This is a genomic window from Stenotrophomonas sp. YJH_SMC_65 (assembly GCF_059369475.1).
The window spans coordinates 333,023-443,559 of record NZ_JCAFSR010000004.1 but is presented as its reverse complement, the minus strand read 5'-3'; the positions used below and the strand labels follow the sequence as shown (position 1 = coordinate 443,559).

At 66.5% G+C, this 110,537-nt stretch carries 113 protein-coding genes, 2 tRNA genes and 1 pseudogene (2 of these 116 running past the window's edge); 63 read left to right on the top strand and 53 right to left on the bottom strand.

Going from position 1 to position 110,537, the window contains the following annotated elements; genetic code table 11:
- On the top strand, positions 1-1,152 hold the 3' portion of the coding sequence (locus AC5P7A_RS10245) for an aminotransferase class V-fold PLP-dependent enzyme (protein WP_495220105.1). Its footprint begins 150 nt before the window's first position; 1,152 of the gene's 1,302 nt are visible here — the last part of the coding sequence; its start codon lies off the left edge, out of view; it ends in the stop codon at positions 1,150-1,152.
- A 128-nt stretch (positions 1,153-1,280) separates the two neighbouring features.
- Here AC5P7A_RS10245 and AC5P7A_RS10240 read toward each other — a convergent pair whose 3' ends face one another.
- Genes AC5P7A_RS10240 through AC5P7A_RS10225 form a run of 4 tightly spaced genes read right to left on the bottom strand, consistent with a single transcriptional unit; the run spans position 1,281 to position 5,153 of the window.
- On the bottom strand, positions 1,281-2,795 hold the full coding sequence (locus AC5P7A_RS10240; protein ID WP_495220104.1) for an aminotransferase-like domain-containing protein: 1,515 nt from the start codon (positions 2,793-2,795) through the stop codon (positions 1,281-1,283).
- A gap of 9 nt (positions 2,796-2,804) precedes the next feature.
- Positions 2,805-3,404, bottom strand: a complete 600-nt coding sequence (locus AC5P7A_RS10235; protein WP_046432980.1) for a DUF6436 domain-containing protein — start codon at positions 3,402-3,404, stop codon at positions 2,805-2,807.
- Positions 3,404-3,682, bottom strand: a complete 279-nt coding sequence (locus tag AC5P7A_RS10230) for a hypothetical protein (protein ID WP_495220103.1) — start codon at positions 3,680-3,682, stop codon at positions 3,404-3,406. The genes AC5P7A_RS10235 and AC5P7A_RS10230 overlap by 1 nt, the downstream gene beginning before the upstream one ends.
- Positions 3,683-3,737: 55 nt before the next feature.
- Complete coding sequence (locus AC5P7A_RS10225) at positions 3,738-5,153, bottom strand: aminotransferase-like domain-containing protein (protein ID WP_134809395.1); 1,416 nt, start codon at positions 5,151-5,153, stop codon at positions 3,738-3,740.
- A gap of 181 nt (positions 5,154-5,334) precedes the next feature.
- On the opposite strand from AC5P7A_RS10225, the gene cyoA reads away from it, so the two are divergent.
- The 5 genes from cyoA to AC5P7A_RS10200 are packed head-to-tail and all read left to right on the top strand — an operon-like array spanning position 5,335 to position 9,880.
- On the top strand, positions 5,335-6,240 hold the full coding sequence (gene cyoA / locus AC5P7A_RS10220) for a ubiquinol oxidase subunit II (protein ID WP_032958778.1): 906 nt from the start codon (positions 5,335-5,337) through the stop codon (positions 6,238-6,240).
- Positions 6,241-6,245: 5 nt separating this feature from the next.
- A complete protein-coding gene (gene cyoB, locus AC5P7A_RS10215; protein ID WP_032958781.1) occupies positions 6,246-8,222 on the top strand; it encodes a cytochrome o ubiquinol oxidase subunit I in 1,977 nt (658 codons plus the stop codon).
- Positions 8,219-8,854 (top strand): cytochrome o ubiquinol oxidase subunit III, encoded by a 636-nt coding sequence (gene cyoC / locus AC5P7A_RS10210; protein ID WP_080355823.1) that lies wholly within the window; start codon positions 8,219-8,221, stop codon positions 8,852-8,854. Before cyoB ends, cyoC begins: the two co-directional genes overlap by 4 nt.
- 1 nt (position 8,855) lies before the next feature.
- On the top strand, positions 8,856-9,188 hold the full coding sequence (gene cyoD, locus AC5P7A_RS10205; protein ID WP_006399830.1) for a cytochrome o ubiquinol oxidase subunit IV: 333 nt from the start codon (positions 8,856-8,858) through the stop codon (positions 9,186-9,188).
- Between the two features lie 11 nt (positions 9,189-9,199).
- Positions 9,200-9,880, top strand: coding sequence for an SCO family protein (locus AC5P7A_RS10200; protein ID WP_049441993.1), 681 nt, complete (start codon positions 9,200-9,202; stop codon positions 9,878-9,880).
- 259 nt (positions 9,881-10,139) lie between these two features.
- On the opposite strand, the gene AC5P7A_RS10195 is transcribed toward AC5P7A_RS10200, so the two are convergent.
- The gene (locus tag AC5P7A_RS10195) at positions 10,140-10,718 is read right to left on the bottom strand and encodes a hypothetical protein (protein ID WP_049441991.1); all 579 of its coding nucleotides are present in this window, start codon (positions 10,716-10,718) and stop codon (positions 10,140-10,142) included.
- On the bottom strand, positions 10,718-12,484 hold the full coding sequence (locus AC5P7A_RS10190; RefSeq protein WP_014648725.1) for a S8 family serine peptidase: 1,767 nt from the start codon (positions 12,482-12,484) through the stop codon (positions 10,718-10,720). Before AC5P7A_RS10190 ends, AC5P7A_RS10195 begins: the two co-directional genes overlap by 1 nt.
- A 767-nt stretch (positions 12,485-13,251) precedes the next feature.
- Here AC5P7A_RS10190 and AC5P7A_RS10185 point away from each other — a divergent pair.
- Together AC5P7A_RS10185 and AC5P7A_RS10180 are read left to right on the top strand one after the other, a co-directional pair.
- Positions 13,252-13,692: a DUF2231 domain-containing protein gene (locus AC5P7A_RS10185; protein ID WP_032958793.1), complete on the top strand. Its 441-nt coding sequence runs from the start codon at positions 13,252-13,254 to the stop codon at positions 13,690-13,692.
- Positions 13,685-14,995 carry a PQQ-dependent sugar dehydrogenase gene (locus AC5P7A_RS10180; RefSeq protein ID WP_032958794.1) on the top strand — a complete coding sequence of 437 codons (1,311 nt, stop codon included), beginning with the start codon at positions 13,685-13,687 and terminating at the stop codon, positions 14,993-14,995. The genes AC5P7A_RS10185 and AC5P7A_RS10180 overlap by 8 nt, the downstream gene beginning before the upstream one ends.
- 131 nt (positions 14,996-15,126) lie before the next feature.
- Here AC5P7A_RS10180 and AC5P7A_RS10175 read toward each other — a convergent pair whose 3' ends face one another.
- Positions 15,127-15,789 carry an exopolysaccharide biosynthesis protein gene (locus AC5P7A_RS10175; RefSeq protein ID WP_495220102.1) on the bottom strand — a complete coding sequence of 221 codons (663 nt, stop codon included), beginning with the start codon at positions 15,787-15,789 and terminating at the stop codon, positions 15,127-15,129.
- A 149-nt stretch (positions 15,790-15,938) separates the two neighbouring features.
- On the opposite strand from AC5P7A_RS10175, the gene yidA reads away from it, so the two are divergent.
- The 4 genes from yidA (at position 15,939) to AC5P7A_RS10155 (ending at position 20,766) form a co-directional block, all read left to right on the top strand.
- Positions 15,939-16,772 (top strand): sugar-phosphatase, encoded by an 834-nt coding sequence (yidA, locus tag AC5P7A_RS10170; RefSeq protein WP_142235086.1) that lies wholly within the window; start codon positions 15,939-15,941, stop codon positions 16,770-16,772.
- Between the two features lie 580 nt (positions 16,773-17,352).
- Positions 17,353-19,671 carry a TonB-dependent receptor gene (locus AC5P7A_RS10165; protein ID WP_069117701.1) on the top strand — a complete coding sequence of 773 codons (2,319 nt, stop codon included), beginning with the start codon at positions 17,353-17,355 and terminating at the stop codon, positions 19,669-19,671.
- Between the two features lie 177 nt (positions 19,672-19,848).
- The gene (locus AC5P7A_RS10160) at positions 19,849-20,238 is read left to right on the top strand and encodes a hypothetical protein (RefSeq protein WP_041863926.1); all 390 of its coding nucleotides are present in this window, start codon (positions 19,849-19,851) and stop codon (positions 20,236-20,238) included.
- Between the two features lie 93 nt (positions 20,239-20,331).
- Complete coding sequence (locus tag AC5P7A_RS10155; protein WP_049408006.1) at positions 20,332-20,766, top strand: NUDIX hydrolase; 435 nt, start codon at positions 20,332-20,334, stop codon at positions 20,764-20,766.
- A 25-nt stretch (positions 20,767-20,791) separates the two neighbouring features.
- On the opposite strand, the gene AC5P7A_RS10150 is transcribed toward AC5P7A_RS10155, so the two are convergent.
- Entirely contained in the window at positions 20,792-22,297 is a 1,506-nt protein-coding gene (locus tag AC5P7A_RS10150; RefSeq protein WP_445978664.1) for a YifB family Mg chelatase-like AAA ATPase, read from the bottom strand.
- Between the two features lie 754 nt (positions 22,298-23,051).
- On the opposite strand from AC5P7A_RS10150, the gene AC5P7A_RS10145 reads away from it, so the two are divergent.
- From AC5P7A_RS10145 to AC5P7A_RS10125, 5 genes are all read left to right on the top strand, one after another.
- Positions 23,052-23,450 (top strand): Imm10 family immunity protein, encoded by a 399-nt coding sequence (locus AC5P7A_RS10145; protein ID WP_495220101.1) that lies wholly within the window; start codon positions 23,052-23,054, stop codon positions 23,448-23,450.
- Positions 23,451-23,560: 110 nt separating this feature from the next.
- Positions 23,561-23,899, top strand: a complete 339-nt coding sequence (locus tag AC5P7A_RS10140; RefSeq protein WP_346601269.1) for a hypothetical protein — start codon at positions 23,561-23,563, stop codon at positions 23,897-23,899.
- Between the two features lie 42 nt (positions 23,900-23,941).
- On the top strand, positions 23,942-24,382 hold the full coding sequence (locus tag AC5P7A_RS10135) for an Imm44 family immunity protein (protein ID WP_049441965.1): 441 nt from the start codon (positions 23,942-23,944) through the stop codon (positions 24,380-24,382).
- 26 nt (positions 24,383-24,408) lie between these two features.
- Complete coding sequence (locus tag AC5P7A_RS10130) at positions 24,409-24,816, top strand: hypothetical protein (RefSeq protein ID WP_136191751.1); 408 nt, start codon at positions 24,409-24,411, stop codon at positions 24,814-24,816.
- 78 nt (positions 24,817-24,894) lie between these two features.
- Complete coding sequence (locus AC5P7A_RS10125; RefSeq protein WP_136191752.1) at positions 24,895-25,452, top strand: hypothetical protein; 558 nt, start codon at positions 24,895-24,897, stop codon at positions 25,450-25,452.
- Between the two features lie 52 nt (positions 25,453-25,504).
- Here the strand turns inward: AC5P7A_RS10125 and AC5P7A_RS10120 are convergent, their stop codons facing one another.
- The 3 genes from AC5P7A_RS10120 to AC5P7A_RS10110 form a co-directional block, all read right to left on the bottom strand.
- Positions 25,505-26,050 (bottom strand): cold-shock protein, encoded by a 546-nt coding sequence (locus tag AC5P7A_RS10120; protein ID WP_495220100.1) that lies wholly within the window; start codon positions 26,048-26,050, stop codon positions 25,505-25,507.
- 45 nt (positions 26,051-26,095) lie between these two features.
- Positions 26,096-26,452, bottom strand: a complete 357-nt coding sequence (locus AC5P7A_RS10115) for a hypothetical protein (protein WP_495220099.1) — start codon at positions 26,450-26,452, stop codon at positions 26,096-26,098.
- 474 nt (positions 26,453-26,926) lie between these two features.
- A complete protein-coding gene (locus AC5P7A_RS10110; RefSeq protein WP_495220098.1) occupies positions 26,927-27,787 on the bottom strand; it encodes an OST-HTH/LOTUS domain-containing protein in 861 nt (286 codons plus the stop codon).
- A 254-nt stretch (positions 27,788-28,041) separates the two neighbouring features.
- Here AC5P7A_RS10110 and AC5P7A_RS10105 point away from each other — a divergent pair, with 254 nt between their 5' ends.
- From AC5P7A_RS10105 to AC5P7A_RS10095, 3 genes are all read left to right on the top strand, one after another.
- Positions 28,042-28,644: a DUF998 domain-containing protein gene (locus AC5P7A_RS10105; protein ID WP_495220097.1), complete on the top strand. Its 603-nt coding sequence runs from the start codon at positions 28,042-28,044 to the stop codon at positions 28,642-28,644.
- Between the two features lie 389 nt (positions 28,645-29,033).
- Complete coding sequence (locus AC5P7A_RS10100) at positions 29,034-29,390, top strand: CPCC family cysteine-rich protein (protein WP_032958808.1); 357 nt, start codon at positions 29,034-29,036, stop codon at positions 29,388-29,390.
- Positions 29,391-30,375: 985 nt separating this feature from the next.
- Complete coding sequence (locus AC5P7A_RS10095) at positions 30,376-30,822, top strand: DUF4279 domain-containing protein (RefSeq protein WP_495220096.1); 447 nt, start codon at positions 30,376-30,378, stop codon at positions 30,820-30,822.
- On the opposite strand, the gene arr is transcribed toward AC5P7A_RS10095, so the two are convergent.
- Together arr and ubiK (AC5P7A_RS10085) are read right to left on the bottom strand one after the other, a co-directional pair.
- Positions 30,815-31,249: an NAD(+)--rifampin ADP-ribosyltransferase gene (gene arr, locus AC5P7A_RS10090; protein WP_262224444.1), complete on the bottom strand. Its 435-nt coding sequence runs from the start codon at positions 31,247-31,249 to the stop codon at positions 30,815-30,817. The genes AC5P7A_RS10095 and arr overlap by 8 nt on opposite strands.
- Positions 31,250-31,375: 126 nt before the next feature.
- The gene (gene ubiK, locus AC5P7A_RS10085) at positions 31,376-31,627 is read right to left on the bottom strand and encodes a ubiquinone biosynthesis accessory factor UbiK (RefSeq protein WP_262224443.1); all 252 of its coding nucleotides are present in this window, start codon (positions 31,625-31,627) and stop codon (positions 31,376-31,378) included.
- Between the two features lie 73 nt (positions 31,628-31,700).
- On the opposite strand from ubiK (AC5P7A_RS10085), the gene AC5P7A_RS10080 reads away from it, so the two are divergent.
- Together AC5P7A_RS10080 and AC5P7A_RS10075 are read left to right on the top strand one after the other, a co-directional pair.
- On the top strand, positions 31,701-32,198 hold the full coding sequence (locus AC5P7A_RS10080; protein WP_495220095.1) for a hypothetical protein: 498 nt from the start codon (positions 31,701-31,703) through the stop codon (positions 32,196-32,198).
- Positions 32,199-32,224: 26 nt separating this feature from the next.
- Positions 32,225-32,632, top strand: a complete 408-nt coding sequence (locus AC5P7A_RS10075; protein ID WP_481453027.1) for a hypothetical protein — start codon at positions 32,225-32,227, stop codon at positions 32,630-32,632.
- A gap of 40 nt (positions 32,633-32,672) precedes the next feature.
- Here AC5P7A_RS10075 and ubiK (AC5P7A_RS10070) read toward each other — a convergent pair whose 3' ends face one another.
- Positions 32,673-32,924, bottom strand: coding sequence for a ubiquinone biosynthesis accessory factor UbiK (gene ubiK, locus AC5P7A_RS10070; RefSeq protein WP_049441951.1), 252 nt, complete (start codon positions 32,922-32,924; stop codon positions 32,673-32,675).
- 154 nt (positions 32,925-33,078) lie between these two features.
- Between ubiK (AC5P7A_RS10070) and AC5P7A_RS10065 the strand changes: the two genes are divergently transcribed.
- Complete coding sequence (locus tag AC5P7A_RS10065; RefSeq protein WP_005411374.1) at positions 33,079-33,417, top strand: P-II family nitrogen regulator; 339 nt, start codon at positions 33,079-33,081, stop codon at positions 33,415-33,417.
- Positions 33,418-33,542: 125 nt separating this feature from the next.
- Here AC5P7A_RS10065 and AC5P7A_RS10060 read toward each other — a convergent pair whose 3' ends face one another.
- Positions 33,543-34,202 carry an RIO1 family regulatory kinase/ATPase domain-containing protein gene (locus AC5P7A_RS10060; RefSeq protein ID WP_495220094.1) on the bottom strand — a complete coding sequence of 220 codons (660 nt, stop codon included), beginning with the start codon at positions 34,200-34,202 and terminating at the stop codon, positions 33,543-33,545.
- Between the two features lie 436 nt (positions 34,203-34,638).
- On the opposite strand from AC5P7A_RS10060, the gene AC5P7A_RS10055 reads away from it, so the two are divergent.
- On the top strand, positions 34,639-35,544 hold the full coding sequence (locus AC5P7A_RS10055) for an aspartyl/asparaginyl beta-hydroxylase domain-containing protein (RefSeq protein WP_185741902.1): 906 nt from the start codon (positions 34,639-34,641) through the stop codon (positions 35,542-35,544).
- A 124-nt stretch (positions 35,545-35,668) separates the two neighbouring features.
- Here the strand turns inward: AC5P7A_RS10055 and speE are convergent, their stop codons facing one another.
- Positions 35,669-36,523: a polyamine aminopropyltransferase gene (speE, locus tag AC5P7A_RS10050; protein ID WP_014648709.1), complete on the bottom strand. Its 855-nt coding sequence runs from the start codon at positions 36,521-36,523 to the stop codon at positions 35,669-35,671.
- Between the two features lie 191 nt (positions 36,524-36,714).
- On the opposite strand from speE, the gene speA reads away from it, so the two are divergent.
- Together speA and AC5P7A_RS10040 are read left to right on the top strand one after the other, a co-directional pair.
- Positions 36,715-38,604 carry an arginine decarboxylase gene (speA, locus tag AC5P7A_RS10045; protein ID WP_014648708.1) on the top strand — a complete coding sequence of 630 codons (1,890 nt, stop codon included), beginning with the start codon at positions 36,715-36,717 and terminating at the stop codon, positions 38,602-38,604.
- 37 nt (positions 38,605-38,641) lie between these two features.
- On the top strand, positions 38,642-38,962 hold the full coding sequence (locus tag AC5P7A_RS10040) for a DUF6122 family protein (protein WP_005411369.1): 321 nt from the start codon (positions 38,642-38,644) through the stop codon (positions 38,960-38,962).
- 146 nt (positions 38,963-39,108) lie between these two features.
- On the opposite strand, the gene AC5P7A_RS10035 is transcribed toward AC5P7A_RS10040, so the two are convergent.
- The 3 genes from AC5P7A_RS10035 to AC5P7A_RS10025 are packed head-to-tail and all read right to left on the bottom strand — an operon-like array spanning position 39,109 to position 41,383.
- A complete protein-coding gene (locus AC5P7A_RS10035) occupies positions 39,109-40,437 on the bottom strand; it encodes a sensor histidine kinase (protein ID WP_227863690.1) in 1,329 nt (442 codons plus the stop codon).
- Positions 40,434-41,093 carry a response regulator transcription factor gene (locus AC5P7A_RS10030; protein ID WP_111205620.1) on the bottom strand — a complete coding sequence of 220 codons (660 nt, stop codon included), beginning with the start codon at positions 41,091-41,093 and terminating at the stop codon, positions 40,434-40,436. Before AC5P7A_RS10030 ends, AC5P7A_RS10035 begins: the two co-directional genes overlap by 4 nt.
- Positions 41,093-41,383, bottom strand: a complete 291-nt coding sequence (locus AC5P7A_RS10025) for a PepSY domain-containing protein (RefSeq protein WP_049403791.1) — start codon at positions 41,381-41,383, stop codon at positions 41,093-41,095. Before AC5P7A_RS10025 ends, AC5P7A_RS10030 begins: the two co-directional genes overlap by 1 nt.
- A gap of 145 nt (positions 41,384-41,528) precedes the next feature.
- On the opposite strand from AC5P7A_RS10025, the gene AC5P7A_RS10020 reads away from it, so the two are divergent.
- Positions 41,529-41,963: a PepSY domain-containing protein gene (locus AC5P7A_RS10020; RefSeq protein ID WP_032958820.1), complete on the top strand. Its 435-nt coding sequence runs from the start codon at positions 41,529-41,531 to the stop codon at positions 41,961-41,963.
- 83 nt (positions 41,964-42,046) lie between these two features.
- Here AC5P7A_RS10020 and AC5P7A_RS10015 read toward each other — a convergent pair whose 3' ends face one another.
- From AC5P7A_RS10015 to AC5P7A_RS10005, 3 genes are all read right to left on the bottom strand, one after another.
- On the bottom strand, positions 42,047-42,526 hold the full coding sequence (locus AC5P7A_RS10015) for a hypothetical protein (protein WP_014038776.1): 480 nt from the start codon (positions 42,524-42,526) through the stop codon (positions 42,047-42,049).
- A 126-nt stretch (positions 42,527-42,652) separates the two neighbouring features.
- On the bottom strand, positions 42,653-43,861 hold the full coding sequence (locus AC5P7A_RS10010; protein ID WP_197605372.1) for an NAD(P)/FAD-dependent oxidoreductase: 1,209 nt from the start codon (positions 43,859-43,861) through the stop codon (positions 42,653-42,655).
- A gap of 13 nt (positions 43,862-43,874) precedes the next feature.
- On the bottom strand, positions 43,875-44,369 hold the full coding sequence (locus tag AC5P7A_RS10005) for a lipocalin family protein (RefSeq protein WP_032958822.1): 495 nt from the start codon (positions 44,367-44,369) through the stop codon (positions 43,875-43,877).
- 182 nt (positions 44,370-44,551) lie between these two features.
- Here AC5P7A_RS10005 and AC5P7A_RS10000 point away from each other — a divergent pair, with 182 nt between their 5' ends.
- Entirely contained in the window at positions 44,552-44,800 is a 249-nt protein-coding gene (locus tag AC5P7A_RS10000) for a hypothetical protein (RefSeq protein WP_014648700.1), read from the top strand.
- Between the two features lie 95 nt (positions 44,801-44,895).
- A complete protein-coding gene (locus tag AC5P7A_RS09995; RefSeq protein ID WP_032958823.1) occupies positions 44,896-47,316 on the top strand; it encodes a DUF3772 domain-containing protein in 2,421 nt (806 codons plus the stop codon).
- A gap of 499 nt (positions 47,317-47,815) precedes the next feature.
- Here AC5P7A_RS09995 and AC5P7A_RS09990 read toward each other — a convergent pair whose 3' ends face one another.
- Positions 47,816-49,921, bottom strand: coding sequence for a phosphoglycerol transferase I (locus AC5P7A_RS09990; RefSeq protein ID WP_126411443.1), 2,106 nt, complete (start codon positions 49,919-49,921; stop codon positions 47,816-47,818).
- A gap of 244 nt (positions 49,922-50,165) precedes the next feature.
- Positions 50,166-51,815 (bottom strand): annotated as a pseudogene (locus AC5P7A_RS09985) (ABC1 kinase family protein); the annotation flags it as partial.
- 205 nt (positions 51,816-52,020) lie between these two features.
- On the opposite strand from AC5P7A_RS09985, the gene AC5P7A_RS09980 reads away from it, so the two are divergent.
- A complete protein-coding gene (locus AC5P7A_RS09980; protein ID WP_014648696.1) occupies positions 52,021-52,947 on the top strand; it encodes a DUF808 domain-containing protein in 927 nt (308 codons plus the stop codon).
- Positions 52,948-53,267: 320 nt separating this feature from the next.
- Here AC5P7A_RS09980 and AC5P7A_RS09975 read toward each other — a convergent pair whose 3' ends face one another.
- The gene (locus AC5P7A_RS09975) at positions 53,268-54,806 is read right to left on the bottom strand and encodes a GGDEF domain-containing protein (RefSeq protein ID WP_014648695.1); all 1,539 of its coding nucleotides are present in this window, start codon (positions 54,804-54,806) and stop codon (positions 53,268-53,270) included.
- A 106-nt stretch (positions 54,807-54,912) separates the two neighbouring features.
- On the opposite strand from AC5P7A_RS09975, the gene AC5P7A_RS09970 reads away from it, so the two are divergent.
- The 3 genes from AC5P7A_RS09970 (at position 54,913) to AC5P7A_RS09960 (ending at position 56,926) form a co-directional block, all read left to right on the top strand.
- Positions 54,913-55,548, top strand: coding sequence for a Rossmann-fold NAD(P)-binding domain-containing protein (locus AC5P7A_RS09970; protein WP_172617726.1), 636 nt, complete (start codon positions 54,913-54,915; stop codon positions 55,546-55,548).
- Positions 55,548-56,255, top strand: coding sequence for a helix-turn-helix transcriptional regulator (locus AC5P7A_RS09965; protein ID WP_014648693.1), 708 nt, complete (start codon positions 55,548-55,550; stop codon positions 56,253-56,255). Before AC5P7A_RS09970 ends, AC5P7A_RS09965 begins: the two co-directional genes overlap by 1 nt.
- A 284-nt stretch (positions 56,256-56,539) precedes the next feature.
- A complete protein-coding gene (locus AC5P7A_RS09960; RefSeq protein ID WP_014648692.1) occupies positions 56,540-56,926 on the top strand; it encodes a VOC family protein in 387 nt (128 codons plus the stop codon).
- A 123-nt stretch (positions 56,927-57,049) separates the two neighbouring features.
- Here the strand turns inward: AC5P7A_RS09960 and AC5P7A_RS09955 are convergent, their stop codons facing one another.
- The 4 genes from AC5P7A_RS09955 to pdhA are packed head-to-tail and all read right to left on the bottom strand — an operon-like array spanning position 57,050 to position 60,932.
- Positions 57,050-58,438 carry a dihydrolipoamide acetyltransferase family protein gene (locus AC5P7A_RS09955; RefSeq protein WP_046432903.1) on the bottom strand — a complete coding sequence of 463 codons (1,389 nt, stop codon included), beginning with the start codon at positions 58,436-58,438 and terminating at the stop codon, positions 57,050-57,052.
- Entirely contained in the window at positions 58,435-58,788 is a 354-nt protein-coding gene (locus AC5P7A_RS09950; RefSeq protein WP_012512332.1) for an SH3 domain-containing protein, read from the bottom strand. The genes AC5P7A_RS09955 and AC5P7A_RS09950 overlap by 4 nt, the downstream gene beginning before the upstream one ends.
- Before the next feature lies 1 nt (position 58,789).
- A complete protein-coding gene (locus AC5P7A_RS09945) occupies positions 58,790-59,857 on the bottom strand; it encodes an alpha-ketoacid dehydrogenase subunit beta (protein ID WP_005414714.1) in 1,068 nt (355 codons plus the stop codon).
- Positions 59,850-60,932 (bottom strand): pyruvate dehydrogenase (acetyl-transferring) E1 component subunit alpha, encoded by a 1,083-nt coding sequence (gene pdhA / locus AC5P7A_RS09940; protein WP_014648690.1) that lies wholly within the window; start codon positions 60,930-60,932, stop codon positions 59,850-59,852. Before pdhA ends, AC5P7A_RS09945 begins: the two co-directional genes overlap by 8 nt.
- A 335-nt stretch (positions 60,933-61,267) precedes the next feature.
- On the opposite strand from pdhA, the gene AC5P7A_RS09935 reads away from it, so the two are divergent.
- From AC5P7A_RS09935 to AC5P7A_RS09920, 4 genes are all read left to right on the top strand, one after another.
- The gene (locus AC5P7A_RS09935) at positions 61,268-62,143 is read left to right on the top strand and encodes a tryptophan 2,3-dioxygenase (RefSeq protein WP_014648689.1); all 876 of its coding nucleotides are present in this window, start codon (positions 61,268-61,270) and stop codon (positions 62,141-62,143) included.
- 181 nt (positions 62,144-62,324) lie between these two features.
- Positions 62,325-63,824 carry a peptide MFS transporter gene (locus tag AC5P7A_RS09930; protein ID WP_142235098.1) on the top strand — a complete coding sequence of 500 codons (1,500 nt, stop codon included), beginning with the start codon at positions 62,325-62,327 and terminating at the stop codon, positions 63,822-63,824.
- A gap of 19 nt (positions 63,825-63,843) precedes the next feature.
- On the top strand, positions 63,844-64,449 hold the full coding sequence (locus AC5P7A_RS09925; RefSeq protein WP_014648687.1) for a thioredoxin family protein: 606 nt from the start codon (positions 63,844-63,846) through the stop codon (positions 64,447-64,449).
- Positions 64,450-64,676: 227 nt separating this feature from the next.
- The gene (locus AC5P7A_RS09920; protein ID WP_014648686.1) at positions 64,677-65,816 is read left to right on the top strand and encodes a hypothetical protein; all 1,140 of its coding nucleotides are present in this window, start codon (positions 64,677-64,679) and stop codon (positions 65,814-65,816) included.
- Positions 65,817-65,896: 80 nt separating this feature from the next.
- Here the strand turns inward: AC5P7A_RS09920 and AC5P7A_RS09915 are convergent, their stop codons facing one another.
- Positions 65,897-66,391, bottom strand: coding sequence for a MarR family winged helix-turn-helix transcriptional regulator (locus tag AC5P7A_RS09915; protein WP_014648685.1), 495 nt, complete (start codon positions 66,389-66,391; stop codon positions 65,897-65,899).
- A 129-nt stretch (positions 66,392-66,520) separates the two neighbouring features.
- On the opposite strand from AC5P7A_RS09915, the gene hppD reads away from it, so the two are divergent.
- Both hppD and hmgA read left to right on the top strand, forming a co-directional pair.
- On the top strand, positions 66,521-67,633 hold the full coding sequence (hppD, locus tag AC5P7A_RS09910; protein WP_014648684.1) for a 4-hydroxyphenylpyruvate dioxygenase: 1,113 nt from the start codon (positions 66,521-66,523) through the stop codon (positions 67,631-67,633).
- Between the two features lie 85 nt (positions 67,634-67,718).
- Positions 67,719-69,017 carry a homogentisate 1,2-dioxygenase gene (gene hmgA, locus AC5P7A_RS09905; protein WP_032957134.1) on the top strand — a complete coding sequence of 433 codons (1,299 nt, stop codon included), beginning with the start codon at positions 67,719-67,721 and terminating at the stop codon, positions 69,015-69,017.
- A gap of 84 nt (positions 69,018-69,101) precedes the next feature.
- Here the strand turns inward: hmgA and AC5P7A_RS09900 are convergent, their stop codons facing one another.
- Entirely contained in the window at positions 69,102-69,644 is a 543-nt protein-coding gene (locus tag AC5P7A_RS09900; RefSeq protein WP_100450712.1) for a hypothetical protein, read from the bottom strand.
- A gap of 125 nt (positions 69,645-69,769) precedes the next feature.
- Here AC5P7A_RS09900 and AC5P7A_RS09895 point away from each other — a divergent pair, with 125 nt between their 5' ends.
- Together AC5P7A_RS09895 and AC5P7A_RS09890 are read left to right on the top strand one after the other, a co-directional pair.
- Positions 69,770-70,426 (top strand): hypothetical protein, encoded by a 657-nt coding sequence (locus AC5P7A_RS09895; protein WP_032957138.1) that lies wholly within the window; start codon positions 69,770-69,772, stop codon positions 70,424-70,426.
- A gap of 72 nt (positions 70,427-70,498) precedes the next feature.
- Complete coding sequence (locus AC5P7A_RS09890; RefSeq protein ID WP_014648680.1) at positions 70,499-71,458, top strand: sodium:calcium antiporter; 960 nt, start codon at positions 70,499-70,501, stop codon at positions 71,456-71,458.
- 74 nt (positions 71,459-71,532) lie between these two features.
- Here AC5P7A_RS09890 and AC5P7A_RS09885 read toward each other — a convergent pair whose 3' ends face one another.
- From AC5P7A_RS09885 to AC5P7A_RS09850, 8 genes are all read right to left on the bottom strand, one after another.
- Positions 71,533-71,922 (bottom strand): Na+/H+ antiporter subunit G, encoded by a 390-nt coding sequence (locus AC5P7A_RS09885; protein WP_014648679.1) that lies wholly within the window; start codon positions 71,920-71,922, stop codon positions 71,533-71,535.
- Positions 71,919-72,203, bottom strand: a complete 285-nt coding sequence (locus tag AC5P7A_RS09880; RefSeq protein WP_006399171.1) for a K+/H+ antiporter subunit F — start codon at positions 72,201-72,203, stop codon at positions 71,919-71,921. The genes AC5P7A_RS09885 and AC5P7A_RS09880 overlap by 4 nt, the downstream gene beginning before the upstream one ends.
- A complete protein-coding gene (locus tag AC5P7A_RS09875; RefSeq protein ID WP_032957141.1) occupies positions 72,200-72,706 on the bottom strand; it encodes a Na+/H+ antiporter subunit E in 507 nt (168 codons plus the stop codon). Before AC5P7A_RS09875 ends, AC5P7A_RS09880 begins: the two co-directional genes overlap by 4 nt.
- Positions 72,703-74,238 carry a monovalent cation/H+ antiporter subunit D gene (locus AC5P7A_RS09870; RefSeq protein WP_495220093.1) on the bottom strand — a complete coding sequence of 512 codons (1,536 nt, stop codon included), beginning with the start codon at positions 74,236-74,238 and terminating at the stop codon, positions 72,703-72,705. Before AC5P7A_RS09870 ends, AC5P7A_RS09875 begins: the two co-directional genes overlap by 4 nt.
- Positions 74,235-74,627 (bottom strand): Na+/H+ antiporter subunit C, encoded by a 393-nt coding sequence (locus AC5P7A_RS09865; protein ID WP_005419863.1) that lies wholly within the window; start codon positions 74,625-74,627, stop codon positions 74,235-74,237. The genes AC5P7A_RS09870 and AC5P7A_RS09865 overlap by 4 nt, the downstream gene beginning before the upstream one ends.
- Complete coding sequence (locus AC5P7A_RS09860) at positions 74,627-77,455, bottom strand: monovalent cation/H+ antiporter subunit A (protein ID WP_049440037.1); 2,829 nt, start codon at positions 77,453-77,455, stop codon at positions 74,627-74,629. The genes AC5P7A_RS09865 and AC5P7A_RS09860 overlap by 1 nt, the downstream gene beginning before the upstream one ends.
- A 333-nt stretch (positions 77,456-77,788) precedes the next feature.
- Positions 77,789-78,274: an Mpo1 family 2-hydroxy fatty acid dioxygenase gene (locus AC5P7A_RS09855; RefSeq protein ID WP_014648674.1), complete on the bottom strand. Its 486-nt coding sequence runs from the start codon at positions 78,272-78,274 to the stop codon at positions 77,789-77,791.
- A gap of 147 nt (positions 78,275-78,421) precedes the next feature.
- On the bottom strand, positions 78,422-79,348 hold the full coding sequence (locus tag AC5P7A_RS09850; RefSeq protein WP_014648673.1) for a phosphoribosylaminoimidazolesuccinocarboxamide synthase: 927 nt from the start codon (positions 79,346-79,348) through the stop codon (positions 78,422-78,424).
- 144 nt (positions 79,349-79,492) lie between these two features.
- Here AC5P7A_RS09850 and AC5P7A_RS09845 point away from each other — a divergent pair, with 144 nt between their 5' ends.
- The 10 genes from AC5P7A_RS09845 to AC5P7A_RS09800 all read left to right on the top strand — a co-directional run bounded on the left by AC5P7A_RS09845 (position 79,493) and on the right by AC5P7A_RS09800 (position 88,053).
- Positions 79,493-79,822: a J domain-containing protein gene (locus AC5P7A_RS09845; RefSeq protein WP_005411327.1), complete on the top strand. Its 330-nt coding sequence runs from the start codon at positions 79,493-79,495 to the stop codon at positions 79,820-79,822.
- A 57-nt stretch (positions 79,823-79,879) separates the two neighbouring features.
- The gene (gene rpe, locus AC5P7A_RS09840) at positions 79,880-80,557 is read left to right on the top strand and encodes a ribulose-phosphate 3-epimerase (RefSeq protein WP_006474082.1); all 678 of its coding nucleotides are present in this window, start codon (positions 79,880-79,882) and stop codon (positions 80,555-80,557) included.
- Positions 80,558-80,569: 12 nt separating this feature from the next.
- Positions 80,570-81,052 (top strand): GNAT family N-acetyltransferase, encoded by a 483-nt coding sequence (locus tag AC5P7A_RS09835; protein ID WP_014648672.1) that lies wholly within the window; start codon positions 80,570-80,572, stop codon positions 81,050-81,052.
- 223 nt (positions 81,053-81,275) lie between these two features.
- Positions 81,276-82,205, top strand: coding sequence for a lipid kinase YegS (yegS, locus tag AC5P7A_RS09830; protein ID WP_495220092.1), 930 nt, complete (start codon positions 81,276-81,278; stop codon positions 82,203-82,205).
- A 299-nt stretch (positions 82,206-82,504) separates the two neighbouring features.
- Positions 82,505-83,980, top strand: a complete 1,476-nt coding sequence (gene trpE / locus AC5P7A_RS09825) for an anthranilate synthase component I (protein ID WP_014648670.1) — start codon at positions 82,505-82,507, stop codon at positions 83,978-83,980.
- Positions 83,981-84,047: 67 nt separating this feature from the next.
- Complete coding sequence (locus AC5P7A_RS09820; protein ID WP_197604955.1) at positions 84,048-84,833, top strand: SIMPL domain-containing protein; 786 nt, start codon at positions 84,048-84,050, stop codon at positions 84,831-84,833.
- Between the two features lie 2 nt (positions 84,834-84,835).
- On the top strand, positions 84,836-85,423 hold the full coding sequence (locus AC5P7A_RS09815) for an anthranilate synthase component II (protein ID WP_014038739.1): 588 nt from the start codon (positions 84,836-84,838) through the stop codon (positions 85,421-85,423).
- 16 nt (positions 85,424-85,439) lie between these two features.
- Positions 85,440-86,471 (top strand): anthranilate phosphoribosyltransferase, encoded by a 1,032-nt coding sequence (gene trpD, locus AC5P7A_RS09810; protein ID WP_111205885.1) that lies wholly within the window; start codon positions 85,440-85,442, stop codon positions 86,469-86,471.
- A 74-nt stretch (positions 86,472-86,545) separates the two neighbouring features.
- A complete protein-coding gene (gene trpC, locus AC5P7A_RS09805) occupies positions 86,546-87,340 on the top strand; it encodes an indole-3-glycerol phosphate synthase TrpC (RefSeq protein ID WP_032960709.1) in 795 nt (264 codons plus the stop codon).
- Positions 87,337-88,053, top strand: coding sequence for a haloacid dehalogenase-like hydrolase (locus tag AC5P7A_RS09800; RefSeq protein WP_005419826.1), 717 nt, complete (start codon positions 87,337-87,339; stop codon positions 88,051-88,053). Before trpC ends, AC5P7A_RS09800 begins: the two co-directional genes overlap by 4 nt.
- 112 nt (positions 88,054-88,165) lie before the next feature.
- Here AC5P7A_RS09800 and AC5P7A_RS09795 read toward each other — a convergent pair whose 3' ends face one another.
- Both AC5P7A_RS09795 and crp read right to left on the bottom strand, forming a co-directional pair.
- Positions 88,166-88,927 (bottom strand): sulfite exporter TauE/SafE family protein, encoded by a 762-nt coding sequence (locus tag AC5P7A_RS09795; protein ID WP_010482650.1) that lies wholly within the window; start codon positions 88,925-88,927, stop codon positions 88,166-88,168.
- A 62-nt stretch (positions 88,928-88,989) separates the two neighbouring features.
- Positions 88,990-89,679 carry a cAMP-activated global transcriptional regulator CRP gene (gene crp / locus AC5P7A_RS09790; protein ID WP_010482649.1) on the bottom strand — a complete coding sequence of 230 codons (690 nt, stop codon included), beginning with the start codon at positions 89,677-89,679 and terminating at the stop codon, positions 88,990-88,992.
- 149 nt (positions 89,680-89,828) lie between these two features.
- On the opposite strand from crp, the gene speD reads away from it, so the two are divergent.
- Complete coding sequence (gene speD / locus AC5P7A_RS09785) at positions 89,829-90,623, top strand: adenosylmethionine decarboxylase (RefSeq protein WP_014648662.1); 795 nt, start codon at positions 89,829-89,831, stop codon at positions 90,621-90,623.
- A gap of 167 nt (positions 90,624-90,790) precedes the next feature.
- A complete protein-coding gene (locus AC5P7A_RS09780; RefSeq protein ID WP_005419816.1) occupies positions 90,791-91,111 on the top strand; it encodes a DMT family transporter in 321 nt (106 codons plus the stop codon).
- Positions 91,112-91,192: 81 nt separating this feature from the next.
- Here AC5P7A_RS09780 and coq7 read toward each other — a convergent pair whose 3' ends face one another.
- Complete coding sequence (gene coq7, locus AC5P7A_RS09775; RefSeq protein WP_014648661.1) at positions 91,193-91,837, bottom strand: 2-polyprenyl-3-methyl-6-methoxy-1,4-benzoquinone monooxygenase; 645 nt, start codon at positions 91,835-91,837, stop codon at positions 91,193-91,195.
- 197 nt (positions 91,838-92,034) lie between these two features.
- On the opposite strand from coq7, the gene rplM reads away from it, so the two are divergent.
- Together rplM and rpsI are read left to right on the top strand one after the other, a co-directional pair.
- Positions 92,035-92,463, top strand: coding sequence for a 50S ribosomal protein L13 (gene rplM / locus AC5P7A_RS09770; protein ID WP_005414692.1), 429 nt, complete (start codon positions 92,035-92,037; stop codon positions 92,461-92,463).
- 2 nt (positions 92,464-92,465) lie between these two features.
- Positions 92,466-92,858, top strand: coding sequence for a 30S ribosomal protein S9 (gene rpsI, locus AC5P7A_RS09765; RefSeq protein WP_005411311.1), 393 nt, complete (start codon positions 92,466-92,468; stop codon positions 92,856-92,858).
- A gap of 323 nt (positions 92,859-93,181) precedes the next feature.
- On the opposite strand, the gene AC5P7A_RS09760 is transcribed toward rpsI, so the two are convergent.
- Together AC5P7A_RS09760 and AC5P7A_RS09755 are read right to left on the bottom strand one after the other, a co-directional pair.
- Positions 93,182-93,256 (bottom strand) — tRNA-Gln (locus AC5P7A_RS09760).
- Positions 93,257-93,311: 55 nt separating this feature from the next.
- Positions 93,312-93,388 (bottom strand) — tRNA-Met (locus tag AC5P7A_RS09755).
- 121 nt (positions 93,389-93,509) lie between these two features.
- On the opposite strand from AC5P7A_RS09755, the gene AC5P7A_RS09750 reads away from it, so the two are divergent.
- The 3 genes from AC5P7A_RS09750 to bfr all read left to right on the top strand — a co-directional run bounded on the left by AC5P7A_RS09750 (position 93,510) and on the right by bfr (position 95,061).
- Entirely contained in the window at positions 93,510-94,130 is a 621-nt protein-coding gene (locus tag AC5P7A_RS09750) for an RNA pyrophosphohydrolase (RefSeq protein WP_014648660.1), read from the top strand.
- Between the two features lie 108 nt (positions 94,131-94,238).
- Positions 94,239-94,448, top strand: coding sequence for a (2Fe-2S)-binding protein (locus tag AC5P7A_RS09745; RefSeq protein ID WP_005411309.1), 210 nt, complete (start codon positions 94,239-94,241; stop codon positions 94,446-94,448).
- 142 nt (positions 94,449-94,590) lie between these two features.
- The gene (gene bfr, locus AC5P7A_RS09740) at positions 94,591-95,061 is read left to right on the top strand and encodes a bacterioferritin (protein WP_005419804.1); all 471 of its coding nucleotides are present in this window, start codon (positions 94,591-94,593) and stop codon (positions 95,059-95,061) included.
- A 1-nt stretch (position 95,062) separates the two neighbouring features.
- Here bfr and AC5P7A_RS09735 read toward each other — a convergent pair whose 3' ends face one another.
- The 3 genes from AC5P7A_RS09735 to AC5P7A_RS09725 are packed head-to-tail and all read right to left on the bottom strand — an operon-like array spanning position 95,063 to position 99,856.
- Positions 95,063-97,303: an ATP-binding protein gene (locus tag AC5P7A_RS09735; RefSeq protein ID WP_495220091.1), complete on the bottom strand. Its 2,241-nt coding sequence runs from the start codon at positions 97,301-97,303 to the stop codon at positions 95,063-95,065.
- Position 97,304: 1 nt separating this feature from the next.
- A complete protein-coding gene (locus tag AC5P7A_RS09730) occupies positions 97,305-99,194 on the bottom strand; it encodes an EAL domain-containing protein (RefSeq protein ID WP_495220090.1) in 1,890 nt (629 codons plus the stop codon).
- A 44-nt stretch (positions 99,195-99,238) separates the two neighbouring features.
- Positions 99,239-99,856 (bottom strand): DUF4126 domain-containing protein, encoded by a 618-nt coding sequence (locus AC5P7A_RS09725; protein WP_014648657.1) that lies wholly within the window; start codon positions 99,854-99,856, stop codon positions 99,239-99,241.
- 179 nt (positions 99,857-100,035) lie between these two features.
- Between AC5P7A_RS09725 and AC5P7A_RS09720 the strand changes: the two genes are divergently transcribed.
- From AC5P7A_RS09720 to ampE, 5 genes are all read left to right on the top strand, one after another.
- Positions 100,036-100,779: a DUF6776 family protein gene (locus AC5P7A_RS09720; RefSeq protein ID WP_005411304.1), complete on the top strand. Its 744-nt coding sequence runs from the start codon at positions 100,036-100,038 to the stop codon at positions 100,777-100,779.
- 4 nt (positions 100,780-100,783) lie between these two features.
- Positions 100,784-101,248 (top strand): bactofilin family protein, encoded by a 465-nt coding sequence (locus tag AC5P7A_RS09715; RefSeq protein ID WP_049440055.1) that lies wholly within the window; start codon positions 100,784-100,786, stop codon positions 101,246-101,248.
- A 31-nt stretch (positions 101,249-101,279) separates the two neighbouring features.
- Positions 101,280-101,672: an iron-sulfur cluster insertion protein ErpA gene (gene erpA / locus AC5P7A_RS09710; protein WP_005419789.1), complete on the top strand. Its 393-nt coding sequence runs from the start codon at positions 101,280-101,282 to the stop codon at positions 101,670-101,672.
- A 153-nt stretch (positions 101,673-101,825) separates the two neighbouring features.
- Positions 101,826-102,731, top strand: coding sequence for an NAD(+) diphosphatase (nudC, locus tag AC5P7A_RS09705; protein WP_014648655.1), 906 nt, complete (start codon positions 101,826-101,828; stop codon positions 102,729-102,731).
- A 134-nt stretch (positions 102,732-102,865) separates the two neighbouring features.
- A complete protein-coding gene (ampE, locus tag AC5P7A_RS09700) occupies positions 102,866-103,753 on the top strand; it encodes a regulatory signaling modulator protein AmpE (protein ID WP_014648654.1) in 888 nt (295 codons plus the stop codon).
- 478 nt (positions 103,754-104,231) lie between these two features.
- Here the strand turns inward: ampE and AC5P7A_RS09695 are convergent, their stop codons facing one another.
- The 6 genes from AC5P7A_RS09695 to yccS form a co-directional block, all read right to left on the bottom strand.
- Entirely contained in the window at positions 104,232-104,657 is a 426-nt protein-coding gene (locus AC5P7A_RS09695; RefSeq protein ID WP_014038725.1) for a DUF2752 domain-containing protein, read from the bottom strand.
- A gap of 44 nt (positions 104,658-104,701) precedes the next feature.
- Positions 104,702-104,980: a CD225/dispanin family protein gene (locus tag AC5P7A_RS09690; RefSeq protein ID WP_014648653.1), complete on the bottom strand. Its 279-nt coding sequence runs from the start codon at positions 104,978-104,980 to the stop codon at positions 104,702-104,704.
- Positions 104,981-105,014: 34 nt separating this feature from the next.
- Positions 105,015-105,302, bottom strand: coding sequence for a CD225/dispanin family protein (locus AC5P7A_RS09685; RefSeq protein ID WP_005419784.1), 288 nt, complete (start codon positions 105,300-105,302; stop codon positions 105,015-105,017).
- A gap of 221 nt (positions 105,303-105,523) precedes the next feature.
- Positions 105,524-107,413 (bottom strand): MFS transporter, encoded by a 1,890-nt coding sequence (locus tag AC5P7A_RS09680; protein ID WP_014648652.1) that lies wholly within the window; start codon positions 107,411-107,413, stop codon positions 105,524-105,526.
- 98 nt (positions 107,414-107,511) lie between these two features.
- Positions 107,512-108,306, bottom strand: a complete 795-nt coding sequence (locus AC5P7A_RS09675) for an SDR family NAD(P)-dependent oxidoreductase (RefSeq protein WP_014648651.1) — start codon at positions 108,304-108,306, stop codon at positions 107,512-107,514.
- A 142-nt stretch (positions 108,307-108,448) separates the two neighbouring features.
- On the bottom strand, positions 108,449-110,537 hold the 3' portion of the coding sequence (gene yccS, locus AC5P7A_RS09670; protein WP_164077917.1) for a YccS family putative transporter. 89 nt of this gene lie beyond the right edge of the window; the window shows 2,089 of its 2,178 coding nt (coding positions 90-2,178); the start codon falls outside the window, past its right edge; its stop codon occupies positions 108,449-108,451.

The window sequence follows — 110,537 nt, the reverse complement described above, 5'->3', positions numbered from 1 at the left end:
GATGAAGGCTACTGGGCCGCCGTGGCCAGCCACTTCGACATCACCGATGAAGTGAACCACCTGGAGAACGGCTACTGGGGCGCGATGGGCCGCGAGACGCTGGCCAGCTACCAGCGCCACACCGCCGAGGTGAACCGTGGTAACGCCTGGTACGGCCGTCATGAGTTCCCGGTGCAGTACATGGCGGTGCAGCGGCAGGTGGCCGAACTGCTGGGCGTGGGCGCCGACGAGATCGCACTGACCCGTGGCGCCACCGAAGCGATGCTGGCGCTGATCGGTGGCTACAACCGCCCGCGGCCCGGCGACCAGGTGCTGTACGCCGACATCGACTACGACAGCATGATCGGTGCGATGCGTTGGCTGCAGCAGCGCCGTGGCGTGCAGGTCGAGCGCATCGCGCTGCCGGTGGTGCCCGACCATGCGCAGATCCTGCAGGCCTACGAGGCCGCGTTCGCGCGGCTGCCACGCCTGAAGCTGGTGCTGCTGACCCAGGTCAGCCATCGCCATGGGCTGGTGCTGCCGGTGGCCGAGATCGCCGAGCGTGCACGCGCACGCGGTATCGACGTGATCGTCGATGCGGCGCACGGGTTCGGCCAGATCGACTACGCGGTGCCGCAGCTCAAGGCCGATTTCGTCGGCATCAACCTGCACAAGTGGATCGGCGCACCGGTCGGTGTCGGCGCGATGTACGTGCGCAGGGGCCGCGTTGCGGACCTCGACCCGTACATGGGCGAGACCGACGACGGCCGCGTGGGCAGCCGCGTACACACCGGCACGGTCAACTTCGCCGCTTACCTGGCACTTCCGGAGGCGATTGCCCTGCACCAGCGCATCGGTGCGGACAACAAGCAGGCGCGCCTGCGTTACCTGCGCGAGCGCTGGACGCTGCCGGCGCGGCAGATGGCGCACATCGAAGTGCTGTCTTCGCCGGATCCGGCGTTGGCGAGTGCATTGGCCAGCTTCCGCCTGCGCGGGCGCACCAGCGTGGCTGACAACATCGCGCTGCAGAAGCGCCTGCTGGACGAACATCGCGTGTTCACCACCCATCGCGACGGCTTGGACTCCGGCGCCTGCGTGCGGGTGACGCCGTCGGTGTTCACCCGGCCGCAGCAGATGGATGCGCTGGTGAAGGCGCTCTCCGCCTTGGCCTGACCCTGCTTTGGTGGGTGCCAACCTTGGTTGGCACATTCCAACCGTGCTGAGGAATCTTCCGCCGGCCAGCGGCCGGCACTATCAGTCGGGTGGGTGCCGACCGTTGGTCGGCACATCCCATTCCAGGGCTACCGCTCGATCGCCGGCAACGCGTCCGACAACAACAACCGGTCAATCCGTCGCAGCGCACTTTCCAGCTGCCGGCGATCGGCCGCCAGCCCCAGCGACAGCCGCACGCCGTTCTGATGCTGCACCCCCGGCGGGCAGAACGCCGATGAGGGCGCGATCGCCAGCCCCTGCAGCTGTGCGGTACGCACCAGGGTGGCGTCAGTCCATGGCGCTGGTACCCGGCACCAGGCATGCAGGCCTTCGGCGCGCAGCAGCAGCGAAGGCGCCAGCAGGTAGCGCGCCATGCGCATGCGCTCGTGCGCTTCGCTGCGCACCTGCGCCAGCAGCGATTGCGCCGAACCATCCAGCAGCAGCTGGCTGGCCAGCGCCGCCACCAGCGGATGCCCCATCAACCGGGTGGCGCGCAAGGCCGAAGCCATCGCCTCGGCGTGCGCGGCACCCGGGCAGCGCACGAAGGCCGTGCGCAGGCCGGGGCTGATCACCTTCGACAGCGTCGCCACATGGAACACATGGCGCGGTGCCAGCGCCGCCAGCGGTGTCGGTGCATCCTCGGCGAGGTGCCAGTAAGGATCGTCTTCGATCGCCAGCAGGCCTTCCCTCTCCAGAACACGCGCCAGCGCTTCGCGCCGCTGCAGCGGCAGGGTCAGCGCGGTCGGGTTCTGGCAGGTGGGGTTGAGATAGACCAACCGCGCGCCGCTTTCGCGTGCCAGCCGGGCCAGCGCATCGGGGCACATGCCGTGTTCGTCGCTGTCCACCGGCAGCAGCCGCCGGCCCAGTGCGGCGGCGGCCTGCAGCAGGCCCGGATAGACCAGCGCATCGCAGAGGATCGCATCATCGTCGCGGCCCTGGCTGACCAGGATCGCGGCAAGCGCCACCTGCGCGCCTTCGGTCAGCAACAGGCTGGCATCCTCCACCGCGCCCAGCATCGGTTGCAGCCAGCGCGCTGCCGCGTGGCGGTCGGTGGGATTGCCGCCGCCCAGGTGGTAGGTCATCAGGTTCGGCGCGTTGCTGCGCGCAAGCACGGCGGCGGCACCGCGGCGCAGGGTCTCGGCCAGCGCATCGGCATCGGGCACCGGCGGCACGTTCATGCTCAGGTCCACCACCTGGTCGAAGCCGGCCTTGGGTGGTGCGATGAAACTGCCTTGTGGCCCGCGTGCCTCGATCAGGCCGCGCTTGCGCGCTTCGTCGAACGCCCGCGTTACCGTGGTCAGGTCGACGCCGAGCTGCTGCGCCAACGCACGCTGCGAGGGCAGGCGTTGTCCTGGTGCAAGCCCACCGCGACGCACCGTGCGCTCCAGCGAATTGACGATGCGCAGGTAGATCGGCCCGTTGTGCGCGAGCACGTCCTGCACCCATTCGCGGGCTGCGACATCCGGTCGCGGCATGTACGGAGCATGTCGGGGCGTATCGTTGCTTCCAACGGCGGGAGCCTGTCCATAACCATCGGTCGGTTCGGACAGGTGACCGCCGTTGTTGCTTGTGGCGGCCACAGCGGCCAGCGTCAGTGGTGTCATTGCGCGTCCTCAGCGCTTGGCCTGCCAGGGGCAGTAGCAGCCCACGGCAAGCAGTCCTTTCGGGCGCACGGTTTCGCCGCGCACCAGTCTGTCCAGCAGTGGTTCGACGAAGCTGTTGGCCGAGTTGCAGACCATGCCGATGCTGTACGGGCCGGCATAGGCGAGGTGGCCCTGCCGGTCCCAGATCGCCACGGCAGGGCTGGCCGGGATGTGTTCGATGCCGTCGATGGTCGGCAGGTTGATCACCTTGTTGCGCAGCGGCTCAGGCAGTTCGCCCTGGGTACCGGGGCGGCGGATCGCATAGAAGTCGATGCCGGCGCGGCGGTACATGCTGATCAGGTAGCTCAGGTGTGCGCCGGTTTCGCGGTTGCAGACGGCACACGCCGGGTCCCAGAAGTGCACCACGCGGATGCGGCCGGTATCACCGGCCAGATCGGACGGCAGGCGCAGCTGCGAGTCGTCGAAGACGATGGCCTGTTCGGTGAACGTCGACTGCGCGCTGTAGCCGAAGTACTGCCACAGCGCAGCCGCCACGCCGGCCATGAACAGGCAGGCGAGGGCGATCATCGTCGGCAGCAGCCAGCGGCGGCGCGGCGCGGCTGCGCCCATCAGGACGCGTCCCCGCCGAACTTGTGCACGTACTGCTTGCGCATCTCGCGGCAGGAGTCGGCCTGCGCGCGACGCTGGATCTCGCTACGCGACGGATCCTGGCTGCGCTGCACGCATTGCTCGATGGCGTGGCGCTCGGCGGCCTGCACATCCACGGTCTGCGGCTGCAGGCAGACCCAGGCCAGCGCGGCCAGCATCAACACCACAAAGCCACCACAGCCGGCCATTACCAGGTGGAACTTCAGTCTCTCGGCGCGCATCGACGCACGTCCCTTCATCCATACATTGCATACAAAATATCATCTTGTATGGATGAGGCGCCATGCGCCCGGTTCAGACGATGGCGTTGTGCCGGGCCCCGGGGGCCTCAGACAGGATCTCGTTCAGTTTGGCCAGCGCCCCGGCCAGCGCATCCTGGTCAACTGCGCCGCCCAGCGACAGGCGGATGGCGTTGCCCGGTGGCGGTTCCTCCACGCTGAAGGCGTCCGAGCTGGCGATGCCCAGACCCTGTTCCTGTGCGGCCTGGATCAGCCGGTACTGGTCCAGCCGCGGCGGTAGCGGCAGCCATACGTGCAGGCCGGCCGGGTGCGCCCGCGCGCGGGACGGCAGGTACTGCGCGGCAATCGCCTGGCGCTCGCGCAGCTCCTGCTGGAAGCGCTGCACCATGTCCTGGGCCTGGCCGCTGCGGATCCACTGCGACGCCACCGCCACCATCGACTGGGTCGGCATCAGCGCGATCGCACGCAGGGCGTCCAGCACCGGTTCCATCGGTTCGCCGCCCGGCACCACCAGGTAGGCGGTGCGCAGGCCCGGTGCCAGGCACTTGGACAGGGTGGAGATGTAATACACCGGGCAGCCGGCGTCGCGGTGGGCGGCCAGCGGCGGTGCGGCGTCCCCGGCCAGCAACCAGTAGGGATCGTCTTCGATCACGGTCAGATCGTGGCGCTTGGCAACCGCCAGCAGGGCCTGCCGGCGTTGTGCCGACATCGTCGCCGTGGTCGGGTTCTGGATGGTCGGTACCAGGTACAGCAGGCGCGGGCGGCGCAGCTGGCAGGCCTCTTCCAGCGCTTCGGGCAGCATGCCTTCGGCGTCCATCGCCACCGGCACCACACCCCGCTGCAGCACGCGCGCGGCGGCCAGCAGGCCCGGGTAGGTCAGCTGCTCGGCAGCGATCAGCTCGCCCGGCTGGGTGCGGGCCAGGATCAGTGCGCACAGTGCGGTCTGCGCGCCGGGGCAGATCACCACCTGGTCGGCACCCACCGTGCCCAGCACCGGTGACAGCCACTGCACGGCGGCGGCGCGGTCCTCGCGGGTGCCGGCGCCGACGTGGTAGCTCATCAGTTCGCCCTGGCCCAGCTGCTGGCCCACGTGCTGGAAACCGGCCTCCATGCCCTGTGCGAACGGCGCGCTGCCCAGCAGCGGCGGGATGTTCATGCTCAGGTCCACCGAGGTGCTGCGGTTGCCGGCCGACAGCGCGATGAAGGTGCCGCCGGCGCCCTGCGCATCCAGCAGGCCAGCCTGGCGCAGCTCGGCAAAGGCCCGGGTGACCGTGGTCAGGTCCACGCCCACCTGCTGGGCCAGGTCGCGCTGCGGCGGCAGCCGGTCGCCCGGACGCAGCACGCCGTCATCCACTGCCTCGCGCACCTGCTGGGCGATCTGCAGGTACAGCGGGCCAGCGCCCTCGCGGAAGGGGCGAACCCAGGTGCGATTGGGGTGTTTCAGGCGGCGGCCGGCGGCAGGTGGCGTCATCGGTCAGTTTTCCATACGTGCAGATGCACAAGTCCATACAATCATGTATCTTGTATGGGCTTGATTGGAGTGGATCGCTCTCTTGTAGGCGACCTCGTACCCACAGTGTAGCCGCTCCACGCCCGGGCGCTGCGCGCAGGCGAGCCGGTCAAGCGCGCTTCTTCAACAGGGTTGACCTCCAATGAATATCTGCTGGAACCGCATCCGCCTGGCGCTGGTCGCCCTGGCCTGCGTCGGCCTGTCGGGCTGTGACTGGGTGCTGCTGGATTCGAAGGGCATGGTCGGGCTCGCCCAGCGCGACCTGATCCTGATCTGCATCGGCCTGATGCTGATCGTGGTGATACCGGCCATCGTGCTGACCTTCGTATTCGCCTGGCGCTTCCGCGCCGGCAACACCAAGGCGAAATACACGCCGGAGTGGTCGCACTCCACCAAGGTGGAGATCGTGGTCTGGGGCGTGCCGCTGCTGATCATTGCCGGCCTGGCCGTGATCGTGTGGAAGTCGACCCACGAACTGGACCCGTACAAGCCGCTGGACGTGGCCGGTGAGCCGCTGCACGTGGACGTGATCGCCACCGACTGGAAATGGGTGTTCGTATACCCGGACCTGGGCATCGCCACGGTCAACCAGCTCAACTTCCCGGCCAACCGCCCGCTGGCGTTCAACATCACCTCCAACTCGACGATGAATACCTTCTTCATCCCGCAGCTGGGTGGGCAGATCTACGCGATGGCCGGCATGCGCACGCAGCTGCACCTGATCGCCAACGAGCCCGGCCAGTTCCGTGGCATGTCCGGCAACTACAGCGGGCATGGCTTCTCGAACATGAAGTTCATTGCCACCGCCAGCAGCAACGAGGAGTTCGAGCGCTGGGTGGCCGAGGTACGCAGCGCACCACAGGCGCTGGACTTCAACCAGTTCAAGGCGCTGGCCGCACCGTCGAAGAACGCGCCGGTGCAGCACTTCTCCAGCGTCGAACCGCTGCTGTTCAAGAAGGTCATCGACCAGTTCATCGGCGTCGGTGAGAACACCGCTGCTGCGTCCCCGGCGGGTGCTGCCGGTGGTGCCCAGGTTTCCCAGGAGTAACGAACATGTTGGGTAAATTGACGTGGGAGGCCGTGCCGCTGCACGAGCCGATCGTCGTGGTCACGCTGGCGGCCATGGTGCTGGGTGGCCTCGCGCTGCTTGGCGCGGTGACGTACTTCAAGCTATGGGGCGTGCTCTGGCGCGACTGGTTCACCACCGTGGACCACAAGAAGATCGGCATCATGTACGTGGTAGTGGCGCTGGTCATGCTGGTGCGTGGCTTCGCCGACGCGCTGATGATGCGCGCGCAGTTGGCCGCGGCCGGGCCAGGCAGTGATGGCTTCCTGCCACCGGAGCACTACGACCAGATCTTCACCGCGCATGGCGTGATCATGATCTTCTTCGTGGCCACCCCGTTCGTGGTCGGCCTGATGAACATCATCGTGCCGCTGCAGATCGGCGCACGCGACATGGCGTTCCCGTTCCTCAACGCCTTCAGCTTCTGGATCTTCGTGGTTGGCGCTGCGCTGATGATGATCTCGCTGGGCGTTGGCGAGTTCGCCATGACCGGCTGGGTGGCCTATCCGCCGCTGTCGGGCATCGAGTTCAGTCCGGGCGTAGGCGTGGACTACTACATCTGGGCGTTGCAGGCCTCGGGCATCGGCACATTGCTGACCGGCGTCAACCTGTTCATCACCATCCTGCGCATGCGTGCGCCGGGCATGACCCTGATGAAGATGCCGGTGTTCACCTGGACCGTGCTGGTCACCAGCGTGATCATCATCGCCGCCTTCCCGATCCTGACCGTGGCGCTGGGTGCGCTCACCCTGGACCGCTACCTGGACTTCAACTTCTACACCAACACGTTGGGTGGCAACCCGATGATGTACGTGAACCTGGTGTGGGCCTGGGGCCACCCGGAGGTGTACATCCTGGTGCTGCCGGCGTTCGGCATCTTCTCTGAAGTCACCGCCACGTTCGCGCGCAAGAAGCTGTTCGGCTACAAGTCGATGGTGGGCGCCACGCTGGCGATCGGCATCCTGTCGTTCATCGTCTGGCTGCACCACTTCTTCACCATGGGCTCGGGTGCCAGCGTCAATGCCTTCTTCGGCATCATGACGATGATCATCGCCATCCCCACCGGCGTGAAGATCTTTACCTGGCTGTTCACCATGTACGGCGGCCGCGTCGAGTTCAGCGTACCGATGCTGTGGACCATCGCCTTCCTGGTCACCTTCACCATCGGTGGCATGACCGGCGTGCTGCTGGCCATCCCGGGCGCGGACTTCCTGCTGCACAACAGCCTGTTCCTGGTCGCCCACTTCCATAACACCATCATCGGCGGCGCGCTGTTCGGCTACCTGGCCGGCTTCGCCTACTGGTTCCCGAAGGTGTTCGGCTTCACCCTCAACGAGCGCCTGGGCAAGTGGTCGTTCGCCTGCTGGGTGATCGGCTTCTACCTGGCCTTCATGCCGCTGTACATGCTGGGCTTCATGGGCATGACCCGCCGCATGAACCAGTACGACAACCCGGCGTGGACGCCGTACCTGATCGCCGCCTTCATCGGTGCACTGTTCGTGTTCGCGGGCATCATCCTGATGCTGGTGCAGATCTACGTGAGCGTGCGCGACCGCAAGCGCAACCTGGACCTGACCGGCGACCCGTGGAACGCACGCACGCTGGAATGGGCCACGCCGTCGCCGCCGCCGTTCTACAACTTCGCCGTGGTGCCCAAGGCCGATGAGCTGGATGCCTTCCACGAAGCGAAGAAGCGCGGCCTGCCGCCGCCGCCGAAGACGTACGCCCCGATCCACATGCCGAAGAACACCGGCGTGCCGCTGATCCTCAACATCTGGATCCTGGTGCTGTGCTTCGCCCTGGTCTGGCACATCTGGTGGATGGCCGCAGCCAGCTTCATCGCGATGATCGTGACCCTGATCGTGCGGTCCTACGACGAGGACGTGGATTACTACGTCAGTTCCGAAGAGGTGGCGCGCACCGAAGCGGCCAACCTTGCCAAGCTGAAGGAGGTACGCGCATGAACCTGTTGACCCGCCCGGAGCTGGCCAGCGACACGCAGGCGCACGAGGACCACCGCGAGCACGACCATGGCCACGAACAGGGCGGCATGAAGGTGTTCGGCATGTGGGTGTACCTCATGTCCGACTTGGTGCTGTTCGGTTCCCTGTTCGCCTCGTACGCGGTGCTCAGCACCGCCTACGCCGGCGGCCCCACCGGCAAGGAGCTGTTCTCGCTGCCGTTCGTGATGGCCGAGACCTTCCTGCTGCTGGTCTCCAGCATCACCTACGGCCAGGCCGTGCTGGCCATGCATCGCCACGATGCCTCGGCGGTGCTGCGCTGGCTGGGCGTGACTTTCGTGCTCGGTGCCTCGTTCATCGGCATGGAGATCTACGAGTTCTCGCACCTGATCCACGAAGGCGCGGGCCCGAGCACCAGTGCCTACCTGTCGGCGTTCTTCGCGCTGGTCGCCACCCACGGCCTGCACGTGGCCAGCGGCCTGATCTGGATGGCGGTGGTCATGCACCAGGTCTACCGCCGTGGCCTGACCCCGACCAACATCACCCGCGTGTCGTGCCTGAGCCTGTTCTGGCACTTCCTGGACCTGGTGTGGATCTGCGTCTTCACCTTCGTCTACCTGATCGGAGCCTTCTGACATGGCCCACGTCGAAACCTCGCGCGCCGGCAATGCGCACGGCTCCACCAAGTCCTACCTGATCGGCTTCGTGCTGTGCGCGCTGCTGACCGTGGTGCCGTTCGCACTGGTGATGAATCCGGTGCTGTCGCGGCCGCTCACGCTGTTCCTGCTGGTCGGCTTCGCAGTGGCGCAGATCCTGGTGCAGCTGGTCTATTTCCTGCACATGGACCGCAAGTCCGAAGGTGGCTGGAACCTGGCCAGCTTCGTGTTCACCCTGGTGATCCTGTTCATCGTCGTCGCGTTGTCGGTCTGGATCATCTGGAGCATGCACTACCACATGATGATCAACTGAGCCTGCGAACCGTGAAAGGCATTGCGTTCCCCCATCGTGGCCTGCGCCTGGCCGCAGGCCTGCTGCTCGGCCTGCTGGCCGGCTGCAGCGCGCAGTCGCGCATGGACTTCTATGCGAAGGACATCGCCTGCGAAGAACTTGGCCAGCAGTGGTCGATGCCCGACAGCCGCGGCACCGTGCGCGGCCCGAAGGACCTGCAGGGGCAGGTGACCTACCTGTTCTTCGGTTTCACCAGCTGCCCGGACGTGTGCCCGACCACGATGGTCGAGCTGAGCCAAGTCAAGCACCTGATGGGCAAGGATGCCGATCAGCTGCAGGTCGTGTTCGTCAGCGTCGACCCGGCCCGCGACACGCCCGAGGTCGCGCGCACCTATGTGGAAGCGTTCGATCCCAAGGCAATCGCGCTGGTTGGCAACGATGCGCAGCTGGCCGCGATGGCCAGCGACTTCAAGGCGTTCTACCAGAAAGAGCCCGGCCAGGTACCGGATACCTACACCATGAGCCACATTGCCGGTGGCTACGTGTTCGACCGCCAGGGCCGCCTGCGCCTGTTCGCGCCGTACGGCATGCCGGTGGAAAAGCTGTTCTCGGACGTGCAGCGCCTGCTGCTCGAGCCCGGCCACCCGGCCGCCGGCAACGACGCGCTGGCCAGCTGCCACCTCAAGCACAGCGGCACACTGGCCGCGCGGTAACGCCGGTGGGTGCCAACCTTGGTTGGCACGTCCGAATCTGCTCCTGGTAGATGCCAGCCTTGGTTGGCACAGCTGTAGAGCCGAGCCCATGCTCGGCGCCGCGCGCACCGCGCCTGCGGCACCCCGTAGACAGCAGCCGAGCATCGGCTCGGCTCTACACGCGCACGGCCCCGGCAGGTGTCGACCGTTGGTCGGCACACCCCCACACCAATCCCCGGCCGGCCAGGAGAGCCAGCCGGCCGGGGCACCGCTCAACGCCTTACTTGGTCTCTTCCCACTGCACCACGTCCGGCTCGGTGGCGCGGATACCGGCGGTGGACAGCAGCTTGGTGCTCGCATCCAGCGCCGCGTTCACCGACGGGTACTCCACGATCGCCTGGCCCGACGCCTTGGAGACCTTCACCACGGTGCCACCGGTGGCCGTAGCCGCGCGCTGGGCCGATGCTGCATCGGTGAAGAACACCTTGACCCGCGAGGTCGCCACCACCGGCGCTCCGTCACGGGAGACCGCCGCCGCGAACTTGCCGGCACCGGCATCAGCAGGCGCCGCCGCGGCGCCATCCAGCGAACGCTTGGTACGCGAGCTGGTGGTCGCCGCCGCCTGCGGGGTGATCGTGAACTGGCCGCCGCTGGCCTGCTTTACCGTTGCCGAGGGCGACAGCTGGAAACGCGTGCCGCCCACATCGAACGAGCGGCCGGTAGCGGACGCCTTCAGTTCCTGAGCATCCACGGTCGACAGGGTCCTGGCCGGAGGGGTCTGCCCCGAGCTCTGTGCCCAGGCAGGGGAGGTCATCGCCGCGAAGGCGAGCGTGCTCAACAGAATGGTGGTCTTCATCATCAGTGCCCCAGAACGCGGATCTTGAAGAATTCGAGGTTGCCACGCGATGCAGCGGTCGCGGCCTGCCCCATGTCGGTCACTTCCAGCGTCCAGGTGCCCGTGGCGTTCTCATCCAGGAAGGCATTGCTGGACAGCAGGTCCCAGCTGGTGAAGTTGCTCTGCGCGCCACCCGTGCCCGAACCGATCGCGGTGAACGCCGGTTGCACCACGCTGCGGGTACCGCTGGGTGACACCAGCACGAACTGCAGCTGGCGCGTGTTGCGGTGGTTGACCCGGAAGCCCAGCTGCACGCTTTCGATGTTGCGCGCGCCGTTGGCCAACTGGAAGGTCAGGCGTGCAGCGGCGGCCGAGGTGTTGCCGATGGCCACGGTACGCGTGGTGTTGCGCCAGCCGCTGTCGACCAGCGCACCGAGCGACTGGAAGTTCTCGGCCACCTGCACCGCGCGTGCAGCGTTGACCACGCCGAAGCCATACCAGTTGCTGTAGGCACGGCCGGCAGCATTCACCGTCCAGCCTGGCACCAGCGTGCGCCCGTCGGCCAGCGTCACCGCCGGCTGGTTCGGGTGGTTGCGGGTGGCGGTGGTGGCCAGGATGTACTTCACATCGCGATAGGACAGGTTCGGATTGGCTTCCAGCACCAGTGCCGCCACGCCCGAGACCATCGGCGCTGACGCCGAGGTGCCGTTCATCTTGGCGGTGTAGTTGCAGGTGCTGTCGATGGCCGACAGGTTGCTGTCCAGCGTGTTCTGGCGGTTGGTGTTCTTGTTGCTGCCCTGCGCGCACCCGGTCACGTCGGTGGTGACGATGGCCGGGTCGTAGGCGCGTGCCACCAGGCCGGGGGCGTACTGGGCCTGCAGGCCGTATTCGCCGCCGAAGGCCGACACCCACAGCGCCGAGCCGGTGGAGGAATACGACGAGCGCACGCCATCGGCACGCACCGCGCCTACCGTGATCACGTTGAACAGGTTGTTGCGCGGATCGCGTCCGGCCGGCACGCAGCCGGTGTTGCGGTTCTTGGTGTCGGTGGTGCAGACATCCTGGGTCTGGCTGATCGAGGCATTGTTGAAGTTGTTGCCCGCCGACTTCACGTAGATGCCGCCGCGGCCACCGCGCGTCCCCGACAGTGCCTGCTCATACGAACGAATCGTGTTTTCGCTGTACGCCAGCGGCAGGTTCGGATTGCCCGGGCCGGCGCCCCAGCTGTTGTTGAAGACCTGCACGTCGGCCGATTCCGCGCCGTCCCACCAGGCGTACTCGATGTTGCTCTGCTGGTTGCCCAGGGCTGAGCGCGAAATCGGGTTGAAGCCCTTCAGCGTCGCCGCCGGGGCCACACCGCGCACGCCCAGGTTGTTGGCGCCCACCGCGCCCGCAATGCCGCCGACCATGGTGCCGTGGTTGTCGACATCCGGGTTGGTCGGGGTGGGGTTGTTCGAGCCGTTGATGAAGTTCTTGCCGGCCACCGCGGCCACGTTGGCGGCCAGGTCCGGGTGCGCGATCTGCAGGCCATCGTCGACGATGGCGATGGTGACGCCCTGGCCGCGGATGCCGTTGCGGAACAGGCCATCCACGTTCAGGTCGTTGCCGGCCACCGGCAGGGTGTCAGCCGGGACCGTCTGCCCGGTGTTGAGCAGGTGCCACTGTATCCCCGCCAGTGGATCGGCCTGTTGGGCCTGGGCGGTGACGGCCAGGCTGCCCAGCACCAGGGCAGTGGCAAGGGCCAGGCGCGCAGAGCGCGGTGGCGCGGAGCGTTGCGTGTGTCGCTTCATACACGAATCCTTCTGTTGTGAATCGGCATGGCAGGACGGCGGGGCGGAACTGCCCCATCGCAACGAGCCAAACGCGACACAACGGAGAACCCCCTACCTCTTCACATCCGCAATGTACGAATATGCAAATTGCGTCACAAACACTTAGTACGTCAGGTTATGACAGGGCGCGCGAATGCCTTCACGCCATCTTCGCGCGCTTGCTTCGGGTGCGGGAAACTCGGGTAACCACATGCAGGTGAAGACACATGAAGAAGGAACGCCAGCGTGCACGTGCGCGCGCAGACCAGACCCCGCTCTCGGTTGCCGCCATCCGCAAGGTGGTGCTGTCGATGTACCACCGTCGCCATGATTACTGGACCGATGCGGATATCGCCGAGCTGCTGCCGGCGCTCGCCACATTCAATATCACGACGATCAAACAGTTGCGCTTGCTGATGAAGCGGCACCGACGCGCGCTGCTGCAGGAGGAAAGAGTGAAGATGCGTAGGGCGCAGACACTGCACCTGCTGGCTGAGGATGGTCCCTGTGGCATCGATGTACACGCCAATACCAGCTACTACGCCATCGGCGGCCTGGTCCGCACCAGCATGGAACACGAATTCGGCTTCGAGACGATGCTGCCCTTCCACGAGGTGCGCGAGGACGAACCCACGTGGTGCGGTGCCTGCCCGGTGGGTGTGGCAGCGCCGCCGGGGCATCATCGCGCGCCCTCACATCGCGCTGTGCTACTACAGCCCGTGCACCCTTCCGCACGGAGCACGATGATGGTCAATCCGCTCGCCCAGGCCCATCGCGGCCTCGGCACCACGCTGTTCAGCCTGTTGAACCCGATACCCTTCGGCTTCTTCGTCGGTGCACTGATCTTCGACGCGATCTATCTCAACAGCGCCGAGGTGATGTGGGGCAAGGCCGCCGCTTGGCTGATCACGTTCGGCCTGCTGATCGCCATCGTGCCGCGCCTGATCAACCTGTTCGCGGTCTGGCGCCGCAACGGCACGGCCACCCGCATCGACCGCATCGACTTCTTCCTCAACCTGGTCGCGGTGGTGCTGGCCATCTGGAACGCCTTCGTGCACAGCCGCGATGCGTATGCCGTTGCTGTGCCGGGCACGATCCTGTCGGCGCTGACCGTGGCCCTGATCGCCCTGGGCCTGATCCTGTTGTCATTGCAGCCACCGGTGCTGCAGGGAGGTCGTCATGCCTAAGCACATCCTGCCCACCGTGGCCGCGCTGGCACTGGCCGTCACCCTGTCGGCCTGCGCCGGCAAGGCCGAATACCATCCGGCCGACCAGTCGGGACCGCAGCCGCCACTGCCCAAGCCGGCCAACTTCCTGATGCCGCCGATGCAGGTGCCCAAGGGCGTGGGCTGGGCCGACGGCCAGGCCCCCACGGTGGCCGAAGGCCTGAAGATCGAGCGCATCGCCGCCAACCTGCAGCACCCGCGCCGGCTGCTGACCCTGCCCAACGGCGATGTACTGGTGGTGGAAGGCAATGGCCCCGGCGAAGAGCCGGTCACCACACCCAAGCAGTGGATCGCCGGCAAGGTGAAGGCGCGCTCGGGCAAGGCCGGCAAGGGCGGCAATCGCGTCACGCTGCTGCGCCGCTCGCCGGGCACCAACACCTGGACCCAGCACGTCTACATCGAGGGCCTGCATTCGCCATTCGGCATCCAGCTGATCGGTGACACGCTGTATGTGGCCAACACCGGCAACATCATGCAGTACCACTACGTGCCCGGCGAAACCCGCATGTCCGACAAGGGCCGCGAGTTCACCGACCTGCCCAGCACCATCAACCACCACTGGACCAAGGAACTGCTGGCCAGCCGCGATGGCAGCAAGCTGTACGTGGGCGTCGGCTCCAACAGCAACATTACTGAAAATGGCCTGGCCGTCGAATACCGCCGCGCGGTCGTGCTGGAGGTGGACGTAGCCACCCGTGGCAGCCGCATCTTCGCGTCGGGCATCCGCAACCCGACCGGGCTGGACTGGGAGCCGAGCACTGGCCAGCTGTGGGCCGTGGCCAACGAGCGTGATGAGATCGGTGCCGACCTGGTGCCGGATTACCTCACCTCGGTGAAGGAAGATGGCTTCTACGGCTGGCCCTACAGCTACTACGGCCAGCACGTGGACGAGCGCGTGCAGCCGCAGCGGCCGGACCTGGTGGCCAAGGCGATCGTGCCGGACTACGCCATCGGCTCGCACGTGGCACCGCTGGGCCTGCTGTTCTACACCGGCCAGGCACTGCCGGCGCAGTACCACGGCGGCGCCTTCATCGGCGAGCACGGCAGCTGGGACCGCTCGCCACTGAGTGGCTACGAAGTGGTCTACGTACCGTTCAAGGACGGCAAGCCGACCGGGCGGCCGCAGACCGTGGTCAGCGGCTTCACCTCGAAGGACGAGAAGACCCTGATGGGTGCGCCGGTGGGCATGGCGATGGACGCCGAGGGTGCGCTGCTGGTGGCCGACGACGTGGGCGACGTGGTGTGGCGGGTGTCGGCGAAATAGCTGTGTAGCGTCGAGCCACGCTCGACTGCTGTGGATCCGGCCTTTGTAGAGCCGAGCCCATGCTCGGCTTACGCGCGCAGCGCGCGGGTTTCCGTGCACCGAGCGAACAGCAGCCGAGCATGGGCTCGGCTCTACAGTTCGGCGGTACTGCTGCGGAACCCGCTGAACACCGATTCCGCAGCAAACCCCACGCCGCCCAGCAGCACGCCGAAGTACACCACCGTGGCCACCACGAAGCCGTAGCCGGCTGCCACCGCCGCACCATCGCGCTGGATGAAGCCAATCGCAAACGACATCAGCGCCAGCGCCGGCAGCGTGTTGCTGAAGGGAATCGGCCCGGCCGGCGCCATCAGCAGCAGGGTCGCAAACACCAGCATCAGGTTGTTCAGGCGCATCATCTTCTTCGAGCGCACCATCACCGCCAGCCGCATCGGCCGCGACAGCCGCTCCATGCGGTGCACCCATTTCAGCGCACGGCCCAGGTTGGCCTTCAGCTTTTCGGTGGCGATCCCGCGGCGCGCCAGCTTCTGCGGCACCCACAGCGGGCGGTCGCGCACCCGGCTCAGGCCGATCAGCAGGATCGAGGCGCCAAACACCGTGCTCAGCCCGGGAATCGCCACCGGAATGATGAAGATGGCCGAGAGCAGGATCACGACCAGCAGCAGGCCCTCATCGCCCAGCGCGCTGAGCAGGGTGCCGACGCTCACCTGGTCGCCGGGCAGCTCGTCGATCATCTGCTCGATCTGCTGGGCCAGGGGCGCGCTGTCGTTGGTTTCGGGGGCACGGTAGGTCATGCGTCGCAAGGTTCTCCAGGGAAGGGCGGTCAATGGGCCGTCCTGCGGTGGGGGACGCACAGGCTCCTGCAGTATCCCGGCCAAGGTGGGCAAAGAGGTGAACCGGGCATGAGGGGGTAAACTGCCGTGCCCCGCATGAGTTGAACGCAATGGACATGGGCCGCAGGCAATCGACCATCGAACTGGTCGCCATCGACATGGATGGCACGCTGCTGGACCCGTCGCACCAGCTCACCCCCCGCGCCAGGAAGGCCATCGCGCAGGCGCGCGCACTGGGCGTGCACATCGTGCTGACCAGTGGCCGCCCGGTTCCCGGCCTGGCGCCGTACCTGCACGAGCTCGGCATCACCGGCAACGACGACTACTGCATCGCCTGCAATGGCGGCCTGGTGCAGCGCATCGGCACGCGCGAAACCGTGGTCGAGTATCCGCTCAGCTTCGACGACTTCCTGTTCTGCGAGCAGGTCGCCCGCGACTTGGGCGTGCACTTCCAGGCGCTGGACAGCCAGCGCATGTACACGCCCAACCAGGACATCAGCTACTACACCGTGGCCGACTCGCATCTTTCGCGGATGCCGCTGTCGTATCGCCGCGTGGAAGACATGGACCCGTCCATGTCCTTCATCAAGCTGATGATGATCGACGAACCCGAGGTGCTGGACGCTGCCATCGCGCGCCTGCCCAGCGCGCTGACCGAGCGCTTCGCGGTATTGAAGAGCGCGCCGTTCTTCCTGGAAGTGTTCGACCACCGCGCCGGCAAGGGGCCGAGCCTGCAGAAGTTGGCCGAGCACCTGGGCATCGACCGCGCCAACGTGATGGCCATCGGCGACCAGGAGAACGACCTCACCATGCTGCAGTACGCCGGTACCAGCGTGGCCATGGGCAATGCCATCGATGCGGTGAAGGCGGTGGCGCGGTTTGAGACCAGCAGCAATGCCGATGAAGGCGTGGCGCGCGCGATCGAGCGTTTCGTCCTGCAGTAACCGCGCGTCCCTACGCTCTGGTAGCTGCCAACCTTGGTTGGCACACACAATCGGCAAGCGCCGACCAAGGTCGGCCTCTACCAGGCCCCATTCGCCCCGGTAGGTGCCAACCTTGGTTGGCACGCGCAGACGGCAAGCGCCGACCAAGGTCGGCCTCTACCAGGCCCCATTCGCCCCGGCAGGTGCCAACCTTGGTTGGCACACGCAGGCGGCAAGCGCCGACCAAGGTCGGCCTCTACCAGGCCCCATTCGCCCCGGCAGGTGCCAACCTTGGTTGGCACACGCAGGCGGCCAGCGCCGACCTGGGTCTATACCCACGTATAGCCCACCCATCCCCACCGCCATCGGCGCTGTACCACCGCGCAATGGCGGATGCGGCAGCGCGATGCAAGAATTTCGCACGTCGAAATCACGCCATCGAATCCTGCGGCAGATGATCGTCTTCCTCTGCTGACCGGCGCGCACCGCGCCGTCGCTCTCTCAACGCAATCGCACCGCCAGCCAGGGCGCCGACACCGGCGCTGCAACGCGCTGGGCGTGCGCCTGCGCGGCTCTCTCCCTGCACCCTGGATCTACTGCCATGAACACCCCACCCACGACGCGCCTCGCCCTGGCCATCATCGCGGCCACCACTGCACCTGCCTACGCAGCAGACACGCACGACGCCGCGCTCGACACGCCCACCACGCTCAACGCCCTGCAGGTCATCGCCACGCCGCGCGGTGCGGCCGTGGCACCGACCCAGGTGGTCGGTCCCAACCGCTACATCATCAAGGCCGAGGACCTCGACGCGATGGTCACCGGCAACAATGGCCTGGCCATGCTGAAGCAGGTGCCGGGCGCGAGCTATACCGCCACCGATGGGCTGGGCCTGGATATCTCCGCCACCAGCCTGTTCGTGCGCGGCTTCCGCATGAACGAAATGGGCATCACCTTCGAAGGCGTGCCGCTGAATGACAACGGCTTCCTCTCGCTTACCGGCACCAGCGTGGTGAACGTGGGCGTGCCCGATGGCATCGGCGCGATCACGGTCAGCCCCGGTGGCGCACCGGTCAGCGTGTTCTCCAGCAGCGTCAACGGCGGCAGCTTGGAATACCGCCTGCGCGACCTGCAGGACACGCCCAGCCTGCGCGTGAAGCAGGGCGTGGGCAGCAACAGCACGCTGGTCACCACCGTATCCGGGCAGAGCGGCCAGCTCGGCGAGCATGGCCCGAAAGTGCTGGTCGACCTGCAGCGCGTGTCCGCCGACAAGTACCAGGGCGAGGGCACGCAGAACTTCCTGCGCGGCGACCTGAAGCTGCAGCAGGACGTCGCCTGGGGCGATGTCACCGTGTTCCTGTCCGACAGCAAGGCCAAGGTCTGGGGTTACAACAACATTTCCTTCGACATGATCCGCAAGCTGGGCTGGAAGGCCGACATCTTCTACCCGGACTACGCCTGGGCGTATTACGTGGCCTCGCCGGAGAACGCAGACAAATCCTGCGGCGCCTATACCTGTGGTGAACTGTCCGGGCTTATTCCCTACGACACCGGCCAGAGCACGCGTGACCGCGTGTCCTCGATCAACCACCGCTTCCAGATCAGTCCGGCGCTGAGCGGCAACGTGCAGCTGTACAACGCCAACAGCCACACCCAGGCCACGCTGACCGACCCGAACGTGCCGTCGCCCAACGGCGCGCCGTTCTCCGAACAGGTGCAGACCCCGCGCCTCAACCGGCTGGGCGGCATGGTCAACCTGCAGTTCGAGACCGGCGCGCACACCGTCACCGCCGGCTTCTGGCAGGAGAAGAGCAAGGCCGCCGCCAAGACCGAGTGGTACCAGCAGCCGCTGCTGGGCGAGGGCCCGCCGCTGAAGGCCACCGGTCCGTTCGATGTGTACGGCCCCGCGTTCAAGACCGACAACGCATCGAGCTGGGTGACCCGCTCGCGCCAGTTCTACCTGCAGGACGACATCGTGCTGAACGACACGCTGAAGCTGGGTGTCGGCTTCAAGGCCGTGGACTTCCGCACCCGCGGCGGCGGCCTCGGTGACGCCAAGGACCGGCCGGTGAACGGCACGCTGCGCGCGAAGAGCAACTTCCTGCCGCACGTCTCGCTGTTCTGGAGCCCGACCGAATCCACCGATGCCTTCATCGACCTGGCCAATACTATGAACGGCTATCGCGTGGCCCAGCGCGGAAACATCGGCTACACCGCCTCGGCGTGGACCATCACCGACCAGGAGGAGTTCGACCGCGTGGCCGGCACGCTGCGCCCGGAGAAGAACTGGAACCTCACCGTGGGCGCATCGCATCGCTTCGACCGGCTGACGATCACCGGCGACGTGTTCTACAACGACATCCGCAACCGACTGCTGTCGGCCGCCATCGGCACCCAGTTCGCACAGATCAACACCGTGCGGCTGATGCCGAAGATGCACGTGATCGGTGCCGACCTCGGCATCACCGCCGACCTGACTGACCACCTGCAGTTCTACCAGGGCGTGGCCGTGGCCCGTTCGTACTACGACAGCGATTTCGTGGTGGGCGACACGGTGTACCCGATCAAGGGCAACGCGCAGCCGGGCTACCCGCAGATCTCGCTGGTCAGCGACCTGTCAGCGCATTTCGGTGACTGGCGTTTTGGCGCCACCAGCACCTCCTACCTGCGCCAGCCCTTCACCTACGAGAACGACATCCGCGTGCCGACGTTCTGGCAGGTCAACACCTATGCCGCCTACCGCTTCGGTGCCGACAGCGCGGTGCCCGGCCTGGAGCTGCGGCTGGACGTGAGCAACCTGTTCAACCGCCACAACATCGGCACCGCCACCATTGCCGGCTCGTCGTTCTCGGGGGATTACCAGACCCTGCAGCGCAGCGCGCCACGGCAGCTGATGTTCAGTACCTCGATGGCGTTCTGAGGCGATGAGGGTGGGGTCAGAGCCCTTTGCTGCGCAAAGGGATCCGACCCCGCAGCCACCCCGTGATCGGGGTCAGAGCCCTTTGCGCAGCAAAGGGCTCTGACCCCCAAAACCCGCCTAGAAACCCGCCTTGCGCAAACAACAGGGGTTTTCTGGCGGCGACGCAAGGTTCCCACAATGTTGCTGGGTCATCCTGTTGGCATGGCACAGCACAACCCGCGAACCCCGTTGTTCGGCATCCGGGGCCCAGGACGGCCCCGGCAGGCTCTGTCCGTGGCGCCGGCGATCGATCTGCAGGGCGAGTACCAGTTCTGGCAGGTCTACGAACGCGTGGTCCGCCCGCTGCCCGGCGGTGGGCTGCGCCGGGCCTGGCTGGTGTGCCAGAAGGTGTACCGGGACCGCCTGCGGTTCCCGCATGACACCCGTGAAGCCGCGCTGGCGCGTGTGCTTTTCGGCAGCAACAGCACGCCCGAGCGCGCAGCCGAACTGCAGGACCTCTTCGGCCTTGTCAGCCGCCGCATGGCGTCCGTTGCCGTCCGGCGACAGGCGCCCATCCTGGGAAAGTGAATCACTGGCCAGGAATCGACACGCGTTGATGGCTTTCTCTTGGTCCGCCTGCTTTTGGCCTATTCTGGGGCGGGCTGGTAAGGACGGGAAACGATGGAAATCAGACGATCTGCACGCCTTGTGATCGTTGCTGAGGATGCGGTGTTGCTGTTCCGGTATCACGATGAACACCACGCTCCGTTCTGGGCTACACCGGGCGGGGAGCTTCTGCCCGGGGAGGGATATGCGGACGCCGCACGGCGTGAGCTCAGGGAGGAGACCGGATTGGATCTGCCGATAGGCGTGCGGCTGGAAAAGCGCGATGCCATCTACGCGGTCGCCCGATCAACGCCCGCGCGATGGCTGGAAGAATATTTTCTGGTCCGCAGCCCCAACCAGCCCGACATCCAGCGTGACGGGTGGACGGAGGAGGAAAATGCCACGATCAGGGCGTGGAAATGGTGGCGCGTAGAAGAGATGAGAGAACAGCCTGCTTCCCTGTTCAAGCCGGAATGGCTGCCGGATCTTTTTGAACGTGTGCCCGCATGACGCGGCCTGATTCTGCCCGCTGCGATTACGTGCTCGCCTTCCCCCGGTCCAGCTGCCGGTAGCCAATGGCCTCGGCCAGATGCGCCGTCTGGATCGTTTCGCAACCCGCCAGATCGGCAATCGTGCGCGCCACCCGCAGAATCCGGTGCATCGCCCGCGCCGACAGCTGCAGGCGCTCGATGGCCTGTTCCAGCATGTCCTGATCTGCCTCGCTCAGTCGGGTACAGGCCCGCAGTGCCGCCGGCGGCAGATGCGCGTTGAGCCCGCCACGCACCTGCTGCTTGGCATGGGCGGCTTCCACCCGTGCACGTACCGCCGCACTGGGCTCCCCCAGCGGCGTGCTCTCCCGCAACTCCACTGCGTCCATACGGGCCACACTGATATGCAGGTCGATACGGTCCAGCAACGGGCCGGACACGCGCGCACGGTAGCGGTTGATGCGCTCATCACTGCACAGGCAGCGGTTGCTGCGGTCGCCAGCCCAGCCGCAGGGGCAGGGATTCATCGCCGCCACCAGCTGGAATCGCGCTGGATACTGCACGCTGCGTGCCGCGCGGGCGATGCGGATGTGGCCGGATTCCAGCGGCTCGCGCAGGGTCTCCAACGCACTGCGGTTCCACTCCGGAAGCTCATCCAGGAACAGCACGCCGTGATGGGCCAGCGAGATTTCGCCAGGGCAGGGCGGATTGCCGCCACCCACCAGCGCCGCCGCGCTCGCACTGTGGTGCGGTGCCCGGAAGGGCCGCTGCCGCCATCGTCTTGGGTCCAGCCCTTCGCCACTCACCGAGGCAATCGCGGCCATCTGCAACGCCTCGGCTTCCTCGGTATCCGGCAACAGGCTGGGCAGGCGCGAAGCCAAGAGCGTCTTGCCGCAGCCAGGGCTGCCGATCAGCAGAAGGTGATGACCCCCCGCTGCGGCAACCTCCAACGCGCGCCGTGCATGCGCCTGCCCCCGCACGTCGGCCAGATCGGGCAGGGGCAACGGTGTCGTGTCCACGCGCTCCACGGGCGGCAGCAGGCGCGGATTGCCCAGACCGGCACAGCACTCCAGTAGCGTGCGCGCCACGCGCACATCCGCGTGCTCGGCCAGCGCCGCCTCGGCGGCATTGCCGGGCGGCACCACCAGGATGCGGCCGGCATCAGCCGCCGCAATCGCAGCAGGCAGCGCTCCGGCCACCGGCCGCAGTTCGCCGGTCAGCCCCAGCTCACCTAGGAACTCGTATTGCAGCAGCGACTGCGGATCGACCTGGCCACTCGCGGCAAGAATGCCCAGCGCGATGGCCAGGTCGTAGCGCCCACCTTCCTTGGGCAGGTCGGCAGGCGCGAGGTTGAGCGTGATGCGCCGCTGCGGAAAGTCGAAGCGTGCACAGAGCAGCGCGGCACGCACGCGCTCGCGGGATTCGCGCACGCTGGTCTCGGCCAGGCCGACAATCTGGGTGGCGGGCAGGCCGCCAGAGAGGTGCACTTCCACCCGCACCAGCGGGGCATCGACCCCGGCGCGGGCACGGCTGTGGACCAGCGCCAGGCTCATGTGTGGATTCCTGCAGAAAGACGCCTGATGATGCGGCAGGTAATCTGCGTGGGACTATCGGGGTTTGCCGGCAATGCGTCTCGGGGTATTTCTGCCTGCAAAGGGTGCAGCGTGCGCATCGAGGGCAAATGATCTGTGCAGCGCGGCTCTGCGATGGCGGTCTCGCAGGCCTTGCGTCAGACAAGGCGTACTACAGGGCAGTGAAGGAAAGGAACGAGCTGAAATGCAGTGCATTCGAGTAATGATGGCCCTCTCGCTCGCCATGGGCCTGCCGGGGTGCCGGGATGAGGTGGAGAGTTCAACGTATCCCATTGGCCAGACGGGAGAGACGTGCACAGCCTACAAGGGCTTCGACCGCCAGCCGCCTGAAGTAGTTGTGGCCGAGCTTGCCAAGAGAGGGTTGGATAGCAGCCGTTTGGTGCATAGGACAGTCTGCGGCCCGATCACAAGTTGGGACATTCTCCCCGCAGGGGCGTCGATCGATCGGATACCTCCGCCAGACGCATATGTAAGCGTCCACCTGCTGGAAGACGGCTCGGTTTCCGTCAGTACAGACCGCCCCTGACGTTGGCGCCGCCCTTGATGATCGAGCGGCGGGGGAACAGACAAAAGTATGGATGGGCTCGCAGGCGGGGCGAGTGGCACCCAGGTGGGCTGGAAGGGTGACAACGATACGACCCTGCGTGCTGAGAGCGGCACCAGGACAGCGGCGGAGTAGACATTGAGTTTTCCACATGTCAGGAGTACCCGGGAAATGTACAGATTCAAGGCCGAAGTCGTTTCCATAGAGGAAGATGACTACTGCATCGTAGTTGGCTTGGCCGACAGCTCGACGAATCCGTCTCGTTACGTGGTATTGCAGAACGCGAAGGCGTATGACGACCAGGACGAAGAGTTGGGCATGGCGCACGCCCATATCGAGGTCGGTGGAGGTCTTGAGCCTTGCTATGGCGGTCTGGTGCATATCTCTCTGCGGCGCATGGAGCTTGAGCTGTCTCTCTCCGAAAGTGCACAGAGGAAGCTTGGGATCACTGGTGGGATTGCAGTGACACTGAAAACGTTGGAAAACGGCAGCAAGCTGAAGGCCGCGTTGCGGAAAATCTGTGTTGCGGAGGGTATTCCGCTTGATCTGAACTCGTCTGGACCGGATTGAGTTCATGCTGTGCCGCACTGCCTGCGAGAGGCGGGCTGAGCGGGGACAAGAGGCAGCAGGTCCGGACAGGCGAATGTGTTCCGGCTCATTTTCAAAGCCGGGGGAGTGGCATGAAAGCTGACGAATTTGTATCCGCTATCCAGCGCTATGTGCTTGAATCATCCGTGGGTAGTACGATCTCGAACCTGGCGTATCCACCGGGCCGTCGGGTGGCCCCAGACCTGTTGGCACCGTCCGAATGGTCCAACAGCTTGTCCGCTGTAGAAGCCGACATGTTGCGAGCCGTTGCCGGTGAAGCTGCCCGTTCGGCGGTCTTCGGGTTTCTGGCGGTGCTTGATGGCACCCGTGTCATCGATTCAGAGAAAGGCACCTTCGAGCTTCACCATGTGGGTCGCGAGAAGCGCCTGGCGAATCCGTCTGGCATCGATCTACACGACCTGCTCGAATAGGTGGGGGATGCGCGCGCAGCACTGGCATGGAGCGTGGGACTGATGAAACTGAACTTCGTGGCGGACTGCGACTGGGAGTCGCATGTTGGCAGGATAAAAAGTCATTACGTAGAGCGCTCCGCCACATTCGAGTCCAGGAGCTACGGGAACGAAGTGGCTTCTGTGGCATTGCTTTTCGTGTGTCGAGATCCCGAGCTGGATTTCAAGCGAAGAGTGCAGTTTCGGCGAAAGAAGGCGGAGTTCTATACCGATGTGATGCTTGACCTGCCGACCATCGTTCCGCTCTCGATGAAGGAGAAAATGCGGTATGTCTCCCGCGAATTGCTTGAGCAGTTGGCGGAGCAACTGGGCAGGGTGAAGTTCAAGGACTTCGACCATGCAAGGTTTCTGATGGATCTGAAGGTATGGCTGGAGGACATCGATAGCCGTTACAACGGCCAATCGTCGGGTGCATGGCACTATGCCTCGGGCGAGGCGTCCTAGTCGCTCCGGAAGTCACCGATGCTCACTTGCTGGTCAATTTTCTCAACGGAATGAGGGATCCATTGCAGCGCTATCTTTGTGATCTGGATGTAACAGGCAATCTTTCGGCGGGCCGCGATGTCGAGCAGCTGCTCTCCGATCGATATGAGTTGGATCAGCGTGTGATTCGCTTTGTCTCCATTGAGCAGGCCAATCTGAACGCCTGGAGGGTTCGTCTTTGCGAAGTATTTGACAATGGAGCGCCTGGCTTCATCGATGTGTACGAGTTCGAGGCGGTGGATCCTGATCATCCCTTTGGTACCGAGTGGACGTTTGATTCGGTTGACGGCGCCTTGAGGTTCGCGCGGGACGTGCTGAGGACCAATCAGGGGCGCTATGTGAACCAAGGACTGATTCAAGACGAGTACAAGGACCGCTATCGTCCGGAATGGTGATACGCCTCTGGAACGAGTGGGCTATCCGAGTCAAGAATGCTCTGTGATCATTCTTTCAGATGGATGGACGAAGTTGTCATGAAGACACGCAGACTCATCTTGATTGCGCTGGGTATGTTGCCTGCAGCAGCAGGCTTCCCCGCAGGGAATCCACGCGTGGACTTTGTATCGAAAGCCTTCCGCGATGGAAGTTTCATCCCGCATGTCTACAGCGAGAGGGATTTCCTGCGCCGCTATGGTGATGGCGAGCTGGTCGTGGATGCCACAGGACTGATGCGGCGTAGATACCTGGATCCCACTACCCGATTGGAGGTGCTGATCACCTCCAACCCTGACGTGGCTCCGCAGTTCCGAACCATTGATGAGATCCGCGTTTCATCGATCAGCGCGGCGCAACCCACTGCAGGTAGAACCGAGAGCCTGCGCGGCGTGAAGCTGAAAGGCGTTGCGATGGGTGATCCGGCGTCCGAGGCCATCGGCACAGCACGCAGATATGGCCAGCGGAAGACAGAGCAGGCAACGCTGGGGGGCTTCGATGTCGAGCGCACCTGTGGGTTCTCGGAAGGTGGATCGAGCATTTGCTTCTACGTTCGGGATGGGAAAGTGGTTGCGATGGCGCTGGGGTTTGGCCCCTGACCAGTTGCTGTGCCGCATGCGGTGCAGGCACAGCGCAACCGTGAGCGTCAGCCTACGAGGGCACTTCAGCGCTGAGGTAATTGGTGGGAGCGGCCTGGCGGTCGGCTGGCGCCCCAAGCAGACACCGCTGCTCATCCAGCACCAACCCATTGAAGCGCCCAAACCGTGCCTCAACCCACGAACGCCCCGCGCTTTCCACCAGCAACCGCCCCTGGCTCTGGTGCAGATCCAGCCAACGCTCGAAGCTGATACGCAGACGCTCGATGTCCGGCGCGCGCCACCGTGCATCGGCAGGCATGCGGATCAGCACGCGCGAGGGCGCGTTCTCCACGTCCATCACCAGCACGCCCTTGCAGCGGATCTCGAAGGATGTCGCCCCGGCATGGCGCGCGTGCAGTTCAAAGCCCTCGTGGGCCTTCGCGGTCACGAAGCCGCGCGCATCACTGTGCAGCAGGCGGTAATCGGCCGGCTGCAGCTTTTGGTAGGCCCACACCTGATCGCCCGCAGGCTCGGGCCAATCCACCCACATCGCGCCGATCACCGCGATGCACATCACCGCGATGCACATCACCGCAGCGGCCAGGCCGAGCTTCTTCATTCGTCACCCCACACACAGGCAGAAAGGTCCGCGCGATAAGCGCGCTCAGTCCTTGGGTCGCATCCGCTCGTGAATGAAGGCGGTCAGCGCCAGATCGGCCATCACCAGCCCCTCCATCACCCGGTCGCCCACGTACTGCTCTGGCCCGCCGTTCTGGCGCGTGCGCTCGGCCGCCAGCAGGATCTCCTGCACGATGCGCTGGCCGGTGAGTGCGCAGTCGGCGTCGGACAACGCCATCTGCCGGCCACGCAGGTGATGGCGCTCAGGCCACGGCTGGCCATCGGCCGCAGCGCCTGCGCCAATGGCGTGCAGGATGGCGATGAGGCTGTTGGGGTCAGGGCTCGGAGCGCGTGACGGCGCTTCCTGGATCGGGCGCGGGGGAGGGGAGTGCGGCGTGGTCATGGCGGGCTCCGTGCATGCAGGCAGAAGCCGCCACCGATAAAGGTGGCGGACAGGGCGTGGCTCGAAAACCGGTTGCTAGACAAAGCCGGCGGGCACGAGGCCCCCACGCCCCGCCCGCCATAGCCGGCAGACGGATTGCCAGCCGGCACCACGCGCGGTGGTGCCGGCTGGCAAGCGCAAACTTACGTCTAGCAATCCGGGTTTTCGAGTCCCGACCACCGATGCACGGTGGCGCAGTAACGATTACCTGCTGTTGTGCGGAATGCCAACGGGTAGGGGTCAATGCCGCCAAAACCCGAGACGCTTTTGGCATTGTCGCATAGCACCGGAAGCGGCGAGAGCCTTGGCGTGCTTGGCGCAGCGGCACTTCTGGAACGGAGTCGTCAGAACCTTCCGCTAGAGACGCAGGGAGCGGCAAATGCGACAGCACTTGGTAGGCGAAAGCGTATTGCTACTACCAATAGCGGCGCCTGGCTAGCCAGTCGAATCTGGCCGCTCGCGGAACCAAGCCCCGAACTGGCCGTGGTGCGCGAAGTGGCGCAGTTCGAACTGACGAGATTCGTGAATGACGTGCCGCCATCGGGCACAGCCGTACTTCTTGGGGGTTTGTTCCGGGTGGTGCTCTGCTACCCAGCGAACGGCTGTGTCCACACTCACCCAGCCGTCGATCGCCCGTTCTCGGAAGGCCTGTCTCAGCGCACTGACAATACCTGTGAGCGGCCAATGGATCTGCCCATCAGGCGCGATGCCGTTGACCATAAACTCATGGAACTGGGGAGAGTGAACCAGCTCCGCAAAGGCTTTCGCTCCCCGCGCAACATCTGCCGCAAGTGCACGCAGCCGTTGAAACTGGCGGTCGATCTGAGCGTAGGAACGGCTGAGTGCAGCCTGTGCCTTCAGGCATCCTTCGACAGTCTGGATATCGTATTGCTCGATGAAGTGGTGAACGAGCACGTTCCTGAGGTTCACCAGTTCGCGCAGGTCGGCTTGCAGCGTTGCATGGGATTGCTCTGGAAACTCTAGCCCCATGTGCAGAGCGACGAAGCTTGAATTGCTGTCGTAACCCGATGGGCCGTCAGGGGCTTCGCTGCCCTCTTTGACCACGCATTCGGCAGTCAGGTGACCTACCAGCACCCCCATGGTCTTGCCGCTGATCTCTGCTTTGCGCTTGTCCAAAGCCATTGGGAGTGTTTCCGGCGTACCGAACAACTTCTGAAAGGCGAGCATGGATCTCATCAGTTGCTCGCACTGCTGAAGTCGCAGAATGCAACGGCCAAGAAGCTGTTGCACTTCGTGCTGTGCACCGACAATGTCATTCTGGTCGACGGCGGACATGGCAAACCTGAGCATGGGACACGTCGACTTTACAGCCAGAGATGGTGGAAGCTCAGGCTGGACCAGAATGATGAGGTTGTTGTCTGCATCGCTTGCGGGCATGAGTGACTTTCTGCCTATTGACCCCTTAGGGCGTCGCGCAGAAGGTGACTACCTCTGTAGTCAGCCGGAGCCACCCTGCCCCGATCAGGAAGGTTCTGCGGTGTTTGAACGGATTCCACCCACTGGCGCAGGCCAAACAAGGACCACTATACGTGTCACACCGCAGCCGACTGCTTCTCTGTGCGGGTCTGGTCCCGCTTCCGTGGTTCCTGTTCTGGACCAGCGTTGCCGCCCTGTTCGCGCCGGGCTACAACCCGCTTGCGCAGCACGCCAGCGAGCTGCTGCAGGCGCCAACGCTTGCAAGCATCTGCGGCAGGATCGCGGCTATCGGCTCCGGTATGGGCTTCGTGGCGTTCTCCATCGGGGTATGGCGGGAGTCCGGTCGCCGGATTGCCGTAGGCGCAATCTGCTGGGCGATCTTTGGCATCTCCATGCTGACCAACGGGCTCTGGCCCATGGGCCACCCGATGCACGGCTTCTACACCATCGGTATCGCCAACATCGTTGCACCGGCGATGTCGCACATCGAACTGAGCGCGTGGTCGGCCAACCGAAGGGCGTACGCCGTGACCGCTGTGGTGAGCATCGCGGGGATTGTCTATCTCTGGTTGAACGTGGTGGGGGCGGATCCGGAGGGATTCAGGGGGCTGACACAGCGCCTCTTCTCGTCGATCAACTCGCTGTGGCCGTTCCTCGTGGGGCTGTACCTGATGCGGCGGGGTTCAAGCGCGCTGAAGGCGCAGGCTGCGCATTGATGGGGGCGCGCGACAGGAACATAGAGGGCCGAACAAGGACTTCTCGATTCTCCGGCCCCAGCTCAAGGTGATCTTCTCGGGATTCATGCCAGTGTGCTCGCTGTTCAAGCCGTGGGTGCTCTTCAACCATCTGTTCCTTGATGCTGGCACCACGGGTGGCAAGAGGGGGAAGGTCGTGCGCGCCTTCTGCTATAAGTAGCGCAACCGCGCCCAGAGAAGGCTCTTGCGATTGATGCCCGCTCTTGGCTGAATGCAAACGTGCCGGCGCCAGACAACGCGACCCGGAATGCTAGAGGCCGCTCTCGATCCGAAGCGGACGTTCGTCCCCTTCAGCCCTACGCGACACCTGCCAGTCCAGTGATTCGTCTACCTGAGGTTCTTGGTTCTCAATGATCGATCTGCCTTGTCCATCGTGTGGCTTCCTGACCCTGGAAGACGTCTACGGGTCCCATGCCATATGTCCGATCTGCAACTGGGAGGATGACGGAGTGCAACTTGCCAACCCCACATCCACCGGCGGAGCCAACGGCGAGTCTCTGGCGCAAGCGCAGCAGAATGCTCTTTCCAGTTTCCCCCTTGGCGTCGAGGTCGCAAGCGGCTTTCGCCGCGGATCTGGCTGGCGCCCTTTGTCCAGCACGGAGATCGGGCACTACGAAGCTCTAAGGGGCGGCAATCACTGGCACAGCAAGAGTGTCTCGTACGAGAAGGAGGCTTACTGGTCGATGCTGGGCGTTCTTTCGATCTGAAGCACTTCGCGGCTCAACTCATGGCGTTCGCGAATGTCCACCACTGGCCGAGAGCGGACATTGGCTCGCGCAGGGTATTTCCTGTGGATCACTGACCAGCCAGCGACCCGTAGCGGACATGGCCCAAATGTCTTGAACGTGGATTTCGCGGGGCTTCTGATCCTATGCCTGGATCTGGCCATGCGCCGGCTTGATGGCCGAACCCAGCCACCCTAGGATCGCGCTGTATCAGGGGAAAGTACGCCACATGGTGCTTTGTGGGCAGGTCGTATGACCGGATCCAAGGGTCCATCCATCAGGGAGTCAGGTCCCATGAGAAACATGACAGTGCTCCTACTCGTGCTTGCGATTGCCAGCGCAGCTGCAGTCGCGGCGGATCGCCCTTCGGCACAGGCCGTGCTCAATCGCGTTGCCAACGAAGGGGGGCGCAAGGTGCTTTGGGACCTGTGGCAGCACGAGCGGGAGTTTGGGCAGGTCACCGCTGGCATCGAGTAGGCGATCCTGCATGGCTTGAGGTTGCGGCTGCGCTAAAGCCGTTTTCAGATGCGGGCGCCTCGCTATCCATCAATTACGCGGTAGCCCGTGCATTGCCCAAAACGCCAGAGCGGGTCTTGGCATTGACCACCCAGGGATTCAAGGTCGAGGACATCTGCACATCGCCGTTCATCGAGCCAGATCCGGGAGTCGCGGAGGCGTATGAACGACGTACGCTTGCGGCACTTTCACGACTGAAGGGCACATCGGTTGCGTCCGTTGCGGCAGAATGCGCGGCGCAGGTCCGCCTTCCGGATGGGGCTTGATGATTTTTACGGCTGGGCTTTTTGGACATGTTCAAGTAGGGACCGGCCAGCCCTCCGTTTGAGCCCAAGCCGATTCCCCCGGTTCGGCCTATTCCGAAGCTGCTGTCGTCCGGTTCCGGCCGGAATCTGGCATCAACGAGGCCTACGCACCTGGAATACGTTCCGAAAAGGACAGCTGGATTCCCATGGCAGCATTCGATCATTCCCTGGTAACCCTCCGATTCTTCGGGGATGACCTCCTACCCGAAGAAGTCAGTGCCTTGCTCGGGGCGACCCCGACCGCATCGCATCACAAGGGCCAGGAACTCAGAGGCAGCCGATCAGGCACCGTGCGTATCGCCAGGACTGGAAGCTGGCAACTTGATGCGGAGCGTCGTGAGCCTGAATATCTGGCCGCTCAGATCTTCGAGATCCTCGATCAACTCACCGGCGATCTCGCCGTATGGCAGGCTCTGGCACGCTTCCGGCCTGATCTGTTCTGTGGCCTTTTCATGTGCAGCAGCAACGGTGGTGTCTCGCTTTCGCCTCGCGCGCTGCTCGCCTTGGGTGAGCGCGGCATTGAGCTCGGGCTGGACATCTATGAAGCCGATGAAGAAGTGCGCAACGCCCAGCGCCAGCAGGCCATCAGTTGATGATCTCCCCACTCCCCGAAGCAACAAACGCCTTCAACTGCCGAACGAACTCCGCGTCGTAGGCTTCCCACTCCGTAACCTCCCCAACCACCCGCAACGGCTGCGCACTCCGATACGATCGCGTCGGGTTGCCGGGAAACTTCTTGTTGGTCACATTCGGATCGTCTTCAAACGGCCCGGTCGGCTCCACCACATACACGCGCGGCCGCCCTTCACCGCGAGCCATCTCCGCGGCCAGCCCGGCGCCTTTGGCAATCGTGGTGAAGTAGATGTGGTTCATCACCACATTGTCGCGATAGTTGGACCGGAAGCCCGCACACAGCAACTCGCCCACGGCGAGGTCAGCGCGGGTGCCGTGATAGAACGGCCCGGCGACCTGGTCGCAGGTGTCATGCGAAACGGGTGTCCAATCGGTGTCCTGCGCCATCGCTGCTGCCCCTCTCTGTGCTGCCGGATCGACAGTCCGGCGAGTCTAGGGCGCCCGGTGGGCCTTGCTGCAAGGCCCCATCCGGGAAATAATCTGTAAACGGGAGGCGCGGTGCGCCTCCTTTTTTCATTCTGCGGCGCCGCGCCCTGCCAGCTCGCGCACGGCCGTTTCCAGCGCGTCCACCTTTTCGCGGGTCTTCAACAACACCGCGCGCTGCACTTCGAACTCCTCGCGGGTGACCAGGTCGAGCTTGGCCAAGCCGGCCTGCAGCGCGCTCCTGAAGGTGGCCTGCAGTTCCTCTCGCGATTCGCGCAGGCCCGGGGGCACCAGGTCGCTGAGGCGACGGGCGAGGTCATCGATTTGATTTAGGTCGATCATGGGGAGGGGGCCGTGGGGTAACAGCCGGTTCGATCTTCAGCCCGCCGAGTTAAACCACGCATGAAACCTTGTGATGGCCTCCTCAGTCCATTCCCTAGGACTTTTCGAGCACAAAGGCAGTGGCTGGCGGGGCTTGTTAGGAAAAGGGCTACAGGTCATTGACCGGGCGTACGATGCGCGCAACAGGATTTCGACGCTAACGTTCCCCGATGGGAACGGAAGCCAGACTTGGAGTTACGCCGCAGATGGGCTTCCAACACAGGTAGTCACGCTCGCCAATACCAATCAGAAGGGGACAGTCACTGTCGATCTCAGCAAGGTCGACAGCCCAAAAACGGGGGCGCAGGTGATCGCCCAAGAAGATCAGCACGATATTGATACGGCGGAGCGTGGACGCCCCGCGGCCACCAGTGATGAGGTTCGTGCCACAGAGCGGAGTGCTTACGGCACGGAGGCGGTTGTTGCTAAAGGCCTCGGGATCAACATCAGCAAGGATGAACAGGCCAAGGGGGTGGAGGGTTCTGTTGCAAACTGGGAAGCGCGTCAGCCCAAGACCGAGAAGGACAAATGATTATGAAATCAGCGTCATTAGTGCCCATGCTGGGCCTGCTGCTATCTGCATGTGCCAGTGGGGGGGCGACAACCGTAAAGGATGATCCTCATGATGAAGTGCTGTGTGCCATCGCTAAGAGTCCCGGCGAATACGATCGGGACGAGGTCGTGTTGTCAGCTCGATATGTAACGGATAACCGCCACGAAGAGGTTCTGCGCAACTCCCACTGCAGCGATGGCGCACGAATCCTCGATATCGGCAAGCATGGGGCCGCCAGTTCGGTCGCACGTTTTTACGCCGAACAGAAGCGCATATGCCTGGAGCGTAACAGTCCTGGGCTGTGCAATATCTCTGCCAGCGTGCAGGTGTCCGGGCGGATTCGGCTGACGCAGGATCGTGCCGTGTTCGATCTCGAGGATGTGAGGCACTTCGCGTTTGACGATGAGCGGTAGTCTGCTTTTCGCCTCGCTGTCTGGCGAAAGTGGCGTCAACTCAATCTGATGTCGAGCGCCCTTCCAGCTCGCGCACGGCCGTTTCCAGCGCATCCAGCTTTTCGCGGGTCTTCAACAACACCGCGCGCTGCACTTCGAACTCCTCGCGGGTGACCAGGTCGAGCTTGGCCAGGCCGGCCTGCAGCGCGCTCTTGAAGGTGGCCTGCAGTTCCTCGCGCGATTCGCGCAGGCCCGGCGGCACCAGGTCGCTGAGGCGACGGGCGAGGTCATCGATTTGATTCAGGTCGATCATGGGGTGCTCCGTGGGGTGGGCCCGTGCATCCGGCGCGGGCAGGCCGTTCGGGCACAAGGATACTGCCGGCACCCACTGCCCGGACAGGCGGCAGCGGCTTCGCACGGGCCGTGTTCAGGCGCTATCCTCCACGCCGGAAGACAGGAGATAGACGATGAAGATGGTCATGGCGGTGATCAAGCCGTTCAAGCTCGACGACGTGCGCGAAGCGCTGGCCGAGCGTGGGGTTACCGGGATCACGGTGACGGAAGTGAAGGGCTTTGGTCGCCAGAAGGGCCACACCGAGCTGTACCGTGGCGCGGAGTATGTGGTCGATTTCCTGCCGAAGGTGAAGCTGGAAGTGGCGGTGACCGATGACCAGGTGGAGGCGGTGGTTGAGGCCATCGTGAAGGCCGCCGGCACCGGCAAGATTGGTGACGGCAAGGTGTTCGTGTACGACCTGGGCAGCGTGGTGCGTATCCGTACCGGCGAGTTGGACGCGGACGCGTTGTAACCCGCTCGGCGGGATGTTGTAGAGCCGAGCCCATGCTCGGCTGCATTTCGCGCGATGCAGGAACAGCAGCCGAGCGCGGGCTCGGCTCTACAAAGAGCGGTAAAGCGGTCGAGCGAGCTCGCCCCCTACCGCCGCTTGGCCCACTTGTAGAACCGCTTCCAGCCCTGGCGCACGGCGGCGACCCAGCCCGGGTCGGCCACCAGTGCGGCCTGCGCGGCACTCGGCGCCTGGCCGGTCACGCGCTGGCGGATCTTCAGCAGGTTCTTCATGTCGCTGCGGCGCATCTGCCGGCTCAGCGGGCCACGGCGCAGCCAGCGGGGTACGCGCCAGGCGGAGGTGAAATCCAGCAGGACCGGCACGCCCCCACTGACCACCACGTTGGTGCCATGCAGGTCGTTGTGGGTGATGCCGGCGGCGTGCAGGCGGCTGAGCGCGTGCTGCAGCTGCTCGAACACTTCATTGCCCACGGCCTGCGCGGTGCTCAGGGTCTGGCCCGGGATGAACTCCATACCCAGTGCCAGGCCACCGAGGGTGCCGAGCAGCGCGGGGGCATGCTTCCAGCCGCCGAGGCGCTGCAGCATGCGGGCCTCGCGGCGCACCATCAGTCGCGCGATCAGCGAAACGGGAGTGCCGCGGTAGCGGGAGTAGTCCTTGATGACCGCCTCGCGCCCGTCCAGGCAGGTGCGGTAGACGTCGGGGGCCAGGAAACGTTCGCCGCGCTTGAGCAGCAGCGGGGAGGCGGCATCATTGCCGCAGGAGGAGGAGGGAAGAGCAGGAAGATGCATGTCGGGGTCTCGGACGACCCGGTGGGTGGCGCAAAGCGTCAAGCGAACCGGTGTTACAGGGAGTTACTAAGTTTTCGTTAATTTTAGTACTCGCCAGTTCGCTATTCCACGATTTGTCGGAGAAATGTCGGGGTCGTGGCTGGAACAGTTCGTCACGCAGAATCGGACAATTCCGTCTCACTTATAAGGATTGCCCCGCTGGATCAATGAGTTGGGCGCGCTTCCAGCCCATTCATCGGCGGCGCGCTGAACGCCACGCACGTCCAGCTTGACCCCGGCGCGCGCCCTGCCGACCATAAGCTGTTAACCCGCGACATCGGCGGCCGCCCCCCTCCGGCACGTCCCCGTCCCCTGCCGCGTTCCGAACCGGTGCTGGCCGCCTGGCCGTGCATCGCCCCGTTTCCCGTTCCGGCCGCGGCTGGAGGAAAGTGCTTTGATCATCAAAATCGTCATTGCAGCGCTGTTCGTGGCCTGCGTGCTGTACATCCACTTCCGTGGCAAGGTCCGCGCGCGCTGGTCGCGCCAGCTGCTGGACCACTCCAGTTTCATGGCCCCGATCAACGTGGTCATGTACATGTTCTCGAAGGTGCCGACCACGCCGTTCCTGGACCCGGGCAAAGAGTTCCCGCAGCTGGAGCCGCTGCGCCAGAACTGGCAGATGATCCGCGACGAGGCGCTGGCGCTGCGCGACGCGCAGAAGATCGCTGCCTCCAGCACGTTCAACGATGCCGGCTTCAATTCGTTCTTCCGTCGTGGCTGGAAGCGCTTCTACCTGAAGTGGTACGGCCCGTCGCACCCGTCGGCGAAGACGCTGTGCCCGAAGACCACGGCGCTGATCGAGTCGATCCCGGACGTGCGTGCGGCGATGTTCGCGCAGCTGCCACCGGGCAGTGAGCTGCGCCCGCACCGCGACCCGTTCGCTGGCTCGCTGCGCCTGCACTTGGGCCTGAGCACGCCCAACGACGATGCCTGCTACATCGAAGTGGACGGCATCAAGAAGAGCTGGCGCGACGGCGAGTGGATGATGTTCGACGAGACCTACATCCACCATGCGCACAACGAGACGCTGCAGGACCGGGTGATCCTGTTCTGCGACATCGCCCGCCCGCTGCGCTTCGGCCTGCCGGGCCTGTTCAACCGCGCGGTGGCGGCCACGCTGCTGGCCGGTGGTGCATCGCCGAACCTGCCGGGTGACCCGACCGGTGGCGTCAACAAGGCGTTCGGCAGTGTCTACAAGGTGCGCCTGAAGGCCAAGGCACTGCGCGAGCGCAGCGTGGTGGCCTACCAGCTGATCAAGTGGGGCCTGGTGGTGGCGGTGATTGCGGGCATCTGGGCGCTTTGACTGTAGAGCCGAGCCCATGCTCGGCTGGGTTTACCGCAACCTGTCCGAAGAGCAGCCGAGCGTGGGCTCGGCTCTACAGAAAGCAGAAAACCCGCGCTGTCGCCAGCGCGGGTTTTTGTTTGGATCAACCCTTCAGTGCCGCCTGCACGAACGGCGGGGTCACCAGCACGCCGGTGTGCAGCGCGGCGGTGTAGTACAGGGTGTTGAAGGTCTTGGCGGCCGAGTCGGCCTGGCGGAAGTCGAAGCTGCTGTCGCCCTTGCGCGCCATGGTCACGCTCCACCAGCCGGTGGGGTAGCACGGCTGCGGGAACGGCAGGGTCTTGAACGAACCGAAGCCGGCCTTGCCCATCTCGGTGCGCATTTCGTTGATCAGGTCCAGCTGCATCAGCGGCGATTCGGACTGCTGCACCAGGATGCCGTCGTCCTTCAGGGCCTTGAAGCAGCTCTCGTAGAAGGCCTTGTTGAACAGGCCTTCGCCGGGGCCGACCGGGTCGGTCGAATCGACGATCACCACGTCCACGCTGCCGGCCGGGCAGTTGGCCATGTAGGCCACGCCGTCGTCGAACAGCAGCTCGGCGCGGGCGTCATCGTTGGAGTCGCACAGTTCCGGAAAGTGCTTGCGCGCCATCACGGTGACCTGCTCGTCGATGTCGCACTGGGTCACGCTCTCCACGCCGCTGTGCTTGAGCACTTCGCGCAGGGTGCCGCAGTCGCCGCCACCGATGATCACCACGCGCTTGGGCGCAGCGTGGGTGAACAGCACCGGGTGGCTGATCATCTCGTGGTAGAAGAAGTTGTCCTTGCTGGTCAGCATGATGGCCCCGTCGATGGTCATCAGGTTGCCCCAGTCGGTGGTCTGGAAGATCTCGATCTTCTGGAACGGCGACTGCACCTCGTCCAGCTTGCCGGTGATGCGGTAGCCGATGGCCGAGCCGGTGCGCTCGAAGTGTTCGATGTACCAGTTGTTGCTGTCAGTCATTGGAAAACAGTCCTGTTCGGAGGGGTGGAGCCGGGCTGGCGGGCGGGGCCGCGTGGCACAGATGCCACATCCGGACGGATCGGCCCGTTCAGGTTGGAACCTGTCACGGGCGCGGGCGCGCATGATAACGAACCTGTGGGCATATAGGCGTTATCATGCCCCCCCTTTTATTGCCAACAAGGCCGACTGAAATGACCGATTGGTCCCTCGACCAAGCCCGCAAGACCTACTCGATCCCGCATTGGGCGGACGGTTACTTCGACGTGGATCAGGCCGGGCACATGGTGGTGAGACCGACCGGGGCGGACGGCCCGGTGGTATCGCTGCCCAAGGTGGTGGACGCTGCGCGCGCGGCCGGTGCCAAGCTGCCGCTGCTGGTGCGCTTCCCGGACATCCTCGGCCAGCGCCTGGGCAAGCTGCAGGCGGCCTTCGCCCAGGCCCAGCAGGACTGGGAGTACAGCGGCGGCTACACCGCCGTGTACCCGATCAAGGTCAACCAGACCCGCGGCGTGGCCGGCACCCTGGCCAGCCACCACGGCGAAGGCTTCGGCCTGGAAGCGGGCAGCAAGCCCGAACTGATGGCCGTGCTGGCGCTGTCCCGCCCGGGTGGCCTGATCGTCTGCAACGGGTACAAGGACCGCGAGTACATCCGCCTGGCCCTGATCGGCCGCAAGCTGGGCCTGCAGACCTTCATCGTCATCGAGAAGCCGTCCGAGCTGAAGCTGGTGCTGGAAGAGTCCAAGGCGCTGGACGTGAAGCCGGGCCTGGGCGTGCGCATGCGCCTGGCCTCGCTGGGTGCCGGCAAGTGGCAGAACAGCGGTGGCGACAAGGCCAAGTTCGGCCTGTCGCCGCGCCAGCTGCTGGACCTGTGGAAGTCGCTGCGTGACACCGAGTACGCCGACTGCCTGAACCTGCTGCACTTCCACATGGGCTCGCAGATCTCCAACGTGCGCGACATCGCCAACGGCATGCGCGAAGCCACCCGCTACTTCGTGGAGCTGTCGCGCCTGGGCGCGAAGATCACCCACGTCGACGTGGGTGGTGGCCTGGGCGTGGATTACGAAGGTACCCGTTCGCGCAGCTTCTGCTCGATCAACTACGGCCTGCATTCCTACGCCAGCAACATCGTGCAGCCGCTGGCCAATGCCTGCGAAGAGTTCGGCCTGACCCCGCCGCGCATCGTCACCGAGTGCGGCCGCGCAATGACCGCGCACCACGCGGTGCTGATCGCCAACGTGTCGGAAGTGGAAGAGGCACAGGAAGGCCGCGTGCCGGACCAGCACGACGACGAGCCGGCAGCGATCCGCCACCTGCGCGAGATCCACGACGAACTGGACGTGCGCCCGGCGGTGGAACTGTTCCAGGAAGCGCAGCATTTCCATGCCGAAGGCCTGGCCAGCTACGCGCTGGGCCAGATCGATCTGCCGCAGCGTGCGCGCATCGACGACCTGTTCTACGCCATCGCCCACGGCGTGCGCGCGCGCCTGAGCTACGACGAGAAGAGCCATCGCCCGGTGCTGGACGAACTGAACGAGCGCCTGGTCGACAAGTACTTCGTCAACTTCAGCGTGTTCGAATCGATCCCGGACGTGTGGGCGATCGACCAGGTGTTCCCGATCGTGCCGATCGAGCGCCTGGATGAAACCCCGGACCGCCGCGGCATCATCGCCGACATGACCTGCGACTCGGACGGCATGGTGGAAACCTATGTCGAGAACGAGAGCCTGGACAGCTCGCTGCCGCTGCACAAGATGAGGCCGGGCGAGAGCTATCGCATCGGCTTCTTCATGGTCGGCGCCTACCAGGAAATCCTGGGCGACATCCACAACCTGTTCGGCGATACCGACGCGGTGGAAGTGCTGGCCGATGCCGATGGCTATGCCATCACCCAGCAGCGCCGCGGCGACACCACCGACGTGATGCTGGACTACGTGGGTTACCGCCTGGACGAACTGCGTGCGACCTATGCGCAGCGCGTGGCTGCAGCGCAGCTGTCGCCGGAACGCGCACAGGAACTGTCGGACGCGCTGGAAGCCGGCCTGACCGGTTACACCTACCTGTCCGACGAACCGCTGGTGTGATGGACGGCGCCGGGTTTGCCCGGCGCCACCGTTGCCGATGAGCGCGCGCGCGATCTTCCACCTGTTCCTGCATGCCGCCGTGCCAGCGTTGCTGGCATGGCTGTTCTGGCGCAAGCGCTTTGCCTCGGCGTGGCTGCTGATGCTGCTGGGCTGGATCATCGACCTGGACCATCTGCTGGCCGACCCGATCTATGCACCGAACCGCTGCAGCATCGGGTTCCACCCGCTGCACACCGCACCGGCCATCGCGGTCTATGCCGGGCTGTGCGTGCCGAAGAAAACGCGGTTGTTCGGTATCGGTCTGATCATCCACATCGTGCTGGACGCGATTGATTGCTGGTGGATGCATCATCGTTGATTTGCAGCGAACACCTGCTCTGGTAGATGCCGACCTTGGTCGGCGCTCTTCGCGCTGCCTGTAGAGCCGAGCCCACGCTCGGCTGCGTTTCGCACTGCCCCGAGCCGAGCATGGGCTCGGCTCTACAACGGCGCATCCAGGTCGATCTATTGCTTGACGATGCCTGGCAACCACAACGTCGCGCGCAGGCCCGGCTGCGCATTTTCCAACGCCACGCGCCCGCCATAACTGGCGGCGATATCGCCGACAATCGCCAACCCCAGCCCGCTGCTGCCTTCGCGCTCGTCCAGCCGCACACCACGCTGGGTGACCCGTTCCAGCGCGTCTGCGGCCAGGCCGGGGCCATCGTCGCGCACTTCGATGCGTAGCTGCCCTTCGCTGGTTTCCGCTTCGACAGTGACCTGCTGTTGCGCCCAGCGCCCGGCGTTGTCCAGCAGGTTGCCCAGCATCTCCTCCAGATCCGCACTGGCGCCGGCGAACTGCAGCGCCGGATCGATGCCTGCCGCCGTGAACGTGATGCCACGTTCGCCATGCACGCGTGCCATCAGCCGGCACATCGCCTGTGCGACGGCCGCCACGTCGGTGCGCTGGCGATGGTCGGCAGCCAGTCCTGCAGCCAGGTAACGGTCGACACTGGCCTGCATGCGCGCACTCTGCTCGCGCACGGTGGCACGCCAATGCGTGCCGTCGCTGTCAGCTTCGGTGGCCAATACGCTCAGTGGAGTCTTCAGCGCGTGCGCCAGATCCTGTGCACTGGTGCGCGCACGCGCGACCATGCGTTGCTGGTGGTCCAGCAGCGCGTTGAGTTCTTCACCCAGCGGTGCGACCTCCGCGCCCAGTCCCTGTGTGTCGATGCGCTGCGCATCGCCGCGACGTACCCGTTCCAGCTGCGCACCGAGGCGATGCAGCGGGCGCAGGCCGAAGTGCACCTGGCTGGCCAGCACCGCCAGCCACGCCGCGACCAGCACGCCCAGTGCGATGGCGGTGCGCTTGCGGAACGCGGCAACATCGGCATCCAGCGCGCTGCGGTCGGTGGCGACCACGGCCACGAACGGTTCGCTGGCGCGTGGCAGGCGCACCTGCTGCACGCGTGCACGCAGGAATTGTTGCAGCGGCCCGGGCAGATTGCGCGTGGCCGGCCCGGCGGCCTTCGCCGGCAGGGTTTCATCCCACAGCGAGCGCGACTGCAGCAGCACGCGGCCATCGGCACCGGCGATCTGCCAATAGGCACCGGAAAACACGCGCTGGAAGCGCGCATCATTGGGTTCCTGGCGCAGGCGCAACTGCCCGTCCGGGTCCACTTCGGCCTGTGACAGCAGGGTCAGCATGTCCTGCTGCAGTTCGTGGTCGAGGCGGTCGCGCGCGCTGCGCTTGAACAGCTCGCCCAGCAGAGCGCTGGCCAGCAGCGAGACCAGCAGCAGCCCGACGCCGCCGGCCAGCAGCAGGCGCCGCCGCAGCGACGGTTGCCGGTTCATGGCTCGGCCAGCCGCCAGCCCTGGCCGCGCACGGTCTGGATCAGGTCGATGCCGAGCTTGCGGCGCACGCGTCCGAGCAGCACGTCCAGTGCGTTGGAGTCCGGGTCGTGGCCGCCGTCGAACACCTGCTCGCCCAGCCGGTCGCGGCCGATCACCTGGCCGCTGTGGTGGATGAAGTAGCTGAGCAGGCGGAATTCCTGCGGACTCAGTGGCAGCGCCTGTCCATCCAGCTCGAAGCGGCCGGCGTTGACGTCCAGCTGCAGCGGGCCGCAGTGCAGGCGCGGGCTGGCGTGGCCATGGCTGCGGCGGATCAGGGCGCGCAGGCGCAGCACCAGCTCATCGGCCTGGAAGGGTTTGGTGAGGTAATCGTCGGCACCGGCATCGAAGCCGGCCAGCTTGTCGTGCCAGCGCCCGCGCGCGGTCAGCACCAGCACCGGAAAGCTGCGGCCGTTGCCGCGCCAGCGCTCGATCACGCTCAGCCCGTCCAGCCCGGGCAGGCCGAGGTCGACGATGGCGGCCTGGAGGTCTTCGATCTGCCCGATTTCTTCGGCCTCGCGGCCGTCAGCGACCACCGCCACCACATAGCCGGCCTGTTCCAGCAGGGGCACCAGGCGCTGTGCCAGTGCGGCATCGTCTTCGGCCAACAGGATGCGCATCAGTCGTCGAGCTCCGTCTTCAGCAGCTTTCCGCTGCGCGCATCATAGTCCAGCTCCACCACCACGCCGTCGCCGCGCAGGATCTCCACTTCGTAGACGCCGTCGTCCAGCTCCACTTCCAGCAGCTGGCCGGGGTAGCGCTTGAGCGCATCGCGCACCACGCTCTCCAGCGGCACGTAGCGGCCCTGCTGCACGGCGCGACGCGCGACCTGCTGCGCCGGGTCCTGCAGGGGCGCGGCGGCGGTCGGGGCGTTGGCCAGGGCCAGCAGCAGGGGCAGGGTGGCGAGCATGCGGGTAACGAAAGAGAGAGGGGTACAGGCGCGAGTGTGGCGGGGATGACTAACAGCCGGCTAACAGCCACGGCTACGGCGCTGTTAACCGGGCCATGCATCGTGGCGTTGCCGGGATGGTCCGGCCACGAACAGGAGAACCCCCATGTTGAAGTCGCTCACCCTCGCCACTGTTGCCCTGCTCGCCGTCGCGCCGGCCGTACAGGCCGCGCCGCTGGGCATGGCCCAGGTTGAACAGACCCTGCGCAAGGCCGGCTACACCCAGATCCACGAGATCGAACGCGATGATGGCCTGTGGGAGGCTGACGTGAGCCGCGCCGATGGCCGCTTCAGCGAGGTCTACGTTGACCCGAAGACCGGCGAGATCTTCGATGAGCACAGCGGCCGCGCGCTGCTGACTACCGAGCAGGTGCTGGCACGGGCGCAGTCGCATGGCCTGCGCGAGATCCATTCGCTGGAACGCGATGGTGCGACCTGGTCGCTGGAAGCCCGCAATGCCCGCAACCAGAAGGTAGAGGTGCGCCTGAGCGGTCATGATGGCCGCATCCTGCACAGCGAGCGCGATGGCTGGCTGGATTGACGTTGGCCTCTGTAGAGCCGAGCCCATGCTCGGCTTTGCGGCCAACCGTAGCCGAGCATGGGCTCGGCTCTACAGGGGCTGGCTTACCAGCCGTACGGCGGCGGGTAATCCCAGCCCGGCCCGCGGCCGTAGTAGCCGCCATACGGGCCGAAGAAGCCCGGGCCCTTGCCCTCACTCACGTGGATGTTGAGGTTGACCCCGTGGGTCTTGCCTTCATCGGTGGTGTAGTTCTTGCTCAGGTTCAGCGTGGCCGCGTTGTAGTGGCTGTTGCCGCCGTTCTTCGAATAGCCGATGCCGGTGGTGAAGCTGCCGGACACCTTGACCTTGTCGTCGGTCACGTCGGCGATCTTCGCATCGTCGTGCACGCGCGGGCCGCTCTTGTCACCGTAATAGGTGCCGGGCGGGTCCTGCTGCAGGGCCGGGTCGTTGAGGTAGCGCATCGGCGCCTGGGGCAGCGTCAAGTCCAGGCCGGCAGCCTGCGGCGCAGTGGCGCCAGCGGCGGACTGGGCCAGCACGGTTCCCGGCAGGGCCAGGCACAGCAGCAGGGTCAGGGGGCGGATCATGACGGCGCTCCAGCGGACAGGTGGCCACGCAACACGCGGCGGTACAGGCCGACGCTAGCAGGGGTTGCTTGAATGATGCCTGTCGGCGCCCGCTTGCGGTAGAGCCAGGTCATGCCTGGCTGCACGCTACAACCGTTCGAACCCGAACAGCGATTCCAGCGCATGCCTGCGCCGCTCGATCCGGGCCCGCAGCAGCTGGGCGCCGATCATCGAATAAGTGATGCCGTTGCCGCCGTAGGCCATGGCGAAATGGACCCGCGGTCCCCACTGCGCGTGCGGGCCGAAGAAGGGCAGGCCGTCGGCGGTTTCGGCGAAGGTGCCGGCCCAGGAAAAGGCGGGTATCGGATCCAGTCGCGGGAACCAGTGCCGCAGCTGCTTCATCAGCTTGCCGGCCTTGCCATCAACGCGCCGGTCGCGCCGGGCGGGGATATCGATGGCGTCGTCCAGCCCACCCACCAGCAGGCGGCGGTCGCCGGTGGCGCGCAGGTACAGGTACGGGCGGGCGCTTTCCCACACCATCGTGTTGCGCAGCCTGCCGAGCACGTCCGCTTCGATGGGATCGGTGATGAAGGCATAGCTGCTGCGGTTGCGCGCAACCCGCTGTTCCAGCCACGTCTGGTTGGCATAGCCCATGGCCAGGACCACGTGGCGGGCACGGACCGTGGCGCCGGCCTCGGTCATCGCGGTGACGCCCTGCGCGCCAGGCTTGAGCGTGTGCAGCACGGTGCGGTCGTGCACATGGCCGCCGCGGCGGCGCACTCGTTTGAGCAGGCCGTAGGTGAGACAGTAGGGATCGACCCGCGCCGCCTGGCGGGTCAGCAGGGCGCCGCCGGCATCCACGTCGAAACGCTCGCGAAGCGCTTCGCGGTCCAGCCAGCGGGCATCCAGGCCGATGCTGCGCCGCGCCTCACCTTCGGCCATCAGGCGCGGCACGTCGCGATGGCGGCTGGCCAGGTACAGGCTGTCCATGCGCTGGAAATCCACGTCCTTCAACCCGCGTGCCACTTCGCCCAGTGCCGGGATTGCCTCCGCGCAGGCCCGGTACGCCCGTGCTGCGGCGTCTTGCCCGTAGCGTTCGGCCAGTTCGAGCAGATGGGTATCGATCTCGTACTGCAGCAGCGCGGTGCTGGCCGCCGTGCTGCCCCAGCCGATGTCACGCTGCTCGATCACGGCCACGTCATGGCCATGGTGGGACAGCTCGTCGGCAATCAGCGCGCCGGTGATGCCGCCACCGACCACCAGCACATCGCAGCGCAGATCCTTCTCCAGCGGGGGGAACGCCTGGATCAGTCCGTTGCGTACGGCCCACCACGGGTAACCGCTTTTCAGGTCCATGCGTGCGTGGGGCTCAGGCTGTGGGTTTGCCGGTATGTGGCGTCTGGATCAGTTCGGACAGATCGAAGCCCTGCAGGCGGGCCGCCGCCAGATAATGGTCCTGCACGGTCGCGTCCAGGCGCGGCTCGCGCGCCAGCAGCCACAGGTACTTGCGATCCGGGCTGCCGACCAGCGACACGCTGTAGTCCGGGGCGATCTGGATCACCCAGTAGTCGCCCTTGGCGAACGGCAGCCAGCGCAGGCCCTTGGGCAGGAAGCTGACCTCCAGCCGCGCGCTGTCGTTGTCGACAGCGCAGGCCTCGCCGGTGGCCTCTTCGATCTCGCCGTCCATGCGGCAGCGGTTGGTGACGCCGACGTTGCCGTTGTCGAGCAGGGTGTAGTGCGCCGATACGTCGGTGCAGCCTTCCGGCTCGTGGCGCATCGGCAGGCGTGCGATCTCGTACCAGGTGCCCAGGTAGCGCGGCAGCTTGAGGTCGGCGACGGTTTTCAGCGGCGGGTGCTCGGTCATCGGCGGTCGTGGCAGGGGTGGGCCTCCACGATGCCGATGGCCTTGCCATGGGCGGGTGAAGCCGGGGCGATGGCCGTGTCCAGAACGTTCCGTCGCCCCGGCGGAGCGCCCGTTGTCACCGGCCTGGGGGTATCCTGCCGCCAGCGCCGTGTTTTCCTGATCCAACCGAGGTGGAGGTGCCGATGTACCAGGTGATCCTGTTGAAGAGTGAATCTGCGTTCGCGCGCGAACAGTGGCCGCAGGTCGACGAACTGGTCGACTACGAAGGTGTGAGTTACAGCCTGCGCGCCGGCCCGCGCCAGCCGCTGCCGACCGACCACGACTGGCACCCGGTGGCGGTGTACGCGCCCGATGAGATCACCGAGGAAGAGTTCCAGGACTGGTATGCGCTGCAGCAGCCGACGGTGGAAGAGCTTCGGCTGAAGTACTGATGCGCGACGCTGGCGGGGCCGCCCATCCGGCCTTGACCGGCTCTGCCGTATAGTCGCGCGCAGGCGCGGTGGTCCGCGCGAACCGGTGTGGCTGCGTGTCTTCTTTCCTGCGATCGATCCGTGCACGGGGGCCCTGGTGGGTCCTGCTGCTGTGCACCGCCTTCCTGCTGTCCGCGCCGGTGCTGGCGCAGGATGAGGACCCCACGCCGAAGCAGCAGCTGGCGGATATCGATTCCAGCCTGAAGGATGTGGAGCGCAAGCGTGGCGATGCAGAAGCCACCGAGACGCTGGCGATGCTGTCCGAGAATGCCTCGCAGGCACGGCGCGATGCCGAGGCGCTGGAAAAGGCGCTGCAGCCGCAGCTGGACCGACTCAACGAACAGCTGGCGCAGCTGGGAACGCCGGCAGAAGGGGCCGCTGAGCCGCCGGAGCTGGCGGCGCAACGGCGCACCCTCACCAAACAGCGTGACGGCCTGGCCGCTTCGGTGGTGCAGGCCAAGGCCAGTGCCGTGCGTGCGCAGCAGCTGGCGGCGGACATCGAGCAGCAGCGAGCCGCGCAACGCACGGAAGAACTGGGCCAGAAGGTGGCCTCGCCGTTGTCGCCCGCGCTGTGGAGCAAGGTGGCCGAGCGTCTGCCGATCGATATCGCGCGGGTTGCGCCATTGGCCGGGCAGGGCCGCGATGCGCTGGTCGCCGGTATCCGCGCCCATGGCTGGGGCACGCCGTTGCTGGGCCTGCTGGCCGCGCTGGTGATGATGTTCCCACTGCGGCTGTGGCTGCGCAGGCTGGGGCGCCGTTTTGCTGCGTCCGAACGTGCGCCTGATGGTCGACTGCGCCGGTCCGGCCTGGCCATGTGGCTGCTGCTGGTGGGCACGCTGCTGCCCGGTTACGCCGTGGTGGTGCTGATGGCGGCGCTGGATGCCATCGATGGAATCGCGCCGCGCCTGCAGGTGGTGGCCGACGGCCTGGAGACCGCAACGTTCCGCGCGGCCTTCATCGCCGCACTCAGCGCCTGCCTGCTGGTGCCCAAGCGCCCGTCGTGGCGGCTGTTGAACCTGGACGACACCGCCGCGCTGAAGCTGCGCAAGTACGCCTGGGGCGCGGCGGCGCTGGCCTGGCTGAGCACGGTGCTGGTGGCCCTGGACCAGGCCACGCGCACCAGCGACGTCACCACGGTGGCGCTGGACGGACTGATTGCGCTGACTTACCTCGGCCTGATCATGGCCATGCTGGTGACCCTGGCGCGCCTGCATCGCCGGCAGACCGCCGAGGCCGAGGCCAAGCTGGAAGCGCAGGCCGATGGCGTGGGTGCAGCCACGCCGGTGCGCCGCAGCAGCTGGCTGGTACTGGCCCGGGTAGCGGGTAACATCGCGGTGGTGGCCGCCATCATTGCCACATTGCTGGGCTACCTGAATTTCGCCAAGTTCGTGAACCAGCAATTGATCGGCGGCAGCATCGTGGTGTTGGCCGCGACGTTGCTGTTCAAGTTCGTCGATGACCTGAGCACGTGGATGCTCAACGCCGACAGCAAGGTCGGCCAGACCATCCTGCTCAGCACCGGCCTGAGCGTATCGCGGCTGGAACAGGCGGGCGTGCTGCTGTCGGCAGCGCTGCGTACCATCGTCGTACTGATCGCGCTGCTGGCGCTGGTGGCACCGTTCGGCAACATCGGCGCGGTGGTGGAGCGCTTTACTTCACTGTTCACGACCGGATTCGATATCGGTGGCACCAAGCTCGCACCGGCGGGGATCGTGTTGGCGGTACTGGCGCTGCTGGCCGGCCTGGCGATCACCCAGCTGGTGCAGCGCTGGCTGACCGACACCTACCTGCCCAAGACCGAGCTGGACCTGGGCGCGCGCAATTCAGTGAGTACCGTTGCCCGATACGTGGGCATCATCATCGCGGTGATCTGGGCGCTGTCGGCGATGGGGCTGCAGCTGAGCAAGCTGGCCCTGCTGGTCAGCGCACTGTCGGTGGGTATTGGCTTCGGCCTGCAGGTGATCACCCAGAACTTCGTCTCCGGCCTGATCCTGCTTGCCGAGCGCCCGGTGAAGATCGGCGACTGGGTGAAGCTGGGTGACCAGGAGGGCGACATCCGCCGCATCAGCCTGCGATCGACCGAGATCCAGGTGGGCGACAAGTCGACGCTGATCGTGCCCAACTCCGAGCTGGTCACCAAGACCGTGCGCAACATGACGATGGGCAACAACCAGGGCCGCATCCAGATCCAGTTCGCGGTGCCGCCCAGCACTGATGTCGGCAACCTGCGGCAGGCGCTGCTGGATGCGTACACCGCGCACACCAACGTGCTGAAGCAGCCGGCGCCGACGGTCTACATCGACAGCATTGCCGGTGGCCAGATCACCATCAACAGTTTCGCGTACGTGGCCAGCCCGCGACAGGTGTATGCAACCCGCAGCGATCTGTACTTCAGCCTGCTGCAGATCCTGGCCGAGCGGAACATTCCGCTGTCGACCCCGACCGACATCCACATCATCCGCGACCCGCAGGAGTAGGGGTTGTTTTGCAGGGCTGCGCCCTGCACCCCCAGTAGTGCCGGCCGCTGGCCGGCAACTTCAACAGCAACAGCGACAGCTGATTTCCTGCGGGATGGCGGGGTGGGTCCGGTTGCGGGAGACGCCGTAAACCCCCAGGCCGGCCCAGCCGCTGGCGGCTGTGCGTTCGGGCGCTTGCGAAGCAGTGCTTCGCAAGCAAAGCGCCATCACCCATGGGGGCTTGGCCGCGGCATCCATGCCGCGGACACTCCCGCGATCGGACCCACCCCGCCTTCGACAGTTTCCCGCGATCTGTCGGAAATGCTCTTGGGGTCAGATCCGTTTTCCGGAGGAAAACGGATCTGACCCCATCTTGATTTTCGATATCTGACAGAGTGTGTCGACCAAGGTCGACACTGCCCCGCCAAACCACGGATTGCACGCTGTTGCCGTTGCTTCTGAGGTTGCCGGCCAGCGGCCGGCACTACCACGGGTGCAGGGCGCAGCCCTGCAAAGAACCCTATCCCCGTGGTCGGCTGCGCGAGGGCACCAGTGCGAACGTATCCACCGCCAGCTTCTCGGCATGGTTCAACCACGCGCGGATCTCCAGATCATCCACTTCGTGGTCCAGCCCGAACGACACGTTGATCTTGCCGTCGGCATCGGGCTGCACCCACTGCTGGGCCAGCACCACCTTGCGCTGCGAGGACACCGCCTCGATCCAGAAACCGCGATCCGGGCGCGTGCTCGCCACCAGCTGCAGCATGTACTGGCCGGCACGGGTGCGGCGGCCCTTCTGGGTGATCATGTGCGCCTGGCGCACGCTCGGGCGCGGGCCCTGGAATGCGTCCAGCGGTGCATCGACCGCGATGCCGCCGCGCAGGTCATTGTCGCGGTACAGCTTGATGCCGTTGTCGCGGTTGACGAGCAGCGCACACCAGTCGCCGTCGGCCGAGCCGTCCTCGAATGCGGTGCAGCGATCAACATAGGCCAGCGTGTTGTCCGGATCCGCGTCATCGAACTGGCGCGAGGTGTTCTCCAGGTAGACCGACTTCAGCCCCCAGTCCTTGTCGTACTCCAGCAGCACCGGCGGCTGCACGTGCTGCAGGCCGACTACTACCTGGTCATCGCCATCGATCTTCAGTTCGCGGGTCGGTTCGCCCAGCCACAGTGAGCGGGCGAAGGCCAGGTACTGCGGGTAGTCGCGGCCACCATCGCGCCGGGCCGCCACGCTGGCGCTGGGTGCGCGTTGGCTGTCGATCAACGAGCGGCCAAAGCCCATCGTCTTCAGGTTCGGGTCCAGCAGGCTGAGCAGGGTGGCACCCGAATCCAGGGTGGTGCCGGCGTCGGCGCTGAGCTGCTGCGGGGTAATGCCATCGCCCAGGAACAGCAGCAGGTTCTCGCGCTTCTGCCGGGTCAGGATGTGGGTCAGATCGTTGGGCATCGCCAGGTGGTCGGAGGCGATCACGATCAGCGTGTCCTTGCCGTACGGGCTGGCCTGGATGCGCTGCACCAGCTGCGAGATCAGCCGGTCGCTGCACTTGAGCGCGTTGAGCATGTTGATGTTGCCGTACTGGCTCTGGTAGCGCTCGCCCTTGCACGATACCGGCAGGTGGCCCGCCGGGTGGTGGGTGTCCATGGTCAACGTGGTCAGCATGAACGGTGAACCGGCGCGCGAGAGCTGTTCGAAGCGCTGGTAAGCGGTGTCCAGCAGCACGTCGTCGTGCACGCCCCAGGCCGAGTAGTGGATGCGGCCGATCTTCTTCTGCTGCTTGAACCAAGCGAGGTCATGCACTTCATCGAAACCGTGGCTGGCCAGGAACTGGCCCTTGCCGGCGAACTGGCCGTTGGCACCCCCCAGATAGTGGTTGGTGTAGCCCTGCTGCTTCAGGTAGTCGCCCAGGCAGACCGCCTTGGGCAGGAAGCTGCCCATGCGGTCCATGCTGTTTTCATCGCCCTGCGAGGTGGTCAGCGGCACGCCGCACATCGACGACACCAGGCCGGCGATGGTCCAGCCGCTGCCTTCGGCCGAGGCCAGCCCACGCACGTCCAGCGACTCGGACGCCAGGCGGTTGAGGTTGGGCATCAGGCCGGGAAACACGGCCTCGTCCAGATAGGTGCGTTCCAGGCTTTCGCCGTAGATCCAGACGATGTTGCGCGGGCGCTGCAGCGGCTGCGTCGGCACCTGGTACTCAGGGGCGATGCGGGCGAAGTCGACCGGGCGCAGCTGCTGGTACAGGCGCTGGCCGTCACGGGCCAGCGGGCTGATCATGATCGTGGCCACCCACACGGCCGCGAAACCGGCGAACAACGCGCCACCGTGGCCGGGCCGGCGCCAGCGCTTCACCCGTGTGGCGAACAGTGGCAGCAGCGAGACCAGCGCCAACACGATGAAGCCGGCGATGTAGCCCTTGAAGTCGGAGACACCGGCACCTTCCATGTCGGCGCCGAGGTGGTACAGGGTGGCGGCATTGAGCCCATCACCGGACAGCTTGTCGATCAGCCACCACGCGCTGAGCATCAGCAGCAGCAGCGAGAACGCGCCGGCCTTCCACCACACCCACTTGTCGGACGCGAGGAACAACCAGCACAACAGCAACAACGACAGCAGCAGTATCCAGAGCATAGGCAGCTTCGGCAGTGACGGGGTGGTGGTGATGGACGTCGTACCGACGCGTGTCCATCCGACCGGCGCTGCCGCAAGCACATGCATGTGACAGGCCGATGACCCGATAGTGCATGCACGAACCTGACTGAAATGTTTGTTGAAATGACGCGCGCGTAATCGCGCTCAGAAGGTAAAACGAGCGTGAAAGGGGTAGCTGGATTGCATTAAAAACTGCATGAATACGGGCGTTTTCGTCGATGCGCTAGCGATGCCCGCGTTCTTCGCGTGCCCGCGCACGACGGTCGAACAGCAATGCACTGGTTACGATGCCCAGGCCGAGCACCACGCCGATGAACAACAGGATCAGGGCGATGAGCGGGTAACCGAACAGGTGCCAGCCGGTGTCGATCCTCATCATCATCGCGGCGGCCATGATCAATGCGGCGCTGATGATGCCGGCCGCCACGCGGTTGGCGATCTTCTGCAGGTTCTCCATCAGCCGCGATTCTTCCAGGCCGGTGACCTTCATCTGCAGGCGGTTCTCGGCCAGCAGCGCCATGATGTCCGACAGCTTGCGCGGCCCATCACGCAGCAGCTGCTGCAGCTCCATCGCCTCGCTGGCGATGTTGGCTGCAGACAGCGACTTCTTCAGGCGCGCACGCATCACGTGCTGCAGCTGGCGCTCGACGATGCGGCGCGTGTCCAGCTCTGGCGCCAGCAGCCGGCACACGGTTTCCAGGTTGAGCAGGGCCTTGCCGAGCAGGCTCAGTTCCGGCGGCGTGCGCAGGCCGCAGGCGGTGGCGATGCGCACCATGTCCAGCACCACGCGGCCTTCGGAGAAGCTGCCACTGGCCGCATAGCGCGCGATCAGCTGACCGGTTTCGCGCAGGTAGCGCTCTTCATCGAAGGCCTCCAGCCGCGTGCTGATACTGATCAGGTCATCGGCCACTTCCTCGCCACGGCCGTCGACCGCCGCGAACAGGATCTTCAGCAGACGCTCGCGCAGGCGCGGCGGCATGTGCGCGACCATGCCCAGGTCGAAGATCGCCAGCCGGCCGTCGGGCATCACCCGCAGGTTGCCCGGGTGCGGGTCTGCATGGATCTCGCCATGCACGAAGATCTGGTCCAGGTAGCCGCGGATCAGCGCCGCCGCCAATGGGTCCATGTCCTGCTCGGTGCGGCGTACGCCGGAGATCGCATCCACGCGCACGCCGGTGGCAAGCTCCATCGTCAGCACGCGCTGGCTGCTGTAGTCCCAGATCGGCTGCGGCACCCACAACCGGCGGAACGGCCGCAGGTGCCGTCCGAAGCGCGCCAGGTTCTCGGCCTCGGCGTGGTAATCCAGCTCCTGCATCAGGGTCTTGGCGAACTCGTTGAGCCAGTCGCGCAGGCGCACGCGGCGTCCGACCTGGGTCAGGTGATCGGCGGCCAGCGCGAAGCTGCGCAGTGCCTCCAGGTCCGAGCGCAGCTGTGCGGCCACTTCGGGCTTCTGCACTTTCACCGCCACCTGGCGGCCATCGTGCAGCACCGCGCGATGTACCTGCGCGATCGAAGCACAGCCCAACGGCTCGGGATCGAACGAGGCAAACAGCTTGTTCACCCCTACGCCCAGTTCCTGCTCGATGATCGCGTGGATGCGCTCGACCGGGATCGGCGCCACCTTCTCCTGCATGCGCTCCAGCGCCGTGGCGAACTCCACCGGCACCATGTCCGGCCGCGTGGACAGCATCTGGCCCAGCTTGACGAAGGTCGGCCCCAACGCTTCCAGGTCGCTGACGAACTGTTCCGGATTGCCGTCGGCGGGCACGTCGGCCTGGTTGCTTGCCGCATCCAGGTTCATGCCCGAGAACACGCCCGAATGGCGGTAGCGCATCAGCAGGCGCAGGATCTGGCTGCGCCGGCTCATGCCTTTGACCAGCGGGGGATTGCCATTGGCGGCGGACGGATTGCTCAAGCGGGACTCCCATGCGACGAAGACAGGTAGCGCCGGCTGCGGGCCGGCAATGTCCGGATTCCGCAGTGTCGCCGGGGGGCGGTGGGCATGCGGTGAACCCGGTGTCTTCCGCAGTCCACACCGGATCGGTCAGAATCCGCCTATTCCCTTTCTTGGACGCCCCATGGCCGGTGCCAGCCTGTTCGCCCTGCTCGACGATATCGCCACCCTGCTCGACGATGTCTCGGTGCTGACCAAGGTCGCCGCGAAGAAGACCGCCGGCGTGCTCGGTGACGATCTGGCGCTGAACGCGCAGCAGGTCACCGGGGTCAACGCCAACCGCGAACTGCCGGTGGTGTGGGCGGTGGCCAAGGGCTCGCTGGTCAACAAGGTGATCCTGGTGCCGGCGGCCCTGGCGATCAGTGCGCTGGAAGCCTGGCTGCACAGCCGCGGCTGGAACGTGCCCCTGATCGTGCCGCTGATGATGATCGGTGGTGCCTTCCTGTGCTTCGAGGGCGTGGAGAAGCTGGCGCACCGCTTCCTGCATTCGGCCGACGACGATGCCGAGCGCCAGACCGAACGCCGCAAGGCGCTGGCCGACGCGCAGGTGGACATGGTCGCGTGGGAGAAGGACAAGGTGAAGGGTGCGATCCGCACCGACTTCATCCTTTCGGCCGAGATCATCGTACTGACCCTGGGCGTGGTCGCCACCGCATCGTTCACCAACCAGCTGGTCACGCTGGCCGTGGTTGCACTGGCGATGACGGTCTTCGTCTATGGGCTGGTGGCGGGCATCGTCAAGCTGGATGACGTGGGCCTGTACCTGTCGCGCAAGGGTGGGGCTGTTGCCGCCTTCGGTCGCGGCCTGGTCGCGTCGGCACCGTGGCTGATGAAGTTCCTTTCGGTGGCCGGCACCATTGCCATGTTCCTGGTCGGCGGCGGCATCCTGGTGCACAACGTGCCGGCGCTGCACCACGCGGTGCAGGCGCTGGGCGGCGAGGGCCAGTGGGGCTGGCTGGTCAGCGCGGCGGGCAACATGGTGGTGGGCATCATCGCCGGCGCCATCGTGCTGGCGGCGGTGACCGGGTTCCAGAAGCTGCGCGGCAAGTAGTCACCGGCAGGTTCCCCGGTAGAGGCCGACCTTGGTCGGCGCTTTGTTTCCCACGCGTGCCAACCAAGGTTGGCACCTACCAAAGCGGTTCAAGGTGGTCGGCATCGTCGCCGGCGGGTTCCCCGGTAGAGGTCGACCTTGGTCGGCGCTTTGTTTCCTGCGTGTGCCAACCAAGGTTGGCACCCACCAAAGCGGTTCAGGGTGGTCGGGATCATCGCCGGCGGGTCGCCGGGTAGAGGCCGACCTTGGTCGGCGCTTTGTTTCTGCGTGTGCCAACCAAGGTTGGCACCTACCAACGTAGTTTGCTGCGGGCCGGACGGTCAGCCTGCCTGCACGCGGTTCTTGCCCTGTCGCTTGGCGGCATACAGCGCGTCGTCCGCGCGCCGCAGCAGGGTTTCGGTGTCGTCGCCGGGTTGCCATTGCGCCAGCCCGGCACTGAAATGCACCGGTACGCGCCGGTCCTGCACGGTCAGCACGCGATGCGCCAGTGAACGCTGAAGGCGCTGCACCGTGGCCATGCTGTCGGCGCCCTGGGTTTCCGGCAGCACCAGTACGAACTCGTCGCCGCCCAGCCGCGCGATGCCATCGGTGGCGCGCAGCAGCAGCTTGCAGACGGCCACCAGGTGCTGCAGCAGTGCGTCGCCACCGGCATGACCATGTGCATCGTTGGTCTGGTGGAAATCATCCAGATCGATCACCGCCACGCCCAGCGGCGAGTTGTTGCGTGCGGCACGGGCCAGCTCGCGTTGCAGCAGTTCGTCCAGGCCACGGCGGTTCAGCGCCTGGGTCAGTGGATCGATGCGTGCCAGGTCACCGGCCGCGCGCAGTTCCTGCTCCAGCTCGGCGATGCGCTGCTCGGCACGCTCCACTTCCTGCCGTGCGTTGGCCAGGTGATCGCGCGCCTGCGCGGCCTGCTGCTGCACCTTGCCGGTGTCGCGCATCACGTCCTGCAGAAGCTGGTTGAGGTCGGCGATGCTGCGCGCCTCGCGCAGCTGCAGCGCATAGCTGCCGATGCGATCGTGGTATTCGCCGGTGCTGGTGGCCATGCCATCCATGCGCTCGATGAACTCGCCCATCAGCCCGCGCATCGCCGCCTTCGAATCGTCGATGCCCTGGCGCAGCAGGCCCTGCTTGTAGATCACTTCGCGCAGTTCGGCGCGGGTGCGCTCGACCGCCTCAGCTTCCAACGGCCCGTCCAGCAGCTGGCGCACCGCGGCGATCTGGCCCTGCAGCCAGCTGCGGTCATCCAGCAGCTCGCTCACGTTCTCCAGCAGCAGCGCGAACAGCTCCAGCAGCAGCGCCTGCTGCTCCTGCCAGCTCTCGGCACGCACGCCGACCTGGTGGCCAAGTTCGCGCACGCCCTGCTCGATCGGTTCCAGCGCCGTGCCTGGCTGCCACTGGCGCAGGTGCATGGCCAGTGCCTGCGCCTGTTCGCGCAGGTCCGGGTCGTGCTGCAGCAGCGCCACCACCGCGCCGCCCAGCAGCAGCCGCAGCTGCTCGGACAGGCGCAGGCTTTCGGGTTGCCCATCCGGCGAATGCTGTTCGATGGTGCGGATGTACTTGTCGATCAACTGCCGCATCGCGCGCCCGTAGCGCGGCCAATCGGCGCTGGCCTGCGCCGACTGCAGGCGGTCGCCCATGTCGCCCAGCTCGCCGGGCAGGGTGGCCATGCCGTTGGCGAACGCGGCCAGCAGCGGTTCCGGCGCGTCGGCGCCTGCGAACAGCTGCTGCAGCGCCACGCCACCGCCGCCCTGCAGCACCACGCGGTCGCCCAGCCCATCGTCCACCACCGCGCGCACGCGTGCCGGCGGCCCAAGGGCGGTACCGGGGGCAGGGCGGTGGTCGGGCTGGTCCGTCATGGAGCGAATCCTGGGGGCTGGCAGGGACTGGTTCCAGCATATCGGCGCGGCCGCCGACGGCTTGAACGGCTAGGATGGGCGACAGGATGCCGCAGTGGAGGTGGTGATGCGCGTGATGTTGCTGGGGGCGACCGGCCTGGTCGGTGGGCTGACCCTGCCCCGGCTGCTGGACGACCCGCGCTGCAGCGCCGTGATCGCCCCGACCCGTCGCCCGTTGGGCGCAGCCCACGGGAAGCTGGAGAACCCGGTACTGGCCTTCGATGCGCTGCCCGCCGCCGCCGGGTGGGCGGGCGTGGACGCGGTCATCTGCGCGCTCGGCAGCACCATTGCCCAGGCTGGCAGCCGCGAGGCCTTCCATCGCATCGACCATGATTACCCGCTGGCGTTCGCCCGTCTGGCGCAGGCGAAGGGTGCGCAGACCTATGTGCTGAATTCCGCAGCCGGTGCCGATCCGCGGTCGTCGATCTTCTACAGCCGGGTGAAGGGTGAATTGGAGCGCGATCTGCGCGCGCTGGGCTTCACCTCGTTGACCCTGGTCCGCCCAGGGTTGATCGGTGGCGAGCGCAACGAGGTGCGGCGCGGTGAGCGTCTCGCGCTGAAGGTGCTGGGCGTGCTGGGGCCGGTACTGCCACGGGCGTGGCGGATCAACCCGGCCAGCGAGATCGCCAAGGCGCTGGTCGAGGCCGCGCTGGCCCCGCAACCGGGTGAGCACGTGGTGGCATCGAGCGCACTGGCCGGCTGATGTCGCGTGCGCTGCGCCTGACCCAGCTCCAACAGCTGCTGCGCCGCCATCGGCGGCCGGTGGCCGGCCAGGTGCTGGCCGACGCGCTGGGAGTCAGCCTGCGCACGCTGTACCGCGATATCGAAACCCTGCGCGAGCAGGGCGCCGACCTGCGCGGCGAGGCCGGCGTCGGCTACCAGCTGACGCCGAGCGATACCCTGCCGCCGATGACCCTGCCACCGGCCGAGATCGACGCACTGGTGCTGGGCCTGCGCTGGGTTGCGGCCCGTACCGAACCCGCGTTGGCCGAAGCCGCACGCGATGCCCTGGCGCGTATCGCCCATGTGTTGCCCGCAGCGCGGCGCGAGGCCCTGCGTGACAGTGGCCTGCGGGTGGGCCCTTCGCGTGCGGCGGCCAAGGTTCCCCCAGCTCGTCTGCAGGCCGTGCGAGAGGCTGTCGGTTCACAGCAGCGCCTGAAGTTCGGCTACGAGGACGCGCACGGCCAGCGCAGCGAGCGCATCGTCTGGCCGTTCGCGCTGGGCTACTTCGATGAGGTGCCGATGCTTGCGGCGTGGTGTGAGCGCCGCGAGGATTTTCGCCATTTCCGCCTGGATCGCATCCGCCAGGTGCGCGTGCTGGAGGAGCACTACCTCGTACCACGCGCCACGCTGCTGCGGCGCTGGCAGAAGGCGCAGGGCATCGCGCCGGACTGGCTGGATCGTTCGTAGCGTCGGGCCTGCTCGACTGCTGCTGCGTTCTGCTTCCTGCCTCTGGGGGAGGGCGGCCTTCGCACTTTGCTCCTGGTAGGGGGCGAGCTTGCTCGACCGCCTTTGATCTTCGCGAACAGCAGTCGAGCAAGCTCGACCTCTACCAGGGCAGTGGCAACGGCAGTCGAGCAAGCTCGACCTCTACCAGGGCAGGAGCGACGGCAGTAGAGCACGCTCGCCGCTACTGACAGAATCTGTCAGCAGGGCCGTACCACCATGATCGCTCCCAACAACGGAGCTTCCCCATGTTCACGCCCAGCACCCTGCTGCAGTACGTGCGCGACGTCGCCACCAGCGCCACCTTCTACAGCGGCATCCTCGGCAAACCGCCGGTCGAGCAGTCGCCTGGCTTCGCCCTGTTCCTGCTCGGCGATGGCGCCGCACTCGGCCTGTGGCAACGCGATGACGTGCAACCGCCGGTGTCTGCGCAGGCAGGCGCCGCCGAACTGGCGATGGTGGTCGCAAACCCCGAGGCCGTGCAGCAGATGCACGATGCGTGGCGTGGGCTCGGCGTGCAGATCCTGCAGTCGCCGGTGACGCTGGAGTTCGGCCACACCTTCGTCGGTGCCGACCCTGATGGCCACCGGCTGCGTGTGTACAGCCGCGCCGAAGGCATGGTCGCGCGCGATTGATCGCCCGCATTGTGTAGATCCACGCCATGCGTGGATGCCGGAAAAAAAACGCCGGGCAATGCCCGGCGTTCTCTCCAAGTCATGTGCCAACCAACGGTTGGCACCCACCGGTCAGGTGGCCGATCAGCTGGCCAGTGCCAGGTCGTCCATCATCGCGCGCAGGAAGCGGGCAGCTTCACCACCCGTGGCTGCGCGGTGGTCGAAGGTGACCGACAGCGGGATCACCTTGTGCGCTTCCACGCCGCCCATCACCGGGGTCATCTGGTGGCGGGCACGGCCGGCACCGACGATGGCCACGCACGGCGGCACCACGACCGGGGTCGCGTAGCGGCCGGCGAACATGCCGAAGTTGGACAGCGAGATGGTGTAGCCACTCAGTTCCGACGCCGCGATCGAACGCGATTCCACCTGCTCGCGCAGGCGGTTGACGCCTTCGCGGATGCCGCGTGCGTCGAGCATGTCGGCGTTGCGCAGGGCCGGCACGAACAGGCCGTCGTCGGTGTCCACGGCGATGCCGATGTCCACCTGCGCGTGCAGGGTACGGGTCAGCGCTTCACCGTCGAACCAGGCGTTCATCGCCGGCACCTTCTGCGCGGCGACCACGATCGAACGCACCAGGCGCGCGGTGACGTCGTTGCCCGGCAGCCAGGCGTGGATGTCGGCGTCGTCGTTCAGCGTGGTCGGCACGACCTTGCTGTGCGCATCGGCCATCACGCGTGCCATGTTGCGGCGCACGCCCTTCAGCGGTTCCGGCTGGCCCTTGGCGACCACGCCCGGCGGCTGGGTACGCATCGGCTTGCCGGCGGCGGACAGCGGGGTGCGGGCTTCGCTCTGCACCGGGGCAGACACCTGCGCCGGGGCCGGCGCGGCATAGGCAGCAGCGGCAACCGGTGCCGGAGCAGCGCCGAGCTTGGCGCTGCCGTTGGCGGCAGCCTGCTTGACGTCGGCCATGGTGACCGCGCCATCGGTGCCGGTAGCGGCCACGCGGCTCAGGTCCACGCCCAGCTTGCGCGCCATCGCACGCACGGCCGGCACGGCCTTGACGCCACCGACGGCCAGCGCCTGTTCGGCATGCACGGCATTGGAGCTCTGCATCGCGCCGACCACGGTACCGGCGTCATCGCGCTCGGCCGCGGCGGGCTTGGCCTCCTCGGCGGCAACCGGAGCGGCCGCAGCCGGCAGCGGCGGCGGGGTCGGTGCGGCCGCCGGTGCAGCGTGGCCATGGCTGTGGCCGGTGTCCTGGCCATCGGCTCGCTGCGGCAGGTTCGGGTCCAGTTCGAAGCTGGCCAGCACCGAGCCGGTCGGGATGATGTCGCCGGCGCCGCCGGACAGCTTCAGCACCTTGCCGGAGAACGGCGAGGGCACTTCCACCACGGCCTTGGCGGTCTCCATCGACACCAGCGGCTCGTCCAGCTTGATCACATCGCCTTCCTTGACGAACCACTCGACGATGGTCGCGTCCGGCAGGCCTTCGCCCAGGTCGGGCAGGTTGAAGTTCTTGGTCTGGCTCATTTGCAGTTCTCTTCCAGCAGTTCCAGTTCGCGGGCCGGCAGCCAGCCCGTCGCGCCATTGGCGCGCTCGGACCACCACCACCCGCCGTGTTCGTGATGAAGCTTCACCATCTCGCCGCTTTCCACATCCAGCTCGCGGGCGTCGTAGTCGCACAGCGCTTCGGCGCGACCCTCGTCCAGCAGCTGCAACCAGGCGATGGGCGCCCATCCAGCGCGCCCATCGTTGGTGCGTACCCAGGCAAACGCCGGCCATTCCTCGTCACGGACACCTACTTCGACGATCTGGCCGGTGCGGAACCGGAGCGGGTTGGGATACTGGCTGCGGTAAGCCCCCAGAAGGCGGGCCCGCATGTCAGCCGGCCGCCACCGCGCGCTTGGCCGCAGCCACGATCCGCTCAACGCTCGGCAGGTACTTCATTTCCAGGCGGAACAGCGGAATGTGGGTGTCGTAGCCAGTGACGCGCTCGACCGGTGCCAGCAGGTCGTAGATCGATTCCTCGGCCAGGCGCGCGGCGATCTCGGCGCCGAAGCCCGCAGTCTTCGGGGCCTCCTGCACGATCACGCAGCGGCCGGTCTTGGCCACCGATTCGGCGATGGTGGCGAAGTCCAGCGGACGCAGCGTGGCCACGTCGATGACTTCGGCACTGATGCCTTCGCCGGCCAGCTTGTCCGCCGCTTCCAGCGCTTCCTTCACCTGCGCGCCCCAGGTCACCAGGGTCACGTCGGTGCCGTCGCGCAGCACGAAGCAGACGTCCAGCGGCAAGGCTTCGCCGTCGTTGACGACCACTTCCTTGTACTGGCGGTAGATGCGCTTGGGCTCCATGTAGATCACCGGATCCGGCTCACGGATCGCGGCCAGCAGCAGGCCATAGGCACGCTGCGGCGACGACGGCAGCACCACGCGCAGGCCCGGCACGTTGGTGAAGATCGCCTCGTTGGCTTCGCTGTGGTGTTCCGGCGCGCGGATGCCACCGCCCCACGGCACGCGCAGCACCATCGGGCAGTGCAGGCGGCCACGCGTGCGGTAACGCAGGCGTGCCGCGTGGCAGACGATATGGTCGACCATCGGGTACATGAAGCCGTCGAACTGGGCTTCGGCCACCGGCTTCATGCCCTGTGCGGCCAGGCCGATGGTCAGGCCGGCGATGGTGGTTTCGTCCAGCGGGGTATCGAGGATGCGGTCCGAGCCGAAGCGCTGCTGCAGCCCGGCGGTGGCGCGGAACACGCCGCCGTTGACGCCCACGTCCTCGCCCAGCACCAGCACCGACGGGTCGTGTTCCAGCTCCCAGGCCAGCGCCTGGGTGATGGCTTCGATGAGGGTGATCGGGGTGGTGGTCATGCTCTCTTCTCCGCGCGCGACCGCAGCGCTGTCGGCGGCGTTGGTGTGCGCGCCGGGCGCGCCGTTCTTGATCTCATCCATGGCGCTTCTCCAGGGCGATCGCCTGGGCACGCTGGGCCAGCAGGTCCGGCGGCGGATCGGCATACAGGAAGTCGAACATCGCCTCGACCGGCTGCACCGGCGTGTTGAGGTACAGGTTCACTTCCTCGTCCACGCGCTTGCCGCACTCGGCGACCCAGGCGCTTTCCTCATCCTCGCTCCACACACCGGCGTTGATCAGGTACTTGCGCAGGCGCAGCATCGGCTCGCGCTGCCAGGCATCCTTCACTTCGGCGTCGTCGCGGTAGCGGCGCGCGTCATCGGCGGTGGTGTGGTCGGACAGGCGGTAAGTCATCAGTTCCAGCACGGTGCCACCGTCGCCGGCCAGCGCACGTTCGCGCGCCTGCTCCATGGCAGCCAGCACGGCGATCAGGTCGTTGCCGTCCACCTGCAGGCAGTGCAGGCCGCCAGCCAGGCCCTTCTGCGCCAGCGTTTCGGCACCGGTCTGGGCCGAACGCGGGACCGAGATGGCCCAGCCGTTGTTGACGATGCACAGGATCAGCGGGAGCTTGTAGGCGCCGGCCGAATTCAGTGCCGCGTAGAAGTCGGTCTTGGAGCTGCCGCCGTCGCCGCACACCGCCACGGCGATCTGCGGTTCCTTGTTGAGCTTGAACTTCAGCGCGGCGCCTGCGGCATGCAGGCACTGGGTGGAGATCGGCACGCAGAACGGGAAGTCCTTGGCCGCGTTGCCGCCGTAATCGTTGCCGCGTTCGTCGCCGCCCCAGTACATCAGCACGTCGTGCGGGCGCACGCCACGCATGAACATCGCGCCATACTCGCGGTACGAAGGCGCGAACACGTCGTCCTTCTGCATCGCCGCGCCGATACCCACGTGCGCGGCTTCGTGGCCCAGGCAGGCGGCATAGGTGCCCAGCTTGCCGGTGCGCTGCAGTGCGATGGATTTGCTGTCGAACGTACGTACGAACAGCATCTGCTTGAACAGCGGTACCAGGACCTTGGGGTCGCGCAGCGACGCGGGCAGGTCATCGCGGACGAGTTTGCCGTCCGTATCCAGGTACTGCAGGTATTCGATCTTGAATTCAGCGGCAACCGTCATTGCGTACTGCACCTTCGACAGAGAAGTTACAAATGATATGAATCGCCATGTTAAGGAACGCGTACGGAATAGCCTTCCTGCGCCGCAACACGGCAATGTCCTGTTTTACCCCTGCCGGCGGGTGGGGGGCCAATAACAACAACGTATTCAGTCGTTGCTGCAAAGCATCAGAATACGCCTCTGGCTGACCGCTGGCGCAACGACCCGATCGGTTCCACGCGCAGGCCCCGCATCGGCCAATGCTCCACGGGGCACCGCACGCCCCGGTATGGACCCGGCGGCTGCCAGCGCGGCGGCAACGCGCTACCCTTGCCGCCCCCGATCTGGTCCCGCCCATGTCCGTCGACAACAACCAACGCGATCTCGAAGCCGGCATCCACACCGACCTGCAGGGACGCCTGACCTACGGCGGCTACCTGCGGCTGGACCAGCTGCTCAGCGCGCAGCAGCCGCTGTCCAACCCGCCGCACCACGATGAGATGCTCTTCATCATCCAGCACCAGACCTCGGAGCTGTGGCTGAAGCTGCTCGGCCACGAACTGCGTGCGGCGATCGGCTTCCTGCAGCGCGATGAAGTCTGGCAGTGCCGCAAGGTGCTGGCGCGCAGCAAGCAGGTGCTGCGCCAGCTGACCGAGCAGTGGTCGGTGCTGGAAACGCTGACCCCGTCCGAATACATGGGTTTCCGCGACGTGCTGGGCCCGTCTTCGGGCTTCCAGTCGCTGCAGTACCGCTACATCGAGTTCCTGCTGGGCAACAAGAACGCGCAGATGCTGCAGGTGTTCGAGCACGACCCGGCCGGGCAGGCGCAGCTGCGCATCGTGCTGGAGGCGCCGAGCCTGTACGAGGAATTCCTGAAGTACCTGGCCCGCTTCGGCCATGCCGTGCCGGCGGTGTACGAATCCCACGACTGGACCCAGCCGCACGTGGCTGACGACGCGCTGCAGCCGGTCTTCGAGCGCATCTACCAGGACACCGACCGCTATTGGCGCGAGTACGCGCTGTGCGAGGACCTGGTGGACCTGGAGACCGCCTTCCAGCTGTGGCGATTCCGACACATGCGCACGGTGATGCGCGTGATCGGCTTCAAGCGCGGCACCGGCGGCTCGTCCGGCGTGGGCTTCCTGGCAAAGGCGCTGGAGCTGACCTTCTTCCCCGAACTGTTCCAGGTGCGCACCAGCCTGCAGGCGGCACCCCCGGCAGAACTGGGCTGACCCCCATTCAGCTTGGACCCCGGCCATTGGCTGGATCGTTTCAGATGCAAGTTCAGCGAGCAGGCTGGCACCTGCCTCAAACGGCGTGTATTTGACGTGAACGGCAGAAGTCGGTGATCCTCGCGCGTTGCTCCAACTGCACAGCGGACGTGCTCGTCATCCACCGAACCAGGAAATCCGCATGAGCGTAAACGCCACTGCGAACACCCCAGAGCCGGCGCTGCCGGACTTCAAGACCACGCTGGGCCACCCGCGCCCGTTGTGGATGCTGTTCATGACCGAGTTCTGGGAGCGCTTTGCGTTCTACGGCATCCGCTGGGCGTTGGTGCTGTACATCGTCGCCCAGTTCTACAACGGCAGCGCTGCCGGTGAAGGCGACGCCAGCCGCATCTATGGCGCCTACCTGGCCCTGGTATACGCCGCGGCGATCTTCGGTGGCTACGTTGCCGACCGGGTACTGGGCTACCAGCGCTCGATCCTGACCGGCGCGATCATCATGGCCGCCGGCCTGTTCATGATCTCGCTGCCGCAGGAGCACATCTTCAAGCTTGGCCTGGCCACGATCATCGTAGGCAACGGCCTGTTCAAGCCCAACATCTCGACCATGGTCGGCAAGCTGTACGGCCTGAGGGACGAGCGCCGCGACTCCGGCTTCACCATCTTCTACATGGGCATCAACATCGGCGCGATGATCGCCCCGGTGCTGACCGAGTACCTGGCCCGCAAGGTGTTCGGTACCGACGCGATGCCGTCCTACAAGGTCGTGTTCATCGCCTCGGGCGTGGGCATGCTGATCTCGCTGGTCTGGTTCTACATCGGTCGCGCCGGCCTGAAGGGCATCGGTGCACCGCCGGCCGGCGCTGAAGGCTTCGGCCGCATCATCATGGTGCTGGCCGGTGCCGTGGTCGCCATCCCGGTGGCGTACTTCCTGCTGGCTACCGGCGCCACCGCGCTGGCCTGGATCCTGGGTGCGATGTTCACCGCGCTGGCCATCCTGCTGCTGGTCGAGGGCGTCCGCGAAGGCAAGGTGCAGCGCGACCGCGTGATCGCCATGCTGATCATCTTCGCCTTCAACGTGATGTTCTGGATGTTCTTCGAACAGGCCGGCAGCTCGTTCACCTTCCTGGCCGAGAACATCGTCAACCGCCAGTTCGGTGACTGGACCTTCCCGACCGCGTGGTTCCAGTCGGTCAACTCGGTGGCCATCATCACCCTGGCGCCGGTCATTGCCTGGATCTGGGTGGCCATGGGCCGCGCCAATCCGTCCATCCCGCGCAAGTTCGGCCTGGGCCTGCTGTTCAACGGCGCCGCCTTCGCCCTGCTGATGTTCGCCCTGTCGCAGATGGTCGTGGACGGCAAGATCCCGTTCTGGACCCTGTTCATGGTCTACGTCATCCAGTCGGTGGGTGAGCTGTGCCTGTCGCCGATCGGCCTGTCGATGGTGACCAAGCTGGCCCCGGTGCGCCTGGTCGGCTTCGGCATGGGCGGCTGGTTCCTGTCCACCGGCATCGGCAACAACCTGTCGGGCATCTTCGCTGGCGTGGTCAGTGGTGAAGGCGGCATGACGGTCGAGTCGGCCCTGAAGGGGTATACCTTCGGGTTCTGGGCCCTGATCGGCTCCGGCGTGGTGCTGTTCCTGATCGCCCCGCTGATCAACAAGCTGATGCACGGCGTCAAGTAATGATGAGAGGGTAGAAGGCATGCGCAGCAAGCTCGGTGGTGCAATGGTGGTGGTCTGTGCGGCGCTGATCGGCGCCTGTTCGCAACCGCAACCGCCTGCCGCCGCCGAGCCCACGCAGCCCCTGGATACCCGACCCACCGAGCCACCGGTTGCTGACCCCAGCGAACCGGTGGCCTCGGGCAACACCCCGGTGGCGGCGGACATCGCCGCCATCGCCGGGCTCGGCGCGCAGTTCGACCCGGCCCGCAACCCCGCCGACGACCTGGCCACCGCCAAGGTGGAAGCCCAGCGTGGCAAGAAGCGGATCCTGCTGGAGGTCGGCAACGCCGCCTGTGAGCGCTGCCGGGCGCTGGACGACGTGGTGGAAGGCAACGGCGACCTGCGTCGCTTCCGCGATGCCCACTACGTGTGGGTGAAGGTCAACGCCAGCGACGAGCAGCCCAACACCGCCTTCTTCGCCCAGTACCCGGTGATGGCGCGCGACTACCCGTACCTGCTCGTGCTCGATGCAGATGGCGGCCTGCTGGTATCGCAGGCCACCGGCGAGCTGCGCAGGGGCGAGGCGTTCCAGCCTGCGCGGGTGAGTGCCTTCCTCAAGCAGTGGGCGCCTGACAAACCGGAATAGGGTAGTGCCGGCCGCTGGCCGGCATGCTCTGGTGGGTGCCGACCGCTGACCGCCCACCCCGGTGGGTGCCGACCGTTGGTCGGCACTGAGGCGCATCCACGCCTGGCGCGGATCTACTGCGCGCACCGTCACACTCTCTGAATCGGCGTCTCAACTTCACCGTGAGCACGCCGTTACCGGCAAGGACCTCAGTCGACATCCCGTCGATGCAACCTTCCGGAACGCCCATGCACAGCGACCACGCCGAACGATTGCCCGAACCCGCCAGCGACCTGGCCGAGGGTGGGGCAGGCGAGGGCGTGACCCTGCCGCCGCAGGAAGCGCTGCTGGATGACGCCGGTACCGGCGAGGACAGCGTCGACCTGGCGCCGCCACGCCATCGCCTGCCGCAGATCGCGCTGCCGGACAACGTGGTGCTGAAGGGGGCGGTGCAGAAGCTGGTCGAGCAGAAGTCCCGGCTTGATGCGCTGGCCGCCGAAGGCCAGCTGGCCGGGCTGCTGCCGCCCGAATGGCAGGGCCACGGCGCGCGCGCGATCGAGCTGTCCACCTTCATCCAGGGCGTGCTGCCCTTCCTGCAGACTGGCGAGCGTGGCGAGACCGCCCCCGCGCGACTGCCGGTGCGCCATGTGTTGGGTGACGACAGCCGCTGGGGCCTGGACGATGTGGCCGAACCGAAATCACTGGCGTGGTATCTGGCCAGTGACGAGCGCGCCACGGCCGGCAGCAAGGACGTCGCCGAGGCATATCTGGTGGGCGCACTGGGCCTGGCGTGGATGCAGGAAGGTCGCAGCCGCCCCGGCTTCCTACGCGCGATGGGCCAGGACAGCCTGGCCGCGCGGGTGACCATGCTCGGCTATCCGCCGGCCAACGAACTGGCGCTGTACAGCGTCACTGCGCACGGCCAGCCGCAGATCTGGTGCGTGCACGGGCGCCGCCGCATGCGCCCGCTGGTGGCGCCGTGGTTGAGCGTGCCGCTGCTGACCGCCTACGGCGTGCCGGCGCCGGTTGCGTGGCCGTCCAGCTTCCCGCCGGTGGAAGCGGTGGCCGAGCTGCTGGCGACCGCCCGCCTGGGGCGCGCGCTGCCGGAAGTGGACCTGGCCAAGGCCGTGGCGAAGATCGCCGAGGACGCCGCCTCTGACGCCTGGCAGCCGGTCAGCCTGCTCCAGCTCAACACTTGGTCACCGCGCTGGCACTTCTTCCTGGGCACCTTCGTCGGCCTGCCGTCGCTGCTGCTGGTGGCGGCGGCGCTGGCGCTGCCGGGGGCGGTCGAAGCAGCGACGGTGGCCGCCTCGCTGGGCTTCGCCGGCGGCGCCATCGCAGCACTGGCCGTGCCGTGGATCCACGCACGCCGCAAGCACCTCAGCTGAAAAAAGGGGACGGAGGGGATTAAGCCGCAATCAGCACAGGTGTGCCTGATGCGACTTAATCCCCTCCGTCCCCTTTTCTTTCAGACGCCTTCGCCCATCCGCTCCAGGCCTTCGCCGGCCAGGCGAAGGATCAGCTTTTCCAGCACCTGCTCTTCCTCTTCGCTCAGCACCGACATCAGCTTGCGGGTGATCTCGATCACCATCGGCGCGATGGTCTCGTACACCTCGAAACCGGCGGCCGACAGCGCCAGCACCGAGCGGCGGCGATCGTCGCCGTGGGTCTCGCGCTTGATGAAGCCGCGCTCCAGCAGGCGGGCCACGGCGCGGCTGACCGCCACCTTGTCCATCGCCGTGCGGTCGGAGACCTCGCTGGCCGAGGAGCCCGGGTACAGCGCCAGGATGGTGATGACCCGCCACTCGGGGATCGCCAGACCGTAACGATCGCCGTACAGCTTGGCGATGTTGCCGCTGACCCGGTTGGACAGCACGCTCAGCCGGTACGGCAGGAACTGTTCCAGGTCGAGCAGGACGTGCGAGGCACGCAGGCGGGTCGAAACGGGATCGGCGGGGCTCATGTTGCGGTGCACCTTGCTGGTGGTTTCAAGTGTAACTATAAGGGGTGGGTCCAGACCCTGCATTCTCGCCGGGTCCCTACCTGCCCGCACCTGGTTTGTACCGATGCGGTACCGATTCGGAGCCACGCCATGAATACCGCAGTCCCGACCGCCTCGCATCCCAACCCCGGCATGCAGGTCACCACCTTCGAGAACCCGATGGGCATCGACGGCTTCGAGTTCGTCGAATTCGCCGCCCCGGCCGGCCGTGGCCAGGAGCTGCACGAGTACTTCCGGAAGATGGGCTTCAGCGCGGTGCTCAAGCACAAGCAGCGTCCGATTACCGTCTATCGCCAGGGCGACGTCAACTTCCTGGTCAACGAAGACCCCGATTCGTTCGCCGCCGACTTCGCCGAAAAGCATGGCCCCTGCGCCTGTGGCTTTGCCATCCGCTTCAAGAAGCCGGGCCAGGAGGTCTACCAGACCGCGCTGGGCAACGGCGCCGAAGCCATCGCCTTCAAGCCGGACAGCAAGGCGGTCAGCGCGCCGGTCATCAAGGGCATCGGCGACTGCATGCTGTACCTGGTCGACCGCTATGGCAGCGCCGGCAGCATCTACGACGGCGACTACGAGCCGATCGCAGGGGCCGACCTGCACCCGTTCGGCTTCGGCCTGACCTTCATCGACCACCTGACCCACAACCTGTACTTCGGCAACATGCAGCAGTGGTCGGACTACTACGAGCGCCTGTTCAACTTCCGCGAGATCCGCTACTTCGACATCAAGGGCCTGAAGACCGGCCTGGTGTCCAAGGCGATGACCGCACCGGACGGCATCGTGCGCATCCCGCTGAACGAATCGTCCGACCCGAAGAGCCAGATCAACGAGTACCTGGACGCGTACAAGGGCGAGGGCATCCAGCACATCGCCTGCTTCACCGAGAACATCTACGAGACCGTCGAAGCGATGCGCGCGCAGGGCGTGGATTTCCTCGACACGCCGGAAACCTATTTCGACGTGATCGACCAGCGCGTGCCGAACCACGGTGAAGACGTGGCGCGCCTGGCCAGGAACAAGATCCTGATCGACGCCGATCCGGAAACCCACCAGCGCAAGCTGCTGCAGATCTTCACCCAGAACTGCATTGGCCCGATCTTCTTCGAGATCATCCAGCGCAAGGGCAACGAAGGCTTCGGCGAAGGCAACTTCACCGCGCTGTTTGAAAGCATCGAGCGCGACCAGATCCGCCGCGGCGTGCTGTAAGGTCCGCAGGCAATGTCGGCGTCCCGCCGGCATTGCCTGTCCGAATGGTAGTGCCGGCCGCTGGCCGGCAATCTCTGGAGTTCCCATGTCCCCCGCCATCACCGCCCGCGGCTACCAGTCCGGCTTCGGCAACGAATTCGCCACCGAGGCCGTCGCCGGCGCGCTGCCGGTCGGGCAGAACTCACCGCAGAAGGTGGCCCACGGCCTGTACGCCGAACAGTTGACCGGCACCGCGTTCACCGCGCCGCGCGGCAGCAATCGCCGCAGCTGGCTGTACCGGATCCGCCCGGCGGTGACCCATGGCGAGTTCACTCCGTTCGCGCAGTCGCAGCTGCAGTGTGATTTCGGCGCACAGCCGGCTTCACCGAACCAGCTGCGCTGGAGCCCGCTGCCGTTGCCGGAGCTGCCGACCGACTTTGTCGAAGGCCTGTACACGATGGGTGGCAACGGCTCGCCCGACGCGCATGCCGGCGTGGGCATCCACCTTTATGCTGCCAACCGCGACATGGTCGGCCGCTACTTCTACGACGCCGACGGTGAACTGCTGATCGTGCCTCAGCTGGGCGCACTGCGCCTGCTGACCGAGCTGGGCGTGATCGAGATCGAGCCGCAGCAGATCGCGGTGATCCCGCGCGGCGTGCGCTTCCGTGTCGAACTTCCCGATGGCCCTAGCCGCGGTTACATCTGCGAGAACTACGGCGCGCTGCTGAAACTGCCCGACCTTGGCCCGATCGGTTCCAACGGCCTGGCCAACCCGCGTGACTTCGAGACCCCGCACGCGGCGTTCGAGGATGTCGATGGCGATTTCGAACTGATCGCCAAGTTCGAGGGCCGCCTGTGGCGCGCGCCGATCGACCATTCGCCGCTGGACGTGGTGGCCTGGCACGGCAATTACGCGCCGTACCGCTACGACCTGCGTCGCTTCAACACCATCGGTTCGATCAGCTACGACCATCCGGACCCGTCGATCTTCCTGGTGCTGCATTCGCCCAGCGACACACCCGGCACCAGCAACATGGACTTCGCGATCTTCCCGCCGCGCTGGCTGGTGGCGCAGAACACGTTCCGCCCGCCGTGGTTCCACCGCAACATCGCCAGCGAGTTCATGGGCCTGGTGCATGGCGCCTACGACGCCAAGGCCGAAGGCTTCGTGCCGGGTGGCGCATCGCTGCACAACTGCATGAGCGGTCATGGCCCGGATGCGCCGACCTTCGACAAGGCCTCCAATGCCGATCTGTCCAAGGCCGATGTGATCAAGGACACGATGGCCTTCATGTTCGAGACCCGCGCGGTGATTCGCCCGACCGCGCAGGCGCTGGCCGCCGGCCATCGCCAGGGCGATTACCAGCAGTGCTGGAACGGCCTGCGCAACAACTACCGCTGACCCGAAAAAGGGGACGGAGGGGATTAAGCCGCAATCAGCACACGTGTGCCTGAAACGACTTAATCCCCTCCGTCCCCTTCTTCTTCAGGCGGCCTCGGTGAACGCTTCGCAATGCTCCAGCGGCAGCGCTTCCAGCAGGCGTTGCCGCACACGCTGGCAATAACCCTCCGAGGTCAGCCCGGGCAGCATCTGCATCGCCGAGTGCAGCACCTGCAGTACTTCACTTTCGGCGCGCGCCTGCTGCAGGTCGCGGAACAGCGCCGCCGCCTGCGGGTGGCGCTGCATTTCCAGGATGCCCAGTACATAGATGCGCGCGGCCACCAGCGAGCGGCGGCGCTCGCTGCCGGTTGCGGGTGCAGCCGGTGCCGCCGCCGGCGTGGTGGGTGCCGGTGCTGCCGCGTCTGCGGGTGGTGGCGGTGCGGCTGTGGCGCCGGTACCGGTGCTCAGGTAGCCGGCCTGCACCAGCTGGATGACCATGGCGGGCGCGTCCTGGCCGAGCAGGCCGGTCAGGTCGGCGATGCTGCGCTGGCCGTCGCACAGGATCAGCAGCCGGCGCTGGCGCATGTCCAGCGGCGCGCGATGGGCCTGCAGCGCGGTTCGGGCGAGTTCGGTCTTGCGCGGTTGCATGGAAGGGACAGCCAAGTCGGTGCACGCCGAGCCTGAACGAAGGCGATGAAACCGCGATGACAATGCAGCGCCTGCACACGGGATGGGCTAGCGTGCAGCCATCTTCGTGCCAGGGAACCGCACCGATGAAGCACCTTCCGCTTGCTGGTCTGTTGCTCCTTTCGCTCACCGCCTGCAGTGCTGGCCCCGACAAGCAGGGGGCGGCCGGCAGTGGCAGCGACACCCCGGCCGAAACCGCCTCGGCGACCGGGCCCGCGCAGTCGGCGGATCCCGACCTGGCCGCCCGCCCGGCCAACGACCTCCGCAAGGACAGTCCAGCGCGCCTGGACGGCTTCGGCGGTGCAACGCTGGGCGCCGGCATCGCCGAGGTCCGCAGCGGCTTCGGCACGCCGCTGCAAGGACTGGGCACCGACGCCAATGGCAAGCCCCTGCCGGCCGACGACAGCAACGACGGCTGCTACTTCCTGCGTCCGCAGGGCGCCGAAGACCCTCGCCTGATGATCGAGGCACGCAAGCTGGTGCGCTATGACGTGCGCAGTGCGGCGATCGTCGCTCCGGGCGGCGGCAAGGTCGGCATGACCCTGGGCGAGCTGCAGGTGCTGTACCCAGAGCGCGCGGACGTCGGTCCTGACAAGTACGACGAGAAAGCGCAGCACCTGCGCGTGCGGCCAGCGCAGGAAGGCGGGGCGGTCATCGACTTCGCGCTCGGCGCCGATGGTCGGGTCAGCGCCTGGCGCGTCGGCCAGACCCCGCAGGTCGATTACGCCGAAGGCTGTGGCTGATCCTTGATCCACCGCCCAGCCATGCGCTCGGGCCAAGCGTAGAATCGCGCCACCACTGCTGGGGAGTGCTCGATGATCGCCATTGCCATTGCCTGGTTCCTGCTCGGCCTGCTGTTGCTGGCGCTGGGCGGGGATTCCATCGTCAAGGCCGTGTCCGGCCTGGCCCAGCGCTTCGGGGCCAGCCCGTTCACTGCCGGGCTGCTGCTGCTCGGGGTGACCACCTCGTTGCCGGAACTGGCGGTCAATGCGCGCGCGCTGGCGGTCGGCCAACCGGAGCTGGCACTGGGCAATGCCGTGGGCAGCAGCATCGTCAACCTGGGCTTCACCCTGGCGGTGGCAGCCATCGCCGCGCCCCTGTTGCTGCGCGCGCGCCTGCAGACGGTGCTGTGGTGGTCGCTGCTGGTGGCCGGCGTGCTGCTGGTCCTGTTCGGGCTGGATGGTCGCCTGGCGCGCTGGGAAGGCGGCGTGCTGGTGGCAGGCTTCATCGTCATGCAGGTGCTGCTGCTGCGCCGCGGCCGCGTTGAGCGTGCCGAGGTGCAGGCGGCCATCGCCGAGTCCGCCCTGAGCCGCACCAGCCTGCCGTTGAACGTGCTGCGGGTGCTGATCGCAGCGCTGACGCTGTACTGGGGCGCGCGCCTGGTCGTGGGCGCCGCCGCTGACTTCGGTGCCGCGCTGGGCTGGACACCGCTGCTGGTCGGCCTGCTGCCGGTGGCGATCGGCACCGCACTGCCGGAGGTGGCAACCGCAATTGCTGCCGCGCGTCGCGGCCACGGCGACATGGTGCTTGGCCACGTGCTGGGCTCCAGCGTGGTCAACCTGCTGCTGGTGATCGGGGCGATGGCGGTGTTGCAGCCGTTGGCGTTGCCGGCCTCGTTCGTGCGCCTGGAACTGCCGGCACTGCTGGCGTTCGCCCTGGTGCTGTACCCGATGCTGCGTGGCGATCTGAAGATCAGCCGCAGTGAGGGCGGAATCCTGCTGGTCGCGTTCGCCGGCTGGTTCGTGCTGGAGCTGCTGCTGGTCGGCGCGGCATGAGGTAGTTCCGGCCGCTGGCCGGCAACCTCACTGCCTCTGACGGAACCCTTGCCACTGCCGGCCAGCGGCCGGCACTACCGGTTCTGTGTGGCTTCCTCTTCCCGCGCCGGTTCCGGCGGCGGAAGCTGTTCCTCGGCAGCCGGCTCGTTGCCCGGCAGGCTGGGACGGGTTTCCATCAGCAGCGACAGCGCCGCCTTGGCCATCATGTGGGCGCTGATCGGCGCGGTGATGAACAGGAATACGGTGATCAGCAGCTCGCGCGGCTGCGGGTCCTGGCCCAGGAAGATGTGGTAGCAGACCGAGCACACCAGCACGCAGCCCACGCCCAGCGTGCTGGCCTTGGTCGGCGCGTGCAGGCGCTTGAAGAACGTGGACAGCTTCACCAGCCCCAGTGCGCCGACCAGGATGAAGAAGCAGCCGAACAGCAGCAGGATCGACAGGCCGATCTGGATCGCGGTGATCATTCGACGATGTCCCGGCGCAGCACGAACTTGCTCAGCACCACGGTGCTGCCGAAGCCGAGCATGGCGATGACCAGTGCGGCTTCGAAGTAGATCGCGGAGTTGAGGTACATGCCGAACAGCATCAGCTCGGCAATGGCGGTCACCGACAACGTGTCCAGTGCGAGGATGCGGTCGGGCACGGTCGGTCCGCGCAGCAGGCGCCAGGTGGCCAGCAGCATGGCCAGGCCGACCACGTGCATGCACACCACCAGCGTGGTCTGGATGATCTGGAATCCAGTCATGGGAAGATCTCCATCAACGGCGCCTCGTAGCGGCGCTTGATCGTATCGATCAGGTCCTGTGGGTCCTCCAGGTGCAGCACGTGCACCAGCAGGAACTTGCGGTCGTCGCTGAGCGCGGCCGAGACCGTGCCCGGGGTCAGCGTGATCATGCTGGTCAGCGCCGCGATGCCGTGGATGTTGGCGATGTCCAGCGGCAGCCAGATGAAACCGGGGTGAATCTTCTTCTCCGGGCCCAGCACCTGCAGGGCCACGCGGATGTTGGACATCAGGATGTCCCACAGGGTCACGCATACCAGCTTGGGCAGCGGCCGCAACGTGCCGATGCGCGCGAACTCGCGGTCCAGGCGTGCGGCGAACAGCGGCACCACCACGCCCAGCACCAGCCCCAGCACGATCTGGCCGAGGGTGAAGCTGTCGGACATCAGCAGCCAGAATGCCACCACCATGATGCTGAGCATCGGCGAGGGAATCAGGCGACGGAACAGGGAGCGCTGGGCGGTCATGGCTGGCGGATCTCCGGTGCGGTCGCGCGCAGCTGCTGCACGTACTCGCTGGGTTGCAGCAGCTGTGCGGCGGTGGCGTCGGTGTAGCGCATCAACGGTGCAGCGGCCAGGGTCATGGCGATACCGTAGGCCAGCAGGATGCACGCGGCGTACAGCTCCACCCGGCGCAGAGGAGCCTTGCGCGGCTTCGGTGCCTCCGGATCGACAGGCGGCACGCGCCAGAACAGGCGGATGCCGCCGCGGGTCAGGCCCATGATCACCAGCAGGCTGCTGACCAGCACCGCGGTCCAGACCGGAGCGGTGTACTGCGCCGGCATGCCGGCCAGCAGTACGGCCTTGGCCAGGAAACCGGACAGCGGCGGCAGGCCGGCCACCGACACCGCGCCGATCAGGAACAGCACGGCGGGTGTCTCCTTGCCCGGCATCGGCGCGACCACTTCCTTGCGGTCGCTGGCACCGCCGCGACGACGGCGGATCAGGTCGGCGATCAGGAACAGCGCGGCGGCGACGAAGCTGCTGTGCGGCAGGTAGTACAGGCCGGCCGAGAGCACCTGCGGTGTGCCGACCGAGAAGGCGATGAACAGCGTGGCTGCCGACACGATCACCAGGTAGGAGATCAGCACGCGCAGGCGGGTCGCGGCGAGGGCGCCCAGGCCGCCCAGCACCAGCGTCGCCACACCGGCCCACAGCAGCCAGTCACGGCCGTAGCCGGCCATCGCGCCGGCATCGTCGCCGAACCACAGCATCTGGATGCGCAGCACCGAGTACAGGCCGACCTTGGTCATGATCGCGAACAGCGCAGCCACCGCCGCCGGTGCGCGCGAATAAGCTTCCGGCAGCCACAGGTACAGCGGCATCAGGGCGGCCTTGGCGCAGAACACCAGCAGCAACAGGCCCATCGTCGCCTTCACCAGGGTCAGCTGCGCCGGCGGTACCTCGGCGATGCGCTGCGACAGCTCGGCCATGTTCAGCGAACCCAGCGTGGCGTACAGCAGGCCCAGCGCGATCAGGAACAGGGTCGAGGCGGTGACGTTGAACACCACGTAGTGCAGGCCGATGCGCATGCGCAGGCCACGGCCACCACTGAGCAGCAGGCCGTAGGAGGCGATCAGCATCACCTCGAAGAACACGAACAGGTTGAAGATGTCGCCGGTCAGGAACGCACCGTTGAGGCCGACCAGCTGGAACTGGAACAGCGCATGGAAGTGCGGTGCGCGGCGGTCCCAGCCCGAACAGGCGTGCAGCAGGCAGGGAATGGCCAGCAGCAGGGTGGTCAGCAGCATCCACGCCGACAGCCGGTCGGCCACCAGCGCGATGCCCAGCCGCGACGGCCAGTCGCCCAGCAGGTAGACGTTGATATCACCGCCCGCGGTCGACGCGAACAGCAGGCCCACCGCCAGCGCCAGCGCCGACAGCGCGGTCCAGGCCACCGCGCGCTGCACCCTGGGGCCATAGCGGCGGTGTTCGACGAACAGCGACAGTGCCGCACTCAGCAGCGGAATCAGGATCGGCAGGATCACCAGATGGTTCATGCGCGGTCCTCGCCCTGGCGTGGCGGCACGCGCTCATCCTGCAGGTCGTCATCCGGCTCGTGGGCGTCCACATGGTCGCTGTGGTTGTCGCTGCGGCTGCGCATGGCCAGCACGATGCTCACCGCGGTCATCGCGAAGGCGATCACGATCGCGGTCAACACCAGCGCCTGCGGCAGCGGGTCGGTGTAGTTGCCCAGGTGGCTGTCCACGCCTTCCTGCAGTACCGGCGCCTTGCCCAGCACCACGCGGCCACCGGCGAAGATCAGCAGGTTGGTCGCATAGGACAGGAAGGTCATGCCGAGGATCACATCGAAGCTGCGCGCACGCAGCAGCAGGTAGATGCCGATGGCGGTCAGCACGCCGATCGCGGTAGCCAGGGCCAGTTCCATCAGTGCATCTCCCCGGTGCGTGCCGAGCGGCGTTGCAGGTCGATCTCACCCTTGCGGGCGGTACGGGTACGCGATGGCTTGATCGTGCCCATCATCGACAGCATCAGCATGGCACCGCCGAACACCACCAGATAGACGCCGATGTCAAAACCAATCGCACTGGCCAGCGGCACGTCGCCGATCAGCGGCAGGTGCAGGTCGAGGTGGCCGCTGGTCAGGAACGGCACGCCGAACAGCATCGACGCGCTGCCGCTGAGCAGGGCGATCAGCAGGCCCATGCCGATGCAGCGGATGTAGTCGAAGCCGAAGCGCGACTCCACCGACGCGGTGCCCTGGATCACGTACTGGATCAGCAGCGGCACCGCCAGCACCAGGCCGGCGATGAAGCCGCCACCCGGCGCGTTGTGGCCGCGCAGGAACAGGAAGATCGACACGGTCAGGGTCAGCGGGAACATGATCTGGGCCAGGTCGGCCGGCACCGGCAGCTTGATCGGCGGGCCGGGCATGATCTGCTCCGGCGCCATCCGCGTGCGCCGCAGCAGGGCATGCACCACCAGCGCGGCGATGCCGAACACGGTGATCTCGCCGAAGGTATCGAAGCCGCGGAAGTCGACCAGGATCACGTTGACCACGTTCTGGCCATAGGCCTCGGGCAGGGCACGGGCGAGCAGCTCGCCGGCCATGGTGTTCGGCGGCAGGGTCATCGCGGAATAGGCCAAGGCGCCAAGTCCGGCACCGGCGATGATCGCGATCACCGCGTCACGGCGCTTGCGCCAGCGCGGCCGCTCCGGCCCGGACTGCGCAGGCAGGTAGTTCATGCCCAGCAGCATCAGCACCAGGGTCACCATCTCCACCAGCAGCTGGGTCAGGGCCAGGTCCGGCGCGGACAGGAACACGAAGGTCAGCGCCACCATCAGGCCGACGCCGCCGACCAGCAGCACCGCCAGCAGGCGCTGCTTGTAGATACGCAGGGTAGCCACCGCGCAGGCCATCATCACCAGCCACAGCGCCCAGCCCAGCAGCGGGATCGGCTGTGGCCTGGTCCAGTTCGGCGAGGCGGGGTTGGCCACGAACGGCGCGGCGGCGGCCACGATCGCCACCAGCACCAGGCCCAGCAGCATGCGCTGAAGGCTGCCGTTGGCGATGCCGTTGGTCAGGCGCATGGCCAGTGCGGAGATCGCGTCCAGCTGCGCATGGAACACATTGCGGCCAGTGCTGACGTTGGTCACGGCGTGCAGGTTGATCAGCTTGCGCAGGCCGAAGTACAGCGCCACGCCGCCGATCACGCCGATCGCGCTCATCGCCAGCGGCAGGTTGAAGCCGTGCCATACCGCCAGGCTGTACTCGGGCATGGCGTCGCCGAGGATCGAGGCCGCAGCGGCGTGCAGCACCGGCGCTACGGTCAGTGCCGGTGCCACGCCCACCGCCACGCAGATCACCACCAGCAGTTCCACCGGCACCTTCATCCAGCGCGGCGGTTCGTGGGGCACGCGGTCCAGGTCGTGCGGGCCGGGGCCGAAGAAGGTGTCGTGCACGAAGCGCAGGCTGTACGCCACCCCGAATACGCCCGCCAGCAACGCTGCGATCGACACCGCCGTGCGCATGATTCCCGGGCCGCCGGCCGTGATCGCTTCGGCGAACAGCATTTCCTTGGACAGGAAGCCATTGAGCAGGGGGATGCCAGCCATCGCCAGCGAGGCGATGATCGCCAGCGCGCTGGTGAACGGCATCAGCCTGCGCAGGCCTCCCAGCTTGCGCATGTCTCGGGTACCGGTCTCGTGGTCGATGATGCCGGCGGCCATGAACAGCGAGGCCTTGAAGGTGGCGTGGTTGAGGATGTGGAACACGCCGGCCACCACCGCCATCGGCGTGGACAGGCCGAACAGCAGGGTGATCAGGCCCAGGTGGGAAATGGTCGAGTACGCCAGCAGGCCCTTCAGGTCATGCTGGAAGATCGCATTCCAGGCGCCGATCAGCAGGGTCAGTGCGCCGATGCCGCTGACCGTGTAGAAGAACAGGTCGCTGCCGGCCAGTGCCGGATGCAGGCGCGCCAGCAGGAACACGCCGGCCTTCACCATGGTGGCCGAGTGCAGGTAGGCCGAGACCGGGGTCGGCGCCGCCATCGCGTGCGGCAGCCAGAAGTGGAACGGGAACTGCGCGCTCTTGGTGAAGATGCCGGCCAGTACCAGGAACAGGGCGTAGGGGTACAGCGCGCTGGCGCGGATCTGCTCGCCAGCGGCCAGCACCACGTCCAGGTCGAAGCTGCCGACGATGCGGCCGATCAGCAGCACGCCACCGAGCAGGGCCAGGCCACCGCCACCGGTGATCACCAGCGCCATGCGTGCGCCTTCGCGGGCGTCCTGGCGGTGCGACCAGAAGCCGATCAGCAGGAACGAACTGATGCTGGTCATTTCCCAGAAGATCATCAGCAACAGCAGGTTGCCCGACAGCACCATGCCCAGCATGGCGCCCATGAACAGCAGCAGGTAGCAGTAGAAGCGGTGCGCGTTGTCCTGCTGGCTCAGGTAGTAGCGCGCATACAGCACCACCAGCGCGCCGATGCCGAGCACCAGCCCGGCGAACATCCAGGCCAGCCCGTCCAGTCGCAGGGTGAAGTCCAGCCCGATCTGCGGCAGCCAGGGCACCAGGGTGCGGACCACCTGGCCATCGAGCACCGACGGGGTCAGCCAGCCGAGGATGGCCAGCCCGCCCAACGGCGCCAGCGCCGCCAGCCAGGCAGCAGTCGAGCGCGAACTACGGGGGAAGGCCGCAACAGCCGCTGCCATCAGGAACGGCAGGGCCAGCAGCAGGGGCAGGCTGGGGAGCATGCAGGGAATCCATGATTCACGAGCAGGTCAGGGAGGATAACAGGCTGCGAAATGTCGCCGAAACCCATCGAACAGCGATCAATTGCATGTAACGTTCGCTGATTCATTTTTTCTGCGATGCAACATCACATTCCTGCATCCCTTCCCTGGCTGCCCTCGGGGGACACCCTACGCCCACGCAGGGAGACCGCAGGCCCTGTCGCACAGGGGCTGCCGTCGACGGGCGGGCAATGGGGAGCGGATCACCGGCGCAGGCTGGCAGGGCTCCCGTGGACTACGGGTGACGGAATCCGCCCGTTCAGGAAACGACGGCCGCTGTCGGCCGCCGCCAGGTCAGTAGCGCCAGTCCAGCTTGCGGTAGAACTTGGCCATCACCCAGGCCGGGCCGATCAGCAGGTAGGTCAGGTCGGTCAGGAAGCTGGGCTTGCGGCCCTCGAATTTGTGGCCGATGAACTGCGCGATCCAGGCCACCACGAACACGCCCACCGCCAGCCAGCGCAGGGCCTGCAGGCCGATCTCGGCCTCCAGCAGCCGGCACAGGCAGCCGAACACGAAGAACTGGATGAGCATGCCGATGCCCAGCGGGCGCGACAGCTTGTTGTAGAAGCACCACGCGCTGAACATCGCCAACGCCGACCAGATGCCGTACTGGAACCAGGTGATCAGCGGCGGCAGGCACCACAGCAGGGCCACCACCGACCACAGGATCGCCGGGACCGCCACCACGTGGATGCGCTGGTTGATCACATTGCGGTGGTCGTCGGAGTAGCTGGCGAAATAGCGGTCGATCGGCCGCGCAAGCTGGGTGGATGTCTGCATGCTGCGTCGCTTCCTCGGGCAACGGTAGTGCCGGCCGCTGGCCGGCACTCCAGAGCATAGCCGAGTTCGCGAGGTTGCCGGCCAGCGGCCGGCACTACCGCGATCAGAGCGCCCCCCGCCTTTCCGGCCGGGGGGGACGCGGGGGGATCAGTCGACGCTGATCCCGGCCAGGCGCTGCAGCGCCTCGGCGTACTTGGCGCGGGTGCGCTCGATGATCTCGGCCGGGATGCTCGGGCCCGGGGCGGTCTTGCCCCAGTCCAGCGTCTCCAGGTAATCGCGCACGAACTGCTTGTCGTAGCTCGGCGGGCTGGTGCCCACTTCGTATTCGTCGGCCGGCCAGTAACGGGAGGAATCCGGCGTCAGCATCTCGTCCATGATGTACAGGCGGCCATCGGCGTCGGTACCGAACTCGAACTTGGTATCGGCCAGGATGATGCCGCGCTCGCGGGCGTAATCGGCCGCGAACTTGTAGATGCGCAGGGTGGCGTCGCGCACGCGCTCGGCCAGTTCCGCACCGACCTGCTTCACCATCGCATCGAAATCGATGTTCTCGTCATGGTCGCCGACGGCGGCCTTGGTCGAGGGGGTGAAGATCGGCTCCGGCAGCTGCTCGGCCTGGCGCAGGCCGTCGGGCAGGTCGATGCCGCTGACCTTGCCGGTGCGCTGGTAGTCCTTCCAGCCGCTGCCGATCAGGTAGCCGCGGGCGATCGCTTCCACCGGCACCGGCTTCAGCTTGCGGGTGACCACCGCACGCTTGGCGTACAGGGCTGGGTCCACGCCTTCGGGCAGCACGCTGGCCACGTCGATGCCGGTCAGGTGGTTGGGCATCAGGTGCGCGGTCTTGGCGAACCAGAAGTTGGAGACCTGGCAGAGCATCTCGCCCTTGCCCGGAATCGGGTCAGGCAGGACCACGTCGAACGCCGACAGGCGATCGGTGGCGACCATCAGCAGGTACTCGCCCGGCGGGGTTCCGGCTGGCAGCCGCTCGCGCGGGATATCGAACACATCACGCACCTTGCCGCGATGGCGCAAGGGCAGGCCGGGGAGATCGGATTGCAACAGCGTGGTTGGCACGGGCACTCCTGGGGCGTTGTCGATACGGCTGCTGCCCAACGGACCCGGCGGGCCCGCTGACCAGCGGGCGGCCTAGTGTAAAGCGGTCCGGGCCCGCTGTGACGTAAAATGAGCGTCCATTTCGTCGGTCGACCCCGGAGCGCCATGCGCTGGTACGGAAAACTGCTCGGATTCATCGCCGGCGCCCTGCTGTTCCGGCCCAATCCGCTGTTCGGCGCGGTGGTCGGCCTGTTGATCGGCCACGCCTTCGATTCGGACTGGTTCCGCCTGAACAAGGAGAACCCGTACCGGGAGCTGGGGCTGACCTCCGAGGCCACCGATGCCGAGGTCGAGCGCGCCTACCGCAAGCTGATCTCGCAGTACCACCCCGACAAGCTGGGCGGTGCCGCCCCCGAGCTGCAGCAGCAGGCCGAGCAGAAGTCGCGGCGGATCAATGCCGCCTACGACCGCATCAAGACCCTGCGCAAGCGCTGATTCCAGAGTCCCGCCTGCGGGCGGGAGAACCTTTTCCCCGTTCCGAAGGCCCCGGCCATGTCCAACTGCCTCATCGCCCCCTCCATCCTGTCCGCCAACTTCGCCCGCCTCGGCGAGGAAGTCGACAACGTCCTCGCCGCTGGCGCGGACTGGGTCCACTTCGACGTGATGGACAACCACTACGTGCCGAACCTGACCATCGGCCCGATGGTCTGCCAGGCGCTGCGCAAGCATGGCGTCACCGCGCCGATCGACGTGCACCTGATGGTCGAGCCGGTGGATCGCATCATCCCGGACTTCGCCGAGGCCGGTGCCACCTACATCAGCTTCCACCCGGAGGCGAGCCGCCACGTGCACCGCACCATCCAGCTGATCCGCTCGCTGGGCTGCAAGCCGGGCATCGTGCTCAATCCGGCCACTCCGGTGGACATCCTCGACTGGGTGCTGGATGACCTGGACCTGGTGCTGCTGATGTCGGTCAACCCGGGCTTCGGCGGCCAGGCCTTCATCCCCTCGGCGCTGGACAAGCTGCGCGTGGTGCGCAAGATGATCGATGCCAGCGGCAAGGACATCCGCCTGGAGATCGATGGCGGCGTGAAGGCCGACAACATCGGCGAGATCGCCGCTGCCGGCGCCGACACCTTCGTCGCCGGTTCGGCCATCTTCAACGCCAGGACCAGCTACCAGGATGTGATCGCGCAGATGCGCGCCAACGTCGCTGCGGCACGGGGCTGAGCCATGAGTACGGTGGCCGTGTTGAACATCCGCCCGGCCACCGTCGCCGATGCGGGACTGATCCTGCATTTCATCCGCGAGCTGGCCATCTACGAGAAGGCCGAGCATTCGGTGCAGACCGATGAGATCGGCATCGCCGAGAGCCTGTTTGGTCCCGATGCCACGGCACGCGCACTGATCTGCGAAGCCGACGGCGAGGCCATCGGCTATGCGGTGTATTTCTACAACTATTCCACCTGGCTGGGCCGCAAGGGCATCTACCTGGAAGACCTCTACGTCAGCCAGGAAAAGCGCGGTGCGGGCGCCGGCAAGGCACTGCTGAAGTACATCGCGCGCCAGGCCGTGGCCGAGGGCTGCGGCCGTTTCGAATGGTCGGTGCTGGACTGGAACACCCCGGCCATCGAGTTCTACACCGCTGCCGGTGCCAAACCGCAGGACGAGTGGACCGTGTACCGGTTGCAGGGCCAGGCGCTGCACGATTTCGCCAACGGGTGAGATGACGTGCATCCACGCTTGGCGTGGATCTACTGCTGGGCAAAAAAAAGCCACGCCAATCACTGGCGTGGCCTCGCTGCATGCGTGGGAGGCTGATCCTGCCTCCATCCATCGTCCCTGCTATGGCCTTCCATTCTCCAGCAACTGAATGACACCTGCGTGACATTCACCGCGGGCAAACAGCGCATTGCTAGCCTGTGCCCCCCCCCCCTGGAAGTACCGCATGACCACCCCGCGCTGGCGCCTGATCCTCAATGGCAAATCCGCAGGCAACGAGGAACTGCGCGAGGCTGTCGGCCATTGGCGCGGGCAGGGCGTGCAGCTGGACGTGCGGGTGACCTGGGAGGACGGTGACGCCGAACGCTACGTGGCCGAGGCCATCGATCATGGCGTGGACGTGATCGTTGCCGCCGGTGGCGATGGCACGCTCAGCGCGGTGGCCGAAACCCTGGCGCATCGTGAGGAAGCGGCGGATGCGCTGCCCTCGCTGGCGCTGATCCCGATGGGGACCGCCAACGATTTCGCCACGGCTGCGGGTATTCCGACCGAGCCTGAGGGCGCGTTTGCGTTGATCGGACAAACCACGCCGCGTGCCGTCGATCTGCTGCGCGTGGATGCCGATGGCACGCCCTGGTGGTGCGCCAACCTCGCCAGCGGTGGCTTCGGCACGCAGGTGACGGTGGAGACCGATGCCGGCCTGAAGAAGATGCTGGGCGGGCTGGCCTATGTGATCACCGGCATCGCCAAGCTGGGCCGCATCGAGCCGATCACCGCGCGGCTGTCCGGCCCGGATTTCGCGTGGGAAGGCGACTTCATCGCCCTGGGCATCGGCAATGGCCGGCAGGCCGGCGGTGGCCAGCAGTTGTGCCCGCAGGCCGTGATCGACGATGGGCTGCTGGATGTCACCGTGCTTCCGGAACTGGAAGGTGAGGTCACCGCCACGCTCGGCCAGATGCTGAAGTCGGGCACCCAGGCGGCGCTCGAACAGCTGGCCACGCGCGCGCGGCTGCCGTGGCTGCAGATCGACGCACCGAAGGCGCTGACCCTCAACCTGGACGGCGAACCGGTGCAGGCCCGCCAGTTCCGCATCGCGTGCGTGCCGGGCAGGGTGCGGATGCACCTGCCGACCGGATGCCCGTTGCTGGCCGGGTAGGGGGTAAAGTCGACTGTTGGTCGACTGCTTTTCGTTCCGACGGCGTAAAACCCCGCGCTACGCGCGCAAGTCGACCAACAGTCGACTCTACCGGTCCGCGTCGTTGGTTCCCGTGGCCGGCCCCGCCCGTCCCGTGGTTCAGTTTCCCAGGGTTCCCCTCCCGCCCCGGCTGCGATACAGTCAGGGGGTGTCCAGCCTGACGACCCCGCATACCCTTTCTTCCGCACGCCGTTGGTGGCGATGGTGGCCCGTTGCCGTCGTCCGCCCCCATAACGCTGTGTCCCGGAAGGAAAGTCGTCTTGAACTCGCACGCTCAGTTTCAGCAGCAGGCCGCTGAAGGCCACACCCATATTCCCGTCGTCCGTGAAGTGCTGTCCGACCTGGACACGCCGCTTTCGGTCTATCTGAAGCTCGCCGACGGCCCCAATACCTACCTGTTTGAATCCGTCGAAGGCGGCGAGCGCTTTGGTCGTTACTCGATCATCGGCCTGCCGGCGCGTCGCGTGTACGCCTTCCATGGCCACACGCTGACCGTGCGCGAAGACGGCCAGGTGGTGGACACCCGCGAAGTGGCCGACCCGTTCGCCGAGGTCGAGGCGCTGCGCAGCGCCCACTCGGTGCCGAAGCTGGAAGGCCTGCCGGGCTTCACCGGTGGCCTGGTCGGCTGGTTCGGTTTCGAGTGCATCGGCTACATCGAGCCGCGCCTGGCCCCGCCGGCCGGCCGCGATGAGCTGGGCACGCCGGACATCCTGCTGCTGGACTCCAACGAGCTGGCGGTGTTCGACAATCTCAAGGGCCGGCTGTACCTGATCGTGCACGCCGACCCGCGCGTCGAGGGCGCCTTCGAGCAGGCCCAGGCGCGCCTGGATGCACTGACTGCCAAGCTGCGTGCACCGGGCGCCGGCTATCCGGCGCCGCTCAACAGCGACGTGCTGGACGAGTCCGACTTCGTCTCCGGTTTCACCCGCGAAGGGTTCGTCGATGCGGTCCAGCGCAGCAAGGAATACATCCGCGCCGGTGACATCTTCCAGGTGGTGCTCAGCCAGCGCCTGAGCGTGCCGTTCAAGGCGCGCCCGGTGGATGTGTACCGCGCGCTGCGTGCACTGAACCCGTCGCCGTACATGTACTTCCTGGATGTCGGCGACCTGCAGGTGGTCGGTTCATCGCCGGAAATCCTGGTACGCCTTCAGGATGGCGAAGTCACCGTGCGCCCGATCGCCGGCACCCGCCCGCGTGGCGCCACGCCCGAGCTGGACCTGGCGCTGGAAGCCGAGCTGCTGGCAGATCCGAAGGAACGCGCCGAGCATCTGATGCTGATCGACCTCGGCCGCAACGATGCCGGCCGCGTCTCGAAGGCAGGTACCGTGGAGGTGGGCGAGCAGTTCGTGATCGAACGCTACAGCCACGTGATGCACATCGTCAGCGAAGTGACCGGGCAGCTGCAGCCGGGCCTGAGCTATGCCGACGTGCTGCGTGCCACCTTCCCGGCCGGCACGGTCAGCGGCGCGCCGAAGATCCGCGCGCTGGAAGTGATCCGCGAGCTGGAACCGATCAAGCGCAATGTCTACGCCGGCAGCATCGGCTACATCGGCTGGCATGGCGATGCCGATACCGCGATCGCGATCCGCACCGCGGTGATCAAGGATGGCCGCCTGTACGTGCAGGCCGGTGCCGGCATCGTCTACGACTCGGACCCGGACAAGGAATGGGACGAGACGATGAACAAGGGCCGCGCGCTGTTCCGCGCCGTCGCCCAGGCCGCCAAGGGCCTGTGATCCTCCCCGTGCCGTGGCCTGCGCCGCGGCACCTTCCGCTGTTCCCATTCAAGACAAGGAGTACCGCATGAAGCTGCTGAGCGCATTGCTGTGGTCGTCACTGCTGGCCACGATGGCCCCGTCTGCGTGGGCGCAGGCCAACACGATTCCCTCGCAGCCGCACCTGCTGGTGAAGGGGCAGGGCAGCCGCACGGTGATGCCGGACCGGTTCGGCCTGCAGTTGAACATCGAAGAGACCGACATGGACGCCGACGCCGCGCGCCGCCGCGTGCAGGACAACGTTGCCCGCGTGCTGGCACTGTTCAAGCAGCACAAGGCGGTGGAGGGCAGCGTGCGTGCGGACAACCTGCGGATCGGCCCGGCCACGCGCTATGAGCAGAGCCGGCAGGTCTTCATCGGTACCCGCGTATCGCGCCAGCTGCGTGCCAGCTTCGCCAGCGTGAAGGCGATGCAGGATGTGCTGGGGGCGTTGAAGGCCAACGAGAACGTACAGGTGAGCAGCCTGGCGCCGACCTATTCGGGCGAAGTGGCGCTGCGCCGCGAACTCAAGGGCGAGGCAGCGGCCCAGACCCGCGAGTCCGCGCTGGGCCTGGCCAAGGCCTATGGAACAAGAGTGCGTGGCCTGTACAGCATCTCCGATGTGGCGCCGGACTTCGCCTACGGCATCCGGGCCGGGCAATGGCCGCAGCAGGGCGAGGACGGCGGGGACCTCGACAGGATCTCGGTGACCGGCAGCTACGCGCCCGCCTCCGCGCCCGCGCCCGCGCCCGCTGAGCCCGAATCCATTGAAGCCGGCCCCATCACCTACACCGAAAACGTGTACGCCATTTTCCTCATAAGCGACGGAACCTGACCATGTTGTGGATGATCGACAACTACGACAGCTTCACCTACAACCTCGTGCAGTACCTGCAGACGCTGGGCGCCGAGGTGAAGGTGGTGCGCAACGATGCGATGAGCGTGGACGAGATCGCCGCGCAGAAGCCCGAGCGCATCGTCATCTCGCCCGGCCCGTGCACGCCCAACGAAGCAGGCGTGTCGCTGGAGCTGATCCAGCGCCTGGGCCCGACCACGCCGATCCTCGGCGTCTGCCTGGGCCACCAGGGCATCGGCCAGGTCTACGGCGGCACGGTCATCCGTGCCGGCAACATCATGCACGGCAAGACCTCGCCGATCCGCCATGAAGGCAAGGGCGTGTTCGCCGGCCTGCCAGACCGCTACCAGGCCACCCGCTACCACTCGCTGGTGGTGGACAAGAACAGCCTGCCCGATGTGCTGGAAGTGACCGCCTGGACCGAGAACGACGACGGCTCGATCGAAGAAATCATGGGCCTGCGCCACCGCCAGTTCCCGGTGGAAGGCGTGCAGTTCCATCCCGAATCCATCCTCACCGAACACGGCCACGCCCTGCTGCGCAATTTCCTGCAGCGTCCGGCGGCCTGATACAAGGAGCATTCCCATGAGCTTCTCCCCCCAGGAAGCCCTGCATCGCACCATCGAACACCGCGAAATCTTTTTCGACGAAATGGTCGACCTGATGCGGCAGATCATGCGCGGCGACGTCTCGCCGATGATGACCGCGGCGATCCTGACCGGGCTGCGCGTGAAGAAGGAGACCGTGGACGAAATCGCTGCGGCGGCCGCCGTGATGCGTGAATTCGCCCGGCCAGTGCCGGTGGCCGATACCTCCAACCTGGTTGATATCGTCGGTACCGGTGGCGATGGCTCGCACACCTTCAACATCTCCACCTGCTCGATGTTCGTCGCGGCCGCCGCCGGCGCGCGCGTGGCCAAGCATGGCAACCGCAGCGTGTCTTCCAAGTCCGGCAGTGCCGACGCGCTGGAAGCGCTGGGCGCGGTGATCGAACTGCAGCCGGATCAGGTGGCCGCCGCCATCGAGCAGACCGGCATCGGTTTCATGTTCGCGCCGATCCACCATCCTTCGATGAAGGTCGTTGCGCCGGTACGCCGCGAGATGGGCGTGCGCACCATCTTCAACATCCTCGGCCCGCTGACCAATCCGGCCAGCGCGCCGTCGGTGCTGATGGGCGTGTTCCATCCCGATCTGGTGGGCATCCAGGCCCGCGTGCTGCGCGAGCTGGGCACCGAGCGCGCCATGGTGGTCTGGGGCCGCGACAACATGGACGAGATCTCGCTGGGTGCCGGCACGCTGGTGGGCGAACTGCGCGACGGCAAGGTGCGCGAGTACGAGATCCACCCGGAGGACTTCGGCATCGCCATGTCGGCCAGCCGCAACCTGCGCGTGGACAGCCCGGAGCAGTCCATCCAGATGCTGCGCGCGGTACTGGACAATGAGCCCGGCCCGGCGCTGGACATCGTTGCGTTGAATGCCGGCGCCGCCCTGTACGTTGCCGGCGTGGCCAGCGACATCGGCGACGGCCTGGCCCGCGCCCGTGCCGCCATCGCCAACGGCAGTGCCCGCCAGCGCCTGCAGCAGTATGTTGAGACCACCCGTGCGCTGGTTGCCTGAGCGCGCGGTTCAGCCTGACCCCGTCGATGGCCGATAATGGCCGTCCTCACCGCCCCCGCACCGAACCGAAGACGATGAGCGACATCCTGCAGACGATCCTGGCCCGCAAGGCCGAAGAAGTGGCCCAGCGCCGCGCCCAGCGCCCGCTCGAGGCGCTGCAGGCCGCCGTGGCCGGCGCCCCGCCGGTACGTGGCTTTGTGCGCGCCTTGCAGGCGGCGGTGGCCAACGGCGATCCAGCGGTGATCGCCGAGGTGAAGAAGGCCAGCCCGTCCAAGGGCGTCATCCGCCCGGACTTCCGCCCGGCCGACATCGCCGTCAGCTACGAGTTCGGCGGCGCCAGCTGCCTGTCGGTGCTGACCGACGTGGACTTCTTCCAGGGCGCCGACGCCTACCTGCAGCAGGCGCGCGAGGCGTGCACGCTGCCGGTGCTGCGCAAGGACTTCGTCATCGACGCCTACCAGGTGTACGAGGCACGCGTGCTGGGCGCCGACTGCATCCTGCTGATCGTCGCCGCGCTGGACGACACCCAGCTGGCCACGCTGTCCGAACTGGCGCTGTCGCTGGGCATGGACGTGCTGGTGGAAGTGCACGACATCGACGAGCTGGAGCGTGCGCTGCAGGTGCCGGCGCCGATGATCGGCATCAACAACCGCAACCTGCGCACGTTCGAAGTGTCGCTGCAGACCACGCTGGACATGCAGAACGCGGTGCCGCGTGACCGCCTGCTGGTCACCGAGAGCGGCATCCTTGGCCCGCAGGACGTGGCGCTGATGCGTGACGCCGGCATCCATGCCTTCCTCGTCGGCGAAGCCTTCATGCGCGTGGAAGAGCCGGGCGAGGGCCTGCGTCAGCTATTCTTCGCGGCATGACAACGCACTATCCAACGCCGCGCGAGGATGCGCCGCTGGTGGTCTTCGACTTCGACCACACCCTGTACGACGGCGATTCGGGCACCCACCTGTTCGCCTCGCTGATCAAGCGCAACCCGCTGCGCATGCTGGCGGCGCTGCTGGTCACGCCGATCGCCGGGCCGATGGTGGCGATGCTGCCGACCCGTCGCGCGGGCATCTCGGTCTATGTGTGGATCGGCAGCTTCGGCCTGCACCGTGCGCGTGACTTCAACAAGGTGATCGACGCCTATGTGCTGCGCAACCAGGCGCAGATGCGCGCCAAGCTGCTGCCGCAGGCGCTGGAGGTGTTCGCCGCGCACCGCGCCAAGGGCGACCGCGTGGTGGTTGCCACAGGTGCGCCGCCGGAGCTGGCGCGCGCGATCCTGGCTTTCGTGGCCCACCAGGACGTACCGGTGATCGGCACCGAGGTCGGCCCACGGCTGGGCGGCGTCGGCCCGACCCGCCACTGCCACAATGAAGAGAAGATGCGCATGCTGCGCGAGCGCGGCTACGGCGACATCGATATCGCCTATTCCGACAGCACCGCCGACCTGCCGCTGCTGCTGGCGGCCAAGGCGCCGGTAGTGGTGAACCCGAAGCCGGGCCGGGTGGCGTTCTTCCGCCGCGTGCTGCCGGCGGGCACCCGCATCCTCAACTGGGGTTGCGTGGACCGGGGCGGCGACAAGGCCTGATCCCGCCGCACGGTGATGGATCTGCCGGCCAGCGGCCGGCACTACCCTTCTCCGTCGCGGTTGTGCCGGCGCTTCTCTGTCCCGGTAGTGCCGGCCGCTGGCCGGCAAACGCTCAGCGGTACAGGTGCCCGTACACCGCGTGGCCAATCTGGAACAGGCTGATCCCCAGCACCAGCACGCCGACGGCCACCAGCACCCAGCGCTCCTTCACCCGCTTGACCAGGATGGCGGCTACCGGCGCGGCCATCATGCCGCCGATCAGCAGGCCGGCGACGATCTGCAGGTGCTGCACCCCCATCGACAGCAGGAAGGTCGCCGACACCGTCAGCGTGACCACGAACTCCGCCGCATTGACCGTGCCGATCGTGGTGCGCGCCTGGCCACCCCGGGCGAGCAGGGTGGACGTGGCGATCGGCCCCCAGCCGCCGCCACCGCTGGCGTCGAGCAGGCCCGCGAAGAAGCCCAGCACCGGTACCCGGCGGATCTCGCCCTTGGGCATCCAGCGTCCGGCCGCGCGGGCCAGGATGATGATCGCCAGCACCAGCAGGTACAGGTAGATCAGTGGCCGGATGATCTCGCCCGGGATCTGCGTGAGCACGTACGCGCCCACGGCACCGCCCACCGCGCCAGGCAGGGCCAGGCGCAGGAACAGGCGCTTATCGACATTTCCGGCTGCGAGGTGCGACACACCCGAGGCGCCAGTGGTGAACACTTCAGCGGTGTGGATGCTGGCGCTGACCTGCGCCGGGGGCAGGCCCATGCTCAGCATCACCGACGAAGACACCAGGCCGAACGCCATGCCCAGCGCGCCGTCGACCAGCTGTGCGCCCAGGCCGATGAGGATGAACCACCAGAATTCGCTGCTCAGTTCCATGCCCCGAGCCTAGCGCGCGAAGGAGTGCGGACCAAGGTCCGCACCCACCGGGTGCTCAACGGTCAACGGGTGCCGTACAGCACCACGGTCTTGCCACGGGCATGCAGCAGGCCGTCGGTCTGCAGCTTCTTCAGCACGCGGCCGGCCATTTCCCGCGAGCAGCCGACCAGGCGTGCCAGCTCCTGGCGGGAGACGCGCAGCTGGCTGCCCTGCGGATGGCTCATCGCCTCCGGTTCCTGCGCCAGGTCGTGCAGGGTGCGCACGATCCGGTCGGTAACGTCCAGGAATGCCAGGCGGCTGGCCTTGCGGCTGGTGTCGAGCAGGCGCTTGGAGATCTGCTGGCCCAGCGCGTACAGCAGGCGCGGGGCGTCGGCCGACAGCGGGCCGAGGAACAGCTGATGCAGGCGCTCGTAGCTGATTTCAGCCAGCTCGCAGGCGGTACGGGTCCGCAGGATCACCTCGCGGCGGTCCGATTCGACGAACAGGCCCATCTCGCCGACGAACTCGCCGGCACCGAAGTAGCCCAGCACAAGCTCGCGATCGTCATCTTCCTCGGCCATGATCGAAACCGAGCCGCTGATGACGTAATACAGGGTTCCCGCCGGGTCACCGGGTCGGAAGACGTCGGTACGGGTGGGATATCGCCGCCTGTGGCTGTGCGCCAGGAAACGATCGATTGTGGCGATATCCAGGGCCAGTGGACTGCTAGCTAGGCGCACGGTTGACACGATAGGGGCGCTCCCTCTGCGCATGAACGGATTCACGGGGTCGATAGCGGAGCTTAACCAGCGCAATTGTTAAGGGCAAACAGTGTGCCAGAACTCTTGCGTCTTCACGTTCCCCCCGGGGGCAGTTTGCCCCATAATTCCCCCTTTCCCTTCTTACACAGGAATCGACCGCCGTGGTCAAGCCGTTGCCTCGCCTGAGGCTGCAGGGTTTCAACAACCTCACCAAGGCGCTGAGCTTCAACATCTATGACGTGTGTTACGCGCGCACCGAAGAGGAGCGTCAGCGTTACATTGAATACATCGATGAAGAGTACAACGCCGACAGGCTGACTCAAATCTTGACCGATGTCGCCGAGATCATCGGCGCCAACATCCTGAACGTGGCCCGCCAGGACTACGACCCGCAGGGTGCCTCGGTGACCATCCTGATCTCCGAAGAGCCGGTGATCGACAAGAAGCAGGCCGGCAAGGAACTGATTCCCGACGCCGTGGTCGCGCACATGGACAAGAGCCACATCACTGTCCATACCTACCCGGAAACCCATCCGCAGGAAGGCATTGCGACGTTCCGCGCGGACATCGACGTGGCGACCTGTGGCGTCATTTCGCCGCTGAAGGCCCTGAACTACCTGATCGAGAGCCTGGAATCGGACATCGTGATCATGGACTACCGTGTCCGTGGCTTCACCCGCGATGTGAAGGGCAAGAAGCATTACATCGATCACAAGATCAACTCGATCCAGAACTTCCTGGCCAAGAACATCAAGTCGCGTTACGAGATGTTCGACGTCAACGTCTACCAGGAAAACATCTTCCACACGAAGATGCACCTGAAGGACTTCGACCTGGACCAGTACCTGTTCGAGGAAAAGGCCAAGAACCTGTCGTTCAAGGAACGCATGAAGATCGAAGCGCTGCTCAAGCGCGAGATCGAAGAGCTGTTCCACGGCCGGAACCTGTCCGAGTAAGCCCCATGTGCGATGCCCGCAGGCATCGCCGCCCAGGCGGGACGACCCGCCCCGTGGAACCAGTGCCTCGCACGCGTTACGGTTCCACGGTGATGTACCGACCCACGGCCCGGTGTGAAAACACCGGGCCGTTTCGTTTTTCCCAAAAAGGTAAGGAGCCCCCACCCATGCCCTGGATCTATCTGCTGCTGGCCGGCCTGTTCGAGATCGGTTTCGCCCTCGGAATGAAGTACTCCGAAGGCTTCAGCAAACCCCTGCCCACCGTTGCCACGGTGGTGTCCGCCCTGATCAGCCTGTACCTGATGAGCCAGGCGATGAAGAGCATCCCGGTCGGCACCGCCTACGCGATCTGGACCGGCATCGGCGCCATGGGCGTGGCGGTGCTGGGCATCTATCTGTTCAACGACAGTGCGTCGCCGGCCCGCCTGGCCTGCGTGGGCCTGATCGTAGCCGGTGTGATCGGCCTGAAGCTGGTCTCGCCCAACTGATTGATGGCCCGACCAACGGTCGGGCCCCACCGTCGCCCCCGCACCTCCTGGTAGGCCCGCACCGTTGGTGCGGGCGACCCTTCAAATGCGGTAGGCGATGGTCTTCATCACCCTGGAAGCCAGCGCCATCGCGCCCGGGATCGGGAACGGCAGGCGGCGTGCGCCGGCCTGTTCGGCGTGCTCCGCATGGCGGGCCTCGTCCTCCTTCATCACCTGGATGACCGCGCGGCTGCGCAGATCGCCGGCCGGCAGGTCGACCAGGTGCTCGTCCAGATGGGCTTCCACCTGGCGCTCGGTTTCAACCACGAAGCCCAGGTTCCAGCCGTCGCCGCGCAGACCCGCCAGGGTGCCGATGGTGTAGCTGCCGGCGTACCACAGCGGATTGAACAGGCTCGGGCGGCTGTCCAGTTCATCCAGCCGGGTCGCGCACCAGGCCAGGTGATCGGTCTCTTCCTGGGCCGCTTCCAGCAGGTGTTCACGGGTGGCCGGGTCGCGGGCCACGGCCGCCTGGCCGAAGTACAGGCCCTGTGCGCAGACCTCGCCGACATGGTTGATCCGCATCAGCCCCGCGGCGTGGCGGCGCTCGGCGCGGTCCATGCCCGGCTCGCCGGTGCCTGCGGCCGGGTAGGGGCGGGCCGCCGGAGGGTTGCCGAACACCGTGTCCAGGGCGCGCTGCGCCTCGGTCAGCAGGTGGTCCAGCGGGGTGGTCTGGCGGAGCACGGTCATGGCGGCACGCGGTGGGGCGGGAGACCCGCCGATTCTCGCCCGCCCCCGCTCCCCTGCCAACCCGGGGCAGGGGCCAGCTTGCACCGAGGGCGTGACCTGCGTACAATCCCGCCTCTTGCGCTTCACCTTTCACAACGCGTGGCAGAGTTCCGGCGAGTCCTTCGCCGCAATGAGCCCGACCTAACCTAGAGTTCTTCATGAGCACTTTCACTGCCAAGAACGAGACCGTCCAGCGCGACTGGTACCTCGTCGACGCCGAGGGCAAGACCCTGGGCCGTCTCGCCACCGAGCTGGCCCGCCGTCTGCGCGGCAAGCACAAGCCGGTCTACACCCCCCACGTTGATACCGGCGACTACCTGGTCGTCATCAATGCAGAAAAGATTGCCGTCACCGGCAAGAAGCTGCAGGACAAGATGTATCACCGTTTCACCGGCTACATCGGCAACCTGAAGACCGAATCCCTGGCCCAGGCGCTGGAGCGCCACCCGGAGCGCGTGATCGAGATCGCCGTGAAGGGCATGCTGCCGAAGGGCCCGCTGGGTCGCCAGATGTACCGCAAGCTCAAGGTCTACGCCGGCACTGAGCATCCGCACGCCGCACAGCAGCCGCAGGTTCTGGATATCTAATCATGGCTATCACTCAAAACTACGGCACTGGCCGCCGCAAGTCCTCCACCGCTCGCGTGTTCCTGCGCAAGGGTTCGGGCAACATCACCGTCAATGGTCGTCCGCTGGACGAGTTCTTCGGTCGTGAGACCGCGCGCATGATCGTGCGCCAGCCGCTCGAGCTGACCAAGAACACCGAAAGCTTCGACATCCTGGTCACCGCCGCTGGCGGCGGCACCACCGGCCAGGCCGGTGCGATCCGCCTGGGCATCGCCCGTGCGCTGGTCGAGTACGACGAAACCCTGAAGTCCGAGCTGCGCAAGGCCGGCTTCATGACCCGTGACGCCCGTGAAGTCGAGCGTAAGAAGGTCGGTCTGCACAAGGCCCGCCGCGCCACCCAGTTCTCCAAGCGCTGATTTACCGCGCCTGGTTGGGCTCCTGCGGGAGCCCGCTGGTTGGAAAAGCAAAAGCCCGGCTTTGGCCGGGCTTTTGTTGTTTTGGAGTCAGGCATTTCGTGGTTGCCGGCCAGCGGCCGGCACTACCCGGGGTTTCGCATCTCGGAAGGGGTGGGGTCAGAGCCTTTTCCTTTGGAAAAGGATCCGACCCCGGGCCTCTCTCTGGAGAAGAGCCCCCTTGATGTTCAAGGGGGCGCGCCGACAGGCGCGGGGATAAGGTGGGATGCGCGACCAAATTAAAAGCAAAAGGCCAGATCTTTCGATCTGGCCTTTTGCTTTTAATTTGGCTGCCCCGGATGGATTCGAACCACCGAATGCCTGAGTCAGAGTCAGGTGCCTTACCGCTTGGCGACGGGGCAAAACGTGCAACTATTTTCTCACTTTTCACACTGAAAAACAACTTGATTTTCAGTGTGGTGGCTATGGGTGGACTCGAACCACCGACCCCAGCATTATGAGTGCTGTGCTCTAACCGGCTGAGCTACATAGCCTTGGTGAGCCCGCTATTCTGCGGATGTGTATCGACCCTGTCAACACTTTTGTGTCGTGCTTGTGGGCCGACAGAGGGCATGGGATAGTCCCGACCAGTAGATTTTCTTAGGAGTCCGCATCGTGATCGATCCGGACGGCTATCGACCGAACGTCGGCATCGTGCTGATGCGGCAGGACGGCCAGGTGTTCTGGGCACGACGCGTGCGCCGGGATGGCTGGCAGTTCCCGCAGGGTGGCATGAACACCGACGAGACGCCTGTCGAGGCCATGTATCGTGAACTGCAGGAAGAGACCGGCCTGCTGCCTGAGCATGTGGAAGTGCTCGGGGCCACGCCCGGCTGGCTGCGCTACAAGCTGCCGGCGCGGGCCATCCGCCGCAACGAGCGGCAGGTCTGCATCGGCCAGAAACAGGTCTGGTTCCTGCTGCGCCTGACCGGCGACGAATCCCACGTGACGCTGGACCACACCGACTCGCCCGAGTTCGACCACTGGCGCTGGGTCGACTTCTGGTACCCGGTAGAGCACGTGGTGATGTTCAAACGCGGCGTCTATGCGCGTGCCCTGCGACACCTGGCGCCACTGGCGCGCGGCGTGGCCGGGCAGGGCGTCACCGCCATGCCCAAGAGCGCCGCCGAGGCCTGGATGCCGGGCCACACCGCCGGGCACGACCGCCCGCGCAAGCGCCCGCGGACCCGAGGGTACTGGCCGAAGAAGGTCACGGGCGACGGCCCGGCCAGCTGACCGGCTGAACGGTATCGAGAATGGTTCAGGTCTCTGATTGACAACCATTCTCGTTTCCATTGGAATAGCCACCAGGCCGCTTGTGGCCTGTCAGCCCGGTTCACGCCTGTGTACGTCTGCATCTGCAACGGAGTCACCGACCACCAGATCCGCGAAGCCGCCAGCCATGGCGTCAGCACGGTGGCCGAACTGACCATGCGTACCGGTTGTGGTGCCACCTGCGGTTCCTGCCTGGACATGGCCGGCGACCTGCTGGCCAAGGCACGTGCGACCCACGATCTGCCGCTGCCGGTATTGGGCCTGGCGCAGGTCGCCTGATCGCCTTTTCGCGGCGCGTTGACGCCGCGCTTTCGCATCCTTCACCTTCGGCCGCGCAGGCCAATGCACACGATTCGCGTTCCTTCACGAGCGCACGCGAGGCGTTAAAGTGCCTGCGTTTTCAGCGTGCAGGAGCACCCCCATGAAGGGCGACACCAAGGTCATCGAATTCCTCAACAAGGTCCTCTACAACGAGCTGACCGCGATCAACCAGTACTTCCTGCACGCCAAGATGCTGAAGAACTGGGGCATCAAGGAACTGGCCGAACACGAGTACAAGGAATCGATCGACGAGATGAAGCATGCCGACATGCTCGCCGACCGCATCCTGTTCCTTGAAGGCCTGCCGAATTTCCAGGCGCTGGGCAAGCTGCGCATCGGCGAGAACCCGACCGAGATCCTGCAGTGCGACCTGTCGCTGGAACGCGATGGCGTGGTCACCCTGCGCGAGGCCGTGGCCTATTCCGATTCGGTTGGCGACTACGTCAGCCGCCAGCTGTTCGTGAAGATCCTCGATTCGGAAGAGGAGCACATCGACTGGCTGGAAACCCAGCTGGACCTGATCGAGCGTATCGGCGAGCCGAAGTACCTGCTGAGCAAGCTGGAAGAGTGAGTCAGCCGCCCTGGCCGGCGCGGTGCTGTGCCAGGTAGCCCGTCAGTGCAACACGCGCCCGGGCGAATTCCGCAACCAGCAGCGCCACCGCCACCGCGGGGCGCTGCAGGCTGCCACTACGGGCTTCGTGCTCGATCCGCTGCGCGATCGCCGACAGCGACAATGCGCCGACGTTTGCACTCGATGACTTCAGGCTGTGCGCTGTGGCCTGCAAGCGCAGCTCATCGCCGTTCTGCGCGGCCAGCTGCAACTGCTGCACCATCACCGGCGCATCTTCAAGAAAGACCATGACGATCTGGGTGGCAGCGTCGCCGATCACGGTGTGCAGTTCATCCAGCACGTCGCGGTCGATCACCGGTTTCGGCGCGGCTTGGCTTGTCGTCTCCTGTAGAGCCGAGCCATGCTCGGCTGATGGAGTGGGAGTGCCACTGGCCGTCAGCCGAGCATGGCTCGGCTCTACAGACGGCTCCACAGAAAATTGTCCAGGTGATGCAGCTTTGCCGCCACCCCAACGCAGCAGCAGCGCATGCAGCGTGGCGCGCGCGATCGGCTTGGACAGGTAATCGTCCATGCCCGCCTGCAGGCAGCGCTCGCGGTCACCGGCCATGGCGTTGGCGGTCATGGCGATGATCGGCAGGCGCGCGCGCCCGGTCTCCACTTCTTCGGCGCGCCAGCGGCGCGTGGCGGCGTAGCCGTCCAGCACCGGCATCTGGCAATCCATCAACACGATGTCCACGCCGCCTTCGCGGAGGGCGGCCAGCGCCTGCTCGCCATCGGCGGCGTTGCGCACTTCGCACTGGAACACGCGCAGCAGTTGTTCGGCGACCATCCGGTTGACCGTATTGTCCTCCACCAGCAGCACACGCAGATGCAACGGCGGCAGCGTGGCAGCCGGTTGCTCGTTGTCCGCGCTGGCCAGCAGCGCAGCGGGGCGGGCGGGGGCGACCGGTGCAGCCAGCAGTGCATGCAGGGCCGCATCGTCGAAGTGCGGGGGCAGCTGGCGCTGGCGCTGGCGTTGTGGAAGTGCGCCCTCCTGCAGCCACAGCACCTGCAGCGCATCGTCGTCACCACGTTCACTCAGCGCCAGCTGCAGCGTGGCCTCACCGTTGCGGCGTGCGCGGGCATCGACCAGCAGCCATGCCGGTGCCGGTTGTCCGGGCCGCGCGGGAGCGCGCAGGCGCTCGACCACGGCATCCAGCTGTGCCAGCACCTGCACCTGCAGCCCATGGTGGGCGGCGATGCGCTCGATACGTGCCTGCAGCGTTGCATCGGCACTGAACAGCAGCAGCGGTGCCGGTGCGCGCGCCATCGCCGGCAGGTCGCCAGCGACCTTCAGCAGCGGGATCTCGAACCAGAAGGTTGCGCCCCGGCCCGGCGTGGAGTGCACGCCGATGTGCCCGTGCATCAGGTCGATGATGCGCTTGCAGATGGCCAGGCCCAGGCCGGTGCCGCCATAGATGCGGGTGGTGGATGCGTCGGCCTGGCTGAAGGACTGGAACAGGCGCGCCTGCAGCGCGTCGTCGATGCCGATGCCGGTATCGATGATCTCGAAGCGCAGCTGGTGCTGCGCGGCACTTTCACCCAGGCGCAGCACGCGCAGCTGCACCTGGCCGCGGGCGGTGAACTTGATGGCGTTGGCCAGCAGGTTGCTCAGCACCTGGCGCAGGCGCACCGGGTCGCCGCGCACCGGCAGGCGCACCGATGGATCCAGTTGCAGGCCCAGGGCCAGGCCCTTGGCGTCGGCGGCCCGCTGCATCAGCTGTACCACGCCATCGAGCAGGTCGCGCAGGTTGAAGCTGGTGATCTCCAGTTCCAGCGCCTGCGCTTCCAGCCGGGAGTAGTCGAGGATGTCGTCGACGATGCGCAGCAGCTGTTGCGAACTGGCCGAGGCGGTGGCCAGCATCTGCCGCTGGTCTTCGCCCAGCGGCCCGCGTGCGATCAGCTCCAGCATCGGCAGGATGCCGTTGAGCGGGGTGCGGATCTCGTGGCTCATCGTGGCCAGGAACTCGCCCTTGGCCAGCACGGCCGCCTCGGCGGCCTGCTTGGCCTGCAGCAGCTGTTGCTCCAGCTGGCCCTGGCGTTCGGTGGTATGGCGAAGCTGGTCGCGTTCGGCGGCCAGCGCACTGTGCGTGCGCTGCAGTTGGGCCAGCGCATGGTTGCGCGCGCGCAGGCGCAGGCCCAACAGCAGCAGCGCGATGGCGGCCGCAGCAAGGGCAACCAGCAGCACGCCCCACAGCGGCACGTCAGAGCACCGCGTTGTGGAAGTCGAAGTTCAGGTCGCTGCCGGCCGACTGCACCATGTTGCCCTGGATGTAGTCGACGCCGCCTACCCACATCGCCGCTGCAGCCTGCGGATCCTCGATCTGCTGGCCGATGATCTGCAGTCCGGCGGCATGGGCCTGTTCGATCTTCTTGCGCAGTTCCTCGCGCGTGGCCGGATTGGAGTGGCTGCTGGAGAAGCGCGCAGCCATGCGCACGAACGACAGCGGCAGCTGGGTCAGCAGTGCATCGGCCTCGCCGCTGGGTTCGAACTGGCTCAGGCAGAAGCGCACCCCCGCGCTGGCCATGCGCTGGCAGAACTGCTGCAGCGGCACGGTGTGGATCAGTGCGTCGGGCAGGCGCACGTCGATCACCAGCGCACTGCCAGGCAGGTCACGCTGCTGCAGTGATTCCAGCAGCCAGTCGGCGAAGGCATCGCGCTGCAGGGTGCGCAGCGACTGCGAGACGAACAGGCTCAGCGGCTGCGTTGCGTGCCGGTACAGATCCAGCAGGCCCAGTGCGTGGTCCATCACCTGCTGGTCGAGGTCGGCGATGCGCCCGGCGGCTTCCGCGGCGGGGATCACCTGGCCGGCCGCCAGCACCGTGCCATCGGCCTGGCGCAGGCGCAGCAGCAACTGGTATTGCGCGGTGTTGCCGCCTGCCACGGCGACGATCGGCTGGTAGGCCAGTTCCAGCTGGCCCTCCAGCAGCGCCAGGTGTTCCTGTTCGGTGACCGCCTGGCGATGCACATGGCCCGCCACGCCGGCGCTGAGCAGGCGCGCCTGCAGGGTGGTGCGCTCAACCGCTTCCAGCGCACTGCTGGCATCCTCGAAGCCCGGCGACAGCGGCGCATAACCGACCACGCCGCGCAGATGCACGGATTCGTCGTCGCGGATCACGAAGGCGCGGGCCGACAGCTGCTCGCGCAGGCTCGCGGCGATGCCTTCGAGGGCGTCCTCGTCGGCGTTGCGGGCCAGCAGCAGGAAGCTGTTGTCGTTCAGCCGCGCCAGCAGGTGCGGATGGCCGGCTTCGGCCAGGCGCTGCCCGGCCTGCACCATCAGCCGTTCAAACGCGGCATAGCCATAGCGTTCGCGCAGGCCCAGCGCACTGGCCACTTCGATGAAGAACACGCCGCCCCGGTCGCGGTGGGCGAGTGCGGTGTTGAGCTGCTGCAGCACATGGTGGCGCGTCGGCAGGCCGGTTTCCGGATTGCTGGTGGCCGGTGCGCCGGTGGCGCCCGGCAGGGTCGCGGCCTGGGCACGTGCGCGGCGGATGCGGTTGGCCACCGCTGCGATCAGGTGGCGCGGCCGGATCGGCTTGCTCAGGTAGTCGTCGGCGCCGCTGTCGAGCACTTCGAACTGGCGCTCTGGATCCGGATCGCCGCTGAGGAACACGATCGGCAGCAGCTGCAGGCCGGGCTGCTGGCGGATCAGCGCGGTCAGGCGCATGCCGTCCAGCCCGGGCAGGTGCAGATCCATCAGGATCAGGTCGGGGCGGTGCTCCTTGATCGCCTGCAGCGCGGCATCGGCATCGCTGTGCACGATCGCCTGCATGCCGGCGCCGTGCAGCACGCTCTGCGCGAACAGCGCCTGGGCGCGATCGTCTTCAACGATCAGCACGCGGTAGGGCGAGTCCGAGGGCGGCGGGGCCAGATCGTTGTTGCCGGCTTCGGCCAGTGCGATCGGGCCGGGCAGCGGCGGCGGTGCGCTGTTGACCGGCGCCGGGGTATCGGTCGCGATGGGCGGCGGGGTCGCAGCCGTCGGTGCGGCCACAGCGGGGCCTGCCGCCTCGGGCGCCCAGCGCTGCCAATGATCGGCCGGAGGGGTTTCAGCGCGTCCCGGGCGGGCGCCCGCGGGGGATTCGTTTGCGGCCATCGGTGCTCCTGGTGTTCGCGTCCATTATGCGACAAGCCCGGTGCTCAACCGGTACTGCTGTGCCCCGGCGGTGCTGCCGATGCACCGCGCGCCAGCCAGCGCACGCCCTTCCACAGCGCGCGCCAGACCAGCCACACCAGCAGCGCGCCGGCCAGGCTGCAGGCCAGCACCACCACCAGCGCGATCCACGGGTGTGCCAGGGCCAGCGCCAGGCCACCGACTACCACGGTGTCCTCGGCGGCGGAGGCGACCCAGTTGCTGGCCGGTTCCGGCGAGGTATTGAGCAGCGCGCGGGTACCGGCCTTCAGGCCGTGGCTGGCGAGGGCGACGCCGGCACCGGCGGCGAGTGCGCCGGCGCCGAGCTGACCGTCCGGCGACAGGGTAGCCGCTGCGAGGAACGCGCCGGCCGGCACGCGTGCGAGCGTCTGCACCAGGTCCCAGACCGAGTCCACGCCGGGAATCTTGTCGGCGAAGAACTCGGCGATGGCCAGCGCCGCCGACGTGCCCAGCACCCACCAGGATTCGGTGGCCTGCAGGGCGGGCGGCAGGTCGACCCAGCCGAGCAGGCCGGCAAGGCCGACGCCGAACACGGTGAGGTAGACGCGGATGCCGGCCAGCCAGGCCAGCAGGATGCCGATCACGAACAGGTGGGCTTCGGTCATGGCGATGCTCCGGCGACGGAACTGTGCAGGGGACCACACTATCGACGATGGCATGTCTGAACGCCACAGACCGTGGCCGGCCACGGCGCAGGAAACCCACCCGTCCTGTCATACACTAGCCCGTCGTTTGCCACAGGGGCCGTACCGGTGTCGCCCTCGCGATACCCCGGAAACCACCCATGACCAACCGTCCTCCCATGCGCGTGCAGGTACGCCTGCCCGGCGCGCCGCAACCGCCGGCCGACCGTCGCCGCCTGCTGGTGATCGGCGGCATCTGGCTGCTCAGCCTGGTGCTGGCGGTGCTGGGTGGCTGCTGGATGGCCACGCCACGCGATGCCCAGGGCCAGCGCCTGCAGGCTGCCGAGAAGCGCGCCGAGACGCTGCAGGCGCAGCTGACCGAGCTGCGCCAGAAGCAGGCCACGCTGGAAGCCTCCGACCGCATCAGCCGCGCCGCCAATACCGAGGTGCAGTCCTCGCTGGCCGAGCGCGATGAGGAAATCGCCGGCCTGCGCGCCGACGTTGCCTTCTATGAGCGCCTGGTGGGTTCGACCAGCCAGCGCAAGGGCCTGAACACCCACTCGATCGAGTTCAGCCCGGAAGCGGCCGGCACCTGGCAGTACACCGCCGTGCTGACCCAGAACCTCAACCGCGGCGCCATCAGCCAGGGGCAGATGCGCTTCACCGTGGAAGGCGTGAAGAACGGCAAGCTGGCCACGATCAGCTGGGATGATCTGCACCAGCGCAGCAAGGTGCCGGGACAGGATTACTCGTTCCGGTACTTCCAGCAGCTCACCGGCAGCGTGATGCTGCCGGCTGACTTCACCCCGCAACGCGTGCGGGTGACATTGGGGAGTGGTACGGGGGGTACCACCCAAGTATTCGACTGGAAACAGGCCGGCGCGCCGGCCAGCAAAGGGGAGTAGGCAGATGTTCGGAAGCAGCAAATCCAACCGTGAAGGCCAGCTGGTGGTGGATGCCCTGATCGGCAACCAGGTGGTGATCCGCGGTGATGTGGAATTCAGTGGTGGCCTGTATGTGGAAGGTCGCATCCACGGCAAGGTGATCGCCACCGAAGGCGCCAGCGGCGCGACCCTGACGGTCGCCGAGCATGGCGTGATCGAGGGTGAGATCCGGGCCCAGGTGGTGGTCATCAGCGGCCGTCTGGACGGCGATGTACACGCCACCGAGAAGGTCGAGCTGACCCCCAGCGCACGGGTCAATGGCAACGTCCATTACCAGGTGGTGGAGATGAATGCGGGCGCCCAGCTGAACGGCCGCCTGATCCATGCCAGCGCCCCGATGGCGGCCCTGCCGGCGCCGGAAGGCGATGAGGCCAATGGCAGCAAGGGCGACACCGCCGCACGCCGCAAGCTGGCCGAGGCGATGGCTTGAAAGCCATCCCCGGCACCCCCATGCTGGCACCATGAGCACGCTAGTCTCCCTGCCCGGCGCCACCCCGGTTGCCGCGCCCGATTACCAATCGCTGGAGCGCCCGCTGAACTTCACCGAGTCGGCGGCCGCCAAGGTCAAATCCCTGATCCAGGAAGAGGGCAACCCCGACCTGGCCCTGCGTGTGTACATCGAGGGCGGCGGCTGTTCGGGCTTCCAGTACGGGTTCGAGTTCGACGAGAACCGTGCCGAGGATGACCTGGCGGTACAGACCAGCGGGGTGACCCTGCTGGTCGACCCGCTGAGCCTGCAGTACCTGATGGGCGCCGAGGTGGACTACACCGAGAGCCTGACCGGTGCCCAGTTCGTGATCCGCAACCCGAACGCAAAGACCACCTGCGGCTGCGGCAGCAGCTTCAGCATGTAAAAGGCCTGTGGCCGGAATGTGCCAACCAGGGTTGGCACCTGCCAGAGCGGGCAGATCCACGCCATGCGTGGATGATCCTTCCTGCATCCACAACGGCAGATTGCGCACAGCGCCGACCTTGCCACCCGCATCGATTGGCGGCACGCTTGCAGGATGCCCAATACTCCTTCGCCGCTTTCCGGTTTCGCCTTCGTGGGTGAACCGCTGGAGCGCGCCGATGCCCTGCGCGAAGATGCCGATGCACTGGCGCGCCTGTGGCCGGGCGCGCGCATTCTCGTGCTCGATCAGGACGGCAGCGCCTTCACCGGCGATGACGATCAGCCACTGGCGCTGACCGGCGCCGACATCGGCGGCGGCCCGGGTGCCGCGATCTTCCTCGGCCTGCGCGGAGAGCAGGCGTGGTTCTCGGTTGAAGCCACCAACGTGACCATCAGCGCACCACGCCGGCTTGATCTGCGCCAGGCCGCGCTGCTGTGGTCGATGGCCGATGCGACCGCCTTCAGCTATGCCCGCGGCATGTCGTACTGGCACTCGCGCACCCGCTTCTGCGGCGTGTGCGGCGGCGCCGTGGCGTTTGCCCGTGGTGGCTTCGTCGGCCGCTGCGGGCAGTGTTCCACCGAACACTACCCGCGTGTCGACCCGGCGGTGATCGTCGCCGTGGAAAACCAGGGCCGGCTGCTGCTGGGCCGGCAGTCGAACTGGGCCCCGCGTCGCTACTCGGTGCTGGCCGGCTTCGTCGAACCCGGCGAGACCTTCGAGCAGACCGTGGTGCGCGAAGTCCATGAAGAGAGCAAGGTGCGGGTGACGGCCTGCCAGTACCTCGGTTCGCAGCCCTGGCCATTCCCGGGTGCGCTGATGGTTGGCTTCCGCGCACAGGCGCAGGATGACCTGCCGACCGTGGACGGTGAGCTGGAAGACGCGCGCTGGTTCAGTGCCGACGAGGTCGGCGCGGCACTGGCGCGCGACGTGGAGGACGATGGCCAGGGTATCCGCCTGTCGCCGCCGATCTCGATTTCGCGCGGCCTGATCGAGCATTGGTACCGGCAGCAGAAGGGCTGAGCCGGGCCGGCTGGGGCGATTGCATTGCCGCCACCTGAACACGGCCCGGGTTACAGTGCGGGTCATCGCGGAGGGCGCCGCTGCGACAGGTAAGGTAGCGGCGCCGAGCGTTCTGTTTCGTAGGGAGACCTGCCATGTTCACCACTCTGGCCGCCGTGCTGGTGGCACTGGCCCTGGGCCATGTTGCTCCGGCCGCTGCTGCCTCGCTGCGCCGTTTCGACGGTTTCCGGCGTTGGCTGGGCTGGCTGGATGCGCGTGGTGGCAAGGCCTGGCAGGGACCGGCCGGCGTTGCCTTGGCACTGCTGCCGCCGCTGTTGCTGATGGTGCTGCTGGCGTGGCTGTTGCGCGGGGTGCTGTTCGGCCTGCCGTCGCTGCTGCTGGGCGTGGCGGTGCTGGCCTGGTGCTGGGGCCCGCGTGACCTGGACCGCGATATCGAGGCCATTATCGATGCCGATGATGCGGCGACGCGGCAGGCTGCAGTGCGCAACCTGCAGTCGGCCGGCGGCAGCCTGCGCGAGGACATTCCGTCACTGGTCGAGGCGACGGTGCTCAACGCACTGCGGCGCTGGTTCGCGGTGCTGTTCTGGTTCCTGTTGCTGGGCCCGGCTGGCGCGCTCGGTTACCGGCTGCTGGCGCTGATGGCGGAGAGCCCGATGCGCGCACGCGTGCCGGTGGAGCCGCTGGCGCTGGCGCAGCGCCTGCTGGGCTGGATCGAGTGGCCGGTGGCGCAGCTGATGGCCTTCTCGATGGCGCTGGTGGGCAATTTCGATACGGCGTGGAAGGCCTGGCGCCAGGCCCATGGCGAACGCCTGGCCGGCAACATCGGGTTCCTTGGCGCGGTGGCGCGGGCCAGCGTCAACGCCGAGCTGCGTGAGGATGCGCACGATTACACCGAGGCAGGGTTGCTGCCGGTGTGGCAGCGGTTGCCGGACCTGCGTGATGCGATGAGCCTGGTGTGGCGGATGCTGCTGCTGTGGCTGGCGGTCCTCGCCCTGCTAGTGATTGCAGGCTGGGTGACGTAGTTGCTTTGCAGGGCTTGCAGCCCTGCACCTGCAGAGTCGACAGCAACTGCAACGGCAGGATTGCAGCGGGTCGGCGGGGTGGGTCGGATGGCGGGGGACGCCGTGAATCCGTCCATGGAGGCTTGGTCGCCGCATCCATGCGGCTCACACCCCCGCCATCCGACCCACCCCGCCTTCGACAGTTTTCCGCGCACTGACGTTCTGTAGAGCCGAGCCATGCTCGGCTCCGAGCGAGCGCAGCGAAGCGATCCGCTTCCGCTTTTGATCTTCTCTTTCTTTTCCGTGGTGGACGCACACGGAAACTGTCCGTGGTCGGGCGGGATGGGTTTGCGGGGGTGTCCGCGGCATGGATGCCGCGGCCAAGCCTCCACGGACGGATTCACGGCGTCCCCCGCAAACCCATCCCGCCCGGCCAACCCCAAGGCTTCTGCCTTCAAACGCCGCCCACCACGAGGGGCTGCGGCCGTTGGCTGGAAACCTAGATCGGTGCCAGTGCAGTGAACGGCGCCCACGGCAGGTTGCGCAGCAGCGCATACCCGGGCAGCACCCAGAGCCAGAACGTTGGATTGGCCAGTACCCGCATGAGCGGGTCGAGCACGCGCGGCCGGATGCCGGCGACGTTCAGCAGCATCAGCAGCAGGAACGGCAGGCTGATGACCAGCAGCGGGTTCATCGCCATCGCGCCGGGCAGGTCGAAATGTACCAGTGAATACAGGCAGCGGGTGCTGCCACAGCCCGGGCAGTACAGGCCTGTCAGCGCGTACAGCGGGCAGCTCGGCAAAGGATTGCCGGCGACATACGGATTGACGTTGCGCAGCACCACCGCGGCACCGGCGGCCAGGCCGGTGGCGGCCAGCAGCGGTGCCCAGCGGGCGAATCGGGAGCGGGCGGGAAGTGCGGACATTGCAGCAACGGATCCGGCGCGGGCGCCGGATCCGTCCACGCGGATCAGTAGCCGCTGTTGTTCATTGCACCCATGCCGCCGACAGCGACGATCAGGATGCCGTACAGCACGCCGACCACGACGGCGGCGATGGCCGACCAGATCGCCCACTTCTTGGCCTTGGCGGCGGAGTCCTGGGCACCGGCGATGTCGCCAGCGGCCAGCTTGCCGTTGACCTGCGCGGCGTAGACGATCGACACGATGCCGGCCGGCAGGCAGCAGAACAGGGTGCTCAGGATGGCCCAGACCAGATTGTTCGGGACCTGCGGAGTGGCGGTGTTCATGGGTTCAAGCTCCTTGATGGGTGGTGGTGGTGAATCATTGGTCGGAAAGAGCGCCCAGTACGGCCAAGCCGCCGAACAGCCCGAACCACAACAGCAACAGGACCGGCAGGGCCACGGCCGAAGCCACCGCCCACCAGCCCGCCTTGCGCGACGCACTGTAGGCCCCCGGCAGGTCGCCGGCGGCGCGGCGGCCATCGACCTGGGAGGCATAGACGATCGACACCACGCCCAACGGCAGGCAGCAGAACAGCGTCGTCAGGATCGCCCAGACCAGATGGTTGGGGATGTAGACCGGACGGCTGAGCGGTGGCGGTTGATTCAAAGCAAGACTCCATTCCTTGGTGGCCGGCCATGATGAAACGGCCGAACCTCCCCCCTGTGGGTGCGTAATCTACCTCAACCCGCGCTGCATGTATGCGGTTACAGTCAGATACTGGCCGGTATGGCCCTTGATCTGACGCATCTGACGGAGCTCTGCGATGCATCGGAGGGCGAGGATGGGGGCTTGTCGCTGGGACGGTCTACCCGTGTCCGTGCGGTCGATCAGGCGTGATCACCACGCAGGGCCCGCACCTGGGCCTCCAGCACCGGGGCGCTGGTGGTGCGGCCATCCACGGCCGGTGCCGCCACCACCTCGACCGTGGCGCGGAAACGACGCGGCACCCGCATGCGGCCAAGGCGGCTGTCGCGGCGGCTCCACATGCTCGACCACATGCCGCGCAGCGCCATCGGCACCACCGGCACCGGCCGCCGCTCGAGGATCTTCTCGACGCCGGACTTGAACGGCGCCATCTGCCCGTCGCGGGTCAGCGCGCCCTCGGGGAAGATGCAGACCAGTTCGCCTTCGGCCAGCGCCGCGTCGATCTCATCGAACGCACGCTGCATCAGCGCCGGGTCTTCGCGCGCCCCGGCAATCGGGATCGCCTTGGCGGTCCGGAAGATCCAGCGCATCACCGGGATGTTGAAGATCCTGTAGTACATGACGAAGCGCACCGGGCGCGGGATGGTCGCCGACAGGATCAGCGCGTCCATGTAGCTGACGTGGTTGCAGACCAGCAGTGCGGCGCCTTCGTCCGGCACGTTGGCCTCGATGCCGTGCGGGCGCAGCCGGTACAGGGTGCGCACCATCAGCCAGCTGAGGAAGCGCATCAGGAATTCGGGGACGATGGTGAAGATGTAGATCGCCACCAGCGCGTTGGCGATGGCCAGCGCCAGGAACTGCTGCGGAATGGTCCAGTGCAGCAGCTTGTGGGCGGCCAGCGACAGCAGCGCCGCAGCGACGATGAAGCCCGAGTTCTGGATGTTCAGTGCGGCGAACACGCGCGACATCTGCGCCTTCGGCGTGCGGCTCTGGATCAGTGCGAACAGCGGCACCACGAAGATGCCGGTGAACAGGCCGATGCCGATCAGGTCGATGACGATGCGGATGCTGCCGGGCTGCTGCAGGAACGGCCCGATGGTCAGCCCGTGCACTGTCGCTTCGCCGCTGCGGGCGAAGTACAGGTCGAGCAGGAACGCGGTCATGCCGAACGCGCCCAGCGGTACCAGGCCGATTTCCACCGTACGTGCTGACAGCTTCTCGCACAGCAGCGAGCCGACGCCGGTGCCCACCGAGAACAGGGCCAGCGCGAAGATGTACAGGGTCGGCTGGCCGCCCAGGTTGGTCACCGCATAGGCCGGCAACTGCGAGGTCAGCACGGTGCCGACGAACCAGAACCAGGACACGCCCAGGATCGAGTTGCGTACGGCTTTCTGCTGGCGCGCCATGCGCAGCACCGCCAGCGATTCCGGCAACGGGTTCCAGTTGATCTTCAGATTCGGGTCGCCGGCATCGACCTTGGGAATCAGGCGGGCGGCGATGTTGCCGCAGATCGCCAGGGCGATGATCGCGCACGCGGCCACCACCGTGCCGTGGCTGCCAGCCACGGTGAACACCAGGCCGCCGACGATCATGCCGGAGAGGATCGACATCGAGGTGCCCATCTCGACCAGGCCGTTGCCGCCGGTCAGCTCTTCTGGCCTGAGCACCGACGGCAGCACTGAGTACTTCACCGGGCCGAACAGGGTGGACTGCATGCCGGTGCAGAACAGCGCGACCAGCAGCACCGGCAGGCTCTGGGTGAGGAAGCCGGTGGCCGCCAGCGACATGATCACGATCTCCATGGTGGTGGTGATCACGATCAGTCGCGATTTTTCCAGTTTGTCGGCGATCTGCCCGGCCAGCGCCGAGAACAGGAAATATGGCAGGATGAAGATGGCCGGTGCCAGGGTGGCGTACAACCCCAGTTCTTCCTCCGGCACAGCCATGAACAGCAACATGCTGATGATCGCCTGCCGGTACACGTTGTCGTTGAACGCACCGAGCGCCTGGACCACGAAGAACGGCAGGAAACGGCGCTGGCGCAGCAGGGCGAACTGGTTGTGACCGGACATGGAACCTCCTTGACCGGCGCAGCCTAGCATTCCTTCCCCTCCGCTGTGGATGCGGACCTGTGGGTGCGGACCGTTGGTCCGCACACCTGCCAGCACTCTCAGACGATATCGTCGACCACGCCGCCATCCACGCGCAGCGCCGCACCCGAGGTTGCCGAGGCCTGCGGCGAGGCCAGGTACACCACCATGTTGGCCACTTCCTCGACCGTGGCGGTGCGCTGGATCACCGAGGACGGCCGGTGCGCCATCACGAACTCACGGCCGATCTGCTCCAGCGGCTTGCCGCTGCGCTGGCGTTCATCCTCGAACATCGCCGCAAAACCATCGGAGAGGGTCGGGCCGGGCAGCACCGCGTTGACGGTGACGCCACTGCCGGCCACGCGCTTGGCCAGGCCGCGCGACAACGACAGCTGCGCGGTCTTGCTGACCCCGTAATGGATCATGTCGGCGGGAATGTTGCGCGCTGATTCGGAGGAAATGAACAGCACGCGGCCCCAGCCGGCATCGACCATTGCCGGTAGCAGCGCACGCGACAGGCGCACGCCGGACATCACGTTGGTCTGCCAGTAGCGCTCCCAGGTCGCGTCATCGGTCTCGAAGAAGTCCTGTGGGCCGAAGATGCCGGCGTTGTTGACCAGGATGTCGACCTTGGGCAGGCCGGCCAGCAGTGTTTCGACACCGGCTGCATCAGAGAGATCGGCGGCGACGCCGAGCACGTCGGCTCCCGGCACGGTGGCGAGCAGGTGCCGGCGGGCGCGCTCGACGCTGTCGGTGCTGCGGCCATTGAGAATGACACGCGCACCAGCGCTGGCCAGTCCTTGGGCGATGGCCCGGCCGATGCCGGCGGTGGAGGCGGTGACCAGCGCGGTGCGGCCACTGAGCTCGATTTTCATGGCGATAGTCCGGAGCGGGGGGATTGCCCAGTATCCGCGCGGCCGCGTGATCGAACCGCAGCGCCAGGCGCAACGCGCCGTTGCACACGGCGCAATTGACCCATGCCACGCGTGGGTGGGCTCTCCGATCAGCGATGAGGAGTCAGGTCAGGCTGGTCACCGCTTCATTGGCCGCTGCCCGCACCTTCGGCAGCATTCGCAGTACCAGCGCCATCTGCGTGCGGATCAGCTGCAGTTTCGGCGGCATCGCCTCGTCGATCTGCTCCAGCTCGGCGGCCACCGCGCGGTCGGCGTCGTTGTCATCGTCGGCGACCGGTTGCCGTGCGGTCAGCGCCGAGGCCAGTTGCTGCAGTGCCTTGCGCACGCGCTCGCCGGCCGCCAATGCAAGCGGGTCGCCCGCATAGCTGTCCACCTGGTCGCGATGCGCGCCCAGCGCCGACAGGTGTCCCAGCAGGGTGTTGGACAGCGCCAGGAAGTGGAAGCCGGCATCCAGATTGCGGCGCACATGGCCGGGCTCACGCAGCATGTTCGACAGTGCGGTGGACAGCGCGGCATCGGCGTTGTGCATGTCGCGCCGCGCGATGCGGTAGGCCAGGTCGTCGCGCATGCCGCTGCGGTACTGGCCCAGCACCGAATCCAGGTAGCGAGCCGCGGTGTCCAGCACGCGTGCCAGGACGAGATGCAGCTGCCGGCCCTGCCAGTCGGGCAGGACCAGGAACGCGGCCGCCGCTGCGATCGCGCAACCCAGCACCGTATCGACCATGCGCGGCACGATCAGCACGAAGCCGTCGCCGATCAGGTTGAAGCAGGTCAGCGCCATCACCGTGATCGCCGCCGACGCCACCAGGTAGCGGTCGGTGCGGGTGAAGAAGAACAGAAGTGCAGAGAGCAAGGCGATCAGCAGCTGCACGTGCAGCTGCGGGAACAGCTGCAGCAGCGCCCAGGTCAGCACCAGTCCGGCCAGGGTGCCGACGATGCGCTGGGCCAGGCGTTGGCGGGTGGCGCCGAAGTTGGGCCGGCACACGAACACGATGGTCAGCAGTACCCACGAACCGTTCTGCGCATTGAACAGGCGGATCGCTGCAAAGCCGGCAATCAGCGCCAGCGCCATGCGCAGCCCATGCCGGAACAGCACCGAGCCGGGCGTAAGCTGCTGGCGGATGCGCACGCCCATCTCGCGCAGGGTGTGTGGGTTGCTGTCGCGCAGGCGGGTATCGACGTTGTCCAGGCTGGCTTCGGAGCGCTCGGCATCCAGCAGGCGCCGTTCGATGCTGCGCAGGTTGTGCACCAGCAGGTCCAGCGAGCCCAGCAGGCGCTGCCATTGCGGCCGCTGCTGGTCGCGCAGGTAGGCCAGCGCATCGGCCAGGTCGCGCCCGGCCTGCTGGTTGCCTTCGCCGTACACGAACGGACGGCGCAGCCGGATTGCCTCGCCCAGGCGGGCACAGGCCTGTCCCTGCAGGTCAAGCAGGCGCTGGCAGCGGTACAGCACGTCGCTGTGGAAGAACGCGTCCACCAGCGCGCCGTACGGGTAATGCGAGGAACTGGCGCGCTCGTGGAAATCCTGCGCCATGTAGTACAGGCGCAGGTAAAGGCCGGAGTTCACGCCGGGTCGGCCGGAGCGGCCGAAGCGGGCCAGGATCGCGGTCTTGGCCTCGTTCAGCGCGCCGACCACGCGGCGGTTCTGTTCGGCCAGGTCGAGCTGGCGACGTTGCAGGTCGGCTTCGCGCACCGGCTCGAACAGCGCGGCCTTCAGCTGCAGGTAGCGGCCCAGCTCAACGTACAGTCGCGCCACCCGCTCGCGGACCGGCCGGTTGGCGAACAGCGCGGTCCACAGGATCGACAGCAGGCCGTACCAGACCGCACCGGCCAGCAGGTGGCTGACCGCTTCCAGCGCACTGTGCAGGTCGCTGGCACCGTGCTGTTCCAGGCCGATCATGGTGTAGATCGCCAGCGTCACCGTGGCCTGGGCAATGGACGCATAGCGCTCGCCGAGCGCGCCGAGCAGGGTCAGGCCGAAGGTGGACAGCGCCAGCGCGCCGATGAAGATCCACGGCCACGGGAACAGCCAGATGACCGATGCTGCGGCAATGCAGAAGCACAGCAGCGACAGCGCCACCGCCTTGGTCCGGCCCCACCAGTTGTCATCGGTTTCGGCGATGGCACTGGCGATGATGCCGAGGAACACGCCGGGCAAGGCGGTCAGCGCATCCAGCTGCCAGCACACCGCCAGC

Coding starts and splice junctions, on each gene's coding strand:
- AC5P7A_RS09960 (WP_014648692.1), top strand. CDS start 56,540: ATGTTCACGCCCAGCACCCTGCTGCAGTACGTGCGCGACGTCGCCACC.
- AC5P7A_RS10115 (WP_495220099.1), bottom strand. CDS start 26,452: ATGACCACGCCGCACTCCCCTCCCCCGCGCCCGATCCAGGAAGCGCCG.
- AC5P7A_RS10230 (WP_495220103.1), bottom strand. CDS start 3,682: ATGAAGGGACGTGCGTCGATGCGCGCCGAGAGACTGAAGTTCCACCTG.
- trpC (WP_032960709.1), top strand. CDS start 86,546: ATGAGCGACATCCTGCAGACGATCCTGGCCCGCAAGGCCGAAGAAGTG.
- AC5P7A_RS09990 (WP_126411443.1), bottom strand. CDS start 49,921: ATGCTCTGGATACTGCTGCTGTCGTTGTTGCTGTTGTGCTGGTTGTTC.
- cyoA (WP_032958778.1), top strand. CDS start 5,335: ATGAATATCTGCTGGAACCGCATCCGCCTGGCGCTGGTCGCCCTGGCC.
- AC5P7A_RS09935 (WP_014648689.1), top strand. CDS start 61,268: ATGTCCGTCGACAACAACCAACGCGATCTCGAAGCCGGCATCCACACC.
- AC5P7A_RS09780 (WP_005419816.1), top strand. CDS start 90,791: ATGCCCTGGATCTATCTGCTGCTGGCCGGCCTGTTCGAGATCGGTTTC.
- coq7 (WP_014648661.1), bottom strand. CDS start 91,837: ATGACCGTGCTCCGCCAGACCACCCCGCTGGACCACCTGCTGACCGAG.
- AC5P7A_RS09880 (WP_006399171.1), bottom strand. CDS start 72,203: ATGACTGGATTCCAGATCATCCAGACCACGCTGGTGGTGTGCATGCAC.
- AC5P7A_RS10100 (WP_032958808.1), top strand. CDS start 29,034: ATGATCGATCTGCCTTGTCCATCGTGTGGCTTCCTGACCCTGGAAGAC.
- AC5P7A_RS10010 (WP_197605372.1), bottom strand. CDS start 43,861: ATGGACCTGAAAAGCGGTTACCCGTGGTGGGCCGTACGCAACGGACTG.
- erpA (WP_005419789.1), top strand. CDS start 101,280: ATGAGCACGCTAGTCTCCCTGCCCGGCGCCACCCCGGTTGCCGCGCCC.
- hmgA (WP_032957134.1), top strand. CDS start 67,719: ATGTCCCCCGCCATCACCGCCCGCGGCTACCAGTCCGGCTTCGGCAAC.
- nudC (WP_014648655.1), top strand. CDS start 101,826: ATGCCCAATACTCCTTCGCCGCTTTCCGGTTTCGCCTTCGTGGGTGAA.
- AC5P7A_RS10020 (WP_032958820.1), top strand. CDS start 41,529: ATGTTGAAGTCGCTCACCCTCGCCACTGTTGCCCTGCTCGCCGTCGCG.
- AC5P7A_RS09885 (WP_014648679.1), bottom strand. CDS start 71,922: ATGATCACCGCGATCCAGATCGGCCTGTCGATCCTGCTGCTGTTCGGC.
- AC5P7A_RS09945 (WP_005414714.1), bottom strand. CDS start 59,857: ATGGATGAGATCAAGAACGGCGCGCCCGGCGCGCACACCAACGCCGCC.
- AC5P7A_RS09950 (WP_012512332.1), bottom strand. CDS start 58,788: ATGCGGGCCCGCCTTCTGGGGGCTTACCGCAGCCAGTATCCCAACCCG.
- AC5P7A_RS09690 (WP_014648653.1), bottom strand. CDS start 104,980: ATGAACACCGCCACTCCGCAGGTCCCGAACAATCTGGTCTGGGCCATC.
- yegS (WP_495220092.1), top strand. CDS start 81,276: ATGACCACCCCGCGCTGGCGCCTGATCCTCAATGGCAAATCCGCAGGC.
- AC5P7A_RS09865 (WP_005419863.1), bottom strand. CDS start 74,627: ATGGAACTGGCCCTGGCTACCGCGATCGGCGTGCTGACCGCCATCGGC.
- AC5P7A_RS10075 (WP_481453027.1), top strand. CDS start 32,225: ATGCTGGGCCTGCTGCTATCTGCATGTGCCAGTGGGGGGGCGACAACC.
- AC5P7A_RS09675 (WP_014648651.1), bottom strand. CDS start 108,306: ATGAAAATCGAGCTCAGTGGCCGCACCGCGCTGGTCACCGCCTCCACC.
- AC5P7A_RS09860 (WP_049440037.1), bottom strand. CDS start 77,455: ATGCTCCCCAGCCTGCCCCTGCTGCTGGCCCTGCCGTTCCTGATGGCA.
- AC5P7A_RS09720 (WP_005411304.1), top strand. CDS start 100,036: ATGACCAACCGTCCTCCCATGCGCGTGCAGGTACGCCTGCCCGGCGCG.
- speE (WP_014648709.1), bottom strand. CDS start 36,523: ATGACTGACAGCAACAACTGGTACATCGAACACTTCGAGCGCACCGGC.
- AC5P7A_RS10235 (WP_046432980.1), bottom strand. CDS start 3,404: ATGGGCGCAGCCGCGCCGCGCCGCCGCTGGCTGCTGCCGACGATGATC.
- AC5P7A_RS10140 (WP_346601269.1), top strand. CDS start 23,561: ATGAAAGCTGACGAATTTGTATCCGCTATCCAGCGCTATGTGCTTGAA.
- AC5P7A_RS09820 (WP_197604955.1), top strand. CDS start 84,048: ATGAAGCTGCTGAGCGCATTGCTGTGGTCGTCACTGCTGGCCACGATG.
- cyoD (WP_006399830.1), top strand. CDS start 8,856: ATGGCCCACGTCGAAACCTCGCGCGCCGGCAATGCGCACGGCTCCACC.
- AC5P7A_RS09715 (WP_049440055.1), top strand. CDS start 100,784: ATGTTCGGAAGCAGCAAATCCAACCGTGAAGGCCAGCTGGTGGTGGAT.
- AC5P7A_RS10005 (WP_032958822.1), bottom strand. CDS start 44,369: ATGACCGAGCACCCGCCGCTGAAAACCGTCGCCGACCTCAAGCTGCCG.
- AC5P7A_RS09925 (WP_014648687.1), top strand. CDS start 63,844: ATGCGCAGCAAGCTCGGTGGTGCAATGGTGGTGGTCTGTGCGGCGCTG.
- AC5P7A_RS09970 (WP_172617726.1), top strand. CDS start 54,913: ATGCGCGTGATGTTGCTGGGGGCGACCGGCCTGGTCGGTGGGCTGACC.
- ampE (WP_014648654.1), top strand. CDS start 102,866: ATGTTCACCACTCTGGCCGCCGTGCTGGTGGCACTGGCCCTGGGCCAT.
- pdhA (WP_014648690.1), bottom strand. CDS start 60,932: ATGACGGTTGCCGCTGAATTCAAGATCGAATACCTGCAGTACCTGGAT.
- AC5P7A_RS09730 (WP_495220090.1), bottom strand. CDS start 99,194: ATGGCCGCAAACGAATCCCCCGCGGGCGCCCGCCCGGGACGCGCTGAA.
- AC5P7A_RS10225 (WP_134809395.1), bottom strand. CDS start 5,153: ATGACGCCACCTGCCGCCGGCCGCCGCCTGAAACACCCCAATCGCACC.
- AC5P7A_RS09920 (WP_014648686.1), top strand. CDS start 64,677: ATGCACAGCGACCACGCCGAACGATTGCCCGAACCCGCCAGCGACCTG.
- ubiK (WP_049441951.1), bottom strand. CDS start 32,924: ATGATCGACCTGAATCAAATCGATGACCTCGCCCGTCGCCTCAGCGAC.
- AC5P7A_RS09815 (WP_014038739.1), top strand. CDS start 84,836: ATGTTGTGGATGATCGACAACTACGACAGCTTCACCTACAACCTCGTG.
- rplM (WP_005414692.1), top strand. CDS start 92,035: ATGAGCACTTTCACTGCCAAGAACGAGACCGTCCAGCGCGACTGGTAC.
- AC5P7A_RS10120 (WP_495220100.1), bottom strand. CDS start 26,050: ATGAAGAAGCTCGGCCTGGCCGCTGCGGTGATGTGCATCGCGGTGATG.
- trpD (WP_111205885.1), top strand. CDS start 85,440: ATGAGCTTCTCCCCCCAGGAAGCCCTGCATCGCACCATCGAACACCGC.
- ubiK (WP_262224443.1), bottom strand. CDS start 31,627: ATGATCGACCTAAATCAAATCGATGACCTCGCCCGTCGCCTCAGCGAC.
- rpsI (WP_005411311.1), top strand. CDS start 92,466: ATGGCTATCACTCAAAACTACGGCACTGGCCGCCGCAAGTCCTCCACC.
- AC5P7A_RS10125 (WP_136191752.1), top strand. CDS start 24,895: ATGAAGACACGCAGACTCATCTTGATTGCGCTGGGTATGTTGCCTGCA.
- AC5P7A_RS10180 (WP_032958794.1), top strand. CDS start 13,685: ATGCCTAAGCACATCCTGCCCACCGTGGCCGCGCTGGCACTGGCCGTC.
- AC5P7A_RS10165 (WP_069117701.1), top strand. CDS start 17,353: ATGAACACCCCACCCACGACGCGCCTCGCCCTGGCCATCATCGCGGCC.
- AC5P7A_RS10150 (WP_445978664.1), bottom strand. CDS start 22,297: ATGAGCCTGGCGCTGGTCCACAGCCGTGCCCGCGCCGGGGTCGATGCC.
- AC5P7A_RS10195 (WP_049441991.1), bottom strand. CDS start 10,718: ATGATGAAGACCACCATTCTGTTGAGCACGCTCGCCTTCGCGGCGATG.
- AC5P7A_RS10040 (WP_005411369.1), top strand. CDS start 38,642: ATGAGCGCGCGCGCGATCTTCCACCTGTTCCTGCATGCCGCCGTGCCA.
- AC5P7A_RS09795 (WP_010482650.1), bottom strand. CDS start 88,927: ATGGAACTGAGCAGCGAATTCTGGTGGTTCATCCTCATCGGCCTGGGC.
- AC5P7A_RS10110 (WP_495220098.1), bottom strand. CDS start 27,787: ATGTCCGCCGTCGACCAGAATGACATTGTCGGTGCACAGCACGAAGTG.
- AC5P7A_RS10000 (WP_014648700.1), top strand. CDS start 44,552: ATGTACCAGGTGATCCTGTTGAAGAGTGAATCTGCGTTCGCGCGCGAA.
- AC5P7A_RS10060 (WP_495220094.1), bottom strand. CDS start 34,202: ATGCATCTTCCTGCTCTTCCCTCCTCCTCCTGCGGCAATGATGCCGCC.
- AC5P7A_RS10240 (WP_495220104.1), bottom strand. CDS start 2,795: ATGACACCACTGACGCTGGCCGCTGTGGCCGCCACAAGCAACAACGGC.
- AC5P7A_RS09870 (WP_495220093.1), bottom strand. CDS start 74,238: ATGAACCATCTGGTGATCCTGCCGATCCTGATTCCGCTGCTGAGTGCG.
- AC5P7A_RS10145 (WP_495220101.1), top strand. CDS start 23,052: ATGTACAGATTCAAGGCCGAAGTCGTTTCCATAGAGGAAGATGACTAC.
- arr (WP_262224444.1), bottom strand. CDS start 31,249: ATGGCGCAGGACACCGATTGGACACCCGTTTCGCATGACACCTGCGAC.
- crp (WP_010482649.1), bottom strand. CDS start 89,679: ATGCGCAGAGGGAGCGCCCCTATCGTGTCAACCGTGCGCCTAGCTAGC.
- speA (WP_014648708.1), top strand. CDS start 36,715: ATGACCGATTGGTCCCTCGACCAAGCCCGCAAGACCTACTCGATCCCG.
- AC5P7A_RS09845 (WP_005411327.1), top strand. CDS start 79,493: ATGCGCTGGTACGGAAAACTGCTCGGATTCATCGCCGGCGCCCTGCTG.
- AC5P7A_RS09965 (WP_014648693.1), top strand. CDS start 55,548: ATGTCGCGTGCGCTGCGCCTGACCCAGCTCCAACAGCTGCTGCGCCGC.
- AC5P7A_RS09955 (WP_046432903.1), bottom strand. CDS start 58,438: ATGAGCCAGACCAAGAACTTCAACCTGCCCGACCTGGGCGAAGGCCTG.
- rpe (WP_006474082.1), top strand. CDS start 79,880: ATGTCCAACTGCCTCATCGCCCCCTCCATCCTGTCCGCCAACTTCGCC.
- AC5P7A_RS09930 (WP_142235098.1), top strand. CDS start 62,325: ATGAGCGTAAACGCCACTGCGAACACCCCAGAGCCGGCGCTGCCGGAC.
- AC5P7A_RS09975 (WP_014648695.1), bottom strand. CDS start 54,806: ATGACGGACCAGCCCGACCACCGCCCTGCCCCCGGTACCGCCCTTGGG.
- AC5P7A_RS09725 (WP_014648657.1), bottom strand. CDS start 99,856: ATGACCGAAGCCCACCTGTTCGTGATCGGCATCCTGCTGGCCTGGCTG.
- cyoC (WP_080355823.1), top strand. CDS start 8,219: ATGAACCTGTTGACCCGCCCGGAGCTGGCCAGCGACACGCAGGCGCAC.
- AC5P7A_RS10160 (WP_041863926.1), top strand. CDS start 19,849: ATGTTGCTGGGTCATCCTGTTGGCATGGCACAGCACAACCCGCGAACC.
- AC5P7A_RS10095 (WP_495220096.1), top strand. CDS start 30,376: ATGGCAGCATTCGATCATTCCCTGGTAACCCTCCGATTCTTCGGGGAT.
- AC5P7A_RS10065 (WP_005411374.1), top strand. CDS start 33,079: ATGAAGATGGTCATGGCGGTGATCAAGCCGTTCAAGCTCGACGACGTG.
- AC5P7A_RS09680 (WP_014648652.1), bottom strand. CDS start 107,413: ATGTCCGGTCACAACCAGTTCGCCCTGCTGCGCCAGCGCCGTTTCCTG.
- bfr (WP_005419804.1), top strand. CDS start 94,591: ATGAAGGGCGACACCAAGGTCATCGAATTCCTCAACAAGGTCCTCTAC.
- AC5P7A_RS09855 (WP_014648674.1), bottom strand. CDS start 78,274: ATGCAGACATCCACCCAGCTTGCGCGGCCGATCGACCGCTATTTCGCC.
- AC5P7A_RS09980 (WP_014648696.1), top strand. CDS start 52,021: ATGGCCGGTGCCAGCCTGTTCGCCCTGCTCGACGATATCGCCACCCTG.
- AC5P7A_RS09890 (WP_014648680.1), top strand. CDS start 70,499: ATGATCGCCATTGCCATTGCCTGGTTCCTGCTCGGCCTGCTGTTGCTG.
- AC5P7A_RS09900 (WP_100450712.1), bottom strand. CDS start 69,644: ATGCAACCGCGCAAGACCGAACTCGCCCGAACCGCGCTGCAGGCCCAT.
- AC5P7A_RS09800 (WP_005419826.1), top strand. CDS start 87,337: ATGACAACGCACTATCCAACGCCGCGCGAGGATGCGCCGCTGGTGGTC.
- AC5P7A_RS10015 (WP_014038776.1), bottom strand. CDS start 42,526: ATGATCCGCCCCCTGACCCTGCTGCTGTGCCTGGCCCTGCCGGGAACC.
- AC5P7A_RS10025 (WP_049403791.1), bottom strand. CDS start 41,383: ATGCTCGCCACCCTGCCCCTGCTGCTGGCCCTGGCCAACGCCCCGACC.
- AC5P7A_RS09915 (WP_014648685.1), bottom strand. CDS start 66,391: ATGAGCCCCGCCGATCCCGTTTCGACCCGCCTGCGTGCCTCGCACGTC.
- AC5P7A_RS10185 (WP_032958793.1), top strand. CDS start 13,252: ATGGTCAATCCGCTCGCCCAGGCCCATCGCGGCCTCGGCACCACGCTG.
- hppD (WP_014648684.1), top strand. CDS start 66,521: ATGAATACCGCAGTCCCGACCGCCTCGCATCCCAACCCCGGCATGCAG.
- AC5P7A_RS09875 (WP_032957141.1), bottom strand. CDS start 72,706: ATGACCGCCCAGCGCTCCCTGTTCCGTCGCCTGATTCCCTCGCCGATG.
- AC5P7A_RS10080 (WP_495220095.1), top strand. CDS start 31,701: ATGGCCTCCTCAGTCCATTCCCTAGGACTTTTCGAGCACAAAGGCAGT.
- AC5P7A_RS10135 (WP_049441965.1), top strand. CDS start 23,942: ATGAAACTGAACTTCGTGGCGGACTGCGACTGGGAGTCGCATGTTGGC.
- AC5P7A_RS09895 (WP_032957138.1), top strand. CDS start 69,770: ATGAAGCACCTTCCGCTTGCTGGTCTGTTGCTCCTTTCGCTCACCGCC.
- AC5P7A_RS10035 (WP_227863690.1), bottom strand. CDS start 40,437: ATGAACCGGCAACCGTCGCTGCGGCGGCGCCTGCTGCTGGCCGGCGGC.
- AC5P7A_RS09695 (WP_014038725.1), bottom strand. CDS start 104,657: ATGTCCGCACTTCCCGCCCGCTCCCGATTCGCCCGCTGGGCACCGCTG.
- AC5P7A_RS10190 (WP_014648725.1), bottom strand. CDS start 12,484: ATGAAGCGACACACGCAACGCTCCGCGCCACCGCGCTCTGCGCGCCTG.
- yidA (WP_142235086.1), top strand. CDS start 15,939: ATGGACATGGGCCGCAGGCAATCGACCATCGAACTGGTCGCCATCGAC.
- cyoB (WP_032958781.1), top strand. CDS start 6,246: ATGTTGGGTAAATTGACGTGGGAGGCCGTGCCGCTGCACGAGCCGATC.
- AC5P7A_RS10175 (WP_495220102.1), bottom strand. CDS start 15,789: ATGACCTACCGTGCCCCCGAAACCAACGACAGCGCGCCCCTGGCCCAG.
- AC5P7A_RS10030 (WP_111205620.1), bottom strand. CDS start 41,093: ATGCGCATCCTGTTGGCCGAAGACGATGCCGCACTGGCACAGCGCCTG.
- AC5P7A_RS10155 (WP_049408006.1), top strand. CDS start 20,332: ATGGAAATCAGACGATCTGCACGCCTTGTGATCGTTGCTGAGGATGCG.